The following is a 113,129-nucleotide window of genomic DNA, read 5'->3' on the forward strand; positions in this document are numbered from 1 at the left end:
ACGGCGTACGGTCCGGCATCTTCCAGCCCACCACCGTCCTCGCCGTCACCTTCACCGTCCGGGCCGCGGGCGAGATGCGCGGACGGCTCCGCCAGCTCGGCGTCGGCGGCGTCCAGACCCGCACCTTCCACGCCGCCGCCCTCCGCCAGCTCCAGTACTTCTGGCCCCGGGCCGTCGGCGGCGAGATGCCCCGCCTCCTCGACCGCAAGATCTCCCTCGTCGCCGAGGCGGCCAGCCGCTGCCGCCTCCGCCTCGAACGCCTTGAGCTGAGCGACCTCACCCGCGAGATCGACTGGGCCAAGGTCACCCAGACCACCCCCGACGACTACCCCGCCGCCGTCCTCAAGACCGGCCGCGAGGTCCCCCGCGACCCCGCCCAGACCAGCCAGGTCTACGCCACCTACGAACGGCTCAAGAGCGAACGCGGCGTCATCGACTTCGAGGACGTCCTGCTGCTCACCGTCGGCATCCTCGGCGACCGCCCCGACATCGCCGAGACCGTCCGCGGCCAGTACCAGCACTTCGTCGTGGACGAGTACCAGGACGTCAGCCCCCTCCAGCAGCGGCTCCTCCAGATGTGGCTCGGCGACCGCGACAGCCTCTGCGTCGTCGGCGACGCCAGCCAGACCATCTACTCCTTCGCCGGAGCGACCCCCGAATACCTCCTGCACTTCCGCTCACGCCACCCCGGCGCCACACTCGTCAAGCTCGTCCGCGACTACCGCTCCAGCCCCCAGGTCGTGCACCTGGCCAACGGCCTGCTCTCCCAGGCGAGCGGCGCCGCCGCCGAACACCGCCTCGAACTCGTCTCCCAGCGCCCCACGGGCCCCGACCCCGTCTTCGCCGAGCACCCGGACGAGCCCGCCGAGGCCGAAGCCGTCGCCCGCCGCGTCCGCGAACTGACGACCCCCGCCGCCGAGGGCGGCCCGGGAGTCCCCGCCAGCGAGATCGCCATCCTCTACCGGGCCAACTCCCAGTCCGAGGTCTACGAGCAGGCCCTCGCCGACGCGGGCGTCCCCTACCAGCTCCGCGGCGCCGAGCGCTTCTTCGAGCGGCCCGAGATCCGCCAGGCGGGCACCGCCCTGCGCGGCGCCGCCCGCGCGGGGGACAACGACCCGGCCCTCCACGGCGCCGACAGCCTCGCCGCACAGGTCGGCGCCGTCCTCACCGGCATGGGCTGGACCCACGAGCCACCCGCCGGATCAGGCGCCGTCCGCGACCGCTGGGAATCCCTGCGCTCCCTCGTACGGCTCGCGGAGGACTTCGCCCGCGCCAGGCCGGACGCGGGCCTCACCGACTTCATGGCCGAGCTGGACGAGCGCGCCGCCGCCCAGCACGCCCCCACCGTCGAGGGCGTCACCCTCGCCTCGCTCCACGCCGCGAAGGGCCTGGAGTGGGACGCCGTGTTCCTCGTCGGCCTCACCGACGGCATGCTGCCCATCACCCACGCCAAGACGCCCGAGCAGGTCGAGGAGGAGCGCCGCCTCCTGTACGTCGGTGTGACGCGCGCCCGCCTGCACCTCACCATGTCCTGGGCACTCGCCCGCTCACCCGGCGGCCGCGCGGGACGCCGCCCCAGCCGCTTCCTGGACGGCCTGCGCCCCGGCGCCCCGGCGGGCGGCCGCGGCAGCGGCGGGAGCGTGGAGCGGGGCACGGGCGCACGGGGGCGCAAGCCCCGCGGCCCCGTGAAGTGCCGCGTCTGCGACCGCACCCTCACCGAGGCCGCCGAGATCAAGCTGCGCCGTTGCGCCGAGTGTCCGTCCACGATGGACGAGGAACTGTTCGAGCGGCTCCGCGCATGGCGTCTCGACCAGGCGAGAGAGCTCAAGAGGCCGCCCTACGCCGTGTTCACCGACGTCACGCTGATGGCCATCGCGGAGAACGTCCCGGGTACCGAGCGTGAGCTCGCGCGCATCTCGGGCGTCGGCCCGCACAAGCTCCGGCAGTTCGGCGCGGACGTGCTCGCCCTGTGCGCGGGGGAGGAGCCGCCGGGGGCGCGGGAGTCCGCGGACGCGCCCGCGGAGGAGGCCACCGAGCCCTCCGAGGCGATGGTTGAAGAAGTGACTTCAGAAGTCACGGAAAAATAGTTTGCGCCCGCCGGAGAAATCCGCATAGCGTGCCTCTCATGGCGAAGGGGAGGCTTCCTCTCACCCCTCGGCCATGCTCTACTGAAGTGCACGCATGAGCGGGATCCCCGTTCACCGAGACGCCGAAGGAGGCGAGTCCCTTGATTAATCAGCTGATCACCAAACTGGCCGGTCGGCCGCTCGCCGCCCCCGTCGTGTCCGGTGGCGTAGTCCGTGTCACGGGCACCGGTGTGTCCGCTGCCGCACGTGCACAGCTGTCGGTTCCCGCCTTCGGCGAGTCCGTCAGCGAGCGACCGACCTCGGCGCCCGCGACCGCGGTGATGACGGCAGGCAGCGATCTGCCCACCTATGTCACCGCCGGAGTCGGCGCCGGACACCAGATCTTCGGACAGCAGAAGACGCAGCTTCACACGATGTGGGCCCTCCGCGGGCTCGATCCCTGGAGTGATCCAGCCTGATCGGCGAGATCAGGCCGGCACCTTCCAGGGCCGCGGAACCCACACCGGGATCCGCGGCCCTTCTGTTTTTCCGCGCCAGATCCGGCCACAAGCCGGGACCGACAACCGACACGAGGACTGACCGTGCCACTCGCGCCGTACCCGCGCCCCGACCTGACGCCACCACCCACTCCGGAGACCGCTGTGACCCCGCTGTACTCGCTGACCGAGCTCGACGAAGCCATCGAGCGCCTCGACACCGCCGTGCCCTGCCGGGCCTACGACCCGGAGGTCTTCTTCGCCGAGACCCCCGAGGACGTCGAATACGCCAAGTCCCTCTGCGGCACCTGTCCGCTCCGCGAGGCCTGCCTCGCCGGGGCGAAGGAGCGCCGTGAGCCCTGGGGCGTCTGGGGCGGGGAGCTGTTCGTCCAGGGCGTCGTCGTCCCCCGCAAGCGCCCGCGCGGCCGCCCCCGGAAGAACCCGGTCGTCGCGTGAACGCGCCCGGCACCATCGGACGGCCCGCCCCCCACGGCCCGCGGAGAGAACTCCAGATGACCCTCGTCACCACCGAGCCGGGCACCGCGCCCCGCGCGGCTCGCCCACGCACCGAAGACAAGCTGAACAGGACAAGCAAGTTGCAACTCATCCAAGAAGCCATGGCCCGCTCTCATATGAGCGAGCGCATCAGGGAAGCGGAGTCTCAACGGACCGCCCACCAGTTGACGGTGGCCCGCCGGCTGGAGCGCCGATCCGCACGCCTCCTGCGCAAGGCGGAACGCGCCTCACACCGCGCCCGCCGCGCACTGGCCCGGACCGTCATGCACTGACCCGGAAAGACACCGCCCACCCCTGGCCCACCACCGTCCGGGCGGCCCGGCACACCCGAGCCGCCCGGACCGGCAACCTGACCGGACCACCCCGCCCCTGACGGGCAGGACCCCGACCACGGCCCGGGAACCGAGGCAACTCGGCTCCCGGGCCGCTTCGTTCCCTCCCTCTCCCCCTCCCTCCCCGCCCACCCACCCGCCACCCGCTCAACCCCGCGCGGCCCTGTCCGTCCGGCGGACCGCTGCCCCGGCCCGCCGCCCCGAGAGGACCGCTACTCGCCCCCGGCCTCCACCGCGGTCTCCACCCCGTCCTCCTCCTCGGCGAAACCGGGAAGCCCCGCCACCAGCTCGTCCCTGACCCGCACCCGGGCCCCGAGCTGGCACAGCACCCCGATCGTGCTCAGCGTCACCCGGTGGATCAGCAGATACGACGGCGGCAGATTCATCCGGCGCCCCAACTGCTGCGCGGGCGACCGCGGATCGGCCAGCCGGCCCGCCTGCTCACGCAGCCACTGCCTGCTGAACGCGAACTCCGGCACCGACGCGGGCTCGATGAACGGCAGCAGCCACTCCAGCACCGCCTCCGGCTCCAGCTCCACCGACGGCTTCACGAACCCCTCGGCCGCCAGATGCCCGTAGACCTCCTCCGCCCGCCCGTCCAGCGTCATACGCAGCGTGCGCCCGATCACCGGCGGCAGACCACCCGGCAGCCGGTTCACCGCACCGAAATCCAGCACACCGAGCCGGGCAGCCCCACCCTCCCCGTCCCCGGCCGGCACCAACCGGAAGTTCCCCGGATGCGCGTCCGCGTGCAGCAACCCCGCCCTCGCCGCTCCCGCGAACAGGAACCGCGTCAGCAACTGCCCGGCCCGGTCACGCTCCTCCTGACCGCCCTCCGCGATCACCTCGGACAACGGCACCCCCGGCAGCCACTCGCTGACCAGCACCTCCTTCCCCTGCCACACCACCTCGGGGACCACCACGTCCGGATCGCCCCGGAACGCCTCCGCACACGCCCGCTGCGACTCGGCCTCCAGCTCGTAGTCCAGCTCCTCGGCCGCCCGCTCCCGCAACTCCTCGATCAGCGGCTTGATGTCCATCCCCGGTATCAGCGGCCCGAGAATCCGCGCGAACCGACCCAGCTGCGTCAGATCCGCGAGCAGCGCCTCACCCGCCCCCGGGTACTGGATCTTGACAGCCACCTCCCGCCCGTCGTGCCACACCGCCCGGTGCACCTGACCGATCGACGCCGCGGCAGCGGGCCGCTCGTCGAACTCCAGGAACAACTCACGCCAGTCCTCCCCGAGGCGCTCCTCCAGCGCCCCCCGCACCGTGGCAGCCGGCATCGGCGGAGCCGCCTCCTGCAGCTTCGTCAGCGCCGCGCGGTACGGCCCGGCGACCGCCTCGGGCAGCGCCGACTCGAAGACGGAGAGCGCCTGGCCCAGCTTCATCGCCCCGCCCTTGAGCTGCCCCAGCACGCTGAACAACTGCTCGGCCGTCCGCTGCTGCAGCTCATTGCCCACCAGCTCCGCGGAACGCCCCCCGATGCGCTTGCCGAGACCCCAGGTCGCACGGCCCGCGAAACTCAGCGGCAAGGCCGCCAGCTTCGCCGTCCTGGTCACCGCCTTACGGGGTAGATCAGACATGTCGTCCCCTCCAACTCCCATGGCCCGCAGCGCCTCAGGAGAACTCCCGACGGCGCGGGCTGCCGGGCCGGACGTACTCCGCCCCGCCTATCCGTCATTGTGGACCCGCCTCCCACCGACCGGACCGGCCGGGCCGCCCCCCTGCCCCCACACCGCCTCCTCCCTCACCAAACGACTCCCCGCCATCCGGGCCGCCACCCTGCCCGCCCCGCGCCGCACCACACGGACACTCCTCGTGCGGCTCCACCGGATGCGACACCGGCGCCAGATCCGGCAGCGCCAGCTCCAGCCGCCCACCCCCGCCCGGCGGCGGCCCACCGTCGAGGAACGCCAGCGCCGCACACGCCGCGAGCCCCGCCACAGCCATCGCCAGCGGACCGTCACAGGCCGCCACGCCACGAGACCGCCCGTTCCGCCACTGCGCGACCAGCAGCGGCCACGCCGGCTCCCGCCGCGCCCTCGCCCGCACGAGACAGCCCGCACACCCCGTCCTCCCCGGCAGCACCAACGGCCCGACGAACCCGGTCGCCTCCACCACCCCCGCATACAGGTGCGGCGTTCCCGCGGCCAGCACCGGCTCCGAAAGCGCCGGATCAGGGGCATAGGCGGCCAGCCCGTCACGCGGCGCGAAGACCACCAGCCGCGCACCCTCCGCACGCACCGCTCCCGCCCCCCGGCGCCACGGCACAGCCGCCCGGACCAGACTCCGCGCCGCCATCGCACGCCGCTGCCCCACATGCTCCGCCCGCAGCCCGCCGGGACCCGTGTCACCCACCTCCACCTGACCCCCGTCCACCACCTCGACCTCGCCCACCCCCGCTTGCGCCAGCGCGGCGGCCACCGCCGCCCCCACCCGCCCCGCACCCCGCACCTGCACCCGCGCCGTCCTCCGGGCCAGCAGCCGCCGCGCCCCCTCACCCGGAGCCGGATGCACCAGGGAGAGCGAGGCCAGATCGGGCCGCAGACCGTCCCCCACACCCGCCGCCGCCGCACGCTCCGCCGAGGCGTCCGCCAGCACACCGGCCGCCCGCAGCCGCCCCGTGATCCGCTCGGCCGCCCGCGGCCTCAGACCCAGCGCCCTGGCCTCCTCCCGCAGTGCCCGCAGCGACCGCGTCCCGTCCAGCAGACTCAGGAAGGTCTCCGTCGCCCCGTCCAGCGGACCGAACAGCACCGAATGCGCGGGCGTCACCCCGTAGCGCACCGTCTGCCGGTCACACCAGCTCCGGCGCAGCGAAGGCTTGATCATCGGATGCACCCCGTCGGGATCGACCCCCGCCTCGCCCGCCTCCTCCATGACCGTCCCCTCTTCCCCGGCAACCCCGTCCCGGTACGTGTCCGTCCCATCCGCCCTGTCCGTCCCCATCCCGGCCTCCCCGGTCCTCGCCGCGGTGGTCCGCGGTCGATTCATGATCGAGGAGGAGGAAGGGGGCGTGTGTGACGTTTTCCACAGGAAGGCGAGAAAATCCTATAAATAGGGCGGTGGAGGCGGGGCGCGCTCGCGGTCCGTGAGCACCCGGTGCCTCGCTCACGCACATATCCCGGTCCTACCGGGTAACGTCGAAGTGTGCCCGCCGATCCGCTGAAGAGCGCCGGCCCGCCGCAGACCACCCCTCCGGCGGGCGGGGCGACCCTGGCCGGAAACCCCTCCGGCGCCTTTCCCGCCCCTCCCGCCGGGCCACGGCCCGAGCAGGTCGAGGTCCGGCGCAGCTCCCGGCGCAGAAGAACCGTCTCCGCCTACCGCGAGGGCGACCGCACCATCGTCATGATCCCCGCCCGCATGACCGTGGACGAGGAACGGCGCTGGGTCTCGGTCATGCTCGACAAGCTCGCCGCCCAGGAAGACCGCCGGATGCTCGGCGACGACGCGCTCGCCGCGCGGGCCGCCGAACTGTCCGAGCGCTACCTCCAGGGCCGCGCCCGCCCCGCCAGCGTCCGCTGGGTCACGAACCAGAACGCGCGCTGGGGCTCGTGCACCCCCGCCCTCGGCAGCATCCGCCTCTCCCACCGCCTCCAGGGCATGCCCGAGTACGTCATCGACTACGTGCTCCTCCACGAGCTGGCCCACCTCCTGGTGCCAGGACACGGCCCCGGCTTCTGGAAGCTCCTCGACCGCTACCCCCGCACCGAACGGGCCCGCGGCTTCCTGGAGGGCGTCGTCGGCGCCGAACGGCTCCCGTACGTCCCCTGGCCGCGGTCCGACTGAGCCGGGCGGCCGCCCCCGACCGCCCCGCCACCCCTGTCGGCGGTACGGACTAGTCTGTCGCCGCAAGGTATCCACGTCGGACGGGGGACGGTCGTAACGGATGGCGACGCACTTCCAGCGGGGACAGAAGTCCCGCCTCAGTGACCTGACGCTCGGCACGGACCTGTACGTCGGCGTGCAGATATCGGCCCCAGGGCTGGTCTTCGACATCAGCTGCTTCGGACTCGACGCCGACGAACGGCTCTCCGACGACCGCTACTTCATCTTCTACAACCAGCCGAAGTCGCCCGAGGAATCCCTCCAGCTGCTCGGCACCCAGGCCGGGGACACCGAGTCCTTCCGCGTGACCCTCGACCGCGTGCCGAGCGGCATCCACCGGCTCGCCTTCACCGCCACCATCGACGGCGAGGGCACCATGGCCCAGGCCGCCCCCGGCTACCTGCGCATCGTCGCGGGCGGCGAGGAAGTCGCGCGGTACGCCTTCGACGGCTCCGCCTTCACGACCGAACGCGCCGTCATGCTCGGCGACTTCTACCGCAAGGACGGCTGGCGCTTCGCCGCCGTCGGCCAGGGCTTCGACGGCGGACTCGCCGCACTGCTCCGCCACTTCGGCGGCGAGGTCGACGACGAGGAACCGGAGGACACCGCCCCCGCAGCGGGCACCGGCCCCGCCACCGGCGGCGTGCCCGGCTTCGCCGTGCCGGGCGCCGCAGCCCCGCCCGCCACCCCCGGCTTCGCCCCTCCCGGCGCCGCAGCCCCCGCGCCAGCCCCGGCACCCCCCGCTCCCGCGCAGGCCGCGCCCCCGCCGCCCGCCGCAACCCAGCCCCTGCCCGCCCAGCCCCCCGCACACCTCGGGCACCAGCCCCCGCCGCCCGCCCCCACCCAGCCGCTGCCCGTCCAGCACCCGCCCTACGGCCAGCAGCCCCCGCCGCCGCCCGCCCCCTACGGCGCACCACCGCCCCAGGCCCCATACCCGGGCGGACCCCACCAGCCGGCCCCACCCGCCCCGACACCCGGCGCACCCGCGGCTGCCGGTCCCGCCGGGCTCCAGGGCGCGTTCCTCAAGTACAGCGGCAACCGCGAACGCCGCCGCTGGACCGCCCAGAACCCCCAGCTCGTCCGCGCCGACCTCGGCATCGACGGACAGCCCGTCCTCGCACGCCAGGGCAGCATGGTCGTCTACCAGGGCGACGTGGACTTCGGCTACAAGGGCGCCGGGATGCGCGGCCGCATGACACGCTGGGCCACCGGCGAAGGCATGCCCGCGCTGATGCGCTGCACCGGCACCGGCCAGGTCTTCTTCGCCGAGGACGCCGCCGAACTGCACCCCGTCGAGCTCCAGGGCGACGCCCTCGTCGTCGCCTCCCAGCACGTCCTCGCCTTCGACGAGTCGCTCGACGTCGACGTCCGCCGCATCGACGGACACGGCATACCCGGCGGCTCGCTGTTCGCCCTCCAGTTCCAGGGCCACGGCACCCTCGTCCTCATGACGCACGGCCAGCCCCTCGTCCTGCCCGTCACCAACGCCACCTTCGCCGACGCCAACGCCATCGTGGCCTGGTCCGCCGCCGCGCAGGTCCTCGTCGCCAACCAGGTACGGCTGCGCAGGCACGCCTACCCCGGCCACACCGGCGAGAGCACCCAGCTCCAGTTCCGCGGCGCCCCCGGCAACTTCGCCATCATCCAGCCCTACGAGATCTGAGGGAGCCCCCGTCATGGACCAGCGCATGATCGCGGGCTACACACCCGCAGCCCCCACCGCCCGGATGGACAACCACGGCCCGTCCATCGCCCGCGTCGCCCTGCGCACAGGCCAGGACCTGTACGCCCGCACCGGCTCGATGATCGGCTACGAGGGCTTCATCCAGTACGAGGCCAACCCCTCCGGCCTCGGCCGCGCCGCCGCCGGACGCCTCAGCGGCGAGAACGTCCCCCTGATGCGCTGCCACGGCGACGGCCTGCTCTACCTCGCCGACTACGGCGCCCACGTCGTCTGCCTCGAACTCGCCGACGACAACCTCTCGGTCAACGCGGCCAACGTCCTCGCCTTCGACGCCCACCTCCAGTGGGGCGTCCAGCGCGTCAAGGGCGTCGCCAAATTCGCCGGCCAGGGCCTGTTCAACCTCGGCATATCCGGCACCGGCTGGGTCGCCGTCACCAGCCGCGGCATGCCCGTCGTCGTGGACTGCGCCCAGGCCGGGGAGACCTGCGTCGACCCCGACGCGCTCGTCGCCTGGTCCACCGGCCTGCGCGTCGAGGGCAAACGCAGCTTCAAGGCGTCGTCCCTCATCGGACGCGGCAGCGGCGAGGCGTTCCAGCTCGCCTTCTCCGGCCAGGGATTCGTCGTCGTGCAGCCCAGCGAGGACAGCACCGAACGGCTCACACAGCCGCAGCAGCAGTAGCCCGACGGGGGAGAGACACCATGCAGAGCCCGATCTTCCACCACACCGTGGACCAGACCCAGGAACGGTTCGCCCCGCAGGGCGCCCAGATGCTGCGCGTCGCCCTCGGCCACGGCGAGGACGTCCTCGCCCGCACCGGCAGCATGGTCGCGTTCGAGGGCATGGTCGAATTCGACGGCGAGTACCAGCCGCCCGGCCGCCAGCACCAGCAGTGGGCCGCCGGCGAGGCCCTGCCCCTGATGCGCTGCCACGGCCAGGGCGCCGTCTACCTCGCCCACCTCGCCCAGCACGTCCACGTCCTCGACGTCGACCACGAGGGCCTCACCGTGGACAGCTCCTACGTCCTCGCCCTCGACCCCCACCTGCACTGGGATGTCGTCGCCGTCGAGAGCCAGTACGGCATCGCGGGCGCCGGCGCGTACAACCTCGTGATCAGTGGACGCGGCAAGGTCGCCCTCACCACCTCGGGCCGCCCCCTCGTGATGCGCGTCAGCCCCGAGGGCTACTGCGGCGCCGACGCCGACGCCGTCGTCGCCTGGTCGTCGTCCCTCCGCGTCCAGATGCAGGCCCAGACCAGCACCTCGTCGGTCTGGCGCCGCCGCGGCAACACCGGCGAGGGCTGGGAACTCAACTTCATGGGCCAGGGCCACGTCGTCGTCCAGCCCAGCGAACTCCTGCCGCCCACCCACACGTCCTTCGGCCAGCAGATCGGCGGACAGTTCCGCCCCCAGCAGCCCGCCCCCGGCGCCCCCCACGGCGGCAGCGCCTGGGGACGCTAGACCCCGGCGGTCAGCCCGCCCACTCCCGCGCCAGCACCGCGTACACGTACTCGCTGCCCCAGCGGTCACCGTCGCGGTCGTTGTCGACCAGATGCGCCTCACGCCGCATCCCCAGCCGCTCGCACACCCGTGCCGACGCGCTGTTCAAGGCATCGAGACGGGCGAACACCCGGTGCACCCCCAGCTCGCCGAACGCCAGCGAACACAGCGCACGCGCCGCCTCGGTGGCATACCCCCGCCCCGCATACCGCGGGTCGAAGATCCACCCGATCTCCGCCTGCGCCGCGTGCGCACTGCGCAGCGTCAGCACCACCTCGCCCACCACCCCCGGCTCACCGGCCCGGCACACCGCGAGCAGCAGCGCATCGCCGTCCGCCTCCCACGCCGTCCCACCGGACCGCGCGGCGATGGACTCGGCGCACGACTCACGCGTGAGCGGCGCGCGGTACAGGTAACGGGCGACCTCCGGCAGCGACTGGTACGCGTACCGGTCCCCGACATCGGCCGCAGTGAAGGGCCGCAGGACCAGCCGCTCCGTGTCCACCCCCGCCCGCACACGCGACACGCCGTCCCCCATCGAGCCTCCCCAGTCGTACCGTCCCGTCAGAGCGAACGGGCCTGCCCGGCGGCCGCCACCAGCTGCCGCGTGCGGCCGACCAGCGTACGCACCGACACGTCCGTGCCCTCCGGCAGCGCGTCCCACCCGAACCACCGCAGATCCAGCGACTCCGCACTGCGCACCGCCGCCGCACCCGCCGGAGCCACCGCCGCGTACTGCACATCCATGTGCACCGCGCAGGGCGTCACATGCCGGTCCAGCACCACCGGGCCGGGCAGCAGCCGCAACTCCCCGATGCCCGACTCCTCCCGCGCCTCACGCAACGCGGCATCCGCGAGCGTCGCGTCCCCACGCTCGCAGTGCCCGCCCGTCTGGAGCCACCGGCCGATCTTCGGATGCAGCGTCAGCAGCACCCGTCCGCCCACCGGATCGACGACCAGCGCGCTCGCCGTCACATGCCCGGCCCCGCAGGACCGCCACATGCCGTCCGGACGCGCCGCGAGATGCTCCGCGTACGCCCGCCGCAGCGCGTCCTGCGCCGCGTCCGGCGCGGCCCACTCCCGCAGGACGCGCACGGCGTCCTCCCGCAGCCCGGGAGACCCCGCCGTCACCGGCCGCCCTCGCCCTTCCCGTCACCCTCCGCCGAACCGTCCCCACGGCCGTCCCCGTCGCCGTCGCTGCCGCCGTCACTGTCCTTGTCCAGCCGCGGACCGTCCTCACCGGCCGCGTCGCCCAGCATCCGGTCCAGCTCCGAGAAGTCCAGCTGCTCCCGGTGCACGAACCCGTCCGGGTCGTCCAGGTCCTGCGCCGTCGGCAGCATGTCCGGGTGCGCCCACAGCGCGTCCCGGCCCTGCGCACCCCGCGCGTCCGTCAGCGACGCCCACAGCCGCGCCGCGTCCCGCAGCCGCCGCGGCCGCAGCTCCAGACCGATCAGCGTCGCGAACGTCTGCTCCGCCGGACCACCCGACGCCCGGCGCCGCCGCAGCGTCTCCCGCAGCGCGGACGCCGACGGCAGGTGCGGCTCCGCCGCCGCGTGCACCACCGCGTCCACCCAGCCCTCCACGAGCGCCAGCGCCGTCTCCAGACGCGCCAGCGCCGCCTTCTGCTGCGGCGTGTCCTCCGGCTGGAACAGCCCCTGCTGCAGCTTCTCCTGCAACTCCTCCGGGCGCGTCGGGTCCAGCTGCCCGACCAGGTCCTCCAGCTTCCCCGTGTCCACCTGGATGCCCCGCGCGTACCCGTCCACCGCGCCGAACAGGTGCGACCGCAGCCACGGCACATGCGTGAACAATCGCTGGTGCGCCGCCTCACGCAGCGCCAGGTACAACCGCACCTCGCGCTCCTCCACGCCAAGACCCGCCCCCAGCGCCGCGACGTTCTGCGGCAGCAGCGCCGCCTTCCCCGCCGGACCCAGCGGCAGCCCCACGTCCGTCGAGCCCACGACCTCACCGGCCAGCGCGCCCACGGCCTGCCCGATCTGCGTGCCGAACATGGCACCGCCCATCGAACGCATCATGCCGAGCAGCGGCCCGGCCATGGCCTGCATCTCCTCCGGCAGCACCTGCCCCATGGCGGCACCCACCCGCTCGGCCACCGGGTCCACCAGCTCACGCCACACCGGCAGCGTCGCCTCGACCCACTCCGCCCTGCTCCACGCCACCGCCGTGCCGGCCCCCGACGGCAGCGACGTCACCCCGTCCAGCCACAGGTCCGCCAGCCGCAGCGCCTCGTCCACCTGCGCCCGCTCGCTCGCCGCGACACTGCGGTCCTTCGACCCGTCCGGCGCGCCCTGCGCGACCGTCTGCCGGGCCACACTGCGCGCGAGGTCCCAGTTCACGGGCCCGCCCTCGTACGACAGCATCTGCCCGAGCTGCTGGAACGCGGCGCCGAGGTCCTGCGGACCCAGCTGCCCGCCCATGGAGCCGAACAGGGCCGCCAGCGGATTGTCGGCGGGGTTCTGCCCCCCACCGCCCTGTCCGCCCGGCCCGCCGCCCCGCTTCTTGTCGGGGTCGCCGTCCTCCGGATCGTTCGGCAACCCGAATCCGAATGGGAAGTCACTCACGGGAATCCTCGGCTCTATGGGGTCGGACGGAACCGACGTGCCTGTGAATCGCTGGTGCGCGCCCCCAGCCTAGACACCTCTCAGGCAGGATGGGCGTGCGCACGTCGTACCAGAATCAACCGCTGGAGAGGTCCTGTGAGTTCCCCGGAACCAGCCGTTCGCGCAGCGCGAAACGGTCCCGCCGCCCCGCTGACCGTCGCGGTCACCGGTGCCGCAGGCGGGGTCGGCGCCCTGCTCATCGAGCGGCTGCTCGCCGCACCGGACGTCCGGCGGGTCCTCGCGCTCGACGAGCGCATCGGCGACGCGAAGGGCGCCGAATGGCACACCATCGACGTCCGCGACCCCGCCATCGCCGACCTCCTGCGCACCTCGGGCGCCGCCCGCAGCCCCGCCCAGGCCACGGCCGCCCGCGACCGCGACCCCCAGGCGCCCACCGGCCCCGTGGACGTCGTCGTCCACCTCGCGCTCGACCTCGACCTGGAGGCCGACCCCGCCGCCCGCACCGCCTACAACGTGCGCGGCGCCCAGACCGTCCTCACCGCCGCCGCAGCAGCCGGGGTCAAACGCGTCGTCCTGTGCACCTCCGCCATGGTGTACGGCGCGCTGCCCGACAACGACGTGCCCCTCGCCGAGGACGCCGAACTGCGCGCCACCGCCGACGCCACCTGCGTCGGCGACCTCCTGGAGATCGAACGCCTGGCCGAACGCGCGCCCCGCGCCCACCCCGGCCTCAACGTCACCGTCCTGCGCCCCGCCGTCCTCGTCGGCGGCACCGACACCGCCCTGACGCGCTACTTCGAGTCGCCCCGCCTCCTCGTCGTCGCCGGATCCCGCCCCCGCTGGCAGTTCTGCCACGTCGAGGACCTCGTCAGCGCCCTGGAGTACGCCGTGCTCGACAAGGTCGAGGGAGAACTCGCCGTCGGCTGCGACGGCTGGCTGGAGCAGGAGGAGGTCGAGGAGCTGTCCGGCATCCGCCGCATGGAACTCCCGCCCGCCGTCGCCCTCGGCGCCGCCGCCCGCCTCCACCGCCTCGGCCTCACCCCCTCGCCCGCGGGCGACCTCGCCTACACCATGCACCCCTGGGTCGTCAGCGGCAGCAAGCTCTACGAAGCCGGCTGGCGCCCCGCCTGGACCAACGAGCGGGTCCTCGCCGAGCTGCTCGCCGAGGTCTCCGGCCGCCACACCGTCGCCGGACGCCGCCTCGGCCGCAAGGACGCCGCCACCACCCTCGGCGCCGCCGGAGCCACCGTCGCCCTCGTCGGCACCGCCGCCCTCGTCCGCCGCGCCCGCCGGGCACGCCGCCGCTGACCCCCGGCGCGCCGCCCGCCGCCGCCCACGCCCCGCACGCAGAGCCCGCCGAAGGAGCCCCGTCCATGACCGCCGCCCCCGGCCCCGACCCCATCCGCCTGCTCGCCATCCGCGACACGCCCCTGTCGGCGGACGAGGTACTGGCCGCCGTCGGGGACGACACGGCGGGCGGCACCGTCCTGTTCTCCGGCACCGTCCGCGACCACGACGGCCCGCCAGGCGGCGCCCCCGTCACCTCATTGGCCTACTCGGCGCACCCCACCGCAGACGCCACCCTCCGGCGCGTCGCCGAACAGGTCGCCGCCGCCTTCCCGGTGACCGCGCTCGCCGCCGTCCACCGCGTCGGCGACCTGCGGGTCGGCGACACCGCCGTGCTCGTCGCCGTCGCCTGCGCCCACCGCGCCGAGGCGTTCGACGCCTGCCGCCGCCTCATCGACGACCTCAAGCGCGAGGTGCCCATCTGGAAGCGGCAGCGCTTCGCCGACGGCCGCGAGGAGTGGGTGGGGGCGGGCGCCTGCGCGGCGGCCGGGTGAGCGCGCGTAGCGTACACGGGTCCGGTTGCGTAACCCGCCCTCACCGCCGAGCGTTGGGAGTACGTCGCCGATCGCCGAGGTGGGAGGTAGGTCATGGCGGTTCTCGTATGGCTGCTGATCCCCGTCGCCGGGGCTGTCCTGGCCGGTCTGTGGAGCGCGTGGGCCACACGGCGCAGTACCAACGCGCGCGGCGTGCGCGACCACGCGGGCGTGCGCGGCTACGAGGCGTTCCGCGCCGCGATGGAACGGGCCCCGGCCGACGGCTGACAGTGCCGTCACGTACTGTCAAGACATGCCACGCCGCACCGCGACGCTGCTGACGTCCACCCTGCTGCTCATAGGGCTGCTCTGCGCCGGACTGCTGATCCACGTGCCGTACGCGGAGATGTCCCCGGGACCCACGGTCAACACGCTGGGCCAGCACGACGGCGAGCCGGTCCTCAACATCGAGGGCCACGAGACGTACGACGCGTCGGGACACCTCAACATGACGACGGTGCGCGTCACCGGCATCGACTACCGGATGAACCTCCTGGAGGCCGTCGCCGGCTGGCTCTCCGACGACCGGGCCGTCGTCCCGTACCGCACGCTCTACCCGGACGACGTATCCGCCGACCAGGTCGAGCAGCAGAACGCCGAGGAGTTCACCGCCTCGCAGGAGAGCGCCAAGGTCGCGGCCCTGGAGGAACTCGGCTACGACATACCCGCCCAGACGATCGTCGGCGCGGTCGTCAAGGACAGCCCCTCGGAGGGCCGCCTCCACGCGGGCGACGCGATCCTCGCCGTGGACGGCACACCCGTCTCCGAGCCGGGCGAGGTCGCCGGGCTCGTGACGGAACACGACCCGGGCGAACCCGTCGTCTTCACCGTCGTCCCCGCCGACGAGGCGGAGGAGGCGCTGGACGCCGGGGAGCGCGTCTCGCCCGGCGACGCCGAGGACGTCACCATCACCACCGAGGCCGCCGAGGACGACGGCCGCGCCCTCGTCGGCATCCAGGCCGGGACGGCGCACATCTTCCCGTTCGACATCGACATCGAACTGGCCGACGTCGGCGGCCCCAGCGCCGGGCTGATGTTCGCGCTCGGCCTCGTGGACCGGCTCAGCCCCGGCGACCTGACCGGCGGCGAGTTCGTCGCGGGCACCGGCACCATCGACGACGAGGGGCAGGTCGGGCCGATCGGCGGCGTCTCGATGAAGGTCATCGCCGCGCGCGACGCCGGCGCCGAGTACTTCCTCACCCCCGCCGACAACTGCTCCACCGCCGCCGCCGACACCCCCGACGGGCTCACCCTGGTCGAGATCGACACGCTGGACGACGCCCTCGACGCCCTCACCGCCATCCGCGACGGACACACCGACGACCTCACCCGCTGCACCCGCGACTGAGACCGCCGGGCCCGCCCCCTGCCCGACAGACCCGCCGGTCCCGTCGGGCCCCGTCAGTCCTCGAATGTCGCCCGCAGCGCCTCCGCGAGGCCCGGCACGAGCCCCGCGCCGGTGAGCACCTCCGTCGTACTGTCCTTCTCCCGCAGCCGGATCGCCGACTCCCGGCGCCCGTCCCGCAGCACACCCACCGTCATCCGCACCTCGCGGCGCTCCGGATGCCGCGCCACCCAGTCCGACAGGTCGCGCTCGGAGAGCCCCTCGGGGATCGCCTTCTCGGCGGACGGCGGCAGCATGAGCCGCTCCACGGTCAGGGCGCAGCCGGTCACCGCGTCCGGCCAGGCGATGGTCGCGAGGAACTCGTCGAGCGGCACACCGGCCGGCAACTCGTCCTGCTCCACGGGCGTCAGATCACCCGTCTCCCGCGCCTCGCCGCCGTCGTCCTCGCCGTCCTCACCGGCGTCCAGCCGCTCGGCGAGCCCCGGCTCCTCCTCCCGCAGCCTGGCCGTGTCCACCAGCGCGAACAGCAGGGCGGGCCGGTCCCAGCCGAGTCCGGCCACGTACTCGTCGATCTCCAGAACCGCCCTGGTCAGCGCACCGGAAGCGGACGGCGGCATGGCGGTTCCCTCAGGGGATGTGTTGTCCATGGGCATATCGTGCCGTCTCACACCCCGGAAACGGGAACCGAGTAAAGCTTGAGTAAGTTAGTCGAGTGGGCCGTCTCACGGCCGGCCCGGCTTCAACCACTGCGATCTTTGAGGTGCGCACCTTGGCTTTCCAGATGCCGGACCGGGGGTCGGGCCGCGGCTCCAACGGTCCCAACGGGCCCAGAGGTCCCGGCGGTCCCGGCGGCCCAGGCGGTCCCCGGTTCAGCGTCGGGCGTCCGTCCAGAGGCGCGAAGACCCTGCTGATCACCGCGGCGATCCTGGCCGCGCTGGCCATCGGCTTCGCCATGTTCGCACAGTTCTGGACGGACTGGCTGTGGTACCGCTCGGTGGACTACACCAGCGTCTACCGCACGCAACTGCTCACCCGCACCGTCATGTTCGCCATCTTCGGCGTGGTGATGGCACTGGCCGTCGGGTTCAACATCTGGCTGGCGCACCGTCTGCGCCCGCCGCTGAGCGCGATGTCCATGGAGCAGCAGAACCTCGACCGCTACCGCATGAGCATCGCGCCCTACAAGCGGTGGGTCGTCATCGGCATCGCCCTCGTCATCGGGCTGATCGCCGGCGGTTCCGCGTCCGGCCAGTGGCGCACCTGGCTCCAGTGGGTGAACGGCACCTCGTTCGGCGTGGAGGACCCGCAGTTCCACCGGGACGTCGCGTTCTACGCGTTCGACTACCCGTTCTACCGCTTCCTGATCGGCTTCGGCTTCGCGGTCGTCGTGCTCTCCACGATCGCCGCCGCGCTGACCCACTACCTGTACGGCGGCGTGCGGCTCACCACGCCCGGCAGCCGCATCACCCCGGCCGCGACCAAGCACCTGTCGGTGCTCGTCGGCCTCTTCGTCGCGCTGAAGTCGGTGGCGTACTGGTTCGACCGCTACGGGCTCGCGCTCAAGGGCGGCGACTTCCGCAACGCGGAGGGCTGGACCGGCCTGCGCTACGTCGACGCCAACGCGTACCTGCCCGCCAAGACGATCCTCACGATCATCGCGGCGATCTGCGCGGTGCTGTTCTTCGCGGCCCTGTGGCGGCGCGGCTGGCAGCTGCCCGTCATCGGCCTCGGCCTGATGGTCCTGTCCGCCGTGCTGATCGGCGGCGTCTACCCGGCGCTCGTGCAGCAGTTCCAGGTGCGGCCGAACGAGCAGGCCAAGGAGACGCCCTACATCCAGAAGCACATGGACTCCACGATGGCGGCCTACGACATCGCGGACGCCGAGATCCAGGACTACTCGGGCGTCGGCGAGGCACAGCCCGACACCCTGCGCGACGCGGTGGGCGACACGGTCAGCATCCGCCAGCTCGACCCCAGCGTCGTGTCCCCGGCGTTCCAGCAGATCCAGCAGGTCCGCGGCTACTACAAGTTCCCCGACACGCTGGACGTGGACCGCTACACGATCGACGGCACCGAGCAGGACACCGTCATCGGCCTGCGCGAGATGGACGTCAACGAGATCCCCGAGCGCAACTGGATCAACGAGCACTTCCGCTACACCCACGGCTTCGGCGTCGTCGCGGCCAGCGGCACGACGGTGCAGGACAACGGGCAGCCGGACTTCACCGAGTTCGACCTGCCGTCCGAGGGCGAGCTGGGCGAGTACCAGCAGCGCGTCTACTTCGGTGAGTACACCACGCAGTACTCCATCGTCGGCGGCCCGCAGCGGGAGATCGACTACGCGGGCGAGGACGGCGAGGTCGAGTACAGCTACACCGGCGACTCCGGCGTCAACCTCGACAACTACCTCAACCGCGCCGCGTACGCCCTCACCATGGGCGAGCCGCAGATCCTCTACTCCGGGGCCATCGGCGAGGGTTCGCGCATCCTCTACAACCGCACGCCGAAGGAGCGCGTCGAGGCGGTCGCCCCCTGGCTGACCATCGACGGCGACCCGTACCCGGCGGTGGTGGACGGCCAGATCCAGTGGATCGTGGACGCCTACACCACCACCAACGGCTATCCGTACGCGTCGCGCACCACGCTCGGCGACGTCACCGAGACCTCGCTGACCGAGACCCAGGGCGACGTCATCGCCCAGGAGAACCAGGTCAACTACATCAGGAACTCGGTCAAGGCCACCGTCGACGCCTACTCGGGCGACGTGGTGCTGTACCAGTGGGACGAGCAGGACCCGGTCCTCAAGACCTGGATGAGCGCCTTCCCCGGCACGGTGGAGCCGCGCGACCAGATCAGCGACGAACTGCTCGACCACCTGCGCTACCCGCAGGACCTGTTCAAGGTGCAGCGCGACCTGCTCCAGCGCTACCACGTGGACGACGCCGACCAGTTCTACAGCGGCTCGGAGCGCTGGGAGGTGCCGGACGACCCGACGCACCAGGGCCAGTCCGTCCCGCCGTACTACCTGAGCATGCGGATGCCGGGACAGGACCAGCGGGTCTTCTCGCTGACGACGACGTTCACCCCGCTCAACCGCGACACCCTGGCCGCCTACATGGCGGTCGAGGCGGACGCGAGATCCGACGACTACGGCACGATGCGGGTCCTCACCCTCCCGTCGAACACGACGGTGTGGGGTCCGCAGCAGGTGCAGAGCCGGTTCAACTCCGATCCGGACATCGCGACCGAGATCAACCTGCTCCAACGGGGTGATTCCGAGGTCGAGTACGGCAACCTGCTGACCGTGCCCCTGGAAGGCGGACTGCTCTACGTCGAGCCGGTCTACGTGCGTGGAGCGAGCACCAACTACCCGCTGCTGCGCAAGGTCTTGGTCACCTACGGTGAGGAGACCGCCTTCGAGGACAGCCTGTCGGAGGCCCTGGACGTGGTCTTCGGGGTCACTGAATCGGGTGAGGAACCGCCACCTGAGGAACCGGGCGGGGGCGAGGAGCCACCGGAGGGCGGCGACGAACTCCAGGACGCCATCCAGGAGGCCCAGGAAGCCCTGGAGGACGCCCAGCAGTCGTGGGACGAGGCGCAGGAGCGGCTCTCCGACGCCCTCGACCGCCTCGCCGAGGCCCAGGGCGGTGACGCCGCCGACGGTGGCGCCGACACCGGCGGCGACACGGGTGACACCGGCGCCGACGGCGGCGCGGGCGAGGGCGACCAGGGCAACGACGGGAACGGCGACACCGCCGACACCGGCGAGCCCGGCGGCGAGGAACAGGACGGCGGCGGAGGCGGCAGCGCCTGACGCCTGACACCGGCGCCTGACACACAGTGAAGGACCCGGGGCCCCGCCGCCCCGGGTCCTTCGTCATGTCACCTGCATGGAGACGTCAACTTTGGGCATCTGTTCGGCGGTTGCCCCGCGTCCGCGCTGACCTGCGTTGTCAGTGGCGGGCGGCATACTGCGTGACGACTCCGGGAAACCCCCGCCGGAAACGGCGTTTGGGTGTTTCCATATCGGGAAGTCGATAAACCGCTGAAGTGACTTCACTGGCTGCGGTATACCAGGTGTACGCAGGTTTCAGGTGGTGCGACTATGGACCTTATGGGGGACAAGGTTAGGTTCGAGAGCAGCCGCACGGCCGCGCTCGAGGGTGCACGGTTGTTGCGCCTGGGCGATCCCGACCGCGCGGAGGCGCCCTTGCGCGCCGCCGCGGTGGACGGTGAGCGGTCCGCGGCCAACAACCTGGGGGTCCTGCTGCACGGCTGCGGCCGGGTGGACGAGGCGGCGGAGTGGTGGCGCATCGCCGCCGTCGCCGGCTCCGCCCCGGCCGCCTACGCCCTGGGCCGCCACCACCGCGAGCGCGGCGACGAGGCGGCGGCCGAGTACTGGCTGCGGCAGGCCGCCGAGTCCGGCCACGCCTCCGGCGCCTACGCCCTGGCCGACCTGCTGGAGCACCGCGGCGCCCCCGACGCCCGCGACTGGTTCCGCGCCGCGGCCGAGGGCGGCCACCGCGAGGCGGCCTACCGGTACGGGACGCTCGTCGCGCGCCGTGACGCCGCCGCGGCCGAGCCGTGGTTCCGGCAGGCCGCGGCGCGCGGCCACCGCCGTGCCGCGCTGCGCCTCGGCGGGCTGCTGGAGGAGCGCGGCGAGGCCACCGAGGCCGGCCGCTGGTACCTGGAGGCCGCCGAGGCGGGCGAGGTCCGCGCGGCCAGCGCCCTGGGCTTCCTGCTGCGCGACGCGGGCGACGAGGTGTCCGCCGAACGCTGGTGGTGGCGCGCCGCCCGCGATGGCGACGGCCCCGCGGCCAACGCCCTGGGCGCCCTGCACGCCGAGCGCGGCGAGCGCCAGGAGGCGCACCGCTGGTACCGGGCCGCGCTCGACGCGGGCGACATGAACGGCGCGTTCAACCTGGCGCTGCTCTGCGCCGAGCAGGGCCGCACGGCCCAGGCCGAGCAGTGGTACCGGCGCGCGGCCTACGCCGGGCACCGCGAGGCGGCCAACGCCCTCGCCGTCCTGCTGCTCCAGCGGGGCGACGCGGACGGCGCCGAGCCGTGGTTCTCGAAGGCGGCCGAGGCGGGCAGCGTGGACGCCGCCTTCAACCTCGGCATCCTGCACGCGGGCCGGGGCGAGACCGAGCGCGCGCGGCACTGGTACGAGCAGGCCGCCACCGCCGGGCACGCCGAGGCGGCGCTCCAGGTCGCCGTCGGGCTGCTGCGCGACGGCGGCGACGCGGACTCGGAGCGTGCCGAGACGTACCTGCGGCAGGCCGCCGAGGGCGACAGCGTGGAGGGCGCCTTCCGGCTGGCCGTGCTGCTGGAGCGGCGCGGCGAGCCGGAGTCGGGCCGCTGGTACGAGCGGGCCGCCGAGCAGGGGCACCGCCGCGCGCAGGTCAAGGTGGGCATGCGGGCCGCGGCGCGGGACGACATCGTCGAGGCCGCGCGGTGGTACCGCTCGGCCGCCGAGGCGGGCAGCCGCAACGGCGCGTTCAATCTCGGCCTGCTCCTCGCCCGCGAGGGCAGCGAGCCGGAGGCCGCCCTGTGGTGGCGCCGGGCGGCGGAGGCCGGGCACGGCCGCGCCGCGCTGCGCCTGGCGCTGCTCGCCTCGCACCGGGGCGACCTGGCGGAGGGCGGCACGTGGTGCACGCGCGCCATGGAGCTCGGCCCCGCCGAGGTCACCGAGCGCGCGGCCCGGCTGCGCGACGCGCTGCGCCAGGAACTGACGGCCTGACGCCCTGACACCCGACGGCACGGGAGGGCCCCGGCGGACGATCCGCCGGGGCCCTCCGCGTTCCCGTCCCGCCGTCAGGCGCCGGGCGTCCAGCGCGGGTCGCGGCCGAGGAAGCGCAGCAGCCCTTCGGCGGCGTCCTCGCCCGCCACCGGCTCCAGCGCGGGCGCGTACGCGCCGTACTGCCGCAGCGGCTCGACGAACGACGGCGCGATCTCCCGCAGCGGCTCCGCCACACCCGGCGTCAGCGGGCTCGCCTGCCCCGTCGCGACGGCGATGTCCCAGGCGTGGACGGCCGCGTCCAGCGCGCACATCGCGGCGACCACGGGCCGCGGGAACGCGTGCGGCGGGATCGGGCTCGCCACCTCCCCGGCGTCGGCGGGCACCCGCGCCCAGGCCGCCGCGGCGGCGTCGAGGGCGGGCCGCAGCAGGGCGTCGGGGGTCCCGCCGAGCCGCCCCGAGGGGGTGAACGGGTCGTCCTCGGGCCCTGGGCCGCCGGTGAGGGCCGAGGCGAACGCGAGCTGGTCGCCCGCCGCGTGCTGGAGCACGTGGGTGACGGTCCATCCGGCGCACGGGGTGGGCAGCCCCCAGCCGTCCGCCGGGACGGCGGCGGTGACGTCGCGCAGGGCCGCGTGGGCGGCGGAGACGACGGCGGTCCAGTCGGTGCGGGCGGCGGTCTCGCTCATGGTGCGCTCTTTTCCGTGGCCGGGCGGCAGATCAGAACGGAACGTTCTGTTCTGATGAGAAGCTTAGCAGAACAGACCATTCCGTTCCAATGGGTAGAGTGGGCGGCATGCCCCGACAGCCCGCACCCCCGCCGGAGCCGACGACCGCCCTGTCCGGCCGCCGCGCCCAGGCGGCCCGCAACGACGTCGCGATCCTCGAAGCCGCCCGCGACGTCCTCCTCGCCGACCCCGGCGCCCCCGTCTCCGCCGTCGCCACCGCCGCCGGTGTCGGCATCAGCGCCCTCTACCGCCGCTACGGCAACAAGGAGGGCCTCCTGCGCCGCCTGTGCCACGACGGCCTGCGCCGCTACCTCGCCGAGGCCGAGGCCGCCCTCGCCGACCCCGACGGCTGGCGCGCCCTCACCGGCTTCCTCGCCCGCGTCGTCGAGGCCGACGTCCACTCCCTGACCGTCCGCTTCGCGGGCACCTTCACCCCCACACCGGAGATGCGCGAGGACGCCAGGCGGTCCGGGGCCGTCGCCGCCGAACTCGTCGCACGCGCCCACGGCTCGGGCCGCCTGCGCCCCGACGCCGGTACGTCCGACATCGCGCTCGTGCTGGAGAGCTGCGCCGCCGTCCGCGGCGCCGACCCCGCCCGCACGGCGCAGCTGCGCAGCCGCTGCCTCGCCCTGCTGACCGCCGGTCTGGCGAGCCGCGAGCCCGCCGAACTGCCGGGCCCGCCGCCCGCGCCCGACGAGTTCATCCGCCGCTGGCGCGACACCCCCGGCGGCCACGGCGCCTGAGGTTCGTCTCCCGGGGTTTGCCGGGTCGGGCCGCGTTCGTCGAATGCCATCGCAAGGCGGGGCATCGCGGCCCGTACCCGGTTCGTACTCTTCGCGAGGCGACAACGCGGCGAGGCTCCCCCAGGCCCGAGGGAGCCTGGGAGGTGCCCCCGTGCCGGCGGAGCGTGCCAGGAAGATCCGGAAGACGGACCCCGGGGCTCGTCCTCACAGGGGACGTCCGGCCGCTCGCGGTGTCCGGTCCGTGCGATCGCCAGGCACCGGATCGTCCGCGTACCGGGCGTGCCAGGGCGATTCGGCAACGCGGCGAGCGTGCCCGCCCCGGGACACCACCCGGCCGCCGGGCCGGGGGAGCGTCACGAGCAGGGCGCCCCCTGAGGAGACGGCCCCTGGTCCCCCTCGGCCGCCGCCCGCAGCGCCCCGTGCGCCATCCGCCGCAGCAGCGCCGCCGTCTCCTCGCGGGACGGCAGCGCGCTCGGCCGCGACAGGCGCGGCGTCGAGTTGAGCAGCCCGAACACCGCGTGCACCGCCGCCCGCGCCACCGGCTCCGCCAGCCCCCCGTACGCCCGCTGCACCACGCCCACCCACAGCTCCACGTACTGCCGCTGGAGCTGCCGCACCCGCCTGCGCTCCGCCTCCGGCAGCCGGTCCAGCTCCCGGTCGTGCAGCGTGATCAGCGCCCGGTCGTCGAGCGCGAAGTCGATGTGCCCTCCGATCAGCGCGTCCAGCGCCTCCGCCGCCGGGCGGCCCGCCTCCTCCGCCTCCCGTACGCGCTGCTCGCCGCCGTCCCGCAGGCGGCTGCTGATGCCGACGAGCAGCTCGGTCAGCATCGCGTCCTTGCCGGGGAAGTGCCGGTAGAGCGCGGGCCCGCTGATGCCGACGGCGGCCCCTATCTCGTCCACGCCGACACCGTGGAAGCCCCGCTCGGCGAAGAGGCGGGAGGCCTCGCGCAGGATCTGGCGGCGGCGGGGGCTGGGGGCGTGGGTGGTCATGTCCCGCATTGTAGACAGGCCGGTTAGCGAGCGTTAACCTGGCGCCATGCGGCAGGCAGCACCGGTGCTGAGCAGTACCGCCGACCCGGCGGCCGACACGTACGCGGCGAATGCCGCGGCCCATCGCGAACTGGCCGCGCGGCTGCGGGAGAGACTGACGACCGCCCGCCTCGGCGGCGGCGAACGCGCCCGCGCCCGCCATCTCGCGCGCGGCAAGCTCCTCCCGCGCGACCGGGTGGACGCCCTCCTCGACCCCGGCTCCCCGTTCCTGGAGATCGCCCCCCTGGCCGCCGACGGCCTCTACGAGGGCCAGGCGCCCGCCGCCGGGGTGATCGCGGGCATCGGGCGGGTCAGCGGCCGGGAGACCGTCGTCATCGCCAACGACGCGACGGTCAAGGGCGGCACGTACTTCCCGATGACCGTCAAGAAGCACCTGCGCGCCCAGGAGATCGCCCTCGACAACCGCCTGCCCTGCGTCTACCTCGTCGACTCGGGCGGCGCCTACCTGCCGCTGCAGGACGAGGTGTTCCCCGACCGCGACCACTTCGGCCGCATCTTCTACCACCAGGCCCGCATGTCCGCCGCCGGGATCCCGCAGATCGCCGCCGTCCTCGGCTCCTGCACGGCGGGCGGCGCGTACGTCCCCGCGATGAGCGACGAGGCCGTCATCGTGCGCGGCCAGGGCACGATCTTCCTCGGCGGCCCGCCGCTGGTGAAGGCCGCCACCGGCGAGGTCGTCACCGCCGAGGAACTGGGCGGCGGCGAGGTCCACGCGAAGGTCTCCGGCGTCACCGACCACCTCGCCGAGGACGACGCGCACGCGCTGCGCACCGTACGCGGCATCGTCGCCACCCTGCCCGCGCGCGGCCCGCTGCCGTGGTCCGTCGAGCCGGTGGAGGAGCCCGCCGCCGACCCGGCCGGGCTGTACGGGGTGGTGCCCGCCGATCCGCGTACGCCGTACGACGTCCGCGAGGTGATCGCGCGGCTGGTGGACGGCTCGCGCTTCGCCGAGTTCAAGGCCGAGTACGGGCCGACGCTCGTCACCGGCTTCGCCCGCCTGCACGGCCACCCGGTCGGCGTCGTCGCCAACAACGGCATCCTCTTCTCCGAGTCCGCCCAGAAGGGCGCCCACTTCATCGAGCTGTGCGACCAGCGCGGCATCCCGCTGCTCTTCCTCCAGAACATCTCCGGCTTCATGGTCGGCCGCGCCTACGAGGCGGGCGGCATCGCCAAGCACGGCGCCAAGATGGTGACGGCCGTCGCCTGCGCCCGCGTCCCCAAGCTGACCGTCGTCATCGGCGGCTCCTACGGCGCGGGCAACTACTCGATGTGCGGCCGGGCCTACTCGCCCCGCTTCCTGTGGATGTGGCCGAACGCGCGGATCTCCGTCATGGGCGGCGAGCAGGCCGCGTCCGTCCTCGCCACCGTCCGCCGCGACCAGGACCCGGACTGGAGCGCCGAGGCGGAGGAGGAGTTCAAGGCCCCGATCCGCGCCCGCTACGAGGCCACGGGCAACGCCTACTACGCCACCGCGCGCCTGTGGGACGACGGGATCATCGACCCGCTGGAGACCCGCACCGTCCTCGGCCTCGCCCTGACCGCCTGTGCCAACGCGCCGCTGCCCGACAGCCGCTTCGGCGTCTTCCGGATGTGAGGAGGCGCGCGTGACGAGAGGGGAACGACCACCGATGTTCGACACCGTGCTCGTCGCCAACAGGGGCGAGATCGCCGTCCGCGTCATCAGGACGCTGCGCCGCCTCGGCATCACCGCCGTCGCCGTCCACAGCGACGCCGACGCCGGTGCCCGCCACGTCCGCGAGGCCGACACCGCCGTCCGCATCGGCCCGGCCCGCGCCGCCGACAGCTACCTGTCCGCCGAACGCCTCCTGGAGGCCGCCGCCCGCAGCGGCGCCCAGGCGATCCACCCCGGCTACGGGTTCCTGGCGGAGAACGCCGCGTTCGCCCGCGCCGTCGAGGCGGCGGGGCTCACGTTCGTCGGCCCGCCCGCCGGTGCCATCGAGGCCATGGGCGACAAGATCCGCGCCAAGCGCCTCGCGGCGGACGGCGGCGTGCCCGTCGTCCCCGGCACGCCGGACGGCGACCTGTCGGACGCCGCGCGCGACCCCGGCTTCCCGCTGCTCCTCAAGCCGTCCGCCGGGGGCGGCGGCAAGGGCATGCGGCTGGTCCGCGACCCGGAGCGGCTGGCCGACGAGATCGCCGCCGCGCGCCGCGAGGCGCGCGCCGCGTTCGGCGACGACACGCTGCTGGCCGAGCGGTGGATCGACCGGCCCCGGCACATCGAGATCCAGGTCCTCGCCGACGCGCACGGCGGCGCGGTCCACCTCGGCGAGCGCGAGTGCTCGCTCCAGCGGCGCCACCAGAAGATCGTGGAGGAGGCGCCGAGCCCGCTGCTCGACCCGGCGACGCGCGCCGCGATGGGCGAGGCGGCCGTACGCGCCGCACGCCGCTGCGGCTACCGGGGCGCGGGCACGGTCGAGTTCATCGTGCCGGGCGACGACCCCGGCACGTTCTTCTTCATGGAGATGAACACCCGCCTCCAGGTCGAACACCCCGTCACCGAACTCACCACCGGGCTCGACCTCGTCGAGTGGCAGCTGCGGATCGCCGCAGGGGAGCCCCTGCCGTTCACGCAGGACGACGCGCCCACCGCCCGGGGCCACGCCGTGGAGGCCAGGATCTACGCGGAGAGCCCCCGGCTGGACTTCCTGCCGTCGTCCGGGCCCGTCCTGCTGCTGCGCGAACCGGCGGGGGAGGGCGTACGCGTCGACTCCGGGCTGCTCGCGGGCACCGAGGTCGGCACGGACTACGACCCCATGCTCGCCAAGGTCGTCGCCCACGGCCCCGACCGGCCCACCGCGCTGCGCCGCCTGCGGACCGCGCTCGCCGGGACGGCCGTGCTCGGCCTGGAGACCAACACCGGCTTCCTCCGCCGCCTCCTGGCCCACCCCGACGTGGCGGCCGGCACGTTCGACACCGGCCTCGTGGACCGCGAACGCGCCGCCCTCGCCCCCGCGGACCCGCCCGACGCGGCGTACGCGGCCGCCGCCCTCCTCGCCCACGACGCGCTCGCCCCGGCGCCCGGCGGCTGGACCGACCCGTTCGCCGTCCCGTCCGGCTGGCGCCTCGGCGGCGAGGCGGCCTGGACCGCCCGTACGTGGCGCGTGCCGGGCGGCGAGCCCGTGACCGTACGGGTGCGGCCGGGGGAGGCGCGCGTCGGCGACGCCCCCGCCGAGCCCGCCCGGCTGCTGCCCGGCGACCCGGGCACGGTCCGCGTGCAGTACGGCGGCGTCACCCACACGTTCTCCCACGCGCCCGGCCCCGGCGGTCCCTGGCTCGGCCGCGACGGCGACGCCTGGCACCTGCGGGAGCACGACCCCGTGACGGCCGCCGGGGGCGCGCGCCCCGGGACCGCCGACGCCCTGCGCGCGCCCATGCCCGGCACGGTCACCGTCGTCAAGGCGGCCGTCGGCGACCCGGTGCGCGCCGGGCAGAGCCTGCTCGTCGTGGAGGCCATGAAGATGGAGCACGTCGTCACCGCCCCGTACGACGGCACGCTCACCGAGCTGCACGTCACGGCGGGCGCCACCGTCGCCATGGACCAGCCGCTCGCCGTCGTCACCGCGCCGCAGGAGGGCCCGTGAGCACCCCCGCGCCGTCCCCCGTGCCCGCCCCGGGGCTGCCCGCGCGCGTGCGCATCCACGAGGTCGGGCCGCGCGACGGCCTGCAGAACGAGGCGGCCGTCGTCCCGGTCGCGGTGAAGGCCGAGTTCATCCACCGCCTCGCCGCCGCCGGGCTCACCACGATCGAGGCGACCAGCTTCGTCCACCCGGGGCGCGTCCCCCAACTCGCCGACGCCGACGAGCTGTACGGCATGCTTGGCGACCTCACCGGCACCGGCGTCCGCCTGCCCGTCCTCGTGCCGAACGAGCGCGGCCTCGACCGCGCCCTCGCGCGCGGCGTCCGCGAGATCGCCGTCTTCGCCAGCGTCACCGAGTCCTTCGCGCGGGCCAACCTCGGCCGGGGCGTGGAGGAGTCGCTCGCCATGTTCGCGCCCGTCGTGGCCCGCGCCACCGGCGCCGGGGTGCCCGTGCGCGGCTACCTGTCGATGTGCTTCGGCGACCCGTGGGAGGGCGACGTGCGCCCGGCCCAGGTCACCGCCGTCGCCCGCCGCCTGCTCGACATGGGCTGCGCCGAACTCAGCCTTGGCGACACCATCGGCGTCGCCACCCCGGGACAGGTCACCGCGCTGCTCGCCGCCCTCGACGCGGCGGGCGTCCCGGCCGACCGCCTCGCTGTCCACTTCCACGACACGTACGGCCAGGCCCTCGCCAACACCCTGACCGCCCTGCGGCACGGCGTCACCACCGTCGACGCCGCCGCCGGGGGGCTCGGCGGCTGCCCGTTCGCGAAGTCCGCCACCGGCAACCTCGCCACCGAGGACCTGCTGTGGATGCTGCGCGGCCTCGGCATCGAGACCGGCGTGGACCTCGACCGGCTCGCCGCCACCAGCCGCTGGATGGCCGCACACCTCGGCCGCCCCAGCCCCTCCCGCACCGTACGCGCTCTCGCACCCGAGGAGTCCTGACGATGCCCCTTGACCACCGCCTCAGCCCCGAGCACGAGGAACTGCGCCGGACGGTCGAGGCGTTCGCCCACGACGTCGTCGCCCCCCGGATCGCCGAGCACTACGAGAACCACACGTTCCCCTACGACATCGTGCGCGAGATGGGCCGCATGGGGCTGTTCGGCCTGCCGTTCCCCGAGGAGTACGGCGGCATGGGCGGCGACTACCTCGCGCTGTGCCTGGCCCTGGAGGAACTGGCCCGCGTCGACTCGTCCGTGGCCATCACCCTGGAGGCGGGCGTCTCGCTCGGCGCGATGCCGATCCACCGCTTCGGCACGGAGGAGCAGAAACGCGCCTGGCTGCCGCGCCTGTGCAGCGGCGAGGCGCTCGGCGCGTTCGGCCTGACCGAGCCGGGCTGCGGCTCCGACGCGGGCGGCACGCGCACCACCGCCGTCCTCGACGGGGACAGCTGGGTCATCAACGGCACCAAGAGCTTCATCACCAACTCGGGCACCGACATCACCGGCCTGATCACCGTCACCGCCGTCACCGCGCTGCCGGACGGCGGGCGCGGCATCTCCGCCATCATCGTCCCGGCGGGCACGCCGGGGCTCACCGTCGCGCCGCCCTACTCCAAGGTCGGCTGGAACGCCTCGGACACCCACGAGCTGTCCCTCGCCGACGTCCGCGTCCCCGCCGCCAACCTGCTCGGCGAACCGGGCAGGGGCTACGCGCAGTTCCTCCGCATCCTGGACGAGGGCCGCATCGCGATCTCCGCCCTCGCGACGGGCCTCGCCCAGGGCTGCGTGGACGAGTCGGTGCGGTACGCGGGGGAGCGGGAGGCGTTCGGCCGCCCCATCGGCGACAACCAGGCGATCCAGTTCAAGCTGGCCGACATGGAGACGCGCGCCCACACCGCCCGCGTCGCCTGGCGCGACGCCGCATCCCGCCTGCTGGCCGGCGAACCGTTCAAGAAGGCCGCCGCCATCGCCAAGCTGCACTCCTCGGACGTCGCCGTCGTCAACGCCCGCGAGGCCACCCAGATCCACGGCGGCTACGGCTTCATGAACGAGTACCCCGTCGCCCGCATGTGGCGCGACGCGAAGATCCTGGAGATCGGCGAGGGCACGAGCGAGGTGCAGCGGATGCTGATCGCACGGGAACTGAGAGTCCCGTACGCCGCGTCACGCAGTTGACACAGCGGCGCGCGGAGGCCATCCGCGCGTTCGCCGGGGACTTCGTCGCCGGGCTCAAGGAGGCCAAGGGCTGCGAGGTCTGACGGCCGTCCCCGCCGGGTGGTGTCAGCCGCTCGCGTTCTCGGGGTCCACCGGGTCGACGGGGGCGCCGTCGCCGTTCGCGGGGAGGTCGCCGCGTTCGACCGGGGTGCCGTCGTCGTCGGGGGCGTCGGGGAGTGTCGCGGCCAGTTCCTCCGCGTCCGCCTGGTGCGCCGCCTCCAGCGCCGCGTCCAGCGCCTCGGCGGGTACGGACGTGTCGCCCGCGACCGTGATCAGGCGGCCGTCCTCGACGCGCGCCCGCAGTTCGCCCGACGCGTCCGACGACGCGGTCCACACGCCGCCGTCCGTGGCGCAGAACCAGCCCTCGCCGCCGGTGAGGACGGGGCACAGGTCCTCGGTGTCCCGCGGCGCGTGGTCCACCGTCAGGTGCAGCACCGCCCCGCTCGCGTCCGTGTAACTGCTCTGGAAGCCGCTCGCGTTGAGCGGTCCCACCGACTGGACGGCCAGGGTGAAGCCGGGCGCCTCCGTCACGTAGACCATGTCCACCGTCGTGTCCAGCGCCGCCGCGCGCGCCACCAGCGCCTCGTCCACGGGCTCGTCCGCGGCGCCTGTCCCGGCCGACCTCCCCGTGCCGTCCTCCTCGCCGCAGGCCGCCAGGCCCAGCAGCGGCAGTGCGAGCAGCGGTATGACAGCGATGCGGCGCCCCGTACGTCTCATGCGGACATCATGCGATACGCGGCGCCGTGACCTGGCGGCAGGCCTCGGCGTAGCGGCGTACGAGGGGCCGGGTGTCGTCCGCCCGCCAGGCCAGCGCCAGCCTGCTGGGGGAGAGGCCCTCCACGGGCCGCACGGCGACGCCGTCCCGCGCGAGCAGCGGCGCGTTGCCCTCCGCGAGCAGCACGACGCCCCGGCCGTCCACCAGCGCCTCGTACGTCTCGTCGGGGCCCGACACGACGGCGCCGATCCGCACGGGCCGCCCGCCGCGCGCCTCGGGCGCCAGCCAGTGCTCCCGCAGCGCGCCCGCCTCCTCCGGCAGGGCGAGGAACGGCTCGTCCAGCAGGTCCGCCATGGACACGCGCTCCCCGGCGGCCAGCGGATGCGCCTGCGGCAGGGCCACGAACCGCTGCTCCTCGGCCACCACCAGCCAGCCGTACCTGGCCGGTTCCGGCAGGGGCAGCCAGACGTACGCGAGGTCGCTCGACCCGTCCGCCAGCCCGGCCGTGGGGTCCTCCCAGCCGACCTGCCGTAGCCGCAGCCCCGCCCCGGGCGCGGCGGCCGTGAACCGCGACCTGACGGCCGGCAGCAGCCCGCCACGGCCCGGGCTGGTGGACATGCCGATCACCAGCGTGGCCCGCTGCTCGGCCAGGGCCGCCGCGACGGCCGACCGCCCGGCGTCCCAGTCGGCCAGGACGCGGCGGGCGTGCGGCAGCAGCGCGGTGCCGACGGGCGTCAGGCGTACGTCGCCCCTGCCGCGCGTGAAGAGGGGTGCGCCGAGCTGCCGCTCCAGGGCGCGGATCTGCTTGCTGAGCGCGGGCTGCGAGACGTACAGCCGTTCGGCCGCACGGGTGAAGTGCAGCTCCTCGGCCACTGTCACGAAGTACCGCAGGTCCCGCCCGTGCACGTCCATGCCCTTTGGTTATCACCGCAGGTCTTGGACGGGCAAGGGGCGGCGGGGCGAGGGTGGTGGTCAGCCGGGGGAGCCCCGGGGACGAAGGAGGAGCACATGGGCGAGGTCTGGTTCATCACCGGCGCGAACAGCGGTTTCGGGCGCGCGATCGCCGAGGCGGCCGTCGCCGCCGGGCACGTGGTGGTCGCCGCCGCGCGCCGCCAGGAGACCGTCGCGGACCTGGTCGCGGCCCACCCCGACCGGGTGGAGGCGGTCACGCTGGACGTGACCGACGAGCCGGGGATCAGGGCCGTCGTCGCCGACGTGCTGGCGCGGCACGGCCGCATCGACGTCCTGGTCAACAACGCGGGCCGCACGCACGTCGGCGCCTTCGAGGAGACGACCCAGGAGGAGCTGCGCGACCTGTTCGAGGTGCACCTGTTCGGCCCGGCCGAGCTGACCCGGGCGGTCCTGCCGTCCATGCGCGCACGCGGCTCGGGCGCGGTCGTGCAGCTCAGCAGCTTCGGCGGGCAGGCGACGTTCGCGGGCTTCTCGGCGTACAGCGCGACGAAGTTCGCCCTGGAGGGCATGTCGGAGGCGCTGGCCCAGGAGGTGGCGCCGCACGGCGTCAAGGTGCTGCTCGTGGAGCCCGGCGCGTTCCGCACCTCCCTGTTCGCCAACCTCAGCGCGAGCACGGGCCTGCCCGCGTACGAGGCGACCGTCGGGCCGACCCGCCGGATGGCCGCGGCGGGCGACGGCACCCAGCCGGGCGACCCCGCCAAGGCCGCCGCCGCGATCCTGGCGGCCCTGCGCGCGGCGGACACGCCGCTGCGCCTGCCGCTGGGCGCGGACGCCGTGGACGCCATCCGCGGGCACCTCGGCCAGGTGGGCGCGGAGCTGGACACCTGGGAGGCGACGGCGCGCGCGACCGCGTTCGACGCCTGATCCCGACACTTCCTGCCCGATATCGGGCAGGAATGTTGCGAAAGCGCGCCGTCCTCCCCAGTATCGAGAGGTGCCAGAACGCCGTACGCCGCCGCATGACGACCTCGTGGACCACCTGGTGCGCAGCACACCGCTCTCCCGCGGTGAGGCTGCCCGGGTGGTTCTCGACGTTCTGGCGTACTTCGACGAGACGGCCGAGGAATTCGTTCGAAGGCGCCACCGCGAACTGCGCTCCGGCGGGCTGACCAACGAGATGATCTTCGAACGGATCGCGGACGAGCTGCCGCGCCGCGCCGTGGCGCCGCCCGCGCTGTCGCTGCGGCAGCTGCGGCGCATCGTGTACGGATAGGAACGGACCAGCAGGCCTGCGGGCCGCGGGAGGAACGCCCATGTGTGGAATCGTCGGGTACATCGGCAAGCGGGACGTCGCGCCCCTCCTTCTCGAAGGGCTCCAGCGCCTGGAGTACCGGGGCTACGACTCGGCCGGCATCGCGATCCAGAACAGCGGCAGGGGCGGCGGGCTCAAGGTCGTGAAGAACGCGGGCCGCGTCCGCGACCTGGAGGCCAAGGTCCCCGCGCGCTTCGCCGGGACCAGCGGCATCGCCCACACCCGCTGGGCCACGCACGGCGCGCCCAACGACGTCAACGCCCACCCCCACCTGGACGCGCTCGGCGAGATCGCCGTCGTCCACAACGGCATCATCGACAACTCCGCCGAGCTGCGCGCCAAGCTGGCCGCCGACGGCGTCGAGCTGGCCTCCGACACCGACACCGAGGTCCTCGCCCACCTCGTCGCCCGCGCCCAGTCCGACACGCTGGAGGGCAAGGTCCGCGAGGCGCTGCGGCACATCGAGGGCACCTACGGCATCGCCGTCCTGCACGCCGCCTTCCCCGACCGCATCGTCGTGGCGCGCAACGGCTCGCCCGTCGTCCTCGGCATCGGCGAGAAGGAGATGTTCGTCGCCTCCGACGTCGCCGCGCTGGTCAGCCACACCCGGCAGGTCATCACGCTGGACGACGGCGAGATGGCCACCCTCAAGGCCGACGACTACCGCACCTACACCACCGACGGCAGCCGCACCGCCACCTCCCCGACCACCGTCGAGTGGGAGGCCGAGAGCTGGGACATGGGCGGCCACGACACGTACATGCACAAGGAGATCGCCGAGCAGCCCGAGGCCGTGGACCGGGTGCTGCGCGGCCGGATCGACGACCGGTTCGCGACGGTGCGCCTCGGCGGCCTGAACCTCGACCCGCGCGCGGCCCGCGCCGTGCGGCGCGTGAAGATCCTCGGCTGCGGCTCGGCGTACCACGCGGGCCTCATCGGCGCCCAGCTGATCGAGGAGCTGGCCCGCATCCCCGCCGACGCCGAGCCCGCCAGCGAGTTCCGCTACCGCAACGCGGTCGTGGACCCGGACACCCTCTACATCGCCACCAGCCAGTCGGGCGAGACGTACGACACCCTCGCGGCCGTCCAGGAGCTGAAGCGCAAGGGCGCGATGGTCCTCGGCGTCGTGAACGTCGTCGGCAGCGCCATCGCCCGCGAGACGGACGGCGGGGTCTACGTGCACGCGGGGCCCGAGGTGTGCGTCGTCTCCACCAAGTGCTTCACCAACACGGCGGTCGCCTTCGCGCTGCTCGCGCTGCACCTGGGCCGCATCAGGGACCTGTCGGTCGCGGACGGCCGCCGCATCATCGAGGGCCTGCGGAAGCTGCCGGAGCAGATCCAGCAGATCCTGCGCGACGAGGAGCGCATCGCGAAGCTCGCCGCCGAGCTGGCGGAGGCGAAGAGCATGCTGTTCGTCGGCCGGGTGCGGGGCTTCCCGGTGGCCAAGGAGGCGTCCCTCAAGCTGAAGGAGGTCTCCTACATCCACGCCGAGGCGTACCCGGCCTCCGAGCTGAAGCACGGCCCGCTGGCGCTGATCGAGCCCGCCGTGCCGACGGTCGCGATCATGCCGAACGACGAGCTGGCCGACAAGAACCGCGCCACGCTGGAGGAGATCAAGGCCCGCAGCGGCCGGATCGTCGCCGTCGCGCACGAGGAGCAGGCGAAGGCGGACGACACCCTCGTGGTGCCGTGCAACGAGCCGGAGCTCGACCCGATCCTCATGGGCATCCCGCTGCAGCTGCTCGCGTACCACACGGCGCTGGCGCTCGGCCGGGACATCGACAAGCCGCGGAACCTCGCGAAGTCCGTCACCGTCGAGTGAGGCGCTGAGCGGGCCGGGACGTGCGGCGGCCCCCGGGGAGTGCGTGCCACCATACGCACCCCCGGGGGCCGCCCGGTGCGCCGGCGTCGCCCATTACGCCGGCTGGGATAAGCCGCGGCCGGGTCCGTCACCTCCCGACCGGCGGCCCAAAGCGGTACCGGGACCGGTTCTGTCGAGCCGGTGACCCTGTTATGCCCATCACAAACGCACAATCCACCCGTCACGGCCGACAAATTTGGTGAATGCTCCGTGCGCACCCAGGGGAACGCCCCCCGTTCCGGCGAACGGGCAGGCCGAAGCCCCGCGCGGGCTCCCGGACGGGCTGTCCTGGATCCCGGCGGGGCGGTGGTGTGCGTGCGGGGTGGCGTCCGTGGTGCTCCCGGGGGAGCTGGGGACTTCCGGTGGTTTCCGTGCGTTCCCGCGACGGGCGGTGCGCGCCGGGCTACGGGATGACGATCACCGGGCGCTGGGCCCGGCGCGCCAGCCGTCCCGACACCGAGCCGAAGAGCCGCCCGAGCAGGCCGTGGGTCGTGCCCACCACGATGGCGTCGGCGACGAACTCCCGGCCGACCTCCTCCAGTTCGTGGCAGATGTCCCCGCCGCGCTCCAGCAGCACCCACGGCACGTCCGACAGGTGCTCGGCGCAGGCGAGTTCGAGGCCCAGCACCTCGGTCCTGTGGTCCGGCACGTCGACCAGCGCGGGCGGCTCGCAGCCCGCCCAGACGGTCGTCGGCAGCCGGTTGGCGACGTGGACGATGATCAGCCCGCAGTGCGAGCGCTGCGCCATGCCCACCGCGTAGGCCAGCGCGCGCTCACTGGACGTCGAGCCGTCGAAGCCCACGACCACGCCGTGCTGGAACGCGGGATCTCGGGGCGTGCACGCGTCCCCGGCCAGGTCGGGCGTGGACGAGGGATCGGCGACGCGCCTGCGATCCGCTGGTTCGGGGAACTCGTATCCAGCCATCGGTGCCTCAGCGGTGAGTCAGTGAGGAAGCCTCGGGGGTGCCGGCGTAGGGACAGGGACATGGCGGAGGGGTGACGGGACCGGGACGACCCGGAAGACCGGTCACTCGGGGAACTCCGGGAGAACCCTCGGAATTCTCAGAATCCACGGCCGTTCCGAAAATCCGGTACATACGTCTCACTTCCACCGGTTCCACTCCCAGGGTACGGCGTTGGTCATCCAGTGCCCAGGGTTGCCGCGTACAACCCCTGAAACCAAAGCCGCGACCGTGACCGAGCAGCATGCCCTACCCGGCCCCGGCGACGCAATCCTTTCGGACACCTGGTGATACGGGCGCTGGCTGTGCGTGACCGCGCGCCGGGCGCCCGCGCCCCCCGTTGTTGACATGTCCGCCCTGCCTGCATCGATGCGCCTGCCGCGCGCCCCCGGGGTGGAGCAGCGCGGGGGAGGCGCGCGCCGGGAGCAGTGCGACAGTCGGGCCGGTGCCCGCCATTTTCGGCCAACTTCCCCTGGTCGGCAGCACCCTGCCCACCGGCCACGCCGACCCCTCCGGTATACCGGGGGAAGTCCCGCGGCCGGGCGTCCGGGCCATCGCGGGCCCAGCACAGGGGGGATGGCGGGGGGAGGCGTACTTCCCCCAACTGCTCGCGCGTGCAACGCTTCCAGATCGACTGCTTCGCGCCACGTTGTCATGTCGATATAGCGCCGAGTGATGAACTTGTCCCGCCGACCTCACCTGACACAGTAGATTCGATCTTGGCAATCACGTCGGGGGAAACGTGCAGGACCGAGAGGATGCGACGACCGAGGGAACTGAGGAGCATGAGCCAGGACCCAACGCACGGCCCCGAGCCAGCCGTCAAGCTCGCTGCCCGACGCCGCCGCGAAGTCGTCGCGGTGCTGCTGTTCAGCGGCAGTCCAATGTTCGAAAGCTCCATTCCGCTGTCCGTCTTCGGCATCGACCGCCAGGACGCCGGGGTCCCGCGCTACCGGCTGCTCGCCTGCGCCGGTGAGGAGGGGCCGCTGCGCACCACCGGAGGGCTGGAGCTGCGCGCGCCGTACGGTCTCGGGGCCGTCGCGCGGGCAGGCACGGTGATCGTCCCCGCCTGGCGGTCGATCACGGGCCCGCCGCCCGCCGCCGCGCTGGCCGCGCTGCGGCGCGCCCACAGCGAGGGCGCGCGGATCGTCGGCCTGTGCACGGGCGCGTTCGCCCTGGGGGCCGCCGGGCTCCTGGACGGCCGCCCCGCGACGACGCACTGGATGTACGCGCCGACGCTCGCCAAGCGCTACCCCTCGGTCCACGTGGACCCCAGGGAACTGTTCGTGGACGACGGGGACATCCTGACCTCGGCGGGCACCGCCGCCGGGATCGACCTGTGCCTCCACATCGTCCGCCAGGACCACGGCCCCGAGGCCGCCGCCGCCCTGGCACGCCGCCTGGTGCTGCCGCCCCGCAGGGGCAACGGCACGGCGGAGCCCGCCCAGCACCGGCACCTCGACCGGTCTTTACCCGAGGACATCGGGGCCGACCCGCTGGCCGAGGTGGTGGCCTGGGCGCTGGAGCACCTCCACGAGCAGTTCGACGTGGAGACGCTCGCCGCCCGCGCGTACATGAGCCGGCGGACGTTCGACCGCCGGTTCCGCTCGCTCACCGGCAGCGCGCCGCTCCAGTGGCTGATCACCCAGCGTGTGCTCCAGGCGCAGCGGCTGCTTGAGGTGTCCGACTACTCGGTGGACGAGGTGGCGGGACGCTGCGGCTTCCGCTCGCCGGTGGCCCTGCGCGGCCACTTCAGGCGGCAGCTCGGCGCCTCGCCCGCCGCGTACCGGGCGGCGTACCGGGCCAGGCAGCAGGACACCGGCGCGCGGGTCAAGCCCGTCGCGGACGGGTTCACGGCCCGGGTGCCGGGCCAGCGCAGCCGCCCGCCCGCCTGAGCGGGGGCGGGCGCGGCGCAGGGCGACGGGCCGGGGCGACCGGCCCGTCGCCCTGCGCGACGTAAGGTTGTTCGCATGAACGATCGCATGGTGTGGATCGACTGCGAGATGACCGGTCTGTCCCTGGCCGACGACGCCCTGATCGAGGTGGCCGCGCTGGTCACCGACTCGGAGCTGAACGTGCTCGGCACGGGGGTGGACGTCGTGATCCGGCCCCCGGCCGCGGCGCTGGAGTCCATGCCGGAGGTCGTGCGCGCCATGCACACCGCCTCCGGGCTCCTGGACGAGCTGGAGGGCGGCACGTCCCTGGAGGAGGCGGAGGAACGCGTCCTCGCCTACATCAGGGAGCACGCGCCCGAGGCGGGCAAGAGCCCCCTGTGCGGCAACTCCATCGGCACCGACCGGGGGTTCCTGAGCCGCGACATGCCCCGGCTCGTGTCGCACCTCCACTACCGCGTGATCGACGTCTCGTCCGTCAAGGAGCTGGCGCGCCGCTGGTACCCCCGCGCGTACTTCAACAGCCCGGAGAAGGGCGGCAACCACCGGGCGCTCGCCGACATCCGCGAGTCCATCGCCGAGCTGCGCTACTACCGCGAGACGGTCTTCGTGCCCCAGCCGGGCCCCGACTCGGACACCGCCCGGCGGATCGCGGCGGAGCACGTCGTCCGCTGAACGGGCCTCCGCCGGGCCGCGCGGAAGCGCGGTGCGCCGGGCCCCGGCGACCCTGTACACTCGTGTCCGGCCGCTGCGGCGGCGGATGGTGGGTGTAGCTCAGTTGGTAGAGCACCTGGTTGTGGTCCAGGTGGCCGCGGGTTCAAGTCCCGTCACTCACCCCATATGACGGAGGCCCCGTCCACATCTGCGGATGCGGACGGGGCCTCCGTCGTGTCGCCACCGGCCGCCCGCCTCCCGTACCACCAGAGGTCCGGCGGTACGGGAGGGCGGGGCGTGCGGCGCGGTCCCGGGCGCTCGGGGGTGTCTGCCCGGAGCCGGGCCGGGGCTCAGGCCTGATCGGGGCGGGGCCGCTGCCGCGGCACCGCGTGGCGCGGCGGACTGATGAGGGTGATCTGCCGGACGACCTGGTGGAACGCCAGCAGCGCGGAGATCGGCGGCAGACCGGCGACGGCGAGGCTCATGACGCTCGGCGGCGCCTGCGCGACGCACAGCGCCACCGCGATGCCGGAGAACAGCACGACGACCAGCCAGGAGTGCAGCGAACGCCGCTGGTGCAGCGCCGCCCGCACGATGGACAGCGACGCGACGAGCCACGGCCCGAAGATCAGCAGCGGCCACCAGTCGGTCAGCGCGTCGGACGCGCCGGGGGCGGCGGCGTCGCGCAGCGGGCCGTAGGAGATGAGGCCGCCGAGGACGCTGAGCATCGCCATCAGCGCGGTCGCGGCGGCAGCGATCAGCAGGCTCGTCCAGCGCAGCCACTTGACCTGGGCCGACGGGCCGAGCCACTGGACGCGCTGCCTGCGCTTGCGATGGCGGGCCGGCACGGTCCCGTCCAGGGGCGCGCGCGGCTCGTCGGCCGCCTCCGCGCCCGGCACGACGTCCAGGGGGAGCAGCAATTCCTCCAGCCGGGAGGTGTCGCCGAAGATATCCCAGCCGCCCGGTCCTGTCCTGAGTTCCGGAGGGATCAGGAGATTCGTTTCCTCGTCATGCATCATCAGTGCGTGTTCTCCGTGTCGTCGGTCTCACATGTCGCCAACGACGCGTCGGCTGCCGGGGTGTGAGGCATTGGGGTGACACGGCGCCCAGGAGTGGTGTCGTGGCGCCGACTTGACCCGGCGGGCCGGTAGTAGGGATCGCCCGCGCCCGCGGGGTGCGCCGGTGGAGAGGGGTCGGTATGGCGGAGCCCGACGAGATGCTGCTGGCGCGGGTGCGCGCGGGCGACGGTGTGGCCTACGGGGCGTTCTACCGGCGGCACGCGGGCGCGGTCCGCCGCTACGCCCGGGTCTGCTGCGCGGACACCCACCTCGCCGAGGACCTGACGGCCGAGGTCTTCGCCAGGACGCTGCGCGCCCTGCGTTCCGGCGCCGGGCCGAACGAGTCGGCGCGCGCGTACCTCCTCACGACGGTCCGCCGTGTCGCGGCGCAGTGGGGCGCGGGCGGGCGGCGCGAGCAGCCGGTGGCCGACCTCGGCGACCTCGCCGCGCAGCACCCTGCCACCCAGCACCCGGCCGAGTCGGCCGCGCTGATCCGCGCGGCCGACCGTTCGATGGCCGCGCGCGCGTTCCACAGCCTGCCGGAGCGGTGGCAGGAGGTGCTGTGGCACACGGCGGTCGAGCAGCAGCCGCTGAGCCGCGTCGGCCCGCTGCTCGGCCTGACGCCCAACGCGACCGCCGTCCTCGCCTTCCGCGCCCGCGAGGGCCTGCGGGAGGCGTACCTCCAGGCGCACGTGAACTCGGCGCTCACCGGGCAGGCCGGCTGCCGCCAGCACGCGACGCGGCTCGGCGCGTTCGCCCGCAAGCCGATGCGGCGGCGCGGCTACCGGCAGCTGAGGCACCATCTGCAGGGCTGCGAGCGCTGCCGGTCGGCGTACCTGGAGCTGGTGGACATCAACGCGACGCTGCGGGGGCTCGTGCCCGCCGCGCTGGTGGGGTGGCTGGCCGCCGCCCGGCTGATGGGCGGGACGGCCCAGGCGGCGGGGGCCGTGCACGCGACGCATGTGGCGGCGCCGCTCGGCGCCGGGCTCGCCGCCGAGCTGATACCGGCCGGTCCCGGCATCGCGCACGCGGGCGGGGCGCTGGCGAAGCTGGTGGTGGGCGCGGCGATGGCGATCGCGACGGGCGCCGCGGCGGCGCCGACGACGCCGCACGCGCCCGCCCAGCCGCCCCCGGCGGCGGCGCCGGAGCACGGGGCGCGGCAGTACGGCGGGGACGCGGGCACGGGCGGTGGGGGCGGCGGCGAGGGCACGGGGCGCGGCGGGGAGCCGTTCTCACCGGTCGTCAGGCGTGAGCCGCCGGGGGAGCGGACGGGGGAGGAGCGGATGGTCCCGCGCGCGCGGACGGCCGTGCCCGACCCGGTGGCCACCGCCGCGCCACCGCCCGTGACCCTGGCCGCCACCCTGCCGGTGGCCGAGCCCGTGCCCGAGGCCGTTCCCGTCCCGGCGCCGGTGCCGGTGCCCGAGTCCTCGGGGGAAGCGACTGTCCCGGCCGTGCCGCCGGAGACCCCGGTCACGCCCGGGACTCCCGTCGGACCTGTGACGCCGGAGACCCCCGGGTCACCGGTGTCACCCATACCGGAGACGCCGCCGGAGACACAGCCGGAGCCCGGGCCCGTCGCCGGGCCGGACGCGGGTATCCAGCCGCAGCCGGTGCCCGAGCCTCCCGCCACCGACGCCGGTTCCGGTGTCCCCGACGGGCCACCGGATGCGGGGACGCAGCCGGAACCCGGGCCGGAGGCGGGCGTTCAGCCGCAGCCGGTGCCCGAGCCGCCCGCTACCGACGCCGGACCTGATGTCCCTGCCGGGCCACCGGATGCGGGGACGCAGCCGGAACCCGAACTCCCCGCCATCGACGCCGGATTCGGTGTCCCCGCCGGGGCACCGGAGGAGTGACGGCCGCGCTTTCTCCCCTACGCGTACTCCGGGTGCGCCCGGAATTCTCACCGTGCCTGTGACGCCGACGATGCAGCCGGAGCCCGGGCCCGTTGCCGGGCCGTGGGGCGCGCCGTCGGTGGGGTCCGAAGCGGGCGTTCAGCCGGAGCCGGTCCCCGCCACCGCCGCCGGACCGGTGTCCCGGCCATGCCGCTGAAGACCCCGGGCATGCCCGGGACTTCCCTTCTCGTGCGACGTGTGGTGCTGGAGGCCCCCAGGTTCCGAGGACGCGGCGGGAGCCAGTCCCGGGGTCCCTCGTCACCGCCGCCGGAGCCCGGGCCCGACGCGAGCGTTCAGCCGCAGCCGGTCTCCGGGCCTCCCGCCGCCGGGGCACCGGAGGAGTGACGGCGGCGCCTCCACCCCTACGCGTGCCCCGGGTACGGCCCGGACTCCCGTCGGGCCTGTGGTGCTGGAGGCTCCCGGGTCCCCTGGGACGCAGCCGGAGTCTGGGCCGGGCGGTCTGCTGTCGGTGGGTTCGAGGTGGGTGTCCAGTTGGAGCCGGTTTCCGGGCCTCCGCCGTCGACGCCGGACCGTGCCGTCGGGGACTCCGGCGGCTCCGGATACGCCCGGGACTCCCCGCCCGTGGGTCCTGGCGCCGCAGGCCCCGGGGGCGGTGTGCTGTCGGTGGGGTTCGAGGCGGGTGTTCAGCCGGGGCCGGTTTCCGGGCCTCCGCCGTCGATGCCGGATCGTGGCGCCGGGGACTCCGGCGGCTCCAAACACGTCCGGGACTCCCCTCCCGTGGGTCCAGTGGTGCTGGAGGCTCCTGGGTCCCCGGGGATGCAGCCGGAGCCTGGGCCGGGTGGCGTGCTGGCGGTGGGGCCCCCGCCGGGGGGTTGGAGGTTCGGGACTTTCGTCGGGCCTGTGCAGCCGGAGTCCGTTCCCGAGCCGCCCGCCGCCGACGGCGGGTCCGGTGTTCCCGACGGGGCGGCGGTGCCTTCTCCCGTGGGCGGTCAGGGAGCGGCCAGGAAGGCGTCCAGCGCGGTGAGGACAGCCTCCGGCTCCTCCCGGATCGGCAGGTGCCCCGCGCCGGGGACGAGGACGAACCGGCCGTCCGGGAAGGCGGCGGCGTAGGCGGCCCCGAAGTCCGGGGTCACCACCTTGTCCTCGGCGCCCCAGAGCACCAGGACGGGGTACGTGACGGCGGCGAGGGCGGGCAGCAGTTCCGGGTCGTGCATGCCCCGGCCCGTGTAGGCGTCGAGGGCGGAAAGCCGTCCGGCGGGCGGCGTGACGGCCTGGCCGGGTATGTCGGGACCGATGGCGTCGATCAGCACGAGCCGGGAGATCCGCCCGTCGCGGTCGCCGACGGCCATCCGGGCGGCGGCCCAGCCGCCGAAGGACGTCCCGACGACCGTCACGCCGAGCAGGTCGAGACCGGCGAGCAGGTCGAGGTGGACGGCGGCGAGGGCCGTCACGGAGTCCAGGCCGCCGGGCCGCGGGGTCCCGTCCCAGCCGGGGTGGGTGGGTGCCAGGACGCGGTGGCGCGCGGCGAGGTGCTCGACGAGCGGGGTGACGCTGTCCGGCCCCGGGCCGCCGTGGAGGACGAGCACCGGGCTGCCCGTTCCCGCGTCGCGCACAGGGAGGGCGAGGCCCGGCCGGGGCCGGAACGTGTGCTGCCGGTTGGGGGTCACGGTCTCCTCCTCGCGGTGTCAGGCGGCCGCCGGGCCCTGGGAGAAGAAGGCGACGAGGTCTTCCAGGCCGTGGTCACCGAACATGCTCTCCAGGCTCGCGGCGGACTCGGCGGCCGAGGCCTCGGCGCGGCGGAACATCCCCGCCTCGTACGCGGCCAGCCCCGCCTCGGCGTCCCCGGGGTGCGCGGCGACGGCCCGGGCGAACTCGGCGCCGTCGTGCATCGCCAGGTTGGCGCCCTCCCCGGCGAACGGGGACATCAGGTGCGCGGCGTCGCCGAGCAGCGTCACGCCGGGCGTCCGCTCCCAGCGGTGGCCGACGGGCAGGGCGTGGATGCGGCGCAGCGTGGGGGTGCCGTCGGCGTCGGCGACGAGGGCGCGCAGGGACTCGTCCCAGTTCGCGAAGTGGGCGAGGACGGCGGCCTTGAGGGCCGCGGGGTCCTTCGTGTCGACCGTGTCGGCCCAGTCCTCGTCGGCCCTGAGCGCGGTGTAGACGTGCAGGCTGCCGTCGGTCTCGCGGTGGGCGAGCATGGCGCGCCGGTCGCCGAGGCACATGAAGGAGCCGCCGCCGATGACCGCCGCGCTGCGCGGGTGCCGGGTGTCGGCGTCGTACAGGTCGGTCTCGACGAAGGTGATGCCCGTGTACGCGGGCCTGGCGTCGGAGACCAGCGGCCGGACGCGCGACCACGCGCCGTCGCCGCCGACGAGGAGGTCGGTGGTGATCGCGGAGCCGTCGGCGAACGTCACCTCGTGGCGGCCGTCGCCCAGCGGCCGGACGCCGGTCATCTTGCTGCCCCAGCGGATGGTGCCCTCGGGCAGGGAGCGCAGGAGGAGGTCGCGCAGGTCGCCGCGGTCCACCTCGGGGCGGCCGCCGGTGCCGTCGTCCTCCTCGGAGATGTGGACGGTGCCGTCGGGGCCGAGGATGCGCAGGGACTCGCCGCCGGGGTGCACGAGCGCGCGGAAGTCGTCGTGGAGGCCCGCCGCGCGGAGGGCGAGCTGGCCGCTGTCGTCGTGGATGTCGAGCATGCCGCCCTGGGTGCGGGCCTCGGGGGACGCGTCGAGTTCGAAGATCGTCGCCTCGATGCCGGCGACGTGCAGGACGCGGGCGGCGACGAGGCCGCTGAGGCCGCCGCCGATGATCGCGATGGGGTGGTGGGGGGTGGTCATCGGTTCCTCCTGGGGTGTTGGTCTGCCGCGTGGCGCGGGGTTCCGCGAGGACACCCCCACTGTAACGAACGCGTTCGGCACGAACAAGTTCGTCGCAGGTCGGCGGGTTGTCCGGCGTGTCCAGGAGGGGCCCTGCGTCAGGCCGTGGGGCCGGGGACGGGGGTGTGGGTGATGCCGTTCACCAGGACGTCGAAGCCCCACCGCAGCCGCTCCTCGGCGGAGCCGGAGACCAGCGCGGGCATGTGGGCCCTGATCGCGGGGTGCGTGGCCTCGTCGACGGTGTCGAGCGCCCGTACGGTGGCGTCCCACTCGTCCCGCGCGGCCGGGTCCTGCTCCTGCGCGGACTGCTCGGCGGCCGTCGCCGTCGCGTCCTGGAGCAGCTTGTCCACGCCCCAGGCGGCCTGCTCCGCGGGGGCGCCGCTGAGCGCGAGCAGCGCCAGGACGCGTTCGACGAGCCGCAGGTAGTTCCCGCCGCTCGGCCGCGCCACCAGTGCGGAGCGCGCCAGCTGCGGGTGCGCGAACAGCACGCGGGAGTACGAGGTCAGCACGGCGAGCAGCTGGTCCCGCCAGCCGGCGCCCGCGCCGTCGCCGGACAGGTCCACGTCGCCGAGCAGCGCGTCGAGGACGGCCGCGTGCAGCTCGGCGGTGTTCGCGACGTACACGTACAGCGAGGCCGGGCCGGTGTCCAGCTCCTGCGCCAGGCGGCGCATGGTCACCTTCTCCAGGCCCTCGGCGCGCATGACGCGCACGGCGGTCTCCACGATGCCCCGGCGCGTCAGCGCGGGCTTGGCGGGCCGCTCGCGGCGGCTTATCGGTTCTCTCCTGGTGGCCACACGGCGATCGTAACGAACGTGTTCGTGCGGGCGGACGCGGGCGGGGAACGGCCGTACGGGGTTCGCGCGGCGGCGGCGCGGGGCAACGGCACCGTGCGGGCCCGGCCCGCCCGGCGCCTCGTAGGATCGGGCGCCCGACGACCGTCCACCCAGGGGGGACCATGGACACCGCCGACATCACCGAGGTCTGGGACCGCGTCACGGGCACGCAGCCCGCGCCCGACATGTGGCTCATAGTCCTGACGGCGGCCGTCGCCTTCGCGGCCGTCGCGCCGCTCGGCGTCTGGCGCTGGACGCGCAACACGATCACCATCGCCCACGAGGGCGGCCACGGCCTCGTGGCCCTGCTCACCGGCCGCAAGCTCGACGGCATCAGGCTCCACTCGGACACCTCGGGCCTCACCGTCTCGCGCGGACGCCCCACCGGCCCCGGCATGATCCTCACCGCCGCCGCCGGGTACACCGCCCCCTCCCTCCTCGGCCTCGGCGGCGCCGTCCTCCTGTCCGCCGGGCGCACGACCGCGCTCCTGTGGGGCGCGACGGCGCTCCTGCTGGCGCTCCTGGTGATGGTGCGCAACGCTTACGGAGCGCTCACGGTCGTCGTCACCGCCGCCGTCTTCCTCTCCGTCTCCTGGCTGACCGAGCCGGACGTCCAGGCCGCGTTCGCCTACGTCGTCGTGTGGCTGCTGCTCATGGGCGGGGTGCGGCCCGTGTTCGAACTCCAGGTCAAGCGGCGCAGGGGTGCCGCGCGGGACTCGGACGCGGACCAGCTGTCGCGGCTCACGCACGTACCCGCGTTCGCCTGGTTGCTGTTCTTCCACGCCGTCGCGCTGGTGTCACTCTTCGGAGGCGGGACGCGGCTGCTGATGCTCTGAGCCGGGCGGGACAAGGGGATCGCGGCGCGTCGCGCACTAGAGTGAGGGGCATGACCGACCAGCACAGCGAAACCCTCGCGCTCTGGCCCGCGCCGTCCGCCGCGGGCACGATCGATGCGACCGTCACCGTGCCGGGATCGAAGTCGGTCACCAACCGCGCGCTCGTCCTCGCCGCCCTGGCCGCCGACTCCTCCTGGCTGCGCCGCCCGCTGCGCTCCCGCGACACCCTGCTGATGGCCGACGCGCTGCGCTCCCTCGGCATCGGCATCGAGGAGACCCTGTCCTCCAGCTCCGCCGTCTCCGGCCTGCCCAGCGGGCGCGGCGAGTCGTGGCGGGTCATCCCGGCCGCGCCGCAGGCGCCCGCCGCCGTGGACGTCGGCAACGCGGGCACGGTCATGCGCTTCCTGCCGCCGCTGGCCGCCCTCGCCGAGGGCCCGGTCCGCTTCGACGGCGACCCGCGCTCGCACGTGCGGCCGCTCCACTCGCTCATCGACGCGCTGCGCGCCCTCGGCGCCAGGATCGACGACGAGGGCCGCGGCGGCCTGCCGATGACGGTCCACGGCGCCGGTTCGCTCGACGGCGGGTACGTGGAGGTGGACGCGTCGTCGTCGTCCCAGTTCATCAGCGCGCTGCTGCTGTCCGCGCCCCGCTTCAACCAGGGCGTCGAACTGCGCCACACCGGCCGCACCCTCCCGTCGCTGCCCCACATCCGCATGACGGTGGACATGCTGCGCGCCGCCGGTGTCCAGGTGGACTCGCCCGACTCCGGCGGCGAGCCGAACGTCTGGCGCGTCACCCCCGGCGCCCTCCTCGGCCGTGACCTCGTGATCGAGCCCGACCTGTCGAACGCGCAGCCGTTCCTCGCCGCCGCGCTGATCACCGGCGGCCGCGTCACCATCCCCGACTGGCCCGTGCGGACGACGCAGCCGGGCGACGCGCTGCGCGACATCCTCACCGCCATGGGCGGCTCCTGCACGCTCGACGAGCGCGGGCTGACGCTCACCGGCACCGGGCGCGTCCTCGGCATCGACGCCGACCTGAGCGAGGTCGGCGAGCTGACGCCGGGCATCGCGGCCGTCGCGGCGCTTGCCGAGGGCGAGTCGGTGCTGCGCGGCGTCTCCCACCTGCGGCTGCACGAGACGGACCGCCTGGCCGCGCTCACCAAGGAAATCAACTCCCTGGGCGGCGACGTCACCGAGACCGAGGACGGCCTGCGCATCCGCCCGCGCCCGCTGCACGGCGGTGTCTTCCACACGTACGAGGACCACCGCCTCGCCACCGCCGCCGCCGTCATCGGCCTGGCGGTGGAGGGCATCGAGGTGGAGGACATCGCGACCACGGGCAAGACCATGCCGGACTTCCCCGACATGTGGCGGGCCATGCTCGCCGGGGACGCGGCGTAGGGACCGGGCCGCCGCGATGCGCCGGTACGGCAAGAACCCCGACGAGGACGACATCCCCGTCCGCCCCGGGCGCCGGGGCAGCAGACCCCGCACGCAGCGCCGCCCCGCGCACGAGGACGCGCGGGAGGGCCTCGTCCTCACCGTGGACCGCGGCCGGGTGACGTGCCTGGTGGAGGACCGGACGGTCACCGCCATGAAGGCCCGCGAGCTGGGCCGCAAGAGCGTGGTCGTCGGCGACCGCGTGGCCGTCGTCGGCGACCTGTCGGGCCGCAAGGACACCCTGGCCCGGGTCGTCCGCGTCGAGGAGCGCACGTCCACGCTGCGGCGCACGGCGGACGACGACGACCCGTTCGAGCGCGTGGTGGTGGCCAACGCGGACCAGCTCGCCATCGTCACAGCGCTCGCCGACCCCGAGCCGCGGCCGCGCCTGATCGACCGCTGCCTCGTCGCGGCGTACGACGCCGGGCTCGAACCGCTGCTGATCCTCACCAAGGCCGACTTGGCGTCCCCGGCGCCGCTGCTCGACACGTACGCGCCGCTGGGCGTCCGTCATGTGGTGACCAGCGCCGAGGAGTTTGACGAGGGCGGGGACGCGACGGCGGCCGTCGCCGAGGTGCGGGAGCTGCTGACCGGCAGGACCACCGCGTTCGTCGGGCACAGCGGTGTCGGGAAGACGACGCTGGTGAACGCGCTGGTGCCCGAGCGGCAGCGCGCCACGGGCGTGGTGAACGCGGTGACGGGCCGGGGCCGCCACACGACGGTCTCCGCGCTCGCGCTGCCGCTGCCCGACATGCCGGGCTGGGTGATCGACACGCCGGGCGTGCGGTCGTTCGGCCTGCACCACATCGACCCCTCCCGGGTGATCCACGCGTTCCCCGACCTGGAGCCGGGGACCGCCGAGTGCCCGCGGGCGTGCAGCCACGACGAGCCCGACTGCGCGCTGGACGCGTGGGTGGCGGCGGGGCACGCGGACCCGGCGCGGCTCTTCTCGCTGCGGCGGCTGCTGGCCACGCGCGAGCGACACGAGGGTGACTGACCGGATCATCATTCGTATGCCCGGCGGGTGGTGTCCGACTGGGCATGGCTAGCCGGAATACTGGGGGCATGCCCGATTACCACGATGATCTGCGCCTTGCCCATGTCCTGGCCGACGCCGCGGACGCCACCACCATGGACCGGTTCAAGGCGCTCGACCTCAAGGTCGAGACCAAGCCGGACATGACGCCGGTCACCGAGGCCGACCGGGCCGCCGAGGAACTGCTCCGCTCCTCCCTCCAGCGGGCCAGGCCCAGGGACGCGGTGCTGGGCGAGGAGTACGGCAGCGCGGGGGGCGGGCCGCGCCGCTGGGTGATCGACCCCATCGACGGGACCAAGAACTACGTGCGGGGCGTCCCCGTCTGGGCCACGCTGATCTCGCTGGTGGAGCGCGGCGAGGGCGGTGACCGGCCCGTCGTCGGCGTCGTCTCCGCGCCCGCGCTCGGCCGCCGCTGGTGGGCCCAGCTCGGCGGGGGCGCGTACACCGGGCGCAGCCTGTCGTCCGCGACCCGCCTCCACGTCTCGCGGGTGGCGCGCCTGCAGGACGCCTCGTTCTCCTACTCGTCGCTGTCCGGCTGGCAGGAGCGCAACCGCCTCGGCGCGTTCCTCGACCTGACGCGCGCCTGCTGGCGCACGCGGGCGTACGGCGACTTCTGGTCGTACATGATGGTCGCCGAGGGCTCGGTGGACATCTGCGCCGAGCCCGAGCTGTCCCTGTGGGACATGGCGGCGCCCGCGATCGTCGTGCAGGAGGCGGGCGGGCGCTTCACCGGGCTCGACGGCGTGGACGGCCCGTTCGGCGCGGACGCCGCGGCCTCCAACGGGCTGCTGCACGACGAGCTGCTGCGCGGCCTCGGCGGCTGACCCGCCCGTACGACATGCACCGGGGCGGCCGGTGGGATGCACCGGCCGCCCCGGGGGGTTACGGCAAACGGTCCGCCGGAGCGGAGTTCGCTCAGGCGCGGAGGGCCTGGACCGCGGCCTGGAGCCGCTTGCCGTAGTCCTCGTCCGCCTTGCGGAAGTTCTCGATGGCCCGCTCGGCGATGTCCTCACGGGAGACACCGGCGATGCTGCCCGCCAGGTTCTCGATCAGACGGTCCTTCTCCTCGTCCGTCATCAGGCGGTAGAGGTTCCCGGCCTGGACGAAGTCGTTGTCCTCGGCGTGCAGCGGCGTCACGTGGTCGCCGGTGAGGCCCTGGACGGGGACGGGCTCCCACAGCGGGCGGTCGGTCTGCGCCGGGCCGCCGAAGCTGTTGGGCTCGTAGTTCTTCGCGCCGCCGTGGCGGCCGTCGTACGCCGCGCCGTCACGGCCGTGGCTGTTGGCCTCGGTGGCGTGCGGGCGGTTGACGGGCAGCTGGTCGGCGTTGATGCCGACGCGGTAGCGGTGCGCGTCGCCGTACGCGAACAGGCGGCCCTGCAGCATCTTGTCCGGCGAGGGGCCGATGCCCGGCACGAAGTGGTGCGGGGAGAAGATCGACTGCTCGACCTCGGCGAAGACGTTCTGCGGGTTGCGGTTCAGCTCCAGCTTGCCGATCTCGACCAGCGGGTAGTCCGCGTGCGGCCACACCTTGGTGAGGTCGAACGGGTTGAAGCGGTACGTCGCGGCCTCGGCGGCCGGCATGATCTGCACCGACACCGTCCAGGTCGGGTACTCGCCGCGCTCGATGGACTCGCGCAGGTCGCGCTGGTGGCTGTCCGGGTCGGCGCCGGCCAGGACGGCGGCGTCCGCGGCGGTCAGGGTCTCGATGCCCTGGTCCGTCTTGAAGTGGTACTTGACCCAGAACGCCTCGCCCGCCTCGTTCGACCACTGGAACGTGTGCGAGCCGAAGCCGTCCATGTGGCGGTAGGAGGCCGGGATGCCGCGGTCGCCGAACAGCCAGGTCACCTGGTGGGTGGACTCGGGCGACAGACCCCAGAAGTCCCAGACGTTGTCCGCCTCCTGCGAGCCGGTGTACGGGTCGCGCTTCTGGGTGTGGATGAAGTCGGGGAACTTGATGGCGTCCCGGATGAAGAAGACCGGGGTGTTGTTCCCGACGAGGTCGTAGTTGCCTTCCTCGGTGTAGAACTTCAGCGAGAAGCCGCGCGGGTCGCGCACCGCGTCCGCCGCGCCGAGGTTGCCCGCGACGGTGGAGAAGCGCAGGAAGACCTCGGTCTGCTTGCCGATCTCGGACAGGAACTTCGCCCGGGTGTACGGGGTCGCGTCGGCGGTGACGGTGAAGGTGCCGTACGCGCCGGCGCCGCGGGCGTGCACCACGCGCTCCGGGATCCGCTCACGGTTGAAGTGGGCCAGCTTCTCGATGAGCAGCTGGTCCTGGATCAGGACGGGACCGCCGGGGCCCGCGCTCTGGCTCTGCTGGTTGTCCGCGACGGGGGCGCCCGTCTCGGTGGTGAGCGGTCCCGCTGCGATCTGGTCGGTCATTTACCTGTCACGCCCTTCAGCTCTCAGGTCTCGTGCGGCGCGGGCCCTTGGCCTTCGCGTTCATCCGATCCTATATTGGACATAGTCTAAGTCAAGACGACTCCTGAAAGCGTACCGAGTCGTTGGCCGGACCGGGACCCACAGTTAGGGTGGACGACATGAGTGACCTGCTGGAGCGCCTGCGCGGACGCGGCTGGCGGCTGACCGCCCAGCGGCGGGTCATCGCCGAAGTGCTGGACGGCGAACACGTGCACTACACGGCGGACGAGGTGCACGCGCGCGCCGTCGAGCGCCTGCCGGAGATCTCGCGCGCCTCCGTCTACAACACCCTGGGCGAACTGGTCGCGCTGGGCGAGGTGATGGAGGTCACCACCGAGGGCGGCCGCGCCAAGCGGTACGACCCGAACGCCCACCGCCCGCACCAGCACCTCGTCTGCTCGGGCTGCGGCACGATGCGGGACGTCCACCTCGTCTCCGACCCGATGGGCGCGCTGCCCGAGGCGGAACGGTTCGGCTTCACCGTCTCCGACGTCACGGTGACCTACTACGGGCGCTGTCCCGAGTGCGGAGCCCGCGCCTGACCGCCGATTTGCACGCCGGACGCGGCCAGGGCTAAGGTGGAGACACAACGACGCGGGGTGGAGCAGCTCGGTAGCTCGCTGGGCTCATAACCCAGAGGTCGCAGGTTCAAATCCTGTCCCCGCTACGGAAAGACGAAGGCCCCGGTCCCCTGGACCGGGGCCTTCGCGCTGCTCCGGCGCCGGCCGGGCAGAATCGGCGCATGGACCCTACTCTCCAGTACCTGATCGACCTGCTGGACCTCGAACGCATCGAGCAGGACATCTTCCGGGGCGCGAGCCACGCGTCCGTGATCCCCCGGGTCTTCGGCGGCCAGGTCGCCGCGCAGGCGCTCGTGGCGGCCTGCCGGACCGTTCCCGAGGAGCGGCTGCCGCACTCGCTGCACTCGTACTTCCTGCGCCCCGGGGACCCCGGCGCGCCGATCGTCTACACCGTGGACCGGATCAGGGACGGCCGGTCGTTCACGACGCGGCGGGTGGCGGCCGTGCAGCACGGGCAGGCGATCTTCCACCTGTCGGCCTCGTTCCAGGAGCCGGAGGAGGGGCTCGACCACCAGGTGGCCATGCCGGACGCGCCCGACCCGGAGACGCTGCCGCCCGCCGAGGAGCTGCTGCCGCGCTACGCGGACCGCTTCTGGGACCCGGGCGTGGTGGAGCTGCTGCTGGAGGCGCGGCGGGCCATCGACCTGCGGTACGTGGCGGACCCGCCGTTCGCCACGCCGGGCCAGGCGCGGGAGCCGCGTTCCCAGGTGTGGTTCCGGATCGACGGGAAGCTCGCCGGGGAGCACGACACGCCGGTGACGCACGTGGTGCTGGGGACGTATGTCTCGGACATGAACCTGCTGGACTCCGTGCTGCTCGCGCACGGGCGGGGCGGCTGGATGACGGGCGACATCGTGGGCGCCAGCCTGGACCACGCGATGTGGTTCCACCGGCCGTTCCGGGCGGACGAGTGGCTGCTGTACGACACGGACTCGCCGACGTCGCAGGGCGGGCGTGGGCTGGCGCAGGGGCGGATCTTCACGCGGGACGGGCGGCTGGCGGTGTCGGTGGTGCAGGAGGGGCTGATGCGGGTGCCGAGGACCCTGGGGTAGCGGGGCCGAGGGGCCCCCGGCGTACCCAGGTGGTCCACAGCGGGCGGTAGCCGTGGCGGTGCCAGAACGGCCCTGAGACGGGGCTCAGCGCCGCGTAGTGCAGCAGCGTCGCGGGGCAGCCCGCCTCGTCCAGCGCCGCGTGGGCCGTGCGGACCAGTGCCGAGCCGATGCCGTCGCCGCGGTGGGGGGCCGCGACGAGGAGCGAGCTGATGTAGCCGGTGCGCCCGGCGCGCGCCCCCCGCGGGTCCTCGGCGGCGAGCAGCCCGACCACGCGCCGTTGCCGTTCCGCCACCCAGACGAGTGAGCGGGCGAGGCGCAGCCGGATGTTGGCGGCCGTCGAGGGCCGGATGACGCAGGAGCCGAACTGGGCGTCCCAGCGCATGCCGTCCAGCCACAGTCCGGCGGCCTCCGCCGCCCACGCGGGGTCGAAGGGGCGGATCATCGTGCGCGGCCCGGTGCGGGGCGCGGGCAGGGGGCGGCGTGCCGGGCGTACGGCGGCGATGCGCTTGGGCACCATGCCGTGGGCGAGCAGCAGCGGGGTGAGGGCGGCGTCACGGCTGGGCCAGGTGAAGACGGCCTCGCTGTCGTGGCCCAGCGGCGGCAGCGCGTGGTGCCAGGCGGCGAGGAGCGCGCCGAGGGCGGCCGTACGGGCGGGCTCGGGGAGGCGCGGGTCGGGGCAGGCGTGCAGCTGGTACTGCTCGGCGGCGTGCCAGCTCGCGTCGAACGACTCGGGTGCGGGGCGGTGGCGGCGCAGCAGGCCCTCGGCACCGGGGACGCGCAGGGTGATGTCGCCGGGGGCGGGCGCGGGCAGCGGCCGGTGGCGGGGGAGCAGCGGGTCCAGGGCGCCGGCCCGCCGGTGCCTCACCCCAGCCCGGCCGCGTCGAGGAGGTAGGCGGTCATGGGCTCGTAGAAGCGGGGGTTCTCGACGTGGTCGTCGAGGGGCACGCAGACGGACAGGGTGCCCTCCGCCTCGCCGAGGAACAGTGCGGGGTCGTTGCAGTCGGCGTAGCCGATGGTGTCGATGCCGTACTGCGCGGCGCAGCCCGCCCAGCCGTGGTCGGCGACGACCAGCTCCGGCGGGGCCTCGCCCGCCCGTTCCAGCGCGTCGAGGATCTCGGCCATGGGGCGCGGCGAGTGGGTGTGCCACAGGGACGCGCCGCGTTCGTACATCGCGACGCCCGCGAGCTGGGCGACGACGCCCTCGTCCGCCGTCAGGCCGAGGGGGACGGCGACCATGTCGCAGCCCGCGGCGGCCAGGGCGGCGGCCGTGCGGGCGTGGACGTCGAGGAGGCCGCCGGGGTGGCCGGTGGCGACGAGGACGCGGCGGCGTCCGGCGGCGGCCTTGCGCAGGAGCGTGGCGGCGCGGTCGAGGCCGTCCACGGTGAGGTCGGCGTCGATGGTGTCCTGGCCGTGGCGGTGGCCGGGGTCCTCGTCCACGCCGCAGCGCTCGGCCATGACGGCGAGGACGTCCTGCTCGTCGGTCCAGCGGTCGCCGAGTTCGAGGCCGAGCCAGTAGTAGGGGTTGCCGTTCGCCAGTTCGCGGTAGTGCGCGAGGTTGTTCTCGCGCGGGGTCGCGACGTCCCCGGCGATCCGGGTGCGGATCAGGTGCTCGATCAGTTCCGGGCGGGTGGGGACGGGCGCGGTCGGCATACGGCCAGTATCGCCCGGAGGGGGTCATTCCCGTACGGGTGTCTCCGAGCTGTGATCTGGGCTGTGGTCCGCGCCGTGGTCGGTGTGCTCGCGCCGGGCGGCGCGGTGCGAGGCGATGACGCCGAACGCGGTGAGCGCCGTCGTCACCAGGCCCGTCACCAGGCCGGGGGCGCGGGTGAACGTTCCGGCGAGGACGAGCATCGCGGCGGCGGGGAAGCGTACCGAGTCGAGGGTCCGCGCGTGGTGCGGGCGGAACTGGAGGGCCCACAGCGTCAGCAGGTAGACGGCGACGGGGACGGTGAGGGTGGCCGCCGCAGCGGTGGGGCCGAGGTGGCCGTGGTGGGTGACATGGTCGGCGTTCACGGCGAGGCCGGCGCCCACGGCGGTCGCCGACGCAAAGACCAGGTAGTGCCCGTAGCCCCAGACGAAACCGGCGCGGGGGGAGGTCAGGATGTGCTCGGCGGGGCGGGCGAAGTACAGCCACCACATGCAGAAGACGGTGAGCAGTCCGCCGCCCGCCAGCACGTACAGCCGCACGTTCGCTGTGTCCGCGTCCAGTGAGCTCTGCACAGCGCGGGACGCGGCGAACACCGACTCACCGAGGACGATCATGGTGAACGAGCCGTAGCGCTCGGCGATGTGCCCGGGGTGCCACGGAGTGCGGTGGGCGCGTTCACCGATCAGCGGTACGGACACGTCCAGCAGTGCCAGCACGGGGAAGAGCGGCATCTGCGCGCCGGGCGGGAGGAGCAGCCACAGCAGCCACAGTGTCTGGACGACGGCGAGTCCGGTGGCGAAGCGGTAGGACGAGCCGCGTCCCTCGGGGTCTCCGAGCGCGGCGCGCAGCCACAGGGAGATCAGCGCGACGCGGCCGACCGTGTAGCCCACCGTCACGAGCGCGTAGTCGCCCTCGTCGAACGCGCGGCGCACGCCCGAGGCCAGGATCAGGGCGCCGGTGATGGTGACCAGGGCGGCGACGCGGTAGGCGACGTCGTCCGTGTCGTAGGCGGACGCGAACCAGGTGAAGCCCATCCAGGCCCACCAGAGCGCGAAGAAGGCGGCGAGGTAGCCGGGGACGGCGTGGCCGATGCGGTCGTCGGTGAGGAAGTGGTGCAGGACGGAGGAGATCTGCGCGACGGCGACGACGAAGCAGAGGTCGAAGAAGAGTTCCAGGGGGGTGGCGGTGCGGTGCTCCTCGTCGCGGTCGCGGGCGGTCATCCGCCGGTGCCAGAGGTGGTGGTGCGTGCCCATCGTTCCGCCCGTTCCGCTGCCCGTCGTTTCCGCTGCCCGTCGTGCCGGTGGGGAATGCCCCGGTATGCACCGGTGTCGTCGTACGGGCATTGTGCACGGGCGGACGGCCGGCCGGTGGGTACCGGTCGGCCGTGCGTCACGCGGTCCCCCGCGCGGGGTCAGCCGTGGCGCCGGGACACGCGGCGCAGGGCGCGTTCCGCCGTGTCGCGGACCCGTTCGCCCCGGCGGCGGGCGATCCCGGCCGGGTGGACCTTGCGGACCAGCGCGTCCAGGTCGGCGCCGAGGCGGGCGCGGGTGTGCTTGATGTCGTTCTTCAGCTGGTCGGATGTCACCGAGTGGGATGACGGGCCCATTCCGCGTCCTCCTTCAGGCTTGCGACGGTCTTCGGCGCGGCGCCGAGGCCGCGCAGGCGCGACCGTCCGGCGACGGCGAGCACGAGCCCGATGACGGCCCAGGCGCCCGCCACGATCAGCGCCGCCCACACCTCGTCGAGCACGTGGGCCAGCGCGAACACACCGGCCAGCGATCCGAAGAGGACGGCCAGCAGACCGGCGAATCCCGCGACGCCGAACATCCCGGCGGAAGAGCCCGCCCGGACGGCCTCCTCGCGGATCTCCGTCTTCGCCAGCGCGGTCTCCTGGCGGAACAGCGTCTCCACGTCGGACGTCACATCGGACACCAGCTCGCCGACGGACGGGTCGCGCGTGGGCGTTGACCGCGACATTCCACACCTCCAGGGGTTCGGGTGTCGGTCCGGCAGTGCCCCGTGTCACACCGGCCGGGTCGCGCGACGGGTAACCAGCGGTTCCCCGTCCGAAACGGCGCACGCCGGATGCCGTGCGCCCCCCGTGCAGCGGCTTTCCCGCGCGGCGGCCGGACGGCGGCGGGGGAGCCGTTACGGTAAGCGACCATGAGAGTCCGAATTGTGGGGCGAAGTCCCGTTTCGCGCGGTCCCGTTTCGCGCAGTCCCGTTGCGCGAAGTCTGCTGGAGGTGCGGCGGCTGGCCGGGGCGGGTCTCGGCGCGCTGGGCCTGACGGCCGCCGCCCTCGTCGCGCCGCCCGCGGCGCTGGCGCAGCCGGTGGGCCCGCCGCTGGTCAGCGAGACCTTCACCGGCGCGACGGCCGACGGCAACTTCACCGGCTACGGCGCGGCCTGCCTGACCGGCGCCCCCGCCGGGGCCACCCCGCCCGCGGGCGGCCATCCGCTGGAGGGCTGCCCGGCCGACTCGGTGGGTCCCGTCCCGCCGACGGACGGCGCCCCGTACGGCTACCTGCGGCTGACCGACGCGTCGAACGACCAGACGGGCGCCGTGCTCTACGGCCAGGCGATCCCGGCGACGCAGGGCCTCGTGGCCACGTTCGAGCAGTGGCAGTACGGCAACACGACGGCGGGTCCCGCGGACGGCATCTCGTTCTTCCTCATCGACGGCTCGGCGTCCCTCACGGCGCCCGGCGCGTTCGGCGGCAGCCTCGGGTACGCGCAGAAGACCCCGGACGGCCAGCCGGACGGCCCGATCCAGCCGGGCGTCAACCGCGGCTACCTCGGCGTCGGACTCGACGTCTTCGGCAACTTCTTCGGCGACGCGGAGCAGCGCGGCAACGGCTGCGCGCAGCGCTCGCCGTCCGGCACCCAGACCCAGGCCCCGGCGCCGAACGTGATCACCCTGCGCGGCCCCGGCAACGGGACGCAGGGGTACTGCTTCATCACCGCCACGACCAGCAACTTCACCACCACGGGACCGTGGCCCTCCACGCTGCCCGGCCAGTTGCAGGGCCCGACCACCTCGCTCCCGGCGGACGTCACGCCGCAGCAGGCCGAGACGCTCCTCGAACCGTCGCGCCGCACGGTCACGGTCGAGGTCAGCCCCGCGCCCGACCCGGTCGTGACGGTCACGGTGGACTTCAACGACGGGGCGGGCCCGCAGCAGGTGCTGTCCGCGCCCGCGCCCGAGCCGGTGCCGGACACGTACAAGTTCGGCTTCGCGGCCTCCACAGGCGGCTTCACGGACGTCCACCTGATCAGGAACGTCACGGTCAGCTCGGCCGCCGCGCTGCCGCAGCTGAACCTGATCAAGCAGATCCCGGCCGACGCCGGGCTGCCCGACCCGGTGCCGGTCGGGACGCGCGTGCCGTACGAGTACGTCGTCACCAACAGCGGGAACACCGACATCGCGGATCTCGTGGTCACCGACGACCACGTCACGGATGTGGTGTGCCCGGACACGACACTGTCGCCCGGCGAAAGCGTGACCTGCACGGGCAGTTACGTGGTGACGGCGGCGGACGGCGACGCCGGTTCCGTCACCAACACGGCGACGGCCACCGGTACTTCGGACGGTGACACGGTCACCTCGCCGCCGGACGACGCGACCGTGGACGTCGCTCCGGCGCCGAGCCCGGCCATCCACCTGGACAAGGAGGAGACCTTCCCGGGGACGACGTACGAGGTCGGCCAGCGGATCGACTACACGTACACGGTCACCAACACGGGCAACACCGAGATCACCGGCATCACGGTGGACGACGACGTCGTCGAGGACGTGACGTGTGCCGAGACGACGCTGGCGCCGGGCGCGAGCACGACCTGCACCGGCAGCCACGTCGCCACACCGGAGGACGGCGACCGCGGCCAGGTGGTCAACATCGCGACGGCCAGCGGCACTTCGGACGGCGGCACGGTCACCTCGCCGCCGGACAGCGTGGCCGTGCCCGTCATCCCGCGTCAGACGCCCTCGCTCGGCATCGAGAAGTCGGTGCTGGACCCGCGTGTCTACCAGGTCGGCGACCAGGTGTTCTACGAGTACGTGGTCACCAACACCGGCAACACCGAGATCACCGGCGTCTACGTCCAGGACGACCGTGTCGGCCGTGTCACCTGCCCGCAGACGGTGCTGTCGCCGGGCGAGAGCACGACGTGCCAGGCCGTCTACGTGGTGGACGCCGGGGACGCCGAGGCCGGGTCGGTCACCAACACGGCGACGGCGAACGGGGACTTCAACGGCACGCCGGTCGTCTCGCCGCCGGACTCGGTGACGGTCGCCGTCGCCGCGCCCGCGCCCGGCCTGGTGATCGAGAAGGCGGCGGACGCGCCGGGCCCTTACGGCGTCGGCGACACGATCGACTACACGTACACCGTGACCAACAGCGGCAACACCGTGATCACCGATCTGACCGTCCAGGACGACCGCGTGACCGGTGTGACCTGCGCGGAGACGGAGCTGTTCCCCGGCCAGAGCACGACGTGCACCGGCAGCTACGTGGTCACGGAGGCGGACTCCGACACCGGGTCGGTCACCAACACGGCGACGGCAAACGGGGACTTCAACGGCACGCCGGTCGTCTCCCCGCCCGACACCGTCACCGTCCCCGTCAACCCGGTGGCGGAGCCGTCGCTCCACCTGGACAAGGCGCCGGACGCGCCGGGCCCTTACGACGTCGGCGACACGATCGACTACACCTACACGGTGACCAACACCGGCAACACCACGATCACCGGTGTGACGGTCGAGGACGATCTCGTGCCGGATGTGACATGCGCGGCGACAACGCTGGCGCCGGGCGAGAGCACGACGTGCACCGGCAGCTACGTGGTCACGGAGGCGGACGCCGACACCGGGCTCGTCACCAACACGGCGACGGCAAACGGGGACTCCGGCGGCACGCCGGTCGTCTCGCCGCCCGACACCGTCACCGTCCCGGTCAACCCGCCCGCCCTGCCGGGCCTGATGATCGACAAGTCCGCGGGCGACCCCGGTCCGTACGAGGTGGGTGACACGATCGAATACACCTACACGGTGACCAACACCGGCAACACCACGATCACCGGTGTGACGGTCGAGGACGATCTCGTGCCGGATGTGACATGCGCGGCGACAACGCTGGCGCCGGGCGAGAGCGCCACGTGCACCGGCAGCCACGTCGTGACGGCGGCGGACGGCGACGCCGGTTCCGTGGCCAACACGGCGACGGCGAACGGCGATTCGGACGGCACGCCGGTGGAGTCCCCGCCGGACACCGTGACCGTACCCGTCAACGAGCCGGCCCGCCCGGGCCTGCTCATCGAGAAGGCCGCCCTCGACCCAGGTCCCCACCGGGTCGGCGACACGATCGAGTACGAGTACCTCGTGGTCAACAGCGGCAACACGACGATCACCGGGCTCACCGTCGACGACGACCGTGTGACCGGCGTGACCTGCGCCGTGACCACGCTGGCGCCGGGCGAGTTCACCACCTGCACCGGCAGCTACGTCGTCACCCAGGAGGACGTGGACGCCGGGTTCGTCACCAACCACGCGGTGGCGGAGGGCGAATCGGACGGTACGCCGGTCGTCTCGCCGCCGGACTCCGTGACGGTCCCGACCGAACCGTCCGACGAGGGCGGCCTCCACCTGAAGAAGAAGGCGAAGCACGAGGGCCCGTACAAGTTCGGCGAGACGGTGCACTACCTCTACGTGGTCACCAACGAGACGGACCGGACGCTCGACGGCCTGACCGTCGAGGACGACCTGATCGCCGACGTCACCTGCCCGGACACCACGCTGGAGCCGGGCGAGAGCGTCACCTGCAAGGGCAGCTACAAGGTCGAGAAGGCCCCGGGCGTCTGCGGGCACCTCACGAACCACGCCGTCGCCACGGCGGACGGCGTGCGGTCCAACGAGGCCAGCGCGACCGTGAAGCTGAAGAAGTCCTGCGACAAGGAGCACAAGCCGCACGAGGCGGCGCTGTAACCCCGTCCCCCCACCACACCCGCGTCCCCCGGTGCGCCACCGCACCGGGGGACGCGGCACGTTTCCCTGCGCGGTGGGGGCATGTCCCCTAACGTCCTGACCGTGATCACCTCTTACGCCCCCGAGGCCGGGATCGCCCGTCTCCTCGACGGTGCCGCCGCCTGCCTCGGCCACGCCGTGCCGCCCGAGTGGGCGGACGCGTTCCGGGCCGTGCCCCGGCACCGGTTCCTGCCCGGCCGGGTGTGGCTGTCCGACCAGGCCGCCGGTTACGTGCCGTGCGACCGCGACCGCGATCCTGAACGCTGGTGGGCCGCCGCGTACGGCGACGCCAGCGTGGTCACCCTGGTCGCCGAGGAGGGCGACGGCTACCGGCGCCCCCTGTCCTCCGCCTCGGCCCCGGGCGCCGTGGTGCGCATGCTCGAACTGGCCGCTCCCGTCCCGGGGTTCCGCGTGCTGGAGATCGGCGCGGGGACCGGATTCCACGCCGGTCTGCTGGCGCACCGGCTCGGCGAGGACGCGGTGACGAGTGTCGATCTCGACGCCGGACTCGTGGAACGGGCGCGCCGCAATCTGGCGGGCGTCGGCCTGCGCCCCCGGGTCGAGTGCGCGGACGGCGCCGGGGGTTGGCCGGAGGGGGCGCCGTACGACGTGGTCGTGGCGACGTGTTCGGTACGGGCCGTCCCGCACGCCTGGGTGGCGCAGACGCGGCCCGGGGGGCGGATCGTCACGCCCTGGGACTCCGCCTGGGGTGCCTACGGGACGCTCGCCCTGACGGTTCGGACCGGCGGCGTTGCGGAGGGCCGTTTCCGCTCCTTCGGCGCCTACATGCCGCTGCGCGATCCGGCCGCGTCCGGCGGTGGTCTGGTGCGCGACACGTCCGGCATGGCCGGGGCCGATGACGGGGTGACGGCCCTGTCGCCCTGGGCGGTGGCGGGGGAGGACCTGGACGCGCAGTTCGCCTTGGGACTGCTCGCGCCGGGGGTGTGGCACGCGTGGGACGCCGAGCCTGGGGAGGCGGGCGTGGCGGTGCGGCTGGTGCTGGCGGACGAGGCCGGGGAGTCGTGGGCGTGCATCGACTACGACGGCGAGCGCCACGACAGTTTCCGCACGCGGCAGTCCGGCCCGCGCCGCCTAGCGGACGAGGTGATGGCGGCACACAACTGGTGGACGGCGCAGGGCCGCCCGGACGTCAGCCGCTTCGGCGCGACCGTCACCCCTGACGGCCACACACTGTGGCTCGACCACCCGGACCACCCGTGCCCACCCGTCAGCTGAACGTGCGCCGGTAGGTCTGCGGGCTGACGCCGGTGGTGCGCTTGAAGCGCTCGCGGAAAGCGGTGGGCGAGCCGAACCCGACCTGGTGGCCGATGCGTTCGACGGAGTGCCCGGTGGTCTCCAGCAGGTGCTGCGCCTGGCGGATGCGGGCCCGGTGGAGCCACTGCAACGGGGTGGTGCCGGTCACGTGGTGGAAGCGCCGGATCAGGGTGCGGGTGCTGGTCCCGCACTGCGCGGCGATGTCGCCCAGGGTGAGGTCGCGGGCGAGGTTCTCCCGCAGCCAGGCCAGCAGCGTCTCCAGCTCGGACCCCTGCGGGGCGACGGCGTGGTCGTGCACGATGAACTGTGCCTGGCCGCCCTCGCGTTCGAGCGGCATCACGGACAGGCGGGCGGCGTCGGCGGCGACGGCCGAGCCGTAGTCACGGCGGATCATGTGCAGGCACAGGTCCAGTCCGGCGGCGGCGCCCGCCGAGGTGAGGAACTGGCCGTTGTCCACATAGAGCACGTCCGCGTCGACGGTGAGGTCCGGGTGCAGGGCGGCCAGCAGGTCCGCCGCGCGCCAGTGGGTGGTGACGCGCAGCCCGTCGAGGAGGCCGGTGGCCGCGAGGGGGAACGTGCCCACGCACAGCGAGGCGATCCGTGTCCCGGACGCGGCGGCCGACCGGAGGGCGTCGCGTACGGCAGGGGGGAGCGGGGTGGTGGGGTCGGCGATGCCCGGCACGATGATCGTGTCCGCGTCCGCCAGGCCCTCCAGGTTCCACGGCGCGCGGAGGGTGAAGGCGCCCGCGTCGATCTCGTCGCGTTCCGCGCAGACCCGCAGCCGGTAGCCGGGCCGCCCGTCGGGCAGGCGGGTCCGGGTGAAGACCTCGATCGGCGTGGACAGGTCGAACGGGATCACCTGGTCCAGCGCGAGGACGGCGACGGTGTGCATGGCGGAAACCTCCCTGTCCGGGCCATGGCGAGCCCTGGGCCGATGGGGCCGTATGCCCATGTGACAGCGGTTTCGGTACGGGCGGAAGGGCGTGGCACTTTTCCGTTGAAGTATGTCACTGCTGCCACTGGGCGGTCGAGTGGTCGGCCTGTTGACTTGCCTCACGACCCAGCCGACCCGGTTCCGGAGGAACGCGCCATGCACGTCCAGATCGCCCTGTTCGACGGCTTCGACCCGCTCGACGCCGTCGCCCCCTACGAGGTGCTGTACGCGGGCGGCATGGCCACGGACGGCGCGGTGAGCGTGGAACTGGCCAGCGCGCAGGGACCCCGCGAGGTGGTCAGCGGCACCGGGGGGCTGGTGCTGCGCGCCACCGCCGCCCTCGACCCGGGGCGGGCGGACATGATCCTGGTACCCGGCGCCTCGGGCCGCGTCGGTGAGCCCGGGGAGGTCCCGGACGAGGAGGCGGCGGCGGGCGCGGGCGAGTGGCAGCGGGACGCGTTCGTCCCCGTGCTGCTCGGCCGGACGCTGACCACCGGGCTGCCCGCGCTCCTGCAGCAGGCGATGGACGATCCGGACGTGACCGTGGCCGCCGTCTGCGGCGGCTCGCTCGTCCTGGCCATGGCCGGTCTGCTGGAGGGGCGGCACGCCACCACGCACCACATGGGCCTCGACCTGCTGGACGCCACCGGGGCCCACGCGGTACGCGCCCGTGTCGTCGACGACGGCGACCTGATCACGGGGGCCGGCGTCACCTCCGGGCTCGACCTCGGCCTGTACCTGCTGGAACGCGCGGCCGGCCCGCGCGTCGCGCACGCCGTCGAGGAGCTGTTCGCCTACGAACGGCGCGGCACCGTCTGGCGCGCCGAGGGCACCGTCCCCGGCACCCTCTGAACGCCCCCACCGCGTCTGTGGCGCATCGGAAGAACGAAAGAACGAGAAAGAAGGAGCACCACCATGCCTGTCGAAGGCACCTGGGACCTGTCCATCTCCACCCCCATCGGCAAGATCAAGGCCGTGGTGGAACTGCGCGGGCAGGACGACGGCACCCTGACCGGCGTCGCGCACGGAACCGGCGAGGAGGTGCCTCTCCGCGACATCGCGCTCGACGGCGGGCGGCTCATCTGGAAGCAGGCCATCACCAAGCCGATGCGGCTCAACCTGGCCTTCGACGTGACCGTGGACGGCGACACCCTCAAGGGCACTTCGAAGGCCGGACGCCTCCCGTCCTCGAAGGTCACCGGCACACGCCGGACACCTGTGGAACCCCCCGCCCAGCCGATCCACACCACGCCGACGAGGGAGTGACGGCCGCAGTCTGGGCACCACCGACCTCCCATGAAAGGCGTGTTCGGCATGTCACCATGGGTGAGTTCGTAGGTGATCGGCAAGGAGGGCCCATGGGCGAGCGCCGCGATCTGGACTCCGCCATGGCGGCGGCCGGTTGCTGGCCTGAGCGTTCCCCGTGGATCAGGGAGGCCATGGCGGGCCTGCCCCGTCACCACTTCGCCGCCGAACGCCTCTGGCGCTGGGACGGGTACGCGTACCTGCCGGTGGACCGGGCCGCCGATCCCGAGGGGTGGGTGGCCGAGGTCTACGGGACACTCCACGATGCGGCGATCACCCAACTCGCCGACGGCTCCCCGTCGTCCAGCCTGTCCGCCCCGTCCATCGTGGCGGACATGCTCGACTCGCTGCGCGTGGAACCTGGACACCGGGTGCTCGAACTCGGCTCGGGGACGGGGTGGAACGCCGCGCTGCTCGCCCAACGGGCCGGTTCCGGGCAGGTGGTTTCGGTCGAGGTGGACAGCGGCCTCGCCGCCGCCGCGCGGGAACGGTTGGAGCGGGCGGGGGTCAAGGCCGCGATCGAGGTCGGTGACGGCGCGGCCGGCTGGCCCGCCGGGGCGCCGTTCGACCGGGTGATCGCGACGTACGCGGTGGAGGAAGTCCCGTGGGCGTGGGTGGAGCAGACGGTCCCCGGCGGGCGGATCGTCGTGCCCTGGGGGCAGTTGGGGAACGTGGCGCTGACCGTTGCCGCCGATGGCCGCTCGGCGTCCGGGCGGATTCAAGGGCTGGCCACGTTCATGCCCGACCGGGCCGCCACCGGCGCTCTGGCATGGCAGCAGATCCGTGGCGATGGGCCCGCCGAACGGAAACGCCCCCTGACGCGCGACCTCGCGCCCCTGCACGCCAATTGGCACCTGCGGTTCGCCCTGCGGGTGGCGCTGCCCACTGCGCGGGTGATTACCAAGAACGAGGGCGGTGTGGTGACGGCCTGGGTGCACGACGGCGCGTCGTCCTGGGCGACACTCGACGGCTCCGGGGCCATGACGTACGGCGGCGGCCCGCGTGATCTCGTGGCGGAGTTGGACCACGCCTGGACCCACTGGACCGAGGCGGGAACACCGGACTACAGCGACTTCGGCCTGACCGTGGAACGGGACGCTGGCCAGACCGTCTGGTGCAGGAACCCATCGGCGGGCCCCTACTGGCCCACCACGTAGCCGGGCCCCCAACAACGTCGGTTGTTGGGGACCCGTTGGCCTACTTGAGGCGCTGGAGGAAGCTGGCCCAGGCGGGGGTGGTGAAGGTGAGGACGTGGCCTGCGCGGTCCTTGGTGTCCCGCACGGGGTGGATGCCTGGGATGTTGCGCGCTACCTCGACGCAGCTTCCGCCCGTCGTGTTGGTGTAGCTGGAGGTATGCCACTCGGCGGTACGGGTGTCGAAATCGGTTCCCATTTACCGGTCCTCCTATAGCGGTTGTCCTACTTCAGGTGCTTCAGGAAGGTTGCCCAGGTGGCGGTGGAGAACGTGAGGACGTGGCCCGTGCGGTCCTTGGTGTCCCGCACGGGGTGCATGCCTGAGATGTCGCGTGCTACCTCGACACAGTCGCCGCCCGTCCCATTGGAGTAGGTGGAGGTGTGCCACTTGGCGGTGCTCAGGTCGAGGTCCTTGCTCACGAGTTTCTGAGGTCCTTCACGGTGGATTCAATGAGTTGCAGAGACGCCTTCGGCGACAAGGCGACAGCCTTGACGTAATCGTAGGACTTCTGAAACCCGTCCACCAATGTTGGGACGTCGAGCAACTGACCCGTGTGATCGGTCTCCATGTAGGCGACAGGAGGAGCGTCGCTGAAGGTCATGAGCTTGAGATTCTGGTTCATAAGGGGAAAGAACCCCTCCGAGAGCGGCACGACCTGAAGTTCCACACGATGATGCGAGCGCGCAGTCTCCAGAAGGTGATCTAGCTGCCCGATCATCACGTCGGCGTCCGATGCAGGGATGCGCAGCGCTGTTTCATGCAGCACGGCCCACAGCAACGGCGGTGTTGAACGCTGGAGAATCTTCTGTCGCCCGAGACGGCCCGAGACGAACTTGTCGATCTGTGCCGCCGGAGCGAAGGGCAGCGTCGCGCGCATCAACGCTCGTGCGTACTGCTCTGTCTGCAACAGGCCAGGCACGAGCATGGGTGCGAACTGGCTGATGGTGTCGGCCTGTTCTTCCAGCTCGGCCACCTTCGCGAAGTACTCCGGGTGCGGCTCGGCCTCGTTGGCGAGCTTGCAGAGGCGTTGTAGGTGCTCGCCAGTGCCGAAGATTTCGTCGAACATCTGCGAGATGTCCAACTGCGGGCGGCGCACGGCGGTCTCGAACTGGCCGATGTAGGCGCCGGAGACGAAGACTTGGGCGCCCAGGTCGTCCTGCGACAGCTTCGCCCCCTCGCGGAGGCGGCGGAGTTCGGCGCCGTAGAAGGCGCGGGGGGAGAGGTACGGGTTGAGTTCCTTGGGACGGGTCATCGCCAACGCTCCTGGCTACACGGTCCTTTGCTGGGTCGAAACCCCTGGCGGAGTCTAACTCCGCACCGTCACGCTGTCAGTGCGGATCGTGATTTCGCAAGAGTGAAAGCCCGTTCGAGACGAAAGAGGTCGAAACCCCCCATGTACTACGGAACGAGGCGGTCCACCAAGGCGTCCACCGAGGCGTTCGCCGCCGCCACGAGCGCGGTGGACGACCTCCAGGACGCGCTCGCCCGCGTCGAGATCGTGCTGCCCTCGCTCGGCGTGGACCTCGTCACGGCGACCTCGCCGCTGCACGCGCGGCCGTTGATCGAGCTGGGGCGGTGCACCATCGAGACGGCCCAGGCGCTCGCCGCCGTCCTCCGGGGCGCCGCCCCCGTCGCCGTCGCGGCCGACCAGGGGTGACGCCCCGCCCCGGGGGCAGGGGACTACCGGCCCCCGGGGTGCGACGGATGCAGGCGGCGGAAGACAGTCAGCCACTGCTCAGGGGAGACGTGCCCCACGGGCGCGGTGTACGGAACGCCCGCCGCGTCCAGCGCGGCCCGTACGTGGTGGGCACGATGCGCGCGGCAGAGCGACGCGTGCAGTGAGCCGCCCACACCGGTGAAGCCCTGTGCGACGAGCGCACGGTACGCGGGCATGGTGCGGGCGGGCAGTAGAGGGGCCGTTCTGCGGTCCAGGTGCAGCAGGGCGGAATCGGTCCGGGGAACCGGGCTGAACAGCTCGCGGCGCAGCCTGGGGCCGAGGCCCCACGTGAACTCGGGCCAGGACTGCACGGTCAGCAGCGGCCACGTACCGAAGCCGCCGGTGCGCTTGCGCGCGAACTCCAGCTGGGTCACCAGCGTGGCGGAGGTGAGCTGCCGGGCGGACAGGCACCAGCGCACGATGTCGGTGGTGCGGGAGTAGGGGATGTTGCCCACCACGGTGAAGGGGGCAGTGGGAGCGGTCGCGTGCAGGAAGTCGCCGGGGACCACGCGCACGTTCGGCAGGCCGTGGAGGCGGCCCGGCAGGCGCGCGGCCAGCTCGCGGTCGATCTCGTACGCGATGACCTGCCGTGTGTGGCGGGCCAGGACGCGCGTCAGGGTGCCCTCGCCCGCGCCAGGCTCCACCACGAGATCGCTCGGTCGTACGCCCGACGCGTGCACGACGGTGCGCAGCGTGGCGGCATGGCGGAGGAAGTTCTGCGAGAGGGTTTTGCGTCGGGAGGGTCGGTGATGTGCCACAGGCGTTGTCCTCGTGAGGAGGACAGGCCGCGCACGGCGGAACGCTGGGGGTAGGGCGGTGCCGCGGCCTGTCCGGTCGTGAAAGGGGACACGGACAGCCCTGGGGCACGGGGAACGGGCGGGCTAGCTGCCGGGCAGGACCTCGTGGACCAGGGCCGGGCGCCGGGCGCGGGGGCGTTCGATGAGGCAGGGGCTCACCGCGGCGGTCCGCGCACAGGCGCGGGTGCCGCGGGTCACCGACGTTCCGAAAGCCGACATGCGCCGCAGGGTACGGAGGCCCGCCGAGGGGCGGCAACCGGTTTTCCTGTGGTGGCGGAGCACGCGGCAAAGTGTTGCGGTGGGATGAAATCACCAGGCCGGGGCGTTGGCTCCGAGGTGGGCCATACGACGGGAAGGGCGACCGTGGGACAGAACGGCGGGTGGGTGAGGCGGCTGACCGCCGTCTGCTGGCGCTACCGGCGCACGATGCTGCTGGCGATCGGCTCGTCCCTGCTGGGCATGGCCGTCATGGCGCTGATGCCCCTGATCACCAAGACGATCATCGACGACGTGGTGGTCGGCGGCGACGGCGGCCTGGGGGTGTGGATCGGGCTGATGATCGCGGGCGCGGTCGTCGTCTACGCGCTCACGTTCATCCGCCGCTTCTACGGCGGCAGGCTCGGCATCGACGTGCAGCACGACCTGCGGACCGAGATGTTCCGCACCATCACGCGGCTCGACGGGCGGCGGCAGGACCAGCTCAGCACCGGGCAGGTCGTCGGCCGCGCCACCAGCGACCTCCAGCTGATCCAGGGCCTGCTGTTCATGATGCCGATGACCATCGGCAACATCGCGCTCTTCGCCGTCTCCCTCACCGTCATGGTCACGCTCTCGCCGCTGCTGACGCTCGTGGCGCTGGCCGTGATCCCCGCGCTGTGGTTCATCACCTCGCGCAGCCGCACCCGCCTCTTCCCCGCCACCTGGGACGCCCAGGCGAAGGCCGGGGAGGTCGCCGGGGTCGTGGACGGCGCGATGAGCGGGGTCCGCGTCGTCAAGGGCTTCGGGCAGGAGGAGCAGGAGACGGGGAAGCTGCGGGCGGTCAGCGCGTCGCTCTTCGGGGCGCGGCTGCGGACCGTGCGGCTCAGCGCGCGGTACACGCCCGCGCTCCAGGCCGTCCCGGCGCTCGGGCAGGTCGCCATGCTGGCGCTGGGCGGCTGGATGGCGACGCGTGGGCAGATCACGCTGGGCACGTTCGTCGCGTTCTCGACCTACCTGGCGCAGCTCGTCGGTCCCGTGCGGATGATGACTGTGATCGTCACCATGGGGCAGCAGGCGCGGGCCGGTGTGGAGCGCGTCTTCGAGCTGATCGACACCGAGCCCGAGATCAAGGAGGCGCCGGACGCACGCGCCCTGCCCGCCGACGCCCCGGCCACCGTCGAGTTCGACCACGTCAGCTTCGGGTACGGCGACAGTGGGCGGCGCGTCCTGGACGACCTGTCGCTGCGCATCGAGCCCGGGGAGACCCTCGCCGTGGTCGGCCGCTCCGGCAGCGGCAAGTCCACGGTCTCGCTGCTGCTGCCGCGTTTCTACGACCCCGACAGCGGGACGATCCGCGTGGGCGGCGAGGACATCCGACAGCTCACGTACGACTCGCTGCGCACGGCCATAGGGCTCGTGCCCGAGGACAGCTTCCTCTTCTCCGACACGCTGCGCGCCAACCTCGCGTACGGGCACCCCGAGGCCACCGACGCGCAGGTACGGGCCGCCGCGCGCGCCGCGCAGGCCGACACGTTCATCTCCGACCTGCCCGAGGGCTACGACACCGTCATCGGCGAGCAGGGCCTCACCCTGTCCGGCGGGCAGCGGCAGCGCGTCGCCCTGGCCCGCGCCATCCTCACCGACCCCCGGCTGCTGATCCTGGACGACGCGACCTCCGCCGTGGACGCCCGCGTCGAGCACGAGATCCACGGCGCGCTGCGCTCCGTCATGGCGGGGCGCACGACACTGCTGATCGCCCACCGGCAGTCCACGCTCCAGCTCGCCGACCGCATCGCCGTGCTGGACGGCGGCCGGCTGGTGGACACCGGCACGCACGAGGAACTCGTCGCGCGCTGCGAGGAGTACCGCGCGCTGCTCGCCGACCCCGGCGAGCTGGGCGGCGTGGAACGCGACCCGGCGGGCCTGGACGGGCCGCCGCCCGCACCCGGGCACGGCGACGTGACCGCCGACGGTGTGACGGCCGCACTGTGGCGGCGGGACAAGGACGCGGCGGACCCGGCACGTTCCGCTGCCTCCGCGCCACCCACCCCTGAGCTGGCCGAGCAGATCGCCGCGCTGCCCCCGGCCACCGACGTACCGGACATCGACGAGGCCCGTGCCGCGCGGCCCGAGCCCGGCGGCTACGGGTTGCGGCGCCTGCTCGGCGGCCTGGGACGGCCGCTGCTGCTGGGGCTCCTGCTGGTCATCGCGGACGCGGTGGCGTCCCTGGTGGTGCCCGTGCTGATCCGCTACGGCATCGACCAGGGTGTGCAGCAGACCGCGCTCGGCGCGGTGTGGGCGGCGGCGGGGATCGCGCTCGTAGTGGTGCTCGTGCAGTGGGCCGTGCAGTACGGCGCGGCCCGTACGGTCGGCCGCACGGGGGAGCGGGCGCTGTACTCGCTGCGCATCAAGATCTTCGCCCAGTTGCAGAGGCTGGGACTTGAGTACTACGAACGGGAGCTTGCCGGGCGGCTGATGACCCGGATGACCACGGACGTGGACGCCCTGACGTCGTTCCTCCAGACCGGACTGGTGCAGGCCCTTGTCGCGGTGATGACGTTCTTCGGCATCATGGGCGTCCTCGTCGCCATCGACATGCAGCTCGCGCTGGTCGTGCTGGCCACGCTGGTGCCGCTGGTCGCGGGCACGGTCGTCTTCCGGCGGCACAGCACGCGCGCGTACGAACTGGCGCGGGAGCGCGTCAGCGGGGTGAACGCGCACCTGCAGGAGTCCGTGGCGGGGCTGCGGATGGTGCAGGCGTTCCGCAGGGAGCGTGACGGGTACGAGCGGTTCACCGAGCGGTCGGACGGGTATCGGCAGGCACGCGTGCACGGGCAGCGGCTGATCTCCGTGTACTTCCCGTTCGTGCAGCTCCTCGCCACCCTGGCGACGGCCGGGGTGCTGATCGTCGGGGCAGGGCGGGTCACGGACGGGACGCTGACGGCGGGCGCGCTGGTCGCGTACCTGCTGTACATCGAGCTGTTCTTCGCGCCCGTGCAGCAGCTCTCGCAGGTCTTCGACGGGTACCAGCAGGCGACGGTGTCGCTCGGGCGCATCCAGGAGCTGCTGCGGGAGGAGACGACCACGCCGCAGGCGGAGGAGCCGGTGGCGGTGCCCACGCTGCGGGGCGAGCTGGAGTTCGACGGCGTGCGGTTCGCGTACCGGGGCGCGGAGGGCGAGGCCCTCACCGGCGTGGACCTGCGGATTCCGGCCGGGCAGACCGTCGCGTTCGTCGGGGAGACGGGCGCGGGGAAATCGACGCTGGTGAAACTCGTCGCCCGGTACTACGACCCGACGGCGGGCGCGGTGCGGGTGGACGGGAAGGACCTGCGGGACCTGGACATCACGGACTACCGGCACCGGCTCGGCGTCGTACCGCAGGAGCCGTACCTCTTCGCCGGGACCATCCGCGACGCCATCGCCTACGGGCGGCCCGACGCGACCGACGCCGAGGTGGAGGCGGCGGCGCGCGCGGTCGGCGCGGACCGGATGATCGCCGGACTCGAAGGCGGCTACCTGCACGCCGTCGCCGAGCGGGGGCGGAACCTGTCCGCCGGGCAGCGGCAGCTCGTCGCCCTCGCGCGGGCCGAACTCGTCCGCCCCGACATCCTCCTGCTGGACGAGGCGACCGCCGCGCTCGACCTCGCCACCGAGGCGCTCGTCACCCGGGCCACGGAACGGCTCGCGGGGAGCAGGACGACGCTGGTCGTCGCGCACCGGCTGACGACGGCGGCGCGGGCGGACCGGGTCGTCGTGCTGGACCACGGGCGGGTCGTGGAGGACGGGACGCACGCCGGGCTGATCGAGGCGGGCGGCCGGTACGCGGCGCTGTGGCGGACGTACGCGGGGGAGGACGAGGGCGGCGGGGAGGACGCGCGCCTGGCGCGGGCCGCGCGCTGACGCGCCGGTGTGGCGGCGGCAACGGGCTCACCGGTCGTGGGCGTCGAGCACCGCGCCCACTCGCCCGGGCCCGGAGTCGCTTTCGGGCGTCGGGACGGGGGTTAGTGGGTGCCGGTGGCGGCCGAGGAGGGTGCGCGGTCCCCGGAACCACCGCTGTCCGGGGCCGGCGGTCGCGCCGTGGGCGGCGGCGGAGGCTTCGAGCGGTCCGAGACAGCGCCCACAGGCGTGGAGCGGTGACGCGCGCGGAGGCGACGCCACCGGCACCGCGAGTGTGACCCGGCGCCCTCCCGCCCGGCGGCACTGACCGGCTTCCGGCCCGGCCGTGCGCGCCGGGTTCACGTCCTGCCGTCGCGCTCCTGGGCCTCGGTGAGGACGGCGGCCGGTGCGGCCGCCCAGTGCGCGTGGCGGACGGGGAAACCGGCGTCGCGGTAGGCGGCGCACACCTGCTGGTCGTCGTCCACGACGACCGACACGGTGCGGCCGCGCGCGAGTTCGCGGAGCAGCTCCGGCTTGGCGATCCTGGCGGGGCGGCGGTCGTCCGCGCGGCGCATCAGGAGGCGGCCGGGCGGGAGGCCGTGCCGCGCGAGCCAGCGCTCGGTGTCGGCGCGGCAGCGCTCGGGGCGGCCGGTGACGTACGCGATCTCGTCGGTCCGCGCGCGCTCGTGCGCCAGGGCGACGCCGTCGTGCAGCGGTGTGTCCTTCGCGGCGTCGCGGAAGAAGGCGTTCCAGTCCTTGGGGCGGGACGCCAGGTGGTGCAGGCGGTGGCGGACGTCGGCGAGGGTGCCGTCGAGGTCGAAGACGGCCAGCGGCCGTTCCTCGCCGGGCCGTTCCTCCGCCGGCCCGCTCCAACGGGCCATCACCTGCTGCGAGTCGCCCTCGGCGACCTCGGCCAGGAAGGCGGCGGCCTGTGTGTCGCGGAGCGTCGCGGTGATGCGGCCGCGCCGTGTGAGGGCCACGGAACCGTCGGGCCGGACGTCGAAGGCGAATCCATCGGGTCGGGACATGCCTTGCACGCTACGGTCCCGGCTTCCCGCGTGCACCCCTTTGCGGACCGCGTGCCGCCCGCGCGTCCGGCCGGTTGTCAGTGGGGGGACTTAGGGTGACGGCATGATCACAAAGTGTTGTGCGGTGGGGGTCTGGATGGCTCTCCGTGCCGTTGCCGTGTGGGGCGCGGTGCTGGCCCTCGCGGGCGGTGTCCCCTGGTGGCCGCTGCCTCTCCCGGCACGGCCGGGCCGCCCGGCGTACCTGCGGGCGGCCCGCTCACACGGCGTACGGGTTGCGGCTGCGTCGTTCGCCTCGGCCCGCGGGGGACCGGCCCGGGGGCCGCCTCGGCCCGCCCGGGGTGCGCCTGGCGCTGCCGCCTCGGGGAGGAAGGCGGGCCGGGCCGGTGACGTCAGCAGGCGGACGTGGGCCAGGTGTCGTCGGCGACGGCGCAGGGAGCGCCGACGACCTCGCCCCCTGCCTGCCGCGTCTCGGTATCCAGCGAGTCCCGGTCAGTGCGACTGCGCGTGAACCTGCTTACTAAAGGCAGCACTTCATCGTGTCCCCCTCCGCCGGTGCGGAGGTCGAGCCGATGCGGTGCTCGTCGGCCTCTGCCGCGTCACCACGCCGGGAGGTGCTGGAAGGCGGGGAAGGCGACGGCAGAGGTCAGAGAGGAGTCGGGTTGTGAGGTGTCGTCAGGGTGAGGAGGTGGGTGTCCACGGTCTGCACGCGGCCCTCGGGCAGGGGTGACGCGGGGTCCCACCAGGCGAGGTCCTCGATCTCGTCGGTGGGGGTGAAGGGCAGGGGCTCGTCGGTCGTGGCCTCGAAGACCGCGCCGTGCAGCACGCGCCGGTCGGGGAGGGACGTCCTGGCGAATCCGGCGAAGCGCAGGGCGTCGGCCGCGATCCGCTGACCCGACTCCTCCCACAGCTCCCTGGCCGCCGCCTCCCTGGCCGTCTCGCCCGGTTCGAGTTTGCCGCCCGGCAGCTCCCAGCAGTCGCGGTGGCGGACGCGGACCAGCAGGGCGCGTCCGGCGTGCCACAGCACCACCAGGCAGTAGCCGACCGGTTCGGTGCCCGGCGTGCCCGTCCATGCCCCGGCGGTGGCTCCGGTGAGGTCCCGCACCGGCCGGGCGCCGCCGAAGGCGGTGTCCTCCGGGAGCCGGGCGAAGCCGAGCAGCCGCATGCCGAGGGGACCGGTGGCCAGAGGCGGTGTCGCGTTCATGCCCCCGAGCCTACGGGCGCGCCCTCGGCAGACAGTTCGGCCCAGATGGTCTTGCCGGTCGGCGTCTGCCGGGTGCCCCAGCGGTCGGTCAGCTGGGCGACGATGAACAGCCCCCGGCCGTTCTCGTCGGTGCTGCGGGCACGGCGCAGGTGCGGTGACGTGCTGCTGGTGTCGGACACCTCGCAGATCAGGGACCGCTCCCGGATGACGCGCAGCTGGATCGGGCCGCCGCCCGCGTGCCGCACCGCGTTGGTCACCAGCTCGCTGATGACCAGCTCGGTCGTGAACACCGACTCCTCCATGCCCCACTCCCTGAGCCGGCCGGTGACCAGCTCGCGGGCCCGGCTCACGGCGGACGGGTCGCCCGGCATCTCCCAGCTCGCGACGTGCGACGCGTCCAGGGCGTGGGTGCGCGCCAGGAGCAGGGCGACGTCGTCGGTCGGCCCGTCGGGGAGCATCGCGGCCAGCACGGTGTCGCAGGCGACCTCCAGGGTGGGCGCCGGGCGGCGCAGGGCGTTGCGCAGGCGCTGCAGGGCGTGCGGGTCGCCGCCGAGCGAGCCCGCCTTGCCGTCGGCGCAGGCCCTGTCCCCCTCGCCGTCCCCGTCGCAGGTGTCGGCGGCCGGTTCGTCCGCTTCGGCGTCCCCCGTGCCGTTCCCCGCGTCGCCTTCCCCGCCGTTCTCGCCGCCGTTCTTCTCGTCCTTCTCCTCGTTCTCCGGCCCGCCGTCCGCCTCCCGCACGCCGTGCAGCAGGCCCTTGGTGTAGAGCGCCAGCAGGCTGTCCTCCGGGAGCATGATCCGCGTGGACTCGAACGGCAGGCCGCCGAGACCGAGCGGCGGCCCCGACGGCACCTCGACGAGGTCCACCCGCCCGTCCGGCAGCACCAGCGCCGGAGCCGGATGCCCGGCGCGCGCCATCGTGCACGTCCGGGACACCGGATCGTAGACCGCGTACAGGCACGTCGCGCCCACCTCGCCGCGCGTCTCCTCCTGCCCCGTCTCGGACCGCAGCCTGATGAGCACGTCGTCCACATGCGTCAGCAGCTCGTCCGGCGGCAGGTCGATGTCGGCGAGCGTGCGGATGGCCGAGCGCAGCCGCCCCATCGTCGCCGACGCGTACAGCCCGTGGCCCACCACGTCGCCCACCACCAGCGCCACGCGGGCGCCGGACAGCTGGATGACGTCGAACCAGTCCCCGCCCACCTCGGCCCCGGTCCCGGCGGGCAGGTACCGGGTGGCGACCTCCACCGCCGACACGTCCGGCAGGCGGCGGGGCAGCAGGCTCTGCTGGAGCGTCAGCGAGGTGCGGTGCTCGTGCGTGTAGCGCCGGGCGTTGTCCACGCAGACGGCCGCCCGCGCGCCGATCTCCTCGGCGAGCAGCACGTCGTCGTTGTCGAACGGCTCGTCCCGCTGGTGCCGGATGAAGATCGTGACACCGAGCGCCGTGCCGCGCGCCACGAGCGGGACGGCGATCGCCGAGTGGAAGCCGTACTGCCGCGCCTTCCTCGCCCGCCGGTCGTCGCGCGTCAGCCAGCCCGCGCGGTCGTCGCCGAGCCGCACGTTGGTCAGGACGGCGCGCCCCGCCGTCAGGCTCTGCGTCAGCAGCGAACTCTCCGGGTACACCGCCGTGCCGCCCGGCCGCAGGACCGCCTCGGGCGAGCCGTCGAGGACCGACCGCTGGGCGATCCGCCGCAGCTCCACGGGGCCGCGCGCGCGGGCGGGCGGCTCGTTCCCGTTGAGCACGTCGTCGAAGAGGTCGACCACGGCGAAGTCGGCGAAGCCGGGGACCGCCACCTCGACGAGGTCCCACGCGGTCTTGTCCACGTCCAGCGTGGACCCGATCCGCGTGCTGGCCACGCTGAGCAGCCGCAGCCGGTCCCTGGCGACCGTCAGCCTGCCGATCCGCACCTCGCGGTTCAGCCGGATGCGGCAGACGACGACGCCCACGACGGTGCCCGCCGCCACCAGCAGGATCGCGATCGAGCGCTCCAGGACCGACAGGTCCCGCACCAGGAACCCGTAGGTGACCAGGATCGCGGCGACGGTGATCACCGCGATGGCCATCGTCTGGCGCAGCGAGAGGAGGGCACCGGCCACGAGCGGGGCGAGCACGGAGTAGCCCGCCAGCCGGGGCGCGCCGAAGTGCGCCGCGAAGACCTGCGCGACCGACAACAGCACGAGGTAGACCACCAGGACGCCGAAGACCGCGTCCTTGCGCTTCATCCCTGGCCGCTGTTCTGGGGAAGCCACCCGGTGCACCTCCCGGCCGGAGTGGACTCGGCCTGTCCGAGCCCGGCCCGATGCGATCACCGTAACCGCGCGCGACCGGCCGGGCGACGGGAGCGCGTACGGGCCCGGCACCCCGTACGCGCGCGGCGGGAGGCCGCTCAGTCGCGGCGGACGACCAGCTCGTTGTCCTTGGTGAAGCCGAAGTGCAGCCGGGCGCCGGGACCCGCGCCGGGGAAGACGTCGGTGCGCGAACGGTCCGGCACGTCCCCGCCGATGCGGCCCACGGGCACGGCCGTCCCGTCCGGCGTCCGCAGTTCGACGGCCCAGGTCTCCGGCGCGCGGCCGGTCCCGTCCGCGCCGCCGCCGTCGCGCGCGGCGAAGGGGCCGGTGAACGGGACGCCGAGCTTGAGCCGAGCGGGTGGCTCCTCCGGCGTCCCGGCGGTGGCGCCGGGCGTGTCGTGCGTGTCGGGCGACTCCACCCGCAGCTCGACGGCGGGTCCGCGCCCGTTCGCCGGGACGGCGTGGGCCGTCAGCTCGTCGGCCTTCAGACCGCCGAGGCCGTACAGCCGCACCGTGACGGCCGCCGTGTCCGCGTCGGCCCGCACCTCCTCCACCTCGGCGTGCGCGGGCCGCGACCAGGCGCGGACGGTGAGGTTGCCGTACTTGGTGACGTACGGGATCCACGCGTGGACCCCGTGCTCGTCCACGCGCGGGCGGGCCGTGACGAGCGCGGCCCGCTCCACCAGCTCGGCCGTCAGGCGCCCGCCGCGCGGCGCGGCGTACAGGTCCCAGCGGCCCTCGGGCAGCGTCAGCGCGGCGGGGTCGAGCGTCGCCGTCGCGTCCGGGCCCTCGCTCTCGCCCCCGGCGCCAGGGCCGGGGCCGAACGGCACGCGGAACTCGTGCTTCCGCATGTCCTTGCGCAGGCGCAGCACCAGCTCGGCCGCCGTGTGCGCGCCGCCTGGCACCGTCACCCGTACGCCGCCGTCCGGCGTCCCCGCGCCCCTCGCCCGGCCGTGTCCCTCCGCCGGTGCCGTCGCCTGCTTCGCGGGCCGGCCGCGCAGCAGGCGGGCCAGGAGGCCGGGCGCGCGGGGCGCCGGACGGTCGGCGGTCAGGGACGAGAACAGCTCCTCGTAGCGGCCCGCGATCGCGTCCGGCGCGAACGCCGCCGCCGTGCGCAGCCCCCTGGCGCCCATCCGGCGGCGCCGGTCCTCGTCGGTCATCAGCTCGCGCAGCGCGTCGGCGAGCGCGCCCGCGCCGCCCTTCAGCGGCGTCAGCAGCCCGTCCTCGCCGTGGGTGATGATCTCGCGCGGCCCGTGCGGGCAGTCCGTCGAGACCACGGGCACCCCGCACGCCATCGCCTCGACGATGGTCAGCCCGAACGACTCCGCCTGCGACGACACGGCGGCGATCGCGCCCTTCGCCCACTCCGTCTCGATCGGCGAGGCCGCCCCCATCAGCCGCACCTGGTTGTACAGCCCCAGGCTGTCGATCCGCTCGCGCAGCTTCGGCCGCTCCGCGCCGCGCCCGTAGATCCGCAGCTCCCAGTCGGGGAAGTCGGGCGCGAGCCGGTCGAACGCGTCGATCAGCCGCCCGTAGCGCTTCACCGGGACGAGGCGGCCCGCGGCGACGATCGCGCGCGTGTCACCCGTCGAGGGGGCGACGCGCGCGGGGGGCGAGCTGTTGGGGATGCACAGGACGCGGGCCTTGGTGTCCCGCGGCAGCGCGGCGCGGTACGCGGCGGCGTCCGCCTCCGACACGGGCACGAACGCGTCCAGCTCGCGCAGTGCGCCGAACTGGAGGTCCTTGTCGGCCGGTTTGCGGGTGGCGAGCGTCATGTGTTCCTGCCCCACGCGGGCGTACCGCGCGCCGTCGCCGTGCCGGGCGAGCATGTCGTTGAGCACCGGCCGTGTCCCCACGACGACCTGGGTGCGCGCCTTGGCGAGGAACGCCGCCATCCGCCGCTCGGCCACCTCGGCGGACGACTCGTTGCGCCGGGTCAGCGGTATGAGGGTGACGCGGGGGTCGAAGGCGAGGCTGGGGCGGTCGCGCGTGCGGTACAGGCTCGCGACGGTCACGGCGTGGCCGCGCGCCGCCAGGGCGCCGGACAGAGTGGCGACGGAACGGATCGTTCCGCCGATGCCGTAGGCGTTGTTGAGCAGAAAAGTTACGTGCATTGTCCCCCCATGTGAACGGTTGGTAACTGGTGTTCCCGTTAGGTGACTGCCGAATGCGCTGGTCGGTTGTGCCGTGCCCCGCATTCGTCTGGGAATGTCCGGCGGGGTGGACGCGTCACAGGGGGGGCGCGCGCGGTGGTACCGCACGGTGAGCGGGCCTCCCCACCGGACACTCCGTGCGGGACGGGTGGTGTTGCCGACTACAGTCGTCCGTTCATGTGAAGAGCGAGGGGGAACATGATCGACGTCGACGGGTATCTGGCGGTGCTGGGGGTGGCCCGGCCTGCGGCTCCGACCGCCGAGGCGCTGTGGGCGCTGCACCGGGCGCAGGTGGAACGCGTCCCCTACGAGACTCTCGACAACCAGCTGGAACGGCCGACCGGCATCGGCGCCGTGGATTCCGTGGACCGGATCCTGCGGGGGCGCGGCGGCTACTGCTTCCACCTCAACGGGGCATTCGCCGCGCTGCTGACGGCCCTCGGCTACGACGTGTCGCTGCACCGGGCCGGGGTGCAGGACGAGGTGGAGGATCCCGAGGGGCCGGGCGGTGACCATCTCGCGCTCACCGTGCGTCTCGACGGCGAACGGTGGCTGGTCGACACCGGGCTCGCCGGCGGGATGTACGAGCCGCTGCCGCTGCGCGAAGGCACCTACACGCAGGGGCCGTTCACCTACGGCATGGCCTCGTCGGTGGTCGTGCCCGGCGGCTGGCGCTTCGCGCATGACCCCCGTGGGGCGTTCACGGCGATGGTCTTCGCGCCCGAGCCCGTGGAGCTGTCCTCCTTCGCCGCGGAGCACCGGCGGCTCTCGTCCTCCCCCGACTCGGGGTTCGTCAGGGTCGCGCAGGTCCAGCTCCGCGACGCCAAGGGCGTGGACATGCTGCGCGGCTGCGTGCTGCGCCGGATCGACGCCGGTGGAACGGACGAGCGGATCATCGACACGGCCGCCGAGTGGTACGACGTCCTGGCCGAGGTGTTCCACCTCGACCTGACCGACGTCGACGCCGCCGCGCGGGCCCGGCTGTGGCAGCACGTCCGCAGCGAACACCGGGAGTGGGAGGCCGCGAGGCAGGGTGCGGCCACGCTCTGACGGGGAGGCGCGGTGAGCGGACCTCCGCCGTCGTCCGCCGCGCCGACCGCGAGCCGGGGCGCCCGGTGCTGCCCGGCCGGACGCACGGGCAACTCACCGTACCCGTACCCACCGGGAGCCGACGGCCGCCACCGACCTGGGCCGTCCGCTGGTCATCGGCCCGCCGACCACCGGCGGAAAGGGGCTCCTCCGCGCGTGCGGCGGTCTTGCGCGGCATCCGCCACAGCGCCTTCTCCGGCGGGCGCACCTCGCGGCGGACGATGAGCAGTTCCACGGCCGTCTCCGGGGCGGGACGGGATCTCGGATCCGGAACCGTGAGCCCTTCTGTCCAGGCCGGGACGGACGGACCGTCGCCGCCGTGCTCCGCGCACCAGTCCAGCCGGCACCGCCGCCCGGCGCGCGTCCCAGAGCCGCACCCGAGCGGGCGGTGCCCTCCTGTCCGCTCGGCGGTCTTGGCAGCGCCGGACGGGCAGCGGCGGACCCTGTCCGGGCTGCGAGGCGAGGCGAGGAGTGCGTCGGCCGCGGCGGGCGGCCGACGTCTTCCGGGCCGGCGGTTCCACGACGCGGGGCACCGCTTCCTCCCCTGTTCCTTTCAGCCCTCTCGTCGCCGGGAGTCGTCTCCGGGCGACTTCGCACTGCCGGGCGCCGGGCGACACGGGCGGGGACTCAACGCGCTGGGGTCGTCACCCGCCTTCACGATCGCAGCCAGTCGACCGCTCGGCCCGGAGAAGGGACGTCGGGAGGACGGGTGTCCGACCGCTCACGCGGCGGGTCGGCCAACGGATTCCTTTCTCCGCCCGAACGAGCGAGACGGCAGTGCCCGCGCTTGCGCCGACCAGGTCGACGGCCGCGTCACGACGTGCGGCCCGCTGCCGACTCGACCGAACAGGCCCGACCGGTTGCCCCGCCTGCGCGCCGGGCCGTTCACCGCCGAGCCATGGCCCCGCGCTCCGACGTCGTGCGACAAGGAGGCCGACCGCGCGTGGCCACCGGCGTACGAGGCGACGTCCGGTCTCCGCGATGGGCCGGGACGCCTCGCGCGCCACGGCCGTCCGCCGTGTCACAGCCCCGCTGACCAGGGGACCTCGCACACGTGCGGTCCTGGCGGGCACAGGCCGTTCAGCGTGGCCGTGCGCAGCGTGCGCCACGTCTTGAGGGAGCCGGGGAACGTGGCGCGCACTTCGACCGCCTCGCGTGCGCCGGGGGAGTGCGGGGAGTTCTCGGCCGCCCACTGGTCGGCGAGGTAGCCGTAGTCCTCGGCCGTCGCCGCGCCGCGCACCTCCTGCCACGCCAGGCGGACGCCGCGGCGGCGCGCCTCCCCGTCCAGCAGCGCGCGGACGCGGGCGACCCCCGCCTCGTCCGCGTACAGGCCCAGCACGATCCGGCGGCGCCTCACGGCTTCACCTGCGGCGGCGGGGCGGTCGAGGCGCGGGGCACCAGCGTCGTCGGATAGGTCACGATGCCCTCCCCGAGGGTCTCCCTCCCGAGCGCCAGGCGGCCCGCGTGCGCGCCCGCCTCCTGCAGCGGGACGCGGACGGTGGTGAGGGCCGGGGTGGTGTCCACGGCGAACGGCAGGTCGTCGAAGCCCGCCACCGAGACGTCGTCGGGGATGCGCAGGCCGCGCTCGCGCAGCGCCGCGCAGGCGCCCACCGCCACCGTGTCGTTGGCGGTCAGGACGGCGGTCAGGCCCGGCTCGCGGTCGAGGAGGGCGAGCGCGCCCTCGTAGCCGGCCTCGCGGTCGTACGCGCCGTGCAGCGTCAGGTGGTCCGTCGAGCCTTCGAGGCCCGCGGCGGCGAGGGCCTCGCGGTGGCCTTCGAGGCGGTGGCGGGTGGTCGTGCGGGCGGCCGGTCCGGCGAGGTAGCCGATGGTGCGGTGGCCGAGGCCGAGGAGGTGCTCGGTGAGGCGCCGGGCGCCGCCGCGGTTGTCGAACGCGAGGGTCGGCACGTCCGCGTCCGGCAGCGGCGGGCGGCCGCACAGGACGATGCGGGTCCCGGCCGACTCCAGGCGGCGCAGCCGGGCGGACAGGGCCGCGATGTGCGCGGGGTCCTCGATGGCGCCGCCGGTGAGGATCACGGCGGCCGCGCGCTGGCGCTGGAGGAGGGTCAGGTAGGTGAGTTCGCGTTCGGCGGAGCCGCCGGTGCTGCAGATGATCGCCATGCGCGGGCCGCTCGCGGCCCGGCCCGCCGCCTCGGCGCCGAACTGCGACTGGACGGCGCCCGCGAGCTGGCCGAAGAACGGGTCGGCGATGTCGTTCACCAGGACGCCGACCAGGTCGGACGTGGCGGCGGCGAGGGCGCTCGCCGGGCCGTTGACGACGTACTCCAGCTCCTCCACGGCCGCCAGGACGCGGCTGCGGGTGGACCCGGCGACCGGGTAGTTGCCGTTGAGGACGCGGGAGACCGTGGCGGCCGACACCCCCGCGCGGGCCGCCACGTCCGCCAGGGTCACTGACATGCCTTCGCTCCCACAGTTGTCCGGGCCACTTGTCCAGGCCGGTGAGGAGAGGTTAGCTTCTTTCCGCATAGTAAGCGCTTACTGAATCAGCGGGAGGCACGCGCATGGCCGCACGCAGGACCGTCCGGATCGCTCTCAACGGCGTGACCGGGCGCATGGGCTACCGCCAGCACCTGGTCCGCTCGATCCTCGCCATCCGCGAGCAGGGCGGTGTGGACCTCGGCGACGGCACCGTGATCTGGCCCGAACCGCTGCTCGTCGGCCGCCGGGAGCACGCGCTGCGCGCCCTCGCGGCGCGCCACGGCCTGGGCGACGACGCGGTGGCGACCGACCTGGACGCGGTCCTCGCGGACGACTCGGTGGACATCTACTTCGACGCGCAGATCACCCTCGCCCGCGAGGAGGCCATCGCCAAGGCGATCGCCGCGGGCAAGCACATCTACACCGAGAAGCCCACCGCGACCGGCGTCGAGGGGGCGCTCCGGCTCGCCAGGCTCGCGCGGGACGCGGGCGTGAAGCACGGCGTGGTGCAGGACAAGCTGTTCCTGCCGGGGCTGCTGAAGCTGAAGCGGCTGGTGGACGGCGGCTTCTTCGGCCGCATCCTGTCGGTGCGCGGCGAGTTCGGCTACTGGGTCTTCGAGGGCGACTGGCAGGCCGCGCAGCGCCCGTCGTGGAACTACCGGGCGCAGGACGGCGGCGGCATCGTCGTCGACATGTTCCCGCACTGGGAGTACGTGCTGCACGAGCTGTTCGGGCGCGTGGAGACCGTGCAGGCCGTGACCCGCACGCACATCCCGCAGCGCTGGGACGAGGAGGGCAAGGCGTACGAGGCGACGGCCGACGACGCGGCGTACGGCATCTTCGAACTGGCCGGCGGCATCGTCGCGCAGATCAACTCCTCCTGGTCGGTGCGCGTCAACCGGGACGAACTGGTCGAGTTCCAGGTGGACGGCACCGAGGGATCGGCCGTCGCCGGGCTGCGGAACTGCCGTGTGCAGCACCGGTCGGCGACGCCCAAGCCGGTGTGGAACCCGGACATCCCGGCGACCGAGCGCTTCCGCGACCAGTGGGCCGAGGTGCCGGACAACGGCGAGTTCGACAACGGCTTCAAGGCACAGTGGGAGTTGTTCCTGCGCCATGTGGTCGCGGACGAGCCGTACTCCTGGGACCTGATGGCCGGTGCGCGCGGCGTCCAGCTGGCCGATCTTGGCCTCACGTCCGCCGCCGAGGGCCGCCGCCTGTCCGTACCCGAGCTGAGCCTGTGACCCGGTGGGAGCCGAACTCTGATGATCCGACTGCCTGATGCCACCGGAGGGCTGCGCGCGTACACCCCGCGCGCCGAGCCCGCCCGCCTGTCGCCCGGCGGGCCGCCGCTCGCCTCGCGGACCGTCTTCTCTGCCGCGCACGTGGTGGCCGACCCGTTCGCCGACACGACGCCCGACGGCCCGGCCGCCGTGGACTGGGAGACGACGCTCGCCTTCCGGCACCACCTGTGGTCGCACGGCCTCGGGGTCGCCGAGGCCATGGACACCGCGCAGCGCGGCATGGGCCTCGACTGGCGGGGCGCGGCCGAGCTGATCCGCCGCTCGGGCGCGGAGGCGCGCGCCGTCGGCGGCCGGATCGCCTGCGGCGTGGGCACCGACCAGCTGACCGGTCCCGCGTCGCCCGACGAGGTGCGGCGCGCGTACGAGGAACAGCTCGCCGTCGTCGAGGAGACGGGCGCGCAGGCCATCCTCATGGCGTCCCGCGCGCTCGCCGCGGCGGCCACCGGCCCGGAGGACTACCTGACCGTCTACGGGCACCTGCTGCGGCAGGCCGCGGAGCCGGTGATCCTGCACTGGCTCGGCCCGATGTTCGACCCCGCGCTCGCCGGCTACTGGGGCAGCGCCGACCTGGACGAGGCGACCGAGACGTTCCTCGCCGTCATCGCCGCACACCCGGACAAGGTGGACGGCGTGAAGGTGTCCCTGCTCGACGCCCGGCGCGAGGTGGAGCTGCGGCGCCGCCTGCCGCGCGGCGTGCGCTGCTACACGGGCGACGACTTCCACTACCCCGAGCTGATCGCCGGGGACGAACGCGGCTTCAGCCACGCGCTGCTCGGCATCTTCGACCCGCTCGGCCCGCTGGCCGCGCACGCGGTCCGCACCCTGGACACCGGGGACACGGCGGGCTTCCGGGCGGCCCTCGACCCGACGGTGCCGCTGTCCCGGCACCTCTTCCAGGCGCCGACGCGTTTCTACAAGACGGGTGTGGTCCTCCTGGCGTGGCTGGCCGGGCACCAGGAGCACTTCGTGATGGCGGGCGGCCTCCAGTCGGCCAGGTCGCTGCCGCACCTGGCGCGGGCCTACGAACTGGCGGACGGCCTCGGCCTGTTCCCCGACCCCGGGCTCGCGGAGGAGCGCATGGCGCGCCTGCTGGCGGTGTACGGGGTGGCGCCGTGAGCAGGGCGAGCGACACGAGCGACACGAGCAGGGCGAGCGGTACGGCAGCGGACACGGCGACGGACGATGCAAAGGAACCCGCGGTGACGGACGGCAACACGGTCACGGACCTCCTCGGCTTCTCGGTGAACCAGATGACGGCCAAACAGCTGTCCCTTCCCGCCCTGGTCAACGGCCTGTCGTCACTCAGAGTTCCCGGAGTGGGACTCTGGCGTGAACCCGTCCGGGCGTACGGCCTCGACGCCGCCGCCAAGCTGGTCCGCGACGCCGGGCTGGCCGTCACCTCCCTGTGCCGCGGCGGCTTCCTCACCGCGACAGAACCGGCCGCGCGCGCCGCCGCGCTGGACGACAACCGCGCGGCGGTCGACGAGGCCGCGACCCTGGGCACCGACACCCTCGTCCTCGTCTCCGGCGGCCTCCCGCCGGGCAGCAAGGACCTGGCGGGCGCCCGCGAACGCATCGCCGACGCGCTCGCCGAACTGGGCCCGTACGCCGCCGAACGCGGGGTGCGGCTGGCGGTGGAGCCGCTGCACCCGATGTTCGCGTCCGACCGCTGCGTGGTGTCCACGCTGGCCCAGGCCCTGGACATCGCCGAGCGGTTCCCGGCCGAGCAGGTCGGCATCGTCGTGGACACCTACCACCTGTGGTGGGACGACACGGTCGCCGCGCAGATCCGCCGCGCGGGCGAGGGCGGCCGCATCCACTGCTTCCAGCTCGCCGACTGGGTGACGCCGCTGCCGGAGGGCGTGCTCAACGGGCGCGGCCAGATCGGCGACGGGGCCGTGGACATGCGGTGGTTCCGCGACCAGGTGGGCGCGGCCGGGTACACGGGACCGGTCGAGGTGGAGATCTTCAACGACGGGCTGTGGGCCAGGGACGGGCAGGAGGTGCTGGCGGAGACCGTCGCCCGCTACCGCGCGCACGTCCTCTGACCCCCTTCGCGCCACGCCTTCCGCCCGGCTCTCGCCGGGCGGAAGGCCAGGCGGGAGGCAGTGCCGCCGGCCGCCTCGCCCCCCCGCATGGCGCGCGGGGGCGGTGACGACGCGTTCGACCAGCCCGTCGGGCGGGGTTTCCCCGCCGGGACAGCGATGCGCCGCCCAGACGGCGCACGGACAGCGCCTCCAATCTGTCACGGTCGCACGGCCCGGAGGAGAACCGGAATCGACCGTCCCGGGCAACGCGTACCCCGGCTCGGAACCGAGGACTTCGGCGGCGGCACGGGCCATGCCACCGTCTGGGGGTGCCCGGCCGCGCCGCACCCAGGCACCGCACAGGTCCTTGTGCCGAGAGCGCGGGTGACGGCATGCCCTCGCCGGCCACCCTTCCCCGCGGTGGAAGGGGCGAGCCGGGCGGGCGGATGAGCGGTCGCGGAGGTGCACCGGCTGCCCGCCGGGCACACTGCGGTCCCAGCCGGTCCACGCCACCGCGCCTACGCCGTCGCGGGCACCGTGACCCGTAACGCGCGCCCCGCCCTGGACATCCAGTGGACGTGACGCCCACCCCGCCCACCCGTCCCCAGGCCGCCGCCTCCCGTGATCCGCGCTGGGACACCGCGCGCTGGCTCGCCGGGACCCTCGTCGTGGTCGGCCACGCGATCGAGGAGATCCGCGACCTGGACTCCATGCGCTGGCTCTACATCGCCACCTGGCCGCTGCGCATCCCCGTCCTCGCCCTGGTGTGCGGCTACTTCAGCTCGGCCCGCGTCCCCGACGCCCGCGCGGCGCGGCGGCTGCTGACGGCCGTCGCCGTCCCGTACCTGGTCTTCAGCGCCGCGCACACCGTCCAGATACGGCTGATGGGCGGCGGCTGGCGGTTCTTCCTCGGCGAGACGGCATGGGGGCTGTGGTTCCTGCTCGCGCTGCTGTTCTGGCGCGTGGCGCTGCCGTACGCCGCCGCCCTGCGCCATCCGCTGACACTCTCGGTGCTCGCGGCGCTGCTTGTGGGCTACTTCGACGAGTTCGGCCCCGTCTTCACGGCATCGCGGGCGGTCGCGTTCTTCCCGTTCTTCCTGCTGGGCTGGAAGATCCGGCAGGGCTTTCTGAGCGGTTTCCTCTCCGCGCCCGCGACCCGGCTGCCCAGCGCCGCCGCGCTCCTGCTGGCCATGGCCGCCGTCTGGTGGCTGCGGGACGACATCAGACTGGCCTGGCTCCCCATGCGCGGCCACTACGGCAGCGAGTCCGCCGTCTTCGGCGCCGAGGGTGCCTGGCTGGTACGGGGAACGCTGCTGCTGTACGGCGGTGTGCTGGCCGTCTGCCTCATCCGGCTCGTCCCACGCCGCCGCATTCCCCTCATCACCGCACTGGGGACGGGCGGCATGTACGTCTACCTGCTGCACATCTTCTTCGTGCGCTACGCACGCCACCACGGCTGGACCGACTTGGCTGACCGCTGGTACGAGGCGCCCGTCGTGATCGCCGCCGCCGTGGCCCTGGCCGTGGCGCTCGCCTCTCCGCCCGTCCGCGCCCTCACCCGGCCGTTCGTCCAGCCGGGACGCGCCAGGCCGGGCGGTACGCGCGCCCTGCCGCGCACGGGCACCGGTCGCGTCCCCCGGCCACGGCAGGCGGCGCGCGGGCCGCTCAGCGCGCCGTCCCCTCCACCGGTACGCCTCCCCGCACCACCGTCCGCCGCCGACCCGCGTCCCACAGCGCGGCGGGGTCCGTGAACGGATCGCCGTCCAGGACCAGCAGGTCCCCCCGCGCGCCCGGTGCGATCCGCCCCAGGTCGGCCCGCCGCAACAGGTCCGCGTTGACGGCCGTGGCCGAGCGCAGCGTGGCGAGCATGCCCACCGCCTCGGCCTGGAGGCGCAGGCCGAGCAGCTGGTCGTCCTCCAGGTCGCCCATCAGGTCGGTCCCGAAGCCGACCGGCACGCCCGCCGCGAGGGCGTGCGCGACGGCCGCCGCCCCGTCGTGCAGCACCTCGCGGTTCTTGGCGCGCGCCACGGCGGGCAGGCCCACCTCGTCGCCGCGCCTGTCCATGGCGTCGTAGGTGACGAGCGTGGGCACCAGGTAGGCGCCGTGCTCCGCCATCAGCGCGGCGGTCGGCGGGTCGAGCAGGTTCCCGTGCTCCACCGAACGGACGCCGTTGCCCACCGCGTGGGCGATCGCCTCTGGCGCGTACGCGTGGGCCGCGACGTAACTGCCGCGCCGCGCCGCCTCGGACGTGACGGCCGTGATCTCCTCCGCCGAGTACTGCGCGGGCCGCAGGGGGTCGGACGGGGACACCACGCCGCCCGACGCCATGATCTTGATGGCGTGCGCCCCCTTGCGGAACCGGTCGCGGACGGCGGTGCGCAGGGCGTCCACGCCGTCCACCACCTCGTTCATGTGGCCGCCGTGCAGGCAGATCTCCAGGTCGGCGGGGCGCGCGTCGCCGTGCCCGCCCGTCTGGCTGAGGGCCGGGCCGGTGTACAGGTAGCGGGGCGCGCGGACCAGGCCCGTCTCGATCGCCCGCGCCAGGCCGATGTCGCCGCCCGCGACGTCCCGCACCGTCGTGAAGCCGCGCAGCAGGGCGCGTTCGAGCCGCCGCGCGCCCTTCAGCGCGAGGTAGCTGAGCGGGGCGGCCTCGAACTCCAAACCGTGGAGGGAGATGCCGTACGCGTGGAAGTGCGCGTCGATCAGGCCGGGGAGCACGACGGCGCCCCGCGCGTCCAGGACCCGGGCCGCGCGGGTGACGCGGCTGTCCACCTCGGCGATCACGCCGTCCCGCACGTACAGCGACGTCTCGCGCAGTTCCTCGGACCAGCCGTCGAAGACGAGGGCGTTCTCGACGGTCAGGCCGGGCGTGCCGGGGGCGGCGGGTGCGGAGGTCATGGCCACGGTGCTCCCTGTGGTGCGGGCGGTCTCGACCGCCACTCTCGTCCCCTCCTTCCCCGGCGGGCAAGGGGGCGGGCGGGGCAGGTGGGGCACGTGTGGGTGACGCCGCGTCAGCCTCCGTGCGACCGTCACCGGTTGCTCACGGCGCGTTGTCAGTGGCGGGGGTTAACGTCAAGGCATGTCACAGAGCGTTGTGGTCGAGGGAGTTCTCGAACGCATCACGTATGCCAACGAGGAGAACGGATACACGGTCGCCCGCGTCGACACCGGGCACGGCTCCGGCGAGCTGCTGACCGTCGTCGGCGCGCTGCTCGGCGCGCAGGTGGGGGAGTCGCTGCGGATGACCGGCCGCTGGGGCTCGCACCCGCAGTACGGGCGGCAGTTCACCGTGGAGAACTACACGACGGTCCTCCCCGCCACCGTCCAGGGCATACGCCGCTACCTCGGCTCCGGGCTGATCAAGGGCATCGGGCCGCGGACCGCCGAGCGGATCGTGGAGCACTTCGGCGCCACCACGCTCGACGTCATCGAGACGGACGTGCGGCGGCTCGTCGAGGTCCCCGGCCTCGGGCCGAAGCGCACCGCGTCGATCGCCGCCGCGTGGGAGGAGCAGAAGGCCATCAAGGAGGTCATGGTCTTCCTCCAGGGCGTCGAGGTCTCGACGTCCATCGCCGTGCGGATCTACAAGAAGTACGGCGACGCGTCCATCTCCGTGGTGAAGAACCAGCCCTACCGGCTCGCGGCCGACGTGTGGGGCATCGGCTTCCTCACCGCCGACCGCATCGCCCGCGCCGTCGGCATCCCCCAGGACAGCCCCGAGCGGGTGAAGGCCGGCCTCGCGTACGCGCTGTCGCAGGCCACCGACCAGGGGAACTGCTACCTCCCGGAGGAGCGGCTCATCGCGGACGCCGTGAAGCTCCTCCAGGTGGACACCGGGCTCGTCATCGACTGCCTCGGCGAGCTGGCGGCCGAGCCGGAGGGCGTGGTCCGCGAGCGGGTCCCCGACCCCGGCGGCGACGGGATGGTCACCGCCGTGTGGCTCGTGCCCTTCCACCGGGCCGAGGTGTCGCTCGCCGGGCAGCTGCGGCGGCTGCTCGGAGCGGAGGACGACCGGCTCGCGGCGTTCGCCGGTGTGGAGTGGGACAAGGCCCTCGCCTGGCTCGCCCACCGCACCGGGGCCGAGCTGGCGCCCGAGCAGCGGGAGGCGGTCAGGCTGGCGCTGACCGAGCGGGTCGCGGTCCTCACCGGCGGGCCCGGCTGCGGCAAGTCGTTCACCGTGCGGTCCGTGGTCGAACTGGCGCGGGCCAAGCGGGCGAAGGTCCTCCTGGCCGCGCCGACCGGCCGGGCCGCCAAACGGCTCGCCGAGCTGACCGGCGCCGAGGCGTCCACCGTCCACCGGCTGCTGGAGCTGAAGCCGGGCGGCGACGCGGCCTACGACCGCGACCGCCCGCTGGACGCGGACCTCGTCGTCGTGGACGAGGCGTCCATGCTCGACCTGCTGCTGGCGAACAAACTGGCGAAGGCCGTGCCGCCGGGCGCGCACCTGCTGCTCGTCGGGGACGTGGACCAGCTGCCCTCGGTCGGCGCGGGGGAGGTGCTGCGCGACCTGCTCGCGCCGGGATCGCCCGTCCCCGCCGTCCGGTTGACGCGCATCTTCCGCCAGGCGCAGAAGTCCGGCGTCGTGACGAACGCGCACCGCATCAACCAGGGGCTGCCGCCGGTCACCGAGGGGCTGCCGGACTTCTTCCTCTTCGCCGAGGAGGACACGGAGGAAGCGGGCAGGCTCGCGGTGGACGTGGCGGCCAGGCGCGTCCCCGCGCGCTTCGGCCTCGACCCGCGCCGCGACGTGCAGGTCCTCACCCCGATGCACCGTGGCCCGGCCGGGGCCGGCGCGCTGAACGGGCTCCTCCAGCAGTCCGTCACCCCGGCGCGCCCCGGGCTGGCCGAGAAGCGCTTCGGCGGCCGCGTCTTCCGCGTCGGCGACAAGGTCACGCAGATACGCAACAACTACGAGAAGGGCGCCAACGGCGTCTTCAACGGGACGGTCGGCGTCGTCACCGCCCTCGACCCCGACGAGCAGCGGCTCACCGTCCGCACCGACGAGGACGAGGACATCGTGTACGACTTCGCCGAGCTGGACGAGCTGGCCCACGCGTACGCCGTCACGATCCACCGCTCGCAGGGCAGCGAGTACCCCTGCGTGGTCATTCCGGTCACGACGAGTGCCTGGATGATGCTCCAGCGGAACCTTTTGTATACGGCGGTCACCCGCGCGAAGCGGCTCGTGGTGCTCGTGGGCTCCCGGCGGGCCCTGGGGCAGGCGGTGCGGGCCGTCTCGGCCGGGCGGCGGTGCACGGCACTGGACGCCAGGCTCGCCGGGCGGATACCGCGCCCGGACCATCCGTAAATCTCCCGCTTACGGCGGCACGCCGTGCCAGATTTTTGCCACATGGCCGACCCCGAGTGCACATTGTGGGCCCAGATGGGGGACAGTGGAGGGAGTCAGGGCACCTGGAAGAACTCCGGACACCTCGAAGAAGAGGCCAGACGTCGGTGAGGGAAGACGTGAGCGAAAACCGCAACAGCGACAGCGCAGACAATGCCGTAGTAATGCGGTACCAGGGCGAGGAGCACTCCTACCCGATCGTGGACAGCTCGGTGGGCGACAAGGGCTTCGACATCGGCAAGCTCCGCGCCCAGACCGGTCTGGTGACCCTGGACTCCGGTTTCGGCAACACCTCCTCGGCCACCTCGGCGATCACCTACCTCGACGGTGAGCAGGGCATCCTCAGGTACCGCGGCTATCCGATCGAGCAGCTCGCGGAGCGCGGCTCGTTCCTGGAGACCGCCTACCTGCTCATCAACGGCGAGCTGCCGACCGTGGACGAGCTGGCGGCCTTCCGCCGGGAGATCTCGCAGCACACGCTGCTGCACGAGGACGTGAAGCGGTTCTTCGACGGCTTCCCGACCGACGCGCACCCGATGGCCATGCTGACCTCCGTGGTCAGCGCGCTGTCCACCTTCTACCAGGACAGCCACAACCCGTTCGACGAGCGGCAGCGCTACATCTCCACGATCCGGCTGCTCGCCAAACTCCCGACGATCGCCGCGTACGCGTTCAAGAAAGCCGTCGGCCACCCGGTCGTCTACCCCCGCAACGACCTGGGCTACGTCGAGAACTTCCTCCGCATGACCTTCTCGGTCCCGGCCGAGGAGTACGAGCTGGACCCGGTCGTCGTCAGCGCGCTGGAGAAGCTGCTGATCCTGCACGCGGACCACGAGCAGAACTGTTCGACGTCCACGGTACGGCTCGTCGGCTCCTCCCAGGCCAACCTGTTCGTCTCCATCTCCGCCGGCATCAACGCGCTGTGGGGCCCGCTGCACGGCGGCGCCAACGCGGCCGTCCTGGAGATGCTGGAGCGCATCCAGGCCGAGGGCGGTGACGTCGACTCCTTCATCCGCCGGGTGAAGAACAAGGAGGAGGGCGTCCGCCTGATGGGCTTCGGCCACCGGGTGTACAAGAGCTTCGACCCGCGCGCCAAGATCATCAAGGCGGCGGCGCACGACGTGCTCTCCGCGCTCGGCAAGTCCGACGAACTGCTGGACATCGCGCTGCGCCTGGAGGAGCACGCGCTCAGCGACGACTACTTCGTCTCGCGCAACCTCTACCCGAACGTGGACTTCTACACCGGTCTGATCTACCGGGCCATGGGCTTCCCGACCAGCATGTTCACCGTGCTGTTCGCCCTCGGCCGGCTGCCCGGCTGGATCGCCCAGTGGCACGAGATGATCAGCGACCCGACCACGCGCATCGGCCGTCCGCGCCAGGTCTACACCGGTGTGGCCGAGCGGGATTACGTGCCGGTGGAGCAGCGCTGACGGCAGGGCCGATGATGTGACGTAGGTCACATCATCAGGTGTGCAACCTTCGAAGGAGTTGTGGGTCTAACCGGTCAGTGTTGGCGCGGGTTCGGCTGGACCCACGCCGACGGCCGTCCGGCCCGGGGTCCCGTGGGGGGACGCTCTGAGCGGACGGCAGGAAGCGCCCCGTGCCGGGCCCTGTGGGGGGACCCGTCGGCGGGGCGCTTCTCATTTCCCGGGCCGCCCGCCCCCGATCCACGACGTCGCCCCGGGCGCACCGTCAGGTAGCGGTGCGCCCGGGGCGCGTGTCTGCGTACACGCCGGTCACGGGTGTGTGCGCGCTCCCATCGCACGGCGCGCGGCGCGCCGTGCGCGCCCCCGGAGCGGAGGCGCCGCGCGCCCGGGTCAGGCGCGGCCGACGAGGTCGTACCCCGCCTCGTCCACGGCGCCGCGCACCGCCTCGTCGTCCAGCGGCTCGTCCGCCGTCACGGTGACCAGGCCCGTCGCGGCGGCGGCCGTCACGTCGCGGACGCCCGGCAGCGCCGAGACCTCCTCGGACACACTTTTCTCACAGTGGGCACAGGTCATTCCGGAGACCTGGTAGGTGACGGTGCTCATCGCGTCCTCATTCCCTTCACGTCCTGTCCCCCCGCTCCTGCCGGGATTATATACCCCTCAGGGGTATAGGCGGGCGGGCGTCCCGGCCGCCCCTGTCCCCGCCCGCCCTCTCAACCCCGCCGCCCCGCGCCGCGTCACTCAGGGATGGGGAGCGATGTCTCTGCGCGTATCCCACGGCATTCGGCGCGCGGCATTGGAGGAAGCGCGGTGGAAGAGGGTCTGAGCGCCCGTCAGAGTGGGGAGCGGGGCGTCCGTCGGGGGCGGCGTCCGGGGGAACCCCGAGTCCGTCCCGGGGGTGCGCCGCCCGGCGGCTCCGGGAAAACCCGCGCCGGTCCCTGGTCATGATGAAAAGATGTTCACTGCGCCACGTCTCACATGTCAGCTTTGATTGACAGGTTGATTCACCGGGGGAAACCCCGCACAAGGAAACGGACGAACGCATGGACGGCGCACTGTGGATGTACGTGCTGCTCGCCCTCACGACCGCGCCCCCCCTGGTGCCCAACGCCGCCCTCATCGCCTCCGCCGGAGCGCTCGCGCAGTCCGGCGACATGAGCCTGCCGATGGTGCTGTTCGTCGTCGCGGGCAGCGCGCTCGCCGGTGACGCGATCATCTACGGCTGCGGCCTGCTCGGCAGCCGCCGCGCCCTGCGCTGGCTGCACCGCACCCCCCGCCGCAGCGCCGCCCTGGAGTGGACGGCGAGCCGGATGCACGCGTACGGGCTCCCGTTCGTCATCGGCGTGCGCTTCGTCCCCAGCGGCCGGGTCGTCGGCGGCCTGACCGCCGCCGTGGTCGGCTACCCGGCCCGCCGCTACCTCCTCGGCGCCGGGATCGCCGAACTCATCTGGGCCTCCTACAGCGTGGGCATCGGCTACTGGGGCGGCTCCGCCCTCGGCGGCGCTTGGCCCTCCCTCTTCATCGGCACCGGCGTCTCCCTCGTCGTGGCCGCCGTCGCCCAACTCCTCAGCCGCTGCGGCGGCGACGGCGGCCCCCGGGAGGGGAACGCCGGTTCCCCCGGCGGCCCGCGCCCCGTCCCCGCTCCTACGCCCTGCGTCCCCGATGCCCCGGGCGGCGCGTGACCCACTCCCTGATCGTGTCCGGATACCAGAACGGCCTGCCCCGCTCCACCACATCGGGTGGCGGGAGCAGGCCGTGCTTGCGGTAGGAGCGCACGGTGTCCGGCTGCACCCGGATGTGGGCGGCGATCTCCTTGTAGGACCACAGGCCCGGTTGCGTCATCCCCTGCTGCGTCATCTCGTCGCTCCTCCCTCGGCGGCCCGCCGGGCGGCGGATTCCTGACGGCGCGTCAGTCCCGCCCCGGAGAACGACGCGCCGGGAGGCGGGTCAGGGTCTGTCGGCCAGCTGTGACGGGCGGCCCGCGTCATGGTGACATCCGTGGCCGATCTGAAAAGATCCCGGCGAAACCGGTACACGCCAGGCCGTGACCACCGCCACGCGCCCCTTACCGGCCCCGCCCGCCCGTCGCACCCGCTCGTCGCACCCGCCCGGCGAGCCCCGCCTACCTGTGCTGCGGGAAACCCAGGTCCACCCCGCCGTCCGCCGGGTCGGGCCACCGCGTCGTCACCACCTTGCCCCGGGTGTAGAACCGCACGCCGTCGTCGCCGTACACGTGGTGGTCGCCGAAGAGCGAGTCCTTCCAGCCGCCGAACGAGTGGTAGCCCACCGGCACCGGGATCGGCACGTTCACGCCCACCATCCCGGCGGCCACCTCCAGCTGGAAGCGCCGCGCCGCGCCGCCGTCCCGCGTGAAGACGGCCGCGCCGTTGCCCCAGCGCGACGCGTTGATCAGCGCGATCGCCTCGGCGTAGTCCGCGACCCGCACGACGCACAGCACCGGCCCGAAGATCTCGTCCCGGTAGGCGTCCATGTCCGGGGACACCCGGTCGAGCAGCGAGACGCCCAGGAAGAAACCGTCCTCGTGCCCCGGTACCGTCAGCCCGGCGCCGTCCACGACGAGTTCCGCGCCCTGCTCCAGCGCGCCCGTGACGTACCCCTCCACCGCGTCGCGGTGCTCGGCCGTGATGAGCGGCCCCATCTCGGACGCCGGGTCGTCGCCGGGGCCGATCCGCAGCGCGCGCGCCCGTTCGGCGATCCGCGCCACCAGGCCGTCCGCCGTCTCCTCGCCCACCGCGACCACGACGGAGACCGCCATGCACCGCTCGCCCGCCGACCCGTACGCCGCGCCGACCGCGCCGTCCGCCGCCACGTCGAGGTCCGCGTCGGGCAGCACCAGCATGTGGTTCTTCGCGCCGCCGAGCGCCTGCACGCGCTTGCCGTGCTCGGTGGCCGTGCGGTGCACCGCCGCCGCCACCGGCGTGGAGCCGACGAAGCTGACGGCCGCGACGTCCGGGTGGGCCAGCAGCCGGTCGACGGCCTCCCGGTCGCCGTTCACCACGTTCAGCACCCCGGGCGGGAAGCCCGCCTCGGCCGCCAGCGCCGCCAGCAGCGTCCCGGCGGACGGGTCCTTCTCGCTCGGCTTGAGGACGAACGTGTTCCCGCACGCCACGGCCAGCGGGAACATCCACAGCGGCACCATCGCCGGGAAGTTGAACGGCGTGATGCCCGCCACCACCCCCAGCGGCTGCCGCAGCGACGCGACGTCCACGCCCGTCGAGACCTCCGTGGACAGCTGCCCCTTCAGCTTCTCCGCGATGCCGCAGGCCAGTTCCACGATCTCCAGGCCGCGCGCCACCTCGCCCAGCGCGTCGGAGCGCACCTTGCCGTGCTCCGCCGTGATCAGCGCGGCCAGCTCGTCGCGCCGCTCGTCGAGCAGCGCGCGGTAGCGGAACAGCAGCGCCGTGCGGCGCGCGAGGGACGCGGTGCCCCAGCCCGCGCGGTACGCCGCGAGCGCCGACGCCACCGCCGCGTCCACCTCACCGGCCGAGGCGAGCGCCACCTCCCGCGTGCGTGCGCCGGTGGCCGGGTCGAAGACCGGGCCGGTGCGGCCGGACGTGCCGGGCACGGCGGTGTTGTCGATGAAGTGGCCGATGGTGTGCGTGTCGGTCATGCGGTGCGTCCTCAGCGGTCGAAGGGAGGCGGTCGAAGGAAGGGGGAAGGGGGCTTTCAGAGGTGGTGGCGGCGGTCGCGTACCGCCCGTTCGTACGCCGTCCGGGCCGCCCGCGCGGCGGGCCGTTCCGACGTCCCCGCCACCGGCACGTCCCACCAGGCCTGCGGCGGCGGCCCCGACGGCGCGGGGTCGGTCTCGACGTACACGCACACCGGGCCGGGCTCGTCGCGTGCCTGCGCGAGGGCGGCGCGCAGCTCGGCCCACGTACGGGCGCGCAGCACCCGCAGGCCGAACGACGCGGCGTTGGCCGCCAGATCGACGGGCAGCGGGTCGCCGGTGTACGAGCCGTCCGCCGCGCGGAAGCGGTAGGCGGTGCCGAAGCGCTCGGCGCCGGTCTGCTCGGACAGGCCGCCGATGGACGCGTACCCGTGGTTCTGGAGCAGCACGAGCTTCACGGGGACGCCCTCCTGCACAGCCGTCACCAGTTCGGTGGGGCCCATGAGGTACGTGCCGTCGCCGACCAGCGCCCAGACCGTGCGGTCGGGCGCGGCGAGCCGGACGCCGATGGCGGCGGGGATCTCGTAGCCCATACAGGAGTAGCCGTACTCCACGTGGTACTGCCGGGGCGAGCGGGCGCGCCAGTAACGGTGCAGGTCGCCGGGGAGGGAGCCCGCGGCGTTGATGATCACGTCGTCGTCCCCCACGACGGCGGCCAGCGCGCCGAGGACCTGCGGCTGGGTGGGCGGCGCCTGGTCGTCGGCGGGCAGCACCACCGATGTGGTGACGTCCGCCCACGCGGCACGGCCCGCCGCGTACTCCTCGCGGTACGCGTCGGTGACGTGGTGTCCGGCCAGGGCGGCGGTCAGTGCGTCGAGTCCGGCGCGGGCGTCGGCGACGAGGGGCAGGCCCGCCATCTTGTGCGCGTCGTCCGCGGAGACGGTGAGGCTGGCGAAGCGCACGCCGGGGTGCTGGAAGAGGGTGCCGGACGCGGTGGTGAAGTCGGTCCAGCGGGTGCCGACGCCGAGCACCAGGTCGGCCGTACGGGCGAGGTCGTCGGCGACGGCGGTGCCGGTGTGGCCGATGCCGCCCACGTCGCACGGGTGGTCGTGGCACAGTGAGCCCTTGCCCGCCTGGGTGGACGCGACGGGGATGCCGGTCGCGTCGGCCAGCGCGCGCAGGGCGTCCTCGGCGCGGCTGTGATGCACCCCGCCGCCCGCGACCAGCAGCGGGCGGTGGGCGGCGCGTACGGCGTCCGCCACCCGGGCCAGGGCGTCCGCGTCGGGGGCGGGGCGCGGGATGTGCCAGACGCGTTCGGCGAAGAACTCCTCGGGCCACGCGTACGCCTCGGCCTGCACGTCCTGCGGCAGCGCGAGGGTGACGGCGCCGGTCTTCGCGGGGTCGGTGAGGACGCGCATCGCGTGCAGCGCGGCGGGGATCAGCGCCTCCGGCCTGTGCACGCGGTCGAACCAGCGGCTGACGGGCCGCAGCGCGTCGTTCACCGAGATGTCGCCCGCGTCCGGGTGTTCGAGCTGCTGGAGCACGGGGTCGGCGGGGCGGGTCGCGAACGTGTCGCCCGGCAGCAGCAGTACGGGCAGCCGGTTGACGGTGGCGAGCGCGGCGCCGGTGACGAGGTTGGTCGCGCCGGGCCCGATCGATGTCGTGACGGCCTGCGCGGACAACCGGTCGCGCTGCCGCGCGAACCCTACGGCCGCGTGCACCATGGCCTGTTCGCTGCGGCCCTGGAGGTACGGCAGCGGCGCCCCCGCGCCCTGCCCGTTCTCCACGAGTGCCTGCCCGATGCCCGCCACGTTCCCGTGACCGAAGATTCCCCAGCACGCCTCGATCAGCCGATGCCGCTCCCCGTCCCGCTCGCTGTACTGCGCGGCCAGGAACCGTACGAGCGCCTGCGCCACTGTCAGGCGAATTCTGCTCACCGGTTGGTCTCCTCTCCCTGCGGGGCCGGCGTCCCGTACAGCGGCAGCCGCGGGTCCACCGGCGTGTCCCGCCAGGTGTCGCGCAGCCACGCGTGGTCCGGGTGGTCCTGGATCAGCCAGGCGCGGTCCGGGTCGGGCCCCGCCATGACGTTGAGGTAGTACATGTCGTGCCCCGGAGCCGCCATCGCAGGCCCATGCCAGCCGTCCGGGATCAGCACGGCGTCCCCGCCGCGCACCTCCGCCAGCACGTCGCTGCCCGACCCGTGCCCCGACGGGGACACGCGCTGGTAGCCGGCGCCCGGTGTCCCGGCGGGGGAGTCGGCGATCTCGAAGTAGTAGATCTCCTCAAGCCGGGACTCCTCGCCCGGCCGCGACGCGTCGTGCTTGTGCGGCGGGTACGACGACCAGTTGCCGCCCGGGGTCAGCACCTCGACGGCGATCAGCCGGTCCGCCGCGAACACCCCGGCCGCCGCGAAGTTGTTGACCTGCCGCGAGCACACCCCCGCGCCGCGCAGCTCGACCGGCACCCCGCCCGCCGGTCCGTACCGCGCCGGGAGCCGCCGCTCGCAGCGCGCCCCGGCCAGCGCGAACCGCCCGCCGCCCGCCGAGGCGACCGTCACCTCCGCGCCGCGCGGCACGTACGCGAAGTCGCTGACGCCCGCGAAGACGTCCCGCCGCCCGGCGAGCGCGAACGTCTCCCCGTCCGCCGCCACCTCGCAGCCGCCCGCAAGCGGCAGCACGATCCACTCGCTGTCCCCGGCGGCGTACGTGTGGCTCCCGCCGGGCGCGAGCCGCAGGACGCGCAGCGACGAGTACGTCCACCCGGCCGTGGCAGGGGAGACGTCCAGCAGGTACGGGCCTGACGCGGCCGTCCCGGCGGGCAGATGGAGGTCCTTGGTCCCGGACACGGGGTGCTCCTCTCGCACAGTGGGCGGGGTCACAGCAGCGACGCGGCGGTGCGGACGGCCTTCGCCACGTCGCCGTCCGGCGGGTACAGCAGCGACCGCCCGACGACGAGACCGCGCACGCCGGGCAGCCGCAGCGCCGCGCGCCACCGCTCGTACATCGCGTCCGGGTCGCCGCGCACGTCGCCGCCCAGCAGGACGGCGGGCAGGGTGGACGCGGACAGGACCCGTTCCATGGCCTCGGGGTCGGTCTGCGCGTCGTCCGTCACGGGGACCTTCAGCCAGGTGTACGCGGAGGTGCCGCCGAGGCCCGACGCGATGGCCATCGACGTCATGACGGCCGCCGCGCCCAGGTCGCTCACCGGCCGCTCGCCCGGCCGCCTGCGGCACAGGAACGGCTCGACGAAGACCGGAAGCTTCCGTTCCGCCATGGCGTCCACCGCGCGCGCCGCCGCCTCCATCGTCGCGACCGACCCGGGGTCGGAGCGGTCGATGCGCAGCAGCAGCTTCCCCGCGTCGAAGCCCCGGCGCTCGATGTCCTGCGCGCGCATCCCCGTGAACCGGTCGTCCAGTTCGAACGCGGCTCCCGCCAGGCCGCCCCGGTTCATCGAGCCCATGACGACCCGGTTCTCCAGCGCGCCGAGGAGCAGCAGGTCCTCCAGGACATCGGCGGTGGCCAGCACGCCGTCCACGCCCGGCTGGGCGAGGGCGGTCAGCAGCCGTTCCAGCAGCTCGTAGCGGTCGGCCATGGCCAGCGGCCTGCCGCCCACGGCCAGCGCGCCGCGCGCCGGGTGGTCGGCGGCGACGATCAGCAGCCGTCCCATGGCACCCAGGAGGGGGCGGCGGGCGCGCCGCGCGGCGGCCTCGGCGACGGCCTCCGGGTGGCGGCTGCGCACCAGCGGGAGATCGGCGATGGGGATCGTCACACCTGCTCCTCACGGGAGGCGCCGGCCAGCAGCGCCTCCACCTCCTCGGGGTAGGGCATCGCGGTGGAGCAGGCGAGCCGCCCCGCGACGATGGCTCCGGCGGCGTTGGCGTAGCGCACGGTGCGCGCCGGGTCCCAGCCGGCCAGCAGGCCGTGGCACAGGGCGCCGCCGAACGCGTCTCCCGCGCCGAGCCCGTTGACCACCTCGACCGGGTGCGGCGGCACGTGGGCCACCGTGCCGTCGCGGTGCGCGGCGAGCACGCCGTCCGGGCCCTGCTTGACGACGGCCAGTTCGACCCCGGCGGCCAGGAGCGCGTCGGCGCATTCGCGCGGGGTGTGCGCGCCGGTGGCGACGCGGCACTCGGTCAGGTTGCCCACGGCGACGGTCGCGTGGGCGAGGGCGGCGCGGTAGTGGGGGCGTGCGGCGCCGGGGTCGCCGTCCGGCCAGAACATCGGCCGCCAGTCGAGGTCGAAGACGGTGGCCGTGCCGCCGCCCGCCGCGTGCCGGGCGGCGAGGGCGGCGAGGGTCGCGGTACGGCTCGGCTCGGCGCACAGGCCGGTGCCCGTCATCCAGAAGACGCGTGCCCCGGCGATGGCGTCCATGTCGAGTTCGTCCGCGCGCAGTTCGAGATCGGGTGCTTTCGGATAGCGGTAGAAGTACAGCGGGAAGTGATCGGGCGGGAAGATCTCGCAGAACGTGACGGGCGTCGGCGGCCCCGGCACGCCCGTCGCCCAGCGCGCGTCCACGCCGAAGTCCGCCAGCGCCTCCCGGCAGTAGTCGCCGAACGGGTCGAGCCCCGTCCGCGTGACGACCGCCGCCGAACGCCCCAGCCGCGCCGCCGCCACCGCCACGTTCGTCGCCGAACCGCCCAGGAACTTCCCGAAGGATTCGACGCGCGCCAGGGGGACACCCGTCTGGAGCGGGTAGATATCGACTCCGATACGACCCATGGTGATGACGTCCACAGCCGCTGCTCCTTCGCTCGCGTACCGGTGCCGTGCCCCCAGGTTCGGCCGGTGCCGGGCCGGGTGTCAATGGTTTGTACTGACATAAAGACAGCAACACGCACGTGTGATTGACATGTTGTCCTGACAACCTATTGACAGCCTGCCCTCCCGGACGGTTTGCTCCGTTCCACCACCTGCCCCCTCTCCCGGCTCTCTCACAGCCCGGCTCTCTCACAGCGAAGTGAGGTACGGACGATGCAACGGACCAGACCCGTCGCGCTCGCGGCCGCGTGCGCCGCGGGCGCGCTGCTCCTCGCCGGCTGCACCAGCGACACCGGCGGACGCGCCGCCAGGGAACGCGCCGAGGAGGCCGCCGCCGCGGGCCGCGCCGACACCCCGCGCATCACCGTCGCGCTGATCACCCACGGCGCGCCGGGCGACACGTTCTGGGACACCGTCCGCAAGGGCGCGGAACAGGCCGCCGACAAGGACAACGCCGAACTGATCTACGCGGGCGACCCGTCCGCCTCCGAGCAGGCCGCGCTCATCGAGAACGCCGTGGACCAGGACGTCGACGGCATCGCCCTCACCATGCCCGACCCCGAGGCGCTCTCCGGCGCCATAGCCCGCGCCCACGACGCGGGCATCCCCGTCGTGGGCCTCAACGCGGGCCTGCCCTCCTGGCGCGAGGCGGGCCTGCTGTCGTACTTCGGGCAGGACGAGTCCGTCACCGGCCGCGCCTTCGGCGACCGGCTCAACGACCTCGACGCCGAGCACGGCGTGTGCGTCGTCCACGAGCAGGGCAACGTCTCGCAGGAGCAGCGCTGCGCCGGTGTCGCCGAGACCTTCGAGGGCGAGCTGGAGACGCTCTACGTGGACGGCACCGACATGCCGTCCGTGCGCTCCACCGTCGAGGCGCGCCTGCGGCAGGACAGCTCGATCGACTACGTCGTCGCGCTCGGCGCGCCCTTCGCCCTCGCCGCCGTCGGGTCGGTCGAGGACGCGGGCAGCGACGCGGGCATCGCCACGTTCGACCTCAACCCCGAGCTGGCGACGGCCATCAGGGACGGCGACATCGCGTTCGCCGTCGACCAGCAGCCGTACCTCCAGGGCTACCTGGCCGTCGACGCGTTGTGGCTGCACCGCTTCAACGGCAACGTCAGCGGCGGCGGCGAGGAACCCGTCCTCACCGGCCCCGCCTTCGTGGACGGCGACAGCCTGGAGGACATCGCCGACTACATCGAGAACGGCACCCGGTGACCGCCGCCGCGGCGCCCCCCGCCGCCTCCCGCACCCCCGCCGCGCTGCGCCGCGCCCTCGCCCGCCCCGGCACGGGCGCCCTCGCCGGGGCGGCCGCCGTCTACCTCCTCTTCTGGATCGTCGCGCCGCCCTTCCGGCAGTTCGACTCGCTCGCGACCGTCCTCTACCAGTCGTCCACGCTCGGCATCATGGCCGTCGCCGTGGCGCTGCTGATGATCGGCGGCGAGTTCGACCTGTCGGCGGGCGTCGCCGTCGTGACGTCCTCGCTGACGGCGAGCATGGTCGCGTTCCAGTTCACGCTGAACGTCTGGTCGGGCGTGCTCGCCGCGCTCGTCCTCTCCCTCACCATCGGCGCGTTCAACGGCTTCCTGCTGGTCCGCACGCGGCTGCCCAGCTTCCTCGTCACCCTGGCGACCTTCCTGATGCTCCAGGGCCTCAACATCGCGATCACCAAGGCCGTCACGGGCAATGTCGCGACCGACTCCATCAGCGACATGGAGGGCTTCCCGGCGGCCGAGGCGGTGTTCTCCTCCACGCTCACCATCGGCGGGACGCACCTGCGCGTGACCGTGCTGTGGTGGCTGGGCTTCGCGGCGCTCGCGAGCTGGGTGCTGCTGCGGACGCGGTTCGGCAGCTGGGTGTTCGCGGTCGGCGGGGACGCGGCGGCGGCGCGGGCGGCCGGGGTGCCGGTCACGTTCGTCCGCGTCACGCTGTTCATGACGGTCGGCTTCGCCGCCTGGTTCGTCGGCATGCACCACCTGTTCGCGTTCAACACCGTCCAGTCGGGCGGCGGTGTCGGCAACGAGCTGCTGTACATCGCGGCGGCCGTCATCGGCGGCTGCCTGCTCACCGGCGGCTACGGCTCGATCGCCGGGCCGGTCGTCGGCGCGTTCCTCTTCGGCATGGCGTCGCAGGGCATCGTCTACGCCGACTGGGAGCCCGACTGGTTCTCCTTCTTCCTCGGCGCGATGCTGCTGCTCGCCGTCCTGTTCAACCTGTGGATACGCCGCCAGGCCACCAGGAGGTGAACGCCATGACCCACTCCGACCCCCTTGTCGAACTCTCCGGCGTCGGCGTCTCGTACGGCCCCGTCCGCGCGCTGCGCGGCGTGGACCTGACGATCACGCCAGGCCGCGTCAGCTGCGTCCTCGGCGACAACGGCGCGGGCAAGTCCACGCTGATCAAGGTCGTCTCAGGGCTCCACCGCCACACCGAGGGCGAACTGCGCGTGGACGGCGCCCCCGTACGCCTCGCCTCGCCCCGGCAGGCCATGGACCTGGGCATCGCCACCGTCCACCAGGACCTCGCGACGCTCCCGCTGATGCCCGTGTGGCGCAACTTCTTCCTCGCCCGCGAACTGACGCGCGGACGCGGCCCGTTCCAGCGCCTCGACATCCCGCGCATGAAGCGCGTCGCCGACGAGGAGCTGCGCGGCATGGGCATCGCGCTGGACGACCTCGACCAGCCCGTCGGCTCGCTGTCCGGTGGGCAGCGGCAGTCGGTGGCCATCGCGCGCGCCGTCCACTTCGGGGCGCGCGTCCTCGTGCTGGACGAGCCGACGGCGGCCCTCGGCGTCAAGCAGTCGGGCGTCGTCCTGCGGTACGTCGCCGCCGCGCGCGACCGCGGCCTCGGCGTCGTCCTCGTCACGCACAACCCGCACCACGCGTACCTCGTCGGCGACCACTTCACCGTCCTGCGCCTCGGCGAGGTCGAACTGAGCGCCGGCCGCGACGCGGTGACGCTGCCCGAGCTGACCGGACACATGGCGGGCGGCGCCGACCTGGACGCCCTCCGCCACGAACTCGCCGCGCCCGCACCCCAGGGCGCCCCCGCGCGACAGAACAGGAGCACGGACAGATGAGTACAGCACTGGACCGCATCCGCGTCGGCTCCGCCCCCGACTCCTGGGGCGTGTGGTTCGCCGACGACCCCCAGCAGGTGCCCTGGCAGCGCTTCCTGGACGAGGTCTCCACCGCCGGGTACGAGTGGGTCGAGCTGGGCCCGTACGGCTACCTCCCCACCGACCCGGCCGTCCTGCGCGACGAGCTGGACCGCCGCGGCCTGCGCGTCTCCGCCGGGACCGTCTTCACCGCCCTGCACCGCGGCCCGGCCGTCTGGGACGAGACGTGGGAGCACGTGTCGGGCGTCGCGCGCCTCGCGAAGGCGACGGGCGCGCGGCACCTCGTCGTCATACCCGAGTTCTGGCGCGACCAGGTGACGGGCGCGCCGCTGGAGTCCGCCCGGCTGACCGCCGAGCAGACCGCCGACCTCGCCGCCGGGATGGAACGCCTCGGGCGCGCCGTCCGCGACACGTTCGGCCTGCGGATCGTCGTCCACCCGCACGCGGACACGCACATCGACGGCGAGGAGGCCGTCGCCCGCTTCCTCGACGCCACCGACCCCGAGGACGTCGCGCTGTGCCTCGACACCGGGCACTACGCCTACTGCGGCGGCGACACCCTCCAGCTGATCCGCACCTACGGCGAACGCATCGGCTACCTGCACCTCAAGCAGGTGAACCCTGCGGTGCTGGCCGAAGTGCGGGCGGACAAGCTGCCGTTCGGCCCGGCCGTGCGGCGCGGCGTGTTCAGCGAGCCGCCCGCCGGGGTGCCCGACCTGCCGCCGGTGCTGGCGGCGGCGCAGGCCCTCGGCACGGAACGGGACGTGGAGCTGTTCGCCATCGTCGAGCAGGACATGTACCCGTGCCGGCCCGACCAGCCGCTGCCCATCGCCAGCCGCACGCGCCGCTTCCTGTCCGCCTGCGGCGCCTGACCCCGCCCGCCCACCCGCACGAGGAACGTGACCATGACGCACACCGCCCCCCTCGGCGTCGCCGTGATCGGCGCAGGAACGATGGGCGCCGACCACGTCCGCCGCCTCGACCGCGCCGTCGCGGGCGCCCGCGTCGCCGCCGTCGCCGACATCGACGGCGACCGCGCGCGGGAGCTGGCCGGCCCGATCGAGGGCTGCGCCGCGCACACCGACCCGGCCGCCGCGATGGCCGCGCCCGGCGTGGACGCCGTCCTCATCGCCTCGCCGGGGCCCGCGCACGAGGCGGCGCTGCTGACCGCGCTCGACCGGGGCCTGCCCGTCCTGTGCGAGAAGCCCCTCACCCCCGACCCCGAGGGCGCGCTGCGCGTGCTGGCGGCGGAGGAGAAGCTCGGCTCGCGCCGCGTGCAGGTCGGCTTCATGCGGCGGTACGACAGCGAGTACGTCCAGCTCGCCGCGCTCCTCGCGGGCGGCGAGCTGGGCCGTACGCTGCTGATGCACTGCCGCCACCGCAACGTCTCCGTGCCCCCGTACTTCACCGACGAGTCGCTGATCAACGACTCGGTGGCGCACGAGTTCGACGCCGCCCGCTGGCTCCTCGGCCAGGAGATCACGGCCGTCCAGGTCTTCCGCCCCACCCCGAGCGCGCACGCGCACGCCGGTCTCGGCGACCCGCAGCTCGTCGTCTTCGAGACGGACGGCGGCGCCGTCGTGGACGTCGAGATCTTCGCGGGCAGCGGCTTCGGCTACCAGGTGCAGGCCGAGGCGGTGTGCGAACGCGGCACGGCCCGCGTCGGCGACGCGCACGGCATGCTCGTGAACGCGGGGGGCCGCTGGGGCGGGCCGGTCGACCAGCACTACCTGACGCGCTTCGCCGACGCGTACGACCGCGAGGTCCGCGCCTGGGTGGACGCCACGCGGCGTGGCGAGGTCACGGGCGCGAGCACGTGGGACGGCTACGCCGTCGCCGCCGCCTGCGCGGCCGGGACGGAGGCCCAGCGCACCGGCCGCCGGGTCGCCGTGGACATGATCGACATGCCGCGCTTCTACCGCCGCTGACGCCGATACGCTGTGCCGGTACCAAGGGAAAGGCCGCTCGTGGACGTGCAGTTCAGCATCGACCGCACCAGCCCGGTGCCGCTGTACTTCCAGCTCTCGCAGCAGCTCGAAGCCGCCATCGGACGCGGCGACCTGCCCCCGGGGTCACTGCTGGGGAACGAGATCGACCTCGCCGGACGCCTCGGCCTGTCGCGGCCGACCGTCCGGCAGGCCATCTCGGCCCTGGTGGACAAGGGCCTCCTGGTGCGCCGCCGGGGCGTCGGCACGCAGGTCGTCCACAGCGAGGTGCGCCGTTCGCTCGAACTGAGCAGCCTCTACGACGACCTGGCGTCGGCGGGCCGCCGCCCCGCGACCCGCGTCCTCGCCCTCGGCACCGTCCCGGCCGCCGCCGGTCCTGCGGCGGCCCTCGGCCTCGCGGAGGGCGAGGACGTCCTGCGGATGGAACGCCTGCGCCTCACCGGCGACGAGCCCATCGCGTACCTGACCAACCACCTCCCGGCCCACCTCCTGCGCGCCACCGCCACCGAGCTTGAGGCCACCGGCCTCTACCGCCTGCTGCGCATGGCCGGGACGACGCTGCACAGCGCCCGCCAGACCATCGGCGCCCGCGCGGCGACACCGGAGGAGGCCCACCTGCTCGCCGAACCCCCGGGCGCACCGCTGCTGTACATGACCCGCACGGCCTTCGACGACAAGGGCCGCGTCGTGGAACACGGCACGCACCTCTACCGGGCGTCGCGCTACTCGTTCGAACTCCAGTTGCTGATGCGCTCCTGATGAACGGCACATGACGGGACATTGCCCCCCATGCCAATCACATGAGCACCCCCCACCACCCGTTGACGCACCCCCCACAACAGGCGAGAGTCGACACAACGCACCACGCACACGGCCGTGTGCCCGAGTGGTTCAGGGACTCGCCTGCAAAGCGAGTTACACGAGTTCGATTCTCGTCACGGCCTCTTCTCCCGCCACCCCGAATGACCAGCATGTAGTTGTGGGGGGGGGGGGCCCCCGGGGGGCGCCCCCCCCCCCCACACCGCCCCGCGGGGGGCGGGCGCCCCCCCGCCGGCCCCCCCCCCCCCCCCCGCCCCCCCCCCGGGGGGGGGGCCCCCCCCCCCCGGCCCCCCCCCCCCACAACTATGCGCCGTCTCACTTTCCGTCTCAGTCCGGTGTTCGTCCCGTGGCCGTACCAGGAGGACGCCAGTTCTGATTCGACGTTAGATAAGATGATCGCGCGGTTTGGCGTTTGGCGCCGCTCCGTTCTCCGGTTGGGACATCGCAACGACAACCACCCTAGGAGGACAGATGCGTCATAGGCGACACCGCAAACGAAAGCGCCCAGCCTGGGAGTTCTGGTCATTTGTGGTCAACCTCGCGCGCCTCATTTATGAGGTGTGCGGGAGGGACTAGCTCGCCACGCGACCGCCAGGTGGGCGCCTCGTCAAGGATGGGGTTCGGGTGCCTCCGGGCCCCATCCTTCGTTCCGGACCGGATCAGCGAGAAAAATACCGACCCGCTACCGTTCCGACATAGACAATATTACAGGCTCTCGGGCCAAGATTGGCATTAGGAAGTTCAGTAGAAACTTCCGTGCTTCCCGTCAGTTGCTTCCTGGAATGTTCTCCCAGATCAGCGCGTCCACCTGCTGTGCGACGCTGCTGCGGACTTCGTCCACGATGTGCTGGTACCGCGTGGCCATCGCCGTGGTGGACCAGCCCATGAGGTTCATGACCGCGCGTTCGGGGACTCGGAGGATCAGGAGCACCGTCGCGGCCGTGTGGCGAGCGTCGTGAAGGCGGGCGTCCCGGAGGCCCCCGTCGCGGAGCAGAGCCTTCCACTCGCTCCAGTCGTAGCGATGCGAGATGTCCGATCCGGTCGGTGTCGCGAACACCCAACCCTCGTCGGTCCACCGTTCACCGGCTGCCTTACGCTCCACGTTCTGCGTTACCCGGTGCGCCCGGAGAAGCTGGACCACTTGAGGCGGTAGCCCCACGCGCCGACGGCCGGCCCGTGACTTGGTGCGGGACGTCTTGCCGTTGGTCCGACGGCGTTCCGGGCAGTAGCCGGCCTTCTTGCCGCATGCGGTGTTGCAGCCGTGGGCGTAGCGAGGACGCAACCGGCTCCGGCGAATCCACAGGATGCCGTTGTCCAAGTCCACGTCCTCCCACCTGAGCCCCAGAGCCTCGCCCTGCCGTAGGCCGAGCGCCAGTGCGACGGCCCAACGCGCCGCGTTGCGCCGCTTGTCGGCGGCTGCGAGGAGCCGTCGGACCTCTGCCACGGTGAACGGTTCGATCTCCTCTTCATCGACGCGAGGTGCCGTGACCTTGTTGAGGGGATTCTCCGCCAGGTGGCCTCGTCGTACGGCGGCGTTCAGCGCCGTACGGAAGGTGCGGTGTACCTGGTGCGCCGTGGCGGGCTTGGCGCCGCTGGACTGCATCTTGCTGTAGAGCCGTTCGACGTGCTCCGGTGCGAGACGGTCAAGGCGGTGGGCCCCGAGTCCCGGGATGAGGTGCTTCCGGACGGCGACGCCGTAGCCGACCATCGTGTTCTCGTTGACTCGTTCGGGCGCGATGTTCTCGATCCAGTGGGTGAGCCAGGTCTCGACGGTCCAGCGGACGCCTGCCTTGGGAACCTTGCGGGTGTCGCGAAGCTTCTCCAACTCCTTGACGGCCTCGGCGACCTCGTTACGCGTCTTGCGCTCGATGTGGCGACGGTCGGGTGTGCCGTCGTCACGGGTGCCCACGGTGACGCGGCCGTGCCACTTGCCGTCCTTGCCGAGGTAGATGGAGGAGCGGCCGTTCGGCTGGCGGGTGCGCTTCTTGGGTTCGGTCTTGTTCCGCTCGCTGCCGTCGTCTGCCACGGAGGTGTTCTTCATGCGATGACCTCTCCCGAGCGGCAAGTCCTGCGGAGCCGGGCGACGAACGTGGTGATCGCGTCGGCCGGGACGCGGCGGAGACGGCCCACGGGAACGGACTCCAGCTCGCCTGAGCTGATGAGCCCGAAGCAGGTGGTGCGGCCGATGCTCAGGCGCCGGGCGGCTTCCTCGACGGTGAGAAGGGCGAGGGTCGGGTCAGGGGTGCTCTCACTCATCGCCGACCCCCTTCGTGATCCCGGAAGTCGGGCGGTCGGACAGGGGGGACACGGCGGACAAGTCCTCGTGTTTGGTGCCGAGATCGGGGTAGTACCGGCCGGTGTTGTCCTTGGTGAGCTGTCCGTCGGCGGCCATGCGGGAGCAGGTGCGGCGGATGGTATCGGCGTCGGTCTGGGGGAGGGCCGACGCGATGTCCTTCGGCTTGGCGCCGGGGTTGGCGCGGACGTGGCGAAGGATGTTGGCGCGGGTGTCGCCGATGGTGTGGTCCGTGGCGGGGCCTTCGAGGAGTTGCCAGGCCCCGGCGGCGGCGTGGAAGCGAAGCGCGTACTCCGACTCGTCCACGTCGCGGCCGGTGACGTGCAGAACCCCGTCGGCCTGTCCCCGTGCGCGCTTCAGCACCAGCGTGGCGTCAGCGGCGCCGGCGATGCCGTTGGTGCCGGACACCTCGGCGAGGAAGTCGTCCGCGCCCGCCTTGCGGACGTGGTGGACCAGGACGACGGCGACGCCGTAGTGGTCGGCGATGCGCTTGGCGTGGCCCACGGCGGCGTAGTCGGCGTCGTAGGCGGAAGCGCCGGGGGCCGAGGGGCCGCGCATCTTGGCGAACACGTCGATGACGACCATGCGGGCGGTGGGGTTGCGCTCCAGCCATTGGGCGATGGCCTCTCCACCACCCTGCGGCAGCGGCGGACAGGACGTGGCCAGCGTCAGGCCGGGCGGTGCGGGGCGCCCGCCCAGGATCTTGCCCATGCGGCTCTGGAGACGGCGCGGGGTGTCTTCGAGCGCGAGGTAGAGCACCGGCCCGCCCTCGACGGGCACGGCGTCCATGGCCATGCCACCGGCCGCCACCGACAGGCCAAGCCCCAGGGACAGCCAGGACTTGCCGACCTTCGGCGGTCCGGCGAGCAGGTTGACGCCTTCGGCGAGAATGCCGGGCACCGCCCATTTCGGGTCGGGGAACTCGGCCGCCATCAGCTCATCGGCAGTCCACGCGGTGCGGATCCGCTGCTGGGCCGGTTCAATGAGGTGCGGCCCGGCCAGGGGTATGGCGTTCATGCGGCGGCCCCTCCCACGGTGCGCGGGCGGCGGGCGCCGGCCCGCAGTCCGGACGCGATCGTGCGGGGGATCTCCCGGGGCATCTGGCCGACCTGCGCGGCGGCCGGGGACAGGTACGCGTGCACGTCCTCGGCGGTCAGCTCACCCCCGGCGACGAGCTGCCCCAGAGCGACGGCCGCAAGGTACAGGGCCTCGTTGTGCCGGTCGGGCGCCGAGTCCGTAACCCGGCGGACCTCCGCGTTCAGCGCGGCGGTCAGATAGGCCGTGCGCCGGTCGCCGCCCGTCAGCGCGACCACGGTGGGACGCTGCGGGGGCAACGGCGGCGGCGCCAGCAACGCAGCCAGCCAGGCAGGCAGCGGCGCAGGCTCCGCGTCATGGACGACCGTGTAAGGGCAGCCGTTGACCGTGCTACCAGGACCGACGACATACCCGCCGCCCGCCCGCGTATCGACCTTCCACCCCAGCTTCCCGCTGCTGTTGCGCAGTTCGATCCCAGCGGGAGCCGCGAAATACAGGTGGATCCCACCGCGACCGGTGCGCACGGTGAAGGTGTCGGCCGGGTACCGCTGGCCGTGCTGTTCGCACACGGCGGCGAACACGTCCATGCCGTCCCGCACATCCTCCCCGGCCCAGTCGGGCGGCGGGGCGTCGTCGGCGTCCTTCGGGGTGTCGAGATCCACCACGACCAGTCGGGAGGGACCAGCCGCGACCCCCACGTTGAACGGACCGGCGACCCAGCAACGGGCGATACGCCCCGGATCGGTCGTCGCCCGCCGCTCCCAGCAGGAGACAGCCGGACGCTTCTCACCGGGGATCAGTGGAAAGACGTGCCAGCCACGGCGGACCAGGCGGAGGGCGGCCCTGTGGCCGGGGGCGGACTGTTCGGGCATGACGGTATAGGTCATGCTTGAGGTCTCCTGTTCTGTCCTTGGATGGAACGGGGAAGGACCGGCGTGGCGGACGACCTTGGCGGGGAGTTCCGCCACGCCGGTTGTACTTAACAATTCACTTAATGCGATGCCTTGCGCTAGGCGAATTAGGGCATTCTTTCTCGGGCTCAGAAAGTAGCAACTGGCGCCTCGTGCACAGTTTTTCTGCGGCTGCAAGGTTCAGAAACTGTGCATCGTTGAGCCTTGATGCGGCTCGACTACCTTCGCGCTGGCGGTGGATCAGTGACAAAGGCTCAGTTTATGAACCTGGTCGCTGGCCGATAACCGCTGTAGCCCTACGCCTCCCCCGGTGCTCCGATCGACGCGATGGCGTCGATGAGTGAGGCGGTGACGTTGTTGATGGCGTCGGCGGCGCCGGTTTGGGCGAGGTAGAAGCCGAAGAGCGCGGCGGCCAGGAAGGCGCTGAAGCCGAGGGCGCGGAACTTCAGCAGGAAGCCGACGAGGACGCCGAAGATCACGACGAGGGAGACGGGGACCATGCGCGGACTCCTTTTCGTGGGATACGAGGCTGAGCTGTCAGCGGTCGCGGTGCAGCCAGAAACGGATGAGGAGGTTCACCAGGCGGCGGCCGTGGCGGATGCGGTAGCCGTGGCCCTTGCAATGGCGGCAGTTCTTGCCGCGCATCGGGCGGCCCTTGCGGTTCGTACCGATGTGGAAGCCGAAGCCCTCGCAGTGGCGGCAGCGGGTGAACGGGCTGACGTAGCACATCCCGAGGTAGCAGATGGTGATGATGGCGACGAGGGCGCTAGCGGTGAGTTCCGGGGACATGAGGGCTCCTGTGGGCCGGTTTCCGGCATGGCCGAGGTAGGGCCGCTAATCGATAACGGCCTGTTCAGTGATGGTTTTTGGTGCTAGCGCAGTCGCTAACGTTAGCGGCGAGGTCTGCTAGCGCTGTGGGGCGCGCATCGGGTCAGGCGACACGCTGTTCGTCACGTCGAGTGAGCGCGGCTTCGATGCGGGCGCGTTCAAGGCCGCGCCGGTTGACGACCTTCCCGCTGATGCGTCGGCCCACTTGGACGGTGCTGATCCCGTGCGGCTTGAGAGCGGCGGTCAGTTGCTCGGCGGGCCAGTCGCCGTAGACGGACGGCTGGAGTTCGGACAACCGTTCAAGGGCGGTCTCCGTCCAGACCTTCGCCTCTTCCGGTCGGATCACGGCCAGGAGATCGGTCAGCACGTCCAGGCCGGTGCCGTCCGGGCGTTCGTCCCCGCCGATCGCCTCGCCGTTCAAAGTGCCGGCGGCGCGGCGGAGGGCGACGGCGTTGGCAGCGATGCGGGCGGTGGCCGGGTCGTCCAGATAGGCCGTGCGGACCACGGTAGGCAGGGTGGTGGCACCGACCAGATAGCCCGTGCCGGCGTCGATCTCGGGCCGGAATTGGGTGGCGCGCACCCCGTTCTTATAGGTGGAAGTGCCCAACACCATGTCGTTCTCGGTCTGGCCGGCGACCTTGAGGCAGAACCGGATCGACACATTGCCGCTGACGCCGGTCGGAAGGCTGTCCTTGTCCGGGCGTTGGGTGGACAGAATCAGGACGACGCCCAGAGCGCGGCCGAGCTTGATGACGAACTCGGCGTCCATCGCGGCCTGCTTACCGTGTCGGGGTGACAGAAAGATGTTCTGGCACTCGTCGAAGACGGCGACCAGCGGCCACAGGCGGAGCGAGCGGCGGTCGGCGATGGCGCGCGTGATCCGCTTGTCCGGGCAGAGGTCGCGCGGGAGGCTCCTGAGCACCTTGACGCGGCGTTCGACCTCACGGCGCAGCAGGGACAGGGAGTCGGTGGCGTACTGGATCGAGTCGTCGTCCAGTCCGGAGACGAAGCGGCGGCACACGGGTTCCAGCGCGTCCAGATCGCCGGTGCCCTTGTTCTCGTGAATCCACAGTTCGGCGGTCGGGTCGAGGGCCGCGCCGCACGCCAGTACCCGCACGGTCGCCGTTTTGCCCTGGCCGGGCAACGAGCCGATCAGCACGTTGTGCTGGATCAGTGGGACCGACTGAGGTCGCCCACGCGGGTCGATGCCGAAGGGGATGCGCTGGAACACGTCGTGTCGTTCGCCGTTCGCCAAGGGCCACTTCACCGGTCCGGTCTTCGACAGGTCGCGGTCGCCGACCCACAGGACCAACCGGCCCTCGTGCTCCGTCGGGTCAGGGTCGGGCCACACGCATCCGAGCGGTCGGCGCAGTCCGGAGGCGAGTCGGGCGCGGCGGTCGATCACGTCGGTGACGGTGACGCCCAACGGCAGGTCGATGTCCGCGCGCCAGCCGGGTCCCTCGCGGGTGATCGGGGCGATGAAGCGGATGCCGTCGCGCCCCTTGTTGACCTCGTTGGTGATCTGCGTGATGCCGATGGCGGCCATGGCGCGGACGACGATGTCCGAGGTGAGCTTGGCGACCTCGGTCCTGATGATCGCGCGGGAGGTGAGCGGTGCGTCGGCCGGTGCCCCGGCGGCGCCGAGCGTGGCCATGGTCACCAGAGCGGTCACGGCCTGGGAGAGCGGCGAGGCGGCGTAGGTCAGCCCCGCGAGAAGGGTCAGCGCCAGCGGCGTGCCCACGGCGAGACATGTGCCCCGCCAGCGGACGCGGGCGTCGCGCCGGATGGACAGCCGCAGCCATTCCGCCACATCCTCCCGGCGTGCGGCGGCTTCGCGCAGTGGCAGGCTCTCGGCGTCGCGTGCCCACCGGCCCAAGCCGATGAAGGCGCGGCAGGCACCACGCGGGCAACGGACCAGCAGCCTGCCGAGGTAGACGGGCGAGCGGAGACCGTGGAACGCGAGGGTGTGGCCGAGGTGCCCGGCCAGCCAGCGGGCGCCGTCGAGGA

General features: G+C 73.5%; 100 protein-coding genes and 3 tRNA genes (2 of these 103 running past the window's edge). 55 read left to right on the forward strand and 48 right to left on the reverse strand.

Annotation, left to right across the window (positions count from 1 at the left end):
• The 4 genes from ACIBPC_RS01020 to ACIBPC_RS01035 form a co-directional block, all read left to right on the forward strand.
• Positions 1-2,087 carry the 3' portion of an ATP-dependent DNA helicase UvrD2 gene (locus ACIBPC_RS01020; RefSeq protein ID WP_398840386.1) on the forward strand. The gene continues 214 nt to the left of window position 1, outside the view, so the window shows 2,087 of its 2,301 coding nt (coding positions 215-2,301); its start codon lies off the left edge, out of view; its stop codon occupies positions 2,085-2,087.
• A 140-nt stretch (positions 2,088-2,227) separates the two neighbouring features.
• Positions 2,228-2,545, forward strand: a complete 318-nt coding sequence (locus ACIBPC_RS01025; protein WP_398840388.1) for a hypothetical protein — start codon at positions 2,228-2,230, stop codon at positions 2,543-2,545.
• Between the two features lie 123 nt (positions 2,546-2,668).
• On the forward strand, positions 2,669-3,019 hold the full coding sequence (locus ACIBPC_RS01030; protein WP_362966036.1) for a WhiB family transcriptional regulator: 351 nt from the start codon (positions 2,669-2,671) through the stop codon (positions 3,017-3,019).
• Positions 3,016-3,351: a hypothetical protein gene (locus ACIBPC_RS01035; RefSeq protein WP_362966034.1), complete on the forward strand. Its 336-nt coding sequence runs from the start codon at positions 3,016-3,018 to the stop codon at positions 3,349-3,351. The genes ACIBPC_RS01030 and ACIBPC_RS01035 overlap by 4 nt, the downstream gene beginning before the upstream one ends.
• A gap of 272 nt (positions 3,352-3,623) precedes the next feature.
• Here the strand turns inward: ACIBPC_RS01035 and ACIBPC_RS01040 are convergent, their stop codons facing one another.
• Complete coding sequence (locus ACIBPC_RS01040; RefSeq protein WP_398840391.1) at positions 3,624-4,997, reverse strand: ABC1 kinase family protein; 1,374 nt, start codon at positions 4,995-4,997, stop codon at positions 3,624-3,626.
• Positions 4,998-5,091: 94 nt separating this feature from the next.
• The gene (locus ACIBPC_RS01045; RefSeq protein ID WP_398840393.1) at positions 5,092-6,291 is read right to left on the reverse strand and encodes a ThiF family adenylyltransferase; all 1,200 of its coding nucleotides are present in this window, start codon (positions 6,289-6,291) and stop codon (positions 5,092-5,094) included.
• Between the two features lie 270 nt (positions 6,292-6,561).
• Between ACIBPC_RS01045 and ACIBPC_RS01050 the strand changes: the two genes are divergently transcribed.
• The 4 genes from ACIBPC_RS01050 to ACIBPC_RS01065 all read left to right on the forward strand — a co-directional run bounded on the left by ACIBPC_RS01050 (position 6,562) and on the right by ACIBPC_RS01065 (position 10,381).
• A complete protein-coding gene (locus tag ACIBPC_RS01050) occupies positions 6,562-7,200 on the forward strand; it encodes a M48 family metallopeptidase (protein ID WP_398840395.1) in 639 nt (212 codons plus the stop codon).
• Positions 7,201-7,300: 100 nt separating this feature from the next.
• On the forward strand, positions 7,301-8,902 hold the full coding sequence (locus ACIBPC_RS01055; protein WP_398840397.1) for a TerD family protein: 1,602 nt from the start codon (positions 7,301-7,303) through the stop codon (positions 8,900-8,902).
• A gap of 13 nt (positions 8,903-8,915) precedes the next feature.
• A complete protein-coding gene (locus ACIBPC_RS01060) occupies positions 8,916-9,602 on the forward strand; it encodes an AIM24 family protein (RefSeq protein ID WP_362966024.1) in 687 nt (228 codons plus the stop codon).
• A 20-nt stretch (positions 9,603-9,622) separates the two neighbouring features.
• Positions 9,623-10,381, forward strand: coding sequence for an AIM24 family protein (locus tag ACIBPC_RS01065; protein WP_398840398.1), 759 nt, complete (start codon positions 9,623-9,625; stop codon positions 10,379-10,381).
• Between the two features lie 10 nt (positions 10,382-10,391).
• Here the strand turns inward: ACIBPC_RS01065 and ACIBPC_RS01070 are convergent, their stop codons facing one another.
• The 3 genes from ACIBPC_RS01070 to ACIBPC_RS01080 are packed head-to-tail and all read right to left on the reverse strand — an operon-like array spanning position 10,392 to position 12,999.
• Positions 10,392-10,958 carry a GNAT family N-acetyltransferase gene (locus ACIBPC_RS01070; protein WP_398840400.1) on the reverse strand — a complete coding sequence of 189 codons (567 nt, stop codon included), beginning with the start codon at positions 10,956-10,958 and terminating at the stop codon, positions 10,392-10,394.
• A 26-nt stretch (positions 10,959-10,984) separates the two neighbouring features.
• Positions 10,985-11,551, reverse strand: a complete 567-nt coding sequence (locus ACIBPC_RS01075; protein WP_398840403.1) for an NUDIX hydrolase — start codon at positions 11,549-11,551, stop codon at positions 10,985-10,987.
• Positions 11,548-12,999 (reverse strand): zinc-dependent metalloprotease, encoded by a 1,452-nt coding sequence (locus ACIBPC_RS01080; protein ID WP_398840404.1) that lies wholly within the window; start codon positions 12,997-12,999, stop codon positions 11,548-11,550. The genes ACIBPC_RS01075 and ACIBPC_RS01080 overlap by 4 nt, the downstream gene beginning before the upstream one ends.
• A gap of 135 nt (positions 13,000-13,134) precedes the next feature.
• Between ACIBPC_RS01080 and ACIBPC_RS01085 the strand changes: the two genes are divergently transcribed.
• The 4 genes from ACIBPC_RS01085 to ACIBPC_RS01100 all read left to right on the forward strand — a co-directional run bounded on the left by ACIBPC_RS01085 (position 13,135) and on the right by ACIBPC_RS01100 (position 16,227).
• Positions 13,135-14,307 carry an SDR family oxidoreductase gene (locus ACIBPC_RS01085; protein WP_362966014.1) on the forward strand — a complete coding sequence of 391 codons (1,173 nt, stop codon included), beginning with the start codon at positions 13,135-13,137 and terminating at the stop codon, positions 14,305-14,307.
• 65 nt (positions 14,308-14,372) lie between these two features.
• Positions 14,373-14,840: a molybdenum cofactor biosynthesis protein MoaE gene (locus tag ACIBPC_RS01090; protein WP_362966012.1), complete on the forward strand. Its 468-nt coding sequence runs from the start codon at positions 14,373-14,375 to the stop codon at positions 14,838-14,840.
• Between the two features lie 93 nt (positions 14,841-14,933).
• The gene (locus ACIBPC_RS01095) at positions 14,934-15,107 is read left to right on the forward strand and encodes a hypothetical protein (protein WP_362966010.1); all 174 of its coding nucleotides are present in this window, start codon (positions 14,934-14,936) and stop codon (positions 15,105-15,107) included.
• Between the two features lie 25 nt (positions 15,108-15,132).
• On the forward strand, positions 15,133-16,227 hold the full coding sequence (locus ACIBPC_RS01100) for a PDZ domain-containing protein (RefSeq protein WP_398840407.1): 1,095 nt from the start codon (positions 15,133-15,135) through the stop codon (positions 16,225-16,227).
• A gap of 53 nt (positions 16,228-16,280) precedes the next feature.
• Here ACIBPC_RS01100 and ACIBPC_RS01105 read toward each other — a convergent pair whose 3' ends face one another.
• Positions 16,281-16,871, reverse strand: coding sequence for a PPA1309 family protein (locus ACIBPC_RS01105; protein ID WP_398840409.1), 591 nt, complete (start codon positions 16,869-16,871; stop codon positions 16,281-16,283).
• A gap of 134 nt (positions 16,872-17,005) precedes the next feature.
• Here ACIBPC_RS01105 and ACIBPC_RS01110 point away from each other — a divergent pair, with 134 nt between their 5' ends.
• Positions 17,006-20,038, forward strand: coding sequence for a UPF0182 family protein (locus ACIBPC_RS01110; protein ID WP_398841736.1), 3,033 nt, complete (start codon positions 17,006-17,008; stop codon positions 20,036-20,038).
• A 300-nt stretch (positions 20,039-20,338) separates the two neighbouring features.
• Positions 20,339-21,964: a tetratricopeptide repeat protein gene (locus ACIBPC_RS01115; protein WP_398840411.1), complete on the forward strand. Its 1,626-nt coding sequence runs from the start codon at positions 20,339-20,341 to the stop codon at positions 21,962-21,964.
• A 74-nt stretch (positions 21,965-22,038) separates the two neighbouring features.
• Here ACIBPC_RS01115 and ACIBPC_RS01120 read toward each other — a convergent pair whose 3' ends face one another.
• A complete protein-coding gene (locus ACIBPC_RS01120; RefSeq protein WP_398840414.1) occupies positions 22,039-22,647 on the reverse strand; it encodes a TIGR03086 family metal-binding protein in 609 nt (202 codons plus the stop codon).
• Between the two features lie 107 nt (positions 22,648-22,754).
• On the opposite strand from ACIBPC_RS01120, the gene ACIBPC_RS01125 reads away from it, so the two are divergent.
• Positions 22,755-23,429 carry a TetR/AcrR family transcriptional regulator gene (locus ACIBPC_RS01125; protein ID WP_398840417.1) on the forward strand — a complete coding sequence of 225 codons (675 nt, stop codon included), beginning with the start codon at positions 22,755-22,757 and terminating at the stop codon, positions 23,427-23,429.
• A 353-nt stretch (positions 23,430-23,782) separates the two neighbouring features.
• Here the strand turns inward: ACIBPC_RS01125 and ACIBPC_RS01130 are convergent, their stop codons facing one another.
• Entirely contained in the window at positions 23,783-24,418 is a 636-nt protein-coding gene (locus tag ACIBPC_RS01130; RefSeq protein ID WP_362965998.1) for a TetR/AcrR family transcriptional regulator, read from the reverse strand.
• Positions 24,419-24,464: 46 nt separating this feature from the next.
• Here ACIBPC_RS01130 and ACIBPC_RS01135 point away from each other — a divergent pair, with 46 nt between their 5' ends.
• The 4 genes from ACIBPC_RS01135 to ACIBPC_RS01150 are packed head-to-tail and all read left to right on the forward strand — an operon-like array spanning position 24,465 to position 30,199.
• Positions 24,465-26,072, forward strand: a complete 1,608-nt coding sequence (locus ACIBPC_RS01135) for a carboxyl transferase domain-containing protein (RefSeq protein WP_398840419.1) — start codon at positions 24,465-24,467, stop codon at positions 26,070-26,072.
• 34 nt (positions 26,073-26,106) lie between these two features.
• Complete coding sequence (locus ACIBPC_RS01140; RefSeq protein ID WP_398841737.1) at positions 26,107-28,080, forward strand: biotin carboxylase N-terminal domain-containing protein; 1,974 nt, start codon at positions 26,107-26,109, stop codon at positions 28,078-28,080.
• Positions 28,077-29,024, forward strand: coding sequence for a hydroxymethylglutaryl-CoA lyase (locus ACIBPC_RS01145; RefSeq protein WP_398840421.1), 948 nt, complete (start codon positions 28,077-28,079; stop codon positions 29,022-29,024). The genes ACIBPC_RS01140 and ACIBPC_RS01145 overlap by 4 nt, the downstream gene beginning before the upstream one ends.
• Positions 29,025-29,026: 2 nt before the next feature.
• Positions 29,027-30,199, forward strand: coding sequence for an acyl-CoA dehydrogenase family protein (locus ACIBPC_RS01150; protein WP_398840423.1), 1,173 nt, complete (start codon positions 29,027-29,029; stop codon positions 30,197-30,199).
• 105 nt (positions 30,200-30,304) lie between these two features.
• Here ACIBPC_RS01150 and ACIBPC_RS01155 read toward each other — a convergent pair whose 3' ends face one another.
• Together ACIBPC_RS01155 and ACIBPC_RS01160 are read right to left on the reverse strand one after the other, a co-directional pair.
• A complete protein-coding gene (locus ACIBPC_RS01155; RefSeq protein ID WP_398840425.1) occupies positions 30,305-30,955 on the reverse strand; it encodes a hypothetical protein in 651 nt (216 codons plus the stop codon).
• A 7-nt stretch (positions 30,956-30,962) separates the two neighbouring features.
• Positions 30,963-31,865 carry a LysR family transcriptional regulator gene (locus ACIBPC_RS01160; protein ID WP_398840427.1) on the reverse strand — a complete coding sequence of 301 codons (903 nt, stop codon included), beginning with the start codon at positions 31,863-31,865 and terminating at the stop codon, positions 30,963-30,965.
• A 96-nt stretch (positions 31,866-31,961) separates the two neighbouring features.
• Here ACIBPC_RS01160 and ACIBPC_RS01165 point away from each other — a divergent pair, with 96 nt between their 5' ends.
• From ACIBPC_RS01165 to glmS, 3 genes are all read left to right on the forward strand, one after another.
• The gene (locus ACIBPC_RS01165) at positions 31,962-32,789 is read left to right on the forward strand and encodes an oxidoreductase (protein WP_398840429.1); all 828 of its coding nucleotides are present in this window, start codon (positions 31,962-31,964) and stop codon (positions 32,787-32,789) included.
• Positions 32,790-32,859: 70 nt separating this feature from the next.
• The gene (locus ACIBPC_RS01170; protein ID WP_362965984.1) at positions 32,860-33,138 is read left to right on the forward strand and encodes a hypothetical protein; all 279 of its coding nucleotides are present in this window, start codon (positions 32,860-32,862) and stop codon (positions 33,136-33,138) included.
• A 40-nt stretch (positions 33,139-33,178) separates the two neighbouring features.
• Positions 33,179-34,999, forward strand: a complete 1,821-nt coding sequence (gene glmS / locus ACIBPC_RS01175) for a glutamine--fructose-6-phosphate transaminase (isomerizing) (RefSeq protein ID WP_362965982.1) — start codon at positions 33,179-33,181, stop codon at positions 34,997-34,999.
• Between the two features lie 442 nt (positions 35,000-35,441).
• On the opposite strand, the gene ACIBPC_RS01180 is transcribed toward glmS, so the two are convergent.
• A complete protein-coding gene (locus tag ACIBPC_RS01180; RefSeq protein WP_362965980.1) occupies positions 35,442-35,963 on the reverse strand; it encodes a universal stress protein in 522 nt (173 codons plus the stop codon).
• Between the two features lie 822 nt (positions 35,964-36,785).
• Between ACIBPC_RS01180 and ACIBPC_RS01185 the strand changes: the two genes are divergently transcribed.
• The 3 genes from ACIBPC_RS01185 (at position 36,786) to ACIBPC_RS01195 (ending at position 38,731) form a co-directional block, all read left to right on the forward strand.
• Entirely contained in the window at positions 36,786-37,895 is a 1,110-nt protein-coding gene (locus ACIBPC_RS01185) for a helix-turn-helix domain-containing protein (protein WP_362965978.1), read from the forward strand.
• 75 nt (positions 37,896-37,970) lie between these two features.
• Positions 37,971-38,567 (forward strand): oligoribonuclease, encoded by a 597-nt coding sequence (orn, locus tag ACIBPC_RS01190; protein ID WP_398840432.1) that lies wholly within the window; start codon positions 37,971-37,973, stop codon positions 38,565-38,567.
• 88 nt (positions 38,568-38,655) lie between these two features.
• Positions 38,656-38,731, forward strand: a tRNA-His gene (locus ACIBPC_RS01195).
• 165 nt (positions 38,732-38,896) lie between these two features.
• Here ACIBPC_RS01195 and ACIBPC_RS01200 read toward each other — a convergent pair.
• Positions 38,897-39,565 (reverse strand): hypothetical protein, encoded by a 669-nt coding sequence (locus ACIBPC_RS01200; RefSeq protein ID WP_398840434.1) that lies wholly within the window; start codon positions 39,563-39,565, stop codon positions 38,897-38,899.
• 179 nt (positions 39,566-39,744) lie between these two features.
• On the opposite strand from ACIBPC_RS01200, the gene ACIBPC_RS01205 reads away from it, so the two are divergent.
• Positions 39,745-41,457 carry a sigma-70 family RNA polymerase sigma factor gene (locus ACIBPC_RS01205; protein WP_398840435.1) on the forward strand — a complete coding sequence of 571 codons (1,713 nt, stop codon included), beginning with the start codon at positions 39,745-39,747 and terminating at the stop codon, positions 41,455-41,457.
• 989 nt (positions 41,458-42,446) lie between these two features.
• On the opposite strand, the gene ACIBPC_RS01210 is transcribed toward ACIBPC_RS01205, so the two are convergent.
• The 3 genes from ACIBPC_RS01210 to ACIBPC_RS01220 form a co-directional block, all read right to left on the reverse strand.
• Positions 42,447-43,124, reverse strand: coding sequence for an alpha/beta fold hydrolase (locus ACIBPC_RS01210; protein ID WP_398840436.1), 678 nt, complete (start codon positions 43,122-43,124; stop codon positions 42,447-42,449).
• An 18-nt stretch (positions 43,125-43,142) separates the two neighbouring features.
• Positions 43,143-44,288, reverse strand: a complete 1,146-nt coding sequence (locus tag ACIBPC_RS01215; protein WP_398840438.1) for an FAD-dependent oxidoreductase — start codon at positions 44,286-44,288, stop codon at positions 43,143-43,145.
• A 137-nt stretch (positions 44,289-44,425) separates the two neighbouring features.
• Entirely contained in the window at positions 44,426-45,121 is a 696-nt protein-coding gene (locus tag ACIBPC_RS01220; RefSeq protein WP_362964777.1) for a TetR/AcrR family transcriptional regulator, read from the reverse strand.
• A gap of 161 nt (positions 45,122-45,282) precedes the next feature.
• Between ACIBPC_RS01220 and ACIBPC_RS01225 the strand changes: the two genes are divergently transcribed.
• The 4 genes from ACIBPC_RS01225 to hisN all read left to right on the forward strand — a co-directional run bounded on the left by ACIBPC_RS01225 (position 45,283) and on the right by hisN (position 49,298).
• A complete protein-coding gene (locus ACIBPC_RS01225; protein ID WP_362964775.1) occupies positions 45,283-45,996 on the forward strand; it encodes a M50 family metallopeptidase in 714 nt (237 codons plus the stop codon).
• A 50-nt stretch (positions 45,997-46,046) separates the two neighbouring features.
• Positions 46,047-47,399 (forward strand): 3-phosphoshikimate 1-carboxyvinyltransferase, encoded by a 1,353-nt coding sequence (gene aroA / locus ACIBPC_RS01230; RefSeq protein WP_362964773.1) that lies wholly within the window; start codon positions 46,047-46,049, stop codon positions 47,397-47,399.
• Between the two features lie 16 nt (positions 47,400-47,415).
• Positions 47,416-48,435, forward strand: coding sequence for a ribosome small subunit-dependent GTPase A (gene rsgA, locus ACIBPC_RS01235; protein WP_398840441.1), 1,020 nt, complete (start codon positions 47,416-47,418; stop codon positions 48,433-48,435).
• Between the two features lie 68 nt (positions 48,436-48,503).
• Positions 48,504-49,298: a histidinol-phosphatase gene (gene hisN / locus ACIBPC_RS01240; protein WP_362964769.1), complete on the forward strand. Its 795-nt coding sequence runs from the start codon at positions 48,504-48,506 to the stop codon at positions 49,296-49,298.
• A gap of 91 nt (positions 49,299-49,389) precedes the next feature.
• Here hisN and ACIBPC_RS01245 read toward each other — a convergent pair whose 3' ends face one another.
• Positions 49,390-50,841, reverse strand: a complete 1,452-nt coding sequence (locus ACIBPC_RS01245; RefSeq protein ID WP_398841738.1) for a catalase — start codon at positions 50,839-50,841, stop codon at positions 49,390-49,392.
• A gap of 170 nt (positions 50,842-51,011) precedes the next feature.
• Here ACIBPC_RS01245 and ACIBPC_RS01250 point away from each other — a divergent pair, with 170 nt between their 5' ends.
• The 3 genes from ACIBPC_RS01250 to ACIBPC_RS01260 all read left to right on the forward strand — a co-directional run bounded on the left by ACIBPC_RS01250 (position 51,012) and on the right by ACIBPC_RS01260 (position 52,525).
• Positions 51,012-51,434, forward strand: a complete 423-nt coding sequence (locus tag ACIBPC_RS01250) for a Fur family transcriptional regulator (RefSeq protein ID WP_362964767.1) — start codon at positions 51,012-51,014, stop codon at positions 51,432-51,434.
• Positions 51,435-51,485: 51 nt separating this feature from the next.
• Positions 51,486-51,559 (forward strand) — tRNA-Met (locus ACIBPC_RS01255).
• Between the two features lie 75 nt (positions 51,560-51,634).
• The gene (locus tag ACIBPC_RS01260; RefSeq protein ID WP_398840444.1) at positions 51,635-52,525 is read left to right on the forward strand and encodes an acyl-CoA thioesterase; all 891 of its coding nucleotides are present in this window, start codon (positions 51,635-51,637) and stop codon (positions 52,523-52,525) included.
• Here the strand turns inward: ACIBPC_RS01260 and ACIBPC_RS01265 are convergent.
• The 5 genes from ACIBPC_RS01265 to ACIBPC_RS01285 form a co-directional block, all read right to left on the reverse strand.
• The gene (locus ACIBPC_RS01265) at positions 52,452-53,390 is read right to left on the reverse strand and encodes a GNAT family N-acetyltransferase (protein WP_362964763.1); all 939 of its coding nucleotides are present in this window, start codon (positions 53,388-53,390) and stop codon (positions 52,452-52,454) included. The two genes, ACIBPC_RS01260 and ACIBPC_RS01265, sit on opposite strands and share 74 nt — an antisense overlap.
• Positions 53,387-54,175: a phosphatase gene (locus tag ACIBPC_RS01270; protein ID WP_362964761.1), complete on the reverse strand. Its 789-nt coding sequence runs from the start codon at positions 54,173-54,175 to the stop codon at positions 53,387-53,389. The genes ACIBPC_RS01265 and ACIBPC_RS01270 overlap by 4 nt, the downstream gene beginning before the upstream one ends.
• Positions 54,176-54,199: 24 nt before the next feature.
• Positions 54,200-55,426 (reverse strand): low temperature requirement protein A, encoded by a 1,227-nt coding sequence (locus tag ACIBPC_RS01275; protein WP_398840446.1) that lies wholly within the window; start codon positions 55,424-55,426, stop codon positions 54,200-54,202.
• Positions 55,427-55,584: 158 nt separating this feature from the next.
• Positions 55,585-55,779, reverse strand: a complete 195-nt coding sequence (locus ACIBPC_RS01280) for a DUF3618 domain-containing protein (protein ID WP_362964757.1) — start codon at positions 55,777-55,779, stop codon at positions 55,585-55,587.
• On the reverse strand, positions 55,755-56,150 hold the full coding sequence (locus ACIBPC_RS01285; RefSeq protein WP_362964755.1) for a phage holin family protein: 396 nt from the start codon (positions 56,148-56,150) through the stop codon (positions 55,755-55,757). Before ACIBPC_RS01285 ends, ACIBPC_RS01280 begins: the two co-directional genes overlap by 25 nt.
• Positions 56,151-56,417: 267 nt before the next feature.
• Here ACIBPC_RS01285 and ACIBPC_RS01290 point away from each other — a divergent pair, with 267 nt between their 5' ends.
• Entirely contained in the window at positions 56,418-60,152 is a 3,735-nt protein-coding gene (locus ACIBPC_RS01290; RefSeq protein WP_398840449.1) for a hypothetical protein, read from the forward strand.
• A 102-nt stretch (positions 60,153-60,254) separates the two neighbouring features.
• The gene (locus ACIBPC_RS01295) at positions 60,255-61,427 is read left to right on the forward strand and encodes a methyltransferase domain-containing protein (protein ID WP_398840450.1); all 1,173 of its coding nucleotides are present in this window, start codon (positions 60,255-60,257) and stop codon (positions 61,425-61,427) included.
• Here ACIBPC_RS01295 and ACIBPC_RS01300 read toward each other — a convergent pair.
• Positions 61,420-62,358 (reverse strand): GlxA family transcriptional regulator, encoded by a 939-nt coding sequence (locus ACIBPC_RS01300; RefSeq protein ID WP_398840452.1) that lies wholly within the window; start codon positions 62,356-62,358, stop codon positions 61,420-61,422. The genes ACIBPC_RS01295 and ACIBPC_RS01300 overlap by 8 nt on opposite strands.
• Positions 62,359-62,556: 198 nt before the next feature.
• Between ACIBPC_RS01300 and ACIBPC_RS01305 the strand changes: the two genes are divergently transcribed.
• The 3 genes from ACIBPC_RS01305 (at position 62,557) to ACIBPC_RS01315 (ending at position 64,862) form a co-directional block, all read left to right on the forward strand.
• Complete coding sequence (locus tag ACIBPC_RS01305; RefSeq protein ID WP_398840453.1) at positions 62,557-63,252, forward strand: DJ-1/PfpI family protein; 696 nt, start codon at positions 62,557-62,559, stop codon at positions 63,250-63,252.
• A 63-nt stretch (positions 63,253-63,315) separates the two neighbouring features.
• Positions 63,316-63,666, forward strand: coding sequence for a hypothetical protein (locus tag ACIBPC_RS01310; RefSeq protein ID WP_398840454.1), 351 nt, complete (start codon positions 63,316-63,318; stop codon positions 63,664-63,666).
• A gap of 92 nt (positions 63,667-63,758) precedes the next feature.
• Positions 63,759-64,862: a methyltransferase domain-containing protein gene (locus ACIBPC_RS01315; protein WP_398840456.1), complete on the forward strand. Its 1,104-nt coding sequence runs from the start codon at positions 63,759-63,761 to the stop codon at positions 64,860-64,862.
• A 40-nt stretch (positions 64,863-64,902) separates the two neighbouring features.
• On the opposite strand, the gene ACIBPC_RS01320 is transcribed toward ACIBPC_RS01315, so the two are convergent.
• The 3 genes from ACIBPC_RS01320 to ACIBPC_RS01330 are packed head-to-tail and all read right to left on the reverse strand — an operon-like array spanning position 64,903 to position 66,151.
• On the reverse strand, positions 64,903-65,097 hold the full coding sequence (locus ACIBPC_RS01320; protein ID WP_398840458.1) for a DUF397 domain-containing protein: 195 nt from the start codon (positions 65,095-65,097) through the stop codon (positions 64,903-64,905).
• A gap of 26 nt (positions 65,098-65,123) precedes the next feature.
• On the reverse strand, positions 65,124-65,318 hold the full coding sequence (locus tag ACIBPC_RS01325; RefSeq protein WP_398840460.1) for a DUF397 domain-containing protein: 195 nt from the start codon (positions 65,316-65,318) through the stop codon (positions 65,124-65,126).
• Complete coding sequence (locus ACIBPC_RS01330) at positions 65,315-66,151, reverse strand: Scr1 family TA system antitoxin-like transcriptional regulator (protein ID WP_398840462.1); 837 nt, start codon at positions 66,149-66,151, stop codon at positions 65,315-65,317. The genes ACIBPC_RS01325 and ACIBPC_RS01330 overlap by 4 nt, the downstream gene beginning before the upstream one ends.
• Before the next feature lie 141 nt (positions 66,152-66,292).
• On the opposite strand from ACIBPC_RS01330, the gene ACIBPC_RS01335 reads away from it, so the two are divergent.
• Positions 66,293-66,556 (forward strand): hypothetical protein, encoded by a 264-nt coding sequence (locus ACIBPC_RS01335; RefSeq protein ID WP_398840464.1) that lies wholly within the window; start codon positions 66,293-66,295, stop codon positions 66,554-66,556.
• A 23-nt stretch (positions 66,557-66,579) separates the two neighbouring features.
• Here ACIBPC_RS01335 and erm read toward each other — a convergent pair whose 3' ends face one another.
• Both erm and ACIBPC_RS01345 read right to left on the reverse strand, forming a co-directional pair.
• Positions 66,580-67,374 carry a 23S ribosomal RNA methyltransferase Erm gene (gene erm, locus ACIBPC_RS01340; protein WP_398840466.1) on the reverse strand — a complete coding sequence of 265 codons (795 nt, stop codon included), beginning with the start codon at positions 67,372-67,374 and terminating at the stop codon, positions 66,580-66,582.
• Between the two features lie 123 nt (positions 67,375-67,497).
• Complete coding sequence (locus ACIBPC_RS01345) at positions 67,498-67,632, reverse strand: hypothetical protein (RefSeq protein ID WP_362964733.1); 135 nt, start codon at positions 67,630-67,632, stop codon at positions 67,498-67,500.
• Between the two features lie 207 nt (positions 67,633-67,839).
• On the opposite strand from ACIBPC_RS01345, the gene ACIBPC_RS01350 reads away from it, so the two are divergent.
• The gene (locus ACIBPC_RS01350) at positions 67,840-71,511 is read left to right on the forward strand and encodes an ABC transporter ATP-binding protein (RefSeq protein ID WP_398841739.1); all 3,672 of its coding nucleotides are present in this window, start codon (positions 67,840-67,842) and stop codon (positions 71,509-71,511) included.
• 335 nt (positions 71,512-71,846) lie between these two features.
• Here the strand turns inward: ACIBPC_RS01350 and ACIBPC_RS01355 are convergent, their stop codons facing one another.
• The 4 genes from ACIBPC_RS01355 to ACIBPC_RS01370 form a co-directional block, all read right to left on the reverse strand.
• Positions 71,847-72,368: a hypothetical protein gene (locus ACIBPC_RS01355; RefSeq protein WP_362964797.1), complete on the reverse strand. Its 522-nt coding sequence runs from the start codon at positions 72,366-72,368 to the stop codon at positions 71,847-71,849.
• Positions 72,369-73,158: 790 nt separating this feature from the next.
• Positions 73,159-73,716, reverse strand: coding sequence for an NUDIX domain-containing protein (locus ACIBPC_RS01360; RefSeq protein WP_398840468.1), 558 nt, complete (start codon positions 73,714-73,716; stop codon positions 73,159-73,161).
• The gene (locus tag ACIBPC_RS01365; protein WP_398840469.1) at positions 73,713-75,962 is read right to left on the reverse strand and encodes a SpoIIE family protein phosphatase; all 2,250 of its coding nucleotides are present in this window, start codon (positions 75,960-75,962) and stop codon (positions 73,713-73,715) included. Before ACIBPC_RS01365 ends, ACIBPC_RS01360 begins: the two co-directional genes overlap by 4 nt.
• A 137-nt stretch (positions 75,963-76,099) precedes the next feature.
• Entirely contained in the window at positions 76,100-78,115 is a 2,016-nt protein-coding gene (locus tag ACIBPC_RS01370) for a glycosyltransferase (protein WP_398840470.1), read from the reverse strand.
• 237 nt (positions 78,116-78,352) lie between these two features.
• Between ACIBPC_RS01370 and ACIBPC_RS01375 the strand changes: the two genes are divergently transcribed.
• Positions 78,353-79,204 carry an arylamine N-acetyltransferase gene (locus ACIBPC_RS01375; protein ID WP_398840471.1) on the forward strand — a complete coding sequence of 284 codons (852 nt, stop codon included), beginning with the start codon at positions 78,353-78,355 and terminating at the stop codon, positions 79,202-79,204.
• Between the two features lie 1,060 nt (positions 79,205-80,264).
• On the opposite strand, the gene ACIBPC_RS01380 is transcribed toward ACIBPC_RS01375, so the two are convergent.
• Both ACIBPC_RS01380 and ACIBPC_RS01385 read right to left on the reverse strand, forming a co-directional pair.
• A complete protein-coding gene (locus ACIBPC_RS01380) occupies positions 80,265-80,600 on the reverse strand; it encodes a hypothetical protein (RefSeq protein ID WP_398840473.1) in 336 nt (111 codons plus the stop codon).
• Entirely contained in the window at positions 80,597-81,658 is a 1,062-nt protein-coding gene (locus ACIBPC_RS01385) for a LacI family DNA-binding transcriptional regulator (RefSeq protein WP_362964721.1), read from the reverse strand. Before ACIBPC_RS01385 ends, ACIBPC_RS01380 begins: the two co-directional genes overlap by 4 nt.
• A gap of 104 nt (positions 81,659-81,762) precedes the next feature.
• On the opposite strand from ACIBPC_RS01385, the gene ACIBPC_RS01390 reads away from it, so the two are divergent.
• The 4 genes from ACIBPC_RS01390 to ACIBPC_RS01405 all read left to right on the forward strand — a co-directional run bounded on the left by ACIBPC_RS01390 (position 81,763) and on the right by ACIBPC_RS01405 (position 86,761).
• Positions 81,763-82,923 (forward strand): Gfo/Idh/MocA family protein, encoded by a 1,161-nt coding sequence (locus tag ACIBPC_RS01390; RefSeq protein WP_398840474.1) that lies wholly within the window; start codon positions 81,763-81,765, stop codon positions 82,921-82,923.
• A gap of 18 nt (positions 82,924-82,941) precedes the next feature.
• On the forward strand, positions 82,942-84,099 hold the full coding sequence (locus ACIBPC_RS01395; RefSeq protein WP_398841741.1) for a dihydrodipicolinate synthase family protein: 1,158 nt from the start codon (positions 82,942-82,944) through the stop codon (positions 84,097-84,099).
• A gap of 134 nt (positions 84,100-84,233) precedes the next feature.
• Entirely contained in the window at positions 84,234-85,031 is a 798-nt protein-coding gene (locus ACIBPC_RS01400; RefSeq protein WP_362964793.1) for a sugar phosphate isomerase/epimerase family protein, read from the forward strand.
• A 557-nt stretch (positions 85,032-85,588) separates the two neighbouring features.
• Positions 85,589-86,761 carry an acyltransferase family protein gene (locus ACIBPC_RS01405; RefSeq protein WP_398840476.1) on the forward strand — a complete coding sequence of 391 codons (1,173 nt, stop codon included), beginning with the start codon at positions 85,589-85,591 and terminating at the stop codon, positions 86,759-86,761.
• Here the strand turns inward: ACIBPC_RS01405 and ACIBPC_RS01410 are convergent.
• Positions 86,676-87,908: an amidohydrolase family protein gene (locus ACIBPC_RS01410; RefSeq protein WP_398840477.1), complete on the reverse strand. Its 1,233-nt coding sequence runs from the start codon at positions 87,906-87,908 to the stop codon at positions 86,676-86,678. The genes ACIBPC_RS01405 and ACIBPC_RS01410 overlap by 86 nt on opposite strands.
• 181 nt (positions 87,909-88,089) lie before the next feature.
• Here ACIBPC_RS01410 and ACIBPC_RS01415 point away from each other — a divergent pair, with 181 nt between their 5' ends.
• Both ACIBPC_RS01415 and ACIBPC_RS01420 read left to right on the forward strand, forming a co-directional pair.
• Positions 88,090-90,318, forward strand: a complete 2,229-nt coding sequence (locus tag ACIBPC_RS01415; RefSeq protein ID WP_398840479.1) for an ATP-dependent RecD-like DNA helicase — start codon at positions 88,090-88,092, stop codon at positions 90,316-90,318.
• A gap of 203 nt (positions 90,319-90,521) precedes the next feature.
• The gene (locus ACIBPC_RS01420) at positions 90,522-91,790 is read left to right on the forward strand and encodes a citrate synthase (RefSeq protein ID WP_362964791.1); all 1,269 of its coding nucleotides are present in this window, start codon (positions 90,522-90,524) and stop codon (positions 91,788-91,790) included.
• Positions 91,791-92,177: 387 nt separating this feature from the next.
• On the opposite strand, the gene ACIBPC_RS01425 is transcribed toward ACIBPC_RS01420, so the two are convergent.
• On the reverse strand, positions 92,178-92,390 hold the full coding sequence (locus tag ACIBPC_RS01425) for a heavy-metal-associated domain-containing protein (RefSeq protein ID WP_362964711.1): 213 nt from the start codon (positions 92,388-92,390) through the stop codon (positions 92,178-92,180).
• Between the two features lie 440 nt (positions 92,391-92,830).
• Between ACIBPC_RS01425 and ACIBPC_RS01430 the strand changes: the two genes are divergently transcribed.
• Positions 92,831-93,469, forward strand: coding sequence for a VTT domain-containing protein (locus ACIBPC_RS01430; RefSeq protein ID WP_362964709.1), 639 nt, complete (start codon positions 92,831-92,833; stop codon positions 93,467-93,469).
• Here the strand turns inward: ACIBPC_RS01430 and ACIBPC_RS01435 are convergent.
• The 6 genes from ACIBPC_RS01435 to iolC all read right to left on the reverse strand — a co-directional run bounded on the left by ACIBPC_RS01435 (position 93,432) and on the right by iolC (position 100,133).
• Complete coding sequence (locus tag ACIBPC_RS01435; RefSeq protein WP_362964789.1) at positions 93,432-93,629, reverse strand: MerR family transcriptional regulator; 198 nt, start codon at positions 93,627-93,629, stop codon at positions 93,432-93,434. The two genes, ACIBPC_RS01430 and ACIBPC_RS01435, sit on opposite strands and share 38 nt — an antisense overlap.
• Before the next feature lie 280 nt (positions 93,630-93,909).
• A complete protein-coding gene (locus ACIBPC_RS01440; protein ID WP_362964707.1) occupies positions 93,910-95,418 on the reverse strand; it encodes a CoA-acylating methylmalonate-semialdehyde dehydrogenase in 1,509 nt (502 codons plus the stop codon).
• Positions 95,419-95,474: 56 nt separating this feature from the next.
• Positions 95,475-97,352 (reverse strand): 3D-(3,5/4)-trihydroxycyclohexane-1,2-dione acylhydrolase (decyclizing), encoded by a 1,878-nt coding sequence (iolD, locus tag ACIBPC_RS01445; RefSeq protein ID WP_398840482.1) that lies wholly within the window; start codon positions 97,350-97,352, stop codon positions 95,475-95,477.
• Entirely contained in the window at positions 97,349-98,260 is a 912-nt protein-coding gene (gene iolB / locus ACIBPC_RS01450; protein ID WP_398840483.1) for a 5-deoxy-glucuronate isomerase, read from the reverse strand. The genes iolD and iolB overlap by 4 nt, the downstream gene beginning before the upstream one ends.
• 29 nt (positions 98,261-98,289) lie before the next feature.
• Positions 98,290-99,183 carry a deoxyribose-phosphate aldolase gene (locus ACIBPC_RS01455; RefSeq protein WP_398840485.1) on the reverse strand — a complete coding sequence of 298 codons (894 nt, stop codon included), beginning with the start codon at positions 99,181-99,183 and terminating at the stop codon, positions 98,290-98,292.
• Entirely contained in the window at positions 99,180-100,133 is a 954-nt protein-coding gene (iolC, locus tag ACIBPC_RS01460) for a 5-dehydro-2-deoxygluconokinase (protein WP_398841742.1), read from the reverse strand. The genes ACIBPC_RS01455 and iolC overlap by 4 nt, the downstream gene beginning before the upstream one ends.
• Before the next feature lie 252 nt (positions 100,134-100,385).
• Between iolC and ACIBPC_RS01465 the strand changes: the two genes are divergently transcribed.
• From ACIBPC_RS01465 to ACIBPC_RS01495, 7 genes are all read left to right on the forward strand, one after another.
• The gene (locus ACIBPC_RS01465) at positions 100,386-101,390 is read left to right on the forward strand and encodes a substrate-binding domain-containing protein (protein WP_398840486.1); all 1,005 of its coding nucleotides are present in this window, start codon (positions 100,386-100,388) and stop codon (positions 101,388-101,390) included.
• Entirely contained in the window at positions 101,387-102,418 is a 1,032-nt protein-coding gene (locus ACIBPC_RS01470) for an ABC transporter permease (RefSeq protein ID WP_398840488.1), read from the forward strand. The genes ACIBPC_RS01465 and ACIBPC_RS01470 overlap by 4 nt, the downstream gene beginning before the upstream one ends.
• Positions 102,419-102,423: 5 nt before the next feature.
• Positions 102,424-103,251 carry an ATP-binding cassette domain-containing protein gene (locus ACIBPC_RS01475; protein WP_362964693.1) on the forward strand — a complete coding sequence of 276 codons (828 nt, stop codon included), beginning with the start codon at positions 102,424-102,426 and terminating at the stop codon, positions 103,249-103,251.
• The gene (locus tag ACIBPC_RS01480; RefSeq protein ID WP_362964691.1) at positions 103,248-104,162 is read left to right on the forward strand and encodes a sugar phosphate isomerase/epimerase; all 915 of its coding nucleotides are present in this window, start codon (positions 103,248-103,250) and stop codon (positions 104,160-104,162) included. Before ACIBPC_RS01475 ends, ACIBPC_RS01480 begins: the two co-directional genes overlap by 4 nt.
• 33 nt (positions 104,163-104,195) lie before the next feature.
• Positions 104,196-105,218 (forward strand): Gfo/Idh/MocA family oxidoreductase, encoded by a 1,023-nt coding sequence (locus tag ACIBPC_RS01485; protein ID WP_362964689.1) that lies wholly within the window; start codon positions 104,196-104,198, stop codon positions 105,216-105,218.
• A gap of 39 nt (positions 105,219-105,257) precedes the next feature.
• Entirely contained in the window at positions 105,258-105,995 is a 738-nt protein-coding gene (locus ACIBPC_RS01490) for a GntR family transcriptional regulator (protein WP_362964687.1), read from the forward strand.
• A gap of 113 nt (positions 105,996-106,108) precedes the next feature.
• Positions 106,109-106,180 (forward strand) — tRNA-Cys (locus ACIBPC_RS01495).
• Between the two features lie 641 nt (positions 106,181-106,821).
• On the opposite strand, the gene ACIBPC_RS01500 is transcribed toward ACIBPC_RS01495, so the two are convergent.
• The 7 genes from ACIBPC_RS01500 to ACIBPC_RS01530 all read right to left on the reverse strand — a co-directional run.
• Positions 106,822-108,096, reverse strand: coding sequence for a tyrosine-type recombinase/integrase (locus tag ACIBPC_RS01500; protein WP_398840491.1), 1,275 nt, complete (start codon positions 108,094-108,096; stop codon positions 106,822-106,824).
• On the reverse strand, positions 108,093-108,311 hold the full coding sequence (locus ACIBPC_RS01505) for an excisionase family DNA-binding protein (RefSeq protein WP_052851958.1): 219 nt from the start codon (positions 108,309-108,311) through the stop codon (positions 108,093-108,095). Before ACIBPC_RS01505 ends, ACIBPC_RS01500 begins: the two co-directional genes overlap by 4 nt.
• A complete protein-coding gene (locus ACIBPC_RS01510) occupies positions 108,304-109,365 on the reverse strand; it encodes an AAA family ATPase (protein ID WP_398840494.1) in 1,062 nt (353 codons plus the stop codon). Before ACIBPC_RS01510 ends, ACIBPC_RS01505 begins: the two co-directional genes overlap by 8 nt.
• Complete coding sequence (locus ACIBPC_RS01515) at positions 109,362-110,270, reverse strand: bifunctional DNA primase/polymerase (RefSeq protein ID WP_398840495.1); 909 nt, start codon at positions 110,268-110,270, stop codon at positions 109,362-109,364. Before ACIBPC_RS01515 ends, ACIBPC_RS01510 begins: the two co-directional genes overlap by 4 nt.
• Positions 110,271-110,590: 320 nt before the next feature.
• Positions 110,591-110,794 carry a hypothetical protein gene (locus ACIBPC_RS01520; protein WP_398840497.1) on the reverse strand — a complete coding sequence of 68 codons (204 nt, stop codon included), beginning with the start codon at positions 110,792-110,794 and terminating at the stop codon, positions 110,591-110,593.
• 37 nt (positions 110,795-110,831) lie between these two features.
• The gene (locus tag ACIBPC_RS01525) at positions 110,832-111,083 is read right to left on the reverse strand and encodes a hypothetical protein (RefSeq protein ID WP_398840498.1); all 252 of its coding nucleotides are present in this window, start codon (positions 111,081-111,083) and stop codon (positions 110,832-110,834) included.
• Between the two features lie 142 nt (positions 111,084-111,225).
• Positions 111,226-113,129, reverse strand: the 3' portion of a protein-coding gene (locus tag ACIBPC_RS01530; RefSeq protein WP_398841744.1) for a cell division protein FtsK. 172 nt of this gene lie beyond the right edge of the window; 1,904 of the gene's 2,076 nt are visible here — the last part of the coding sequence; its start codon lies off the right edge, out of view; its stop codon occupies positions 111,226-111,228.

Origin of the sequence: Streptomyces sp. NPDC049879 (genome assembly GCF_044461265.1) — a bacterium.
Lineage (GTDB): Bacteria > Actinomycetota > Actinomycetes > Streptomycetales > Streptomycetaceae > Streptomyces.

Bases quoted from the DNA above. Each gene is read 5' to 3' on its own strand.
- ACIBPC_RS01040 (WP_398840391.1), bottom strand. From the start codon at position 4,997: ATGTCTGATCTACCCCGTAAGGCGGTGACCAGGACGGCGAAGCTGGCG.
- ACIBPC_RS01045 (WP_398840393.1), bottom strand. From the start codon at position 6,291: ATGGAGGAGGCGGGCGAGGCGGGGGTCGATCCCGACGGGGTGCATCCG.
- ACIBPC_RS01055 (WP_398840397.1), top strand. From the start codon at position 7,301: ATGGCGACGCACTTCCAGCGGGGACAGAAGTCCCGCCTCAGTGACCTG.
- ACIBPC_RS01060 (WP_362966024.1), top strand. From the start codon at position 8,916: ATGGACCAGCGCATGATCGCGGGCTACACACCCGCAGCCCCCACCGCC.
- ACIBPC_RS01065 (WP_398840398.1), top strand. From the start codon at position 9,623: ATGCAGAGCCCGATCTTCCACCACACCGTGGACCAGACCCAGGAACGG.
- ACIBPC_RS01070 (WP_398840400.1), bottom strand. From the start codon at position 10,958: ATGGGGGACGGCGTGTCGCGTGTGCGGGCGGGGGTGGACACGGAGCGG.
- ACIBPC_RS01090 (WP_362966012.1), top strand. From the start codon at position 14,373: ATGACCGCCGCCCCCGGCCCCGACCCCATCCGCCTGCTCGCCATCCGC.
- ACIBPC_RS01095 (WP_362966010.1), top strand. From the start codon at position 14,934: ATGGCGGTTCTCGTATGGCTGCTGATCCCCGTCGCCGGGGCTGTCCTG.
- ACIBPC_RS01100 (WP_398840407.1), top strand. From the start codon at position 15,133: ATGCCACGCCGCACCGCGACGCTGCTGACGTCCACCCTGCTGCTCATA.
- ACIBPC_RS01105 (WP_398840409.1), bottom strand. From the start codon at position 16,871: ATGGACAACACATCCCCTGAGGGAACCGCCATGCCGCCGTCCGCTTCC.
- ACIBPC_RS01110 (WP_398841736.1), top strand. From the start codon at position 17,006: ATGCCGGACCGGGGGTCGGGCCGCGGCTCCAACGGTCCCAACGGGCCC.
- ACIBPC_RS01115 (WP_398840411.1), top strand. From the start codon at position 20,339: ATGGGGGACAAGGTTAGGTTCGAGAGCAGCCGCACGGCCGCGCTCGAG.
- ACIBPC_RS01120 (WP_398840414.1), bottom strand. From the start codon at position 22,647: ATGAGCGAGACCGCCGCCCGCACCGACTGGACCGCCGTCGTCTCCGCC.
- ACIBPC_RS01125 (WP_398840417.1), top strand. From the start codon at position 22,755: ATGCCCCGACAGCCCGCACCCCCGCCGGAGCCGACGACCGCCCTGTCC.
- ACIBPC_RS01130 (WP_362965998.1), bottom strand. From the start codon at position 24,418: ATGACCACCCACGCCCCCAGCCCCCGCCGCCGCCAGATCCTGCGCGAG.
- ACIBPC_RS01135 (WP_398840419.1), top strand. From the start codon at position 24,465: ATGCGGCAGGCAGCACCGGTGCTGAGCAGTACCGCCGACCCGGCGGCC.
- ACIBPC_RS01140 (WP_398841737.1), top strand. From the start codon at position 26,107: ATGTTCGACACCGTGCTCGTCGCCAACAGGGGCGAGATCGCCGTCCGC.
- ACIBPC_RS01150 (WP_398840423.1), top strand. From the start codon at position 29,027: ATGCCCCTTGACCACCGCCTCAGCCCCGAGCACGAGGAACTGCGCCGG.
- ACIBPC_RS01155 (WP_398840425.1), bottom strand. From the start codon at position 30,955: ATGAGACGTACGGGGCGCCGCATCGCTGTCATACCGCTGCTCGCACTG.
- ACIBPC_RS01160 (WP_398840427.1), bottom strand. From the start codon at position 31,865: ATGGACGTGCACGGGCGGGACCTGCGGTACTTCGTGACAGTGGCCGAG.
- ACIBPC_RS01165 (WP_398840429.1), top strand. From the start codon at position 31,962: ATGGGCGAGGTCTGGTTCATCACCGGCGCGAACAGCGGTTTCGGGCGC.
- glmS (WP_362965982.1), top strand. From the start codon at position 33,179: ATGTGTGGAATCGTCGGGTACATCGGCAAGCGGGACGTCGCGCCCCTC.
- ACIBPC_RS01180 (WP_362965980.1), bottom strand. From the start codon at position 35,963: ATGGCTGGATACGAGTTCCCCGAACCAGCGGATCGCAGGCGCGTCGCC.
- ACIBPC_RS01185 (WP_362965978.1), top strand. From the start codon at position 36,786: ATGAGCCAGGACCCAACGCACGGCCCCGAGCCAGCCGTCAAGCTCGCT.
- orn (WP_398840432.1), top strand. From the start codon at position 37,971: ATGAACGATCGCATGGTGTGGATCGACTGCGAGATGACCGGTCTGTCC.
- ACIBPC_RS01200 (WP_398840434.1), bottom strand. From the start codon at position 39,565: ATGATGCATGACGAGGAAACGAATCTCCTGATCCCTCCGGAACTCAGG.
- ACIBPC_RS01205 (WP_398840435.1), top strand. From the start codon at position 39,745: ATGGCGGAGCCCGACGAGATGCTGCTGGCGCGGGTGCGCGCGGGCGAC.
- ACIBPC_RS01215 (WP_398840438.1), bottom strand. From the start codon at position 44,288: ATGACCACCCCCCACCACCCCATCGCGATCATCGGCGGCGGCCTCAGC.
- ACIBPC_RS01225 (WP_362964775.1), top strand. From the start codon at position 45,283: ATGGACACCGCCGACATCACCGAGGTCTGGGACCGCGTCACGGGCACG.
- aroA (WP_362964773.1), top strand. From the start codon at position 46,047: ATGACCGACCAGCACAGCGAAACCCTCGCGCTCTGGCCCGCGCCGTCC.
- rsgA (WP_398840441.1), top strand. From the start codon at position 47,416: ATGCGCCGGTACGGCAAGAACCCCGACGAGGACGACATCCCCGTCCGC.
- hisN (WP_362964769.1), top strand. From the start codon at position 48,504: ATGCCCGATTACCACGATGATCTGCGCCTTGCCCATGTCCTGGCCGAC.
- ACIBPC_RS01250 (WP_362964767.1), top strand. From the start codon at position 51,012: ATGAGTGACCTGCTGGAGCGCCTGCGCGGACGCGGCTGGCGGCTGACC.
- ACIBPC_RS01260 (WP_398840444.1), top strand. From the start codon at position 51,635: ATGGACCCTACTCTCCAGTACCTGATCGACCTGCTGGACCTCGAACGC.
- ACIBPC_RS01270 (WP_362964761.1), bottom strand. From the start codon at position 54,175: ATGCCGACCGCGCCCGTCCCCACCCGCCCGGAACTGATCGAGCACCTG.
- ACIBPC_RS01275 (WP_398840446.1), bottom strand. From the start codon at position 55,426: ATGGGCACGCACCACCACCTCTGGCACCGGCGGATGACCGCCCGCGAC.
- ACIBPC_RS01280 (WP_362964757.1), bottom strand. From the start codon at position 55,779: ATGGGCCCGTCATCCCACTCGGTGACATCCGACCAGCTGAAGAACGAC.
- ACIBPC_RS01285 (WP_362964755.1), bottom strand. From the start codon at position 56,150: ATGTCGCGGTCAACGCCCACGCGCGACCCGTCCGTCGGCGAGCTGGTG.
- ACIBPC_RS01300 (WP_398840452.1), bottom strand. From the start codon at position 62,358: ATGCACACCGTCGCCGTCCTCGCGCTGGACCAGGTGATCCCGTTCGAC.
- ACIBPC_RS01305 (WP_398840453.1), top strand. From the start codon at position 62,557: ATGCACGTCCAGATCGCCCTGTTCGACGGCTTCGACCCGCTCGACGCC.
- ACIBPC_RS01310 (WP_398840454.1), top strand. From the start codon at position 63,316: ATGCCTGTCGAAGGCACCTGGGACCTGTCCATCTCCACCCCCATCGGC.
- ACIBPC_RS01315 (WP_398840456.1), top strand. From the start codon at position 63,759: ATGGGCGAGCGCCGCGATCTGGACTCCGCCATGGCGGCGGCCGGTTGC.
- ACIBPC_RS01320 (WP_398840458.1), bottom strand. From the start codon at position 65,097: ATGGGAACCGATTTCGACACCCGTACCGCCGAGTGGCATACCTCCAGC.
- ACIBPC_RS01330 (WP_398840462.1), bottom strand. From the start codon at position 66,151: ATGACCCGTCCCAAGGAACTCAACCCGTACCTCTCCCCCCGCGCCTTC.
- ACIBPC_RS01335 (WP_398840464.1), top strand. From the start codon at position 66,293: ATGTACTACGGAACGAGGCGGTCCACCAAGGCGTCCACCGAGGCGTTC.
- ACIBPC_RS01345 (WP_362964733.1), bottom strand. From the start codon at position 67,632: ATGTCGGCTTTCGGAACGTCGGTGACCCGCGGCACCCGCGCCTGTGCG.
- ACIBPC_RS01350 (WP_398841739.1), top strand. From the start codon at position 67,840: ATGCTGCTGGCGATCGGCTCGTCCCTGCTGGGCATGGCCGTCATGGCG.
- ACIBPC_RS01355 (WP_362964797.1), bottom strand. From the start codon at position 72,368: ATGGCCCGTTGGAGCGGGCCGGCGGAGGAACGGCCCGGCGAGGAACGG.
- ACIBPC_RS01360 (WP_398840468.1), bottom strand. From the start codon at position 73,716: ATGAACGCGACACCGCCTCTGGCCACCGGTCCCCTCGGCATGCGGCTG.
- ACIBPC_RS01370 (WP_398840470.1), bottom strand. From the start codon at position 78,115: ATGCACGTAACTTTTCTGCTCAACAACGCCTACGGCATCGGCGGAACG.
- ACIBPC_RS01375 (WP_398840471.1), top strand. From the start codon at position 78,353: ATGATCGACGTCGACGGGTATCTGGCGGTGCTGGGGGTGGCCCGGCCT.
- ACIBPC_RS01385 (WP_362964721.1), bottom strand. From the start codon at position 81,658: ATGTCAGTGACCCTGGCGGACGTGGCGGCCCGCGCGGGGGTGTCGGCC.
- ACIBPC_RS01390 (WP_398840474.1), top strand. From the start codon at position 81,763: ATGGCCGCACGCAGGACCGTCCGGATCGCTCTCAACGGCGTGACCGGG.
- ACIBPC_RS01400 (WP_362964793.1), top strand. From the start codon at position 84,234: ATGACGGCCAAACAGCTGTCCCTTCCCGCCCTGGTCAACGGCCTGTCG.
- ACIBPC_RS01410 (WP_398840477.1), bottom strand. From the start codon at position 87,908: ATGACCTCCGCACCCGCCGCCCCCGGCACGCCCGGCCTGACCGTCGAG.
- ACIBPC_RS01415 (WP_398840479.1), top strand. From the start codon at position 88,090: ATGTCACAGAGCGTTGTGGTCGAGGGAGTTCTCGAACGCATCACGTAT.
- ACIBPC_RS01420 (WP_362964791.1), top strand. From the start codon at position 90,522: ATGCGGTACCAGGGCGAGGAGCACTCCTACCCGATCGTGGACAGCTCG.
- ACIBPC_RS01425 (WP_362964711.1), bottom strand. From the start codon at position 92,390: ATGAGCACCGTCACCTACCAGGTCTCCGGAATGACCTGTGCCCACTGT.
- ACIBPC_RS01430 (WP_362964709.1), top strand. From the start codon at position 92,831: ATGGACGGCGCACTGTGGATGTACGTGCTGCTCGCCCTCACGACCGCG.
- ACIBPC_RS01435 (WP_362964789.1), bottom strand. From the start codon at position 93,629: ATGACGCAACCGGGCCTGTGGTCCTACAAGGAGATCGCCGCCCACATC.
- ACIBPC_RS01440 (WP_362964707.1), bottom strand. From the start codon at position 95,418: ATGACCGACACGCACACCATCGGCCACTTCATCGACAACACCGCCGTG.
- iolC (WP_398841742.1), bottom strand. From the start codon at position 100,133: ATGGGTCGTATCGGAGTCGATATCTACCCGCTCCAGACGGGTGTCCCC.
- ACIBPC_RS01465 (WP_398840486.1), top strand. From the start codon at position 100,386: ATGCAACGGACCAGACCCGTCGCGCTCGCGGCCGCGTGCGCCGCGGGC.
- ACIBPC_RS01475 (WP_362964693.1), top strand. From the start codon at position 102,424: ATGACCCACTCCGACCCCCTTGTCGAACTCTCCGGCGTCGGCGTCTCG.
- ACIBPC_RS01480 (WP_362964691.1), top strand. From the start codon at position 103,248: ATGAGTACAGCACTGGACCGCATCCGCGTCGGCTCCGCCCCCGACTCC.
- ACIBPC_RS01485 (WP_362964689.1), top strand. From the start codon at position 104,196: ATGACGCACACCGCCCCCCTCGGCGTCGCCGTGATCGGCGCAGGAACG.
- ACIBPC_RS01500 (WP_398840491.1), bottom strand. From the start codon at position 108,096: ATGAAGAACACCTCCGTGGCAGACGACGGCAGCGAGCGGAACAAGACC.
- ACIBPC_RS01505 (WP_052851958.1), bottom strand. From the start codon at position 108,311: ATGAGTGAGAGCACCCCTGACCCGACCCTCGCCCTTCTCACCGTCGAG.
- ACIBPC_RS01510 (WP_398840494.1), bottom strand. From the start codon at position 109,365: ATGAACGCCATACCCCTGGCCGGGCCGCACCTCATTGAACCGGCCCAG.
- ACIBPC_RS01515 (WP_398840495.1), bottom strand. From the start codon at position 110,270: ATGACCTATACCGTCATGCCCGAACAGTCCGCCCCCGGCCACAGGGCC.
- ACIBPC_RS01520 (WP_398840497.1), bottom strand. From the start codon at position 110,794: ATGGTCCCCGTCTCCCTCGTCGTGATCTTCGGCGTCCTCGTCGGCTTC.
- ACIBPC_RS01525 (WP_398840498.1), bottom strand. From the start codon at position 111,083: ATGTCCCCGGAACTCACCGCTAGCGCCCTCGTCGCCATCATCACCATC.